Origin of the sequence: Collinsella aerofaciens (genome assembly GCF_015546965.1) — a bacterium.
GTDB lineage: Bacteria > Actinomycetota > Coriobacteriia > Coriobacteriales > Coriobacteriaceae > Collinsella > Collinsella aerofaciens_X.
Genome location: NZ_JADMUF010000007.1, coordinates 57,672 through 149,135, shown reverse-complemented (window position 1 = coordinate 149,135; position 91,464 = coordinate 57,672). Strand labels below are relative to the sequence as shown.

Genomic DNA, 91,464 nt, shown 5'->3' with positions numbered 1-91,464 from the left:
GCGGTGTCCCCTCCCTTTCAAGAAAGAGAAGAGGCGGGGCATGCCCCGCCTCTTACACCACATCTCTGCGCGCTACCTTGACAGCGTACAATACGCATGTTTGACTATGACAAATGTGGAGTTAAGGGGAGGAACGCGCCATGGAAGTGCTGGTTGTTGGCAATACCGCATATGTTGACGATGACTTTTGTGCCAAGGCGTTCCCCGGGGACCATGTCCAGGTCGTCGCTGCCGCGGAAGCGCGACGCGACGAGTCATCGCCCCATGCCTCGTGGAAAGAGCTTCTGCAACACCTGGATCAGGCCTATGAGTTCGACCGCGTGGTCTACCTTTCTAATTACCTTACCCCGCATATCGATAGCGTGGGCGATATCGAGCTGCTGCGTTCTGTCTTTCGCGCGTGCATGGGTCGCCGGATCCAGCTGTTGTATATAGCAGGTCCCGCAGGTGCCGAGGGTGCCGCCGATGCCGCGGGGCGAACGGGCAAGGGAATTATCGCCCGCGCAGCCAACGACCTGTGCCGCTACTACGCTGCTAGCGAGGGCGTTCAGACCAAGATCTTGCGCGTGCCGTTCCTGTATACCGCGTCTCCCGCGCTGGAGGACCCGTTTTTGGTGCCGCTGTTCGACGCGTGCTCAACAGGATCAGTCGCTCTGCAGGGCGCACGGGATGCAGCGTTTCCCCTGCTGTGCGCCGAGGAACTCGCGGTGCTGATTCGCCGCATCTTCGATAGCCGGGATGGTAACTTTGAGACGCTCGACGTAGCCGATACCTTCCATCACACGGCGGGTGAGGTGGGCGACGCCCTCAAGGCGCTGTTCCCCGGCCTTGCCGTTGCCTATGGCGATTCTGCCGGCTACGCCCTGCCCGCCAGCGACGTCGCTCGCGTGCGCTATGGCTGGTTTCAGCGGTACGACCTGCTGCGCGATCTTTCGACCATTCAAGTGCGTTGGGATGCTGGCCGCGTAAAGAAGGTCAACCCCTTGCGCGCCGCCATCGACCGCATCCAAATGCGCACGCTGCCTATTAAATGCCTGGAGACGGGCGTTGCCTGGGTCCTGTTTGAGGTACTGGAGCACCTGTTCTCCCAATCGGCCCAGCTCAACGTGCTCGATTATCGCCTGCTCTATGTGGTGCTGATCGGCACGCTGTATGGCTTGGACTTTGGCTTGGTCGCGGCACTGCTGGCTTCGATTGGCCTGGCGGCGAGCTACTTTACCCAGTATGGCTATACCTTCCAGGGTCTCTTTTACGAGCCGTCTAACTGGCTGCCGTTTATTGCGTACTTTGTTGTGGGTGCCGTGTGCGGCTATGTGCAGCTGCGCAACAGCGAAGCCATCAGGGCGGAGCGTGATCAAAACGAGCTCGTGCGCAACCGCAATACGTTCCTTACGCAGCTCTACCACGACGCGATCGAGGATAAGCGCGCGTACAGGCGCCAGATCGTGGGTCGCCACGACAGCTTTGGCAAGATCTTTGCCGTGACGCAGGAGCTCGACGTGCTCAACCCGCGCGATATCTATCGCAAGTGCTGCGAGCTTCTGGGCGAGATCCTCGAGAACGATTCGGTGGCGATCTATCATGTTTCGCGTGGGGCATTTGCACGCCTGGTGGCAGCAAGTCCCGCGATTGCCGAAGATGCCGCACGCTCGCTCACGCTTGAGCAGCTTGCACCTCTTTTGGGCGACGGGGGTCGTTCTAACCTGTGGGTGAACCGCGAGCTGACGCCGGGGCTTCCCATGTTTGGATACACGATCGAGCGCGACGGGGCACCCGCCGTGTTGATCTTTGTGCGTAGCGCGGCCGAAAACCAAATGACCCTCTATTATCAAAACCTGTTCCGCATCTTGTGCGGGCTGGTCGAAAGCGCGCTGGGCCGTGCCTTTGACTATGAGGCGGTGGCGCAGGATAAACGCTGCGTTGACGGCACTTGCGTGCTCAAGCAGGCTGCCTTTGGCCAAGAGCTCGCGGCGGAGCAGGCGCTGGCAGATAGCAAGATGGGGAGTTTTTTGCTCCTGCGCGTGGTACCGGGCATGGAGCCTGTCGGCGAGCTGGTGGGCGCAATTGGGTCGACAATCCGCGAGAGCGACGCGGCGGGCTTGGTCGACGGCGACGTGCTCTACCTGCTTATGCGCCAGGCAAAGGCGTGCGATCTGCCCATTATCCGCGAGCGCCTGAGCGCAAAGCAGATTGCGGTGGAGCCCGTCGACGGCGAGGACATCGTGGCGCTGCTGCAGCACATCTCTTATACCGGTGACGGTGAGGGGGGTGCCGCTTGATCTCGCTTGTCGTTGCTGCCGTCTTGCTGCTGATTCATGCGCTGGTTTGCCTGATGCTGTGGACGCTCATGAAGCTGGGCCTGCTGCCGGTGCGCGGACACATGCTGGCTGTGATAGTGCTGGTGCCGCTGTGGGGCCCGTTGCTGGTGGTTCTGCTATCGGTCCGCGGCGCGGTGTTTGGCGAGGGGCTGAAAGAGTCTGCGTTGGAGTCGCTGCGCTTTAACGATGACCTGCATCGCAGTATGTCGGTACCGAGTGGTGAGGACGATGCAGGCGTAGTGCCGCTCGAGGAGGCGCTCATCGTCAACGACCCGGCATACCGGCGCCGCCTAATGCTCTCCATGCTCACCGAGGAGCCCGACGCTTACCTGGCGCAGCTGCAGGCGGCTAAGCTTAACGACGACGTTGAGGTGGCGCACTATGCCGCGACGGCGGTGGCGCAGATCTCCAAGGAGTCCGACCTTAAACTGCAGCAGCTGGAGCGTGCCTTTAAGACGGACCCGAGCGCGCAAAACCTCAACGAATACTGTGATTTTCTTGGTGAATACTTGGGCTCGGGCTTGGCCGAGGGGCGCGTGGCTCAGATTCAGCGCCAACAGTACGCGCGCCTGCTTGCGCGTCGCTGCGAGCGCGAGGATACCCTTGAGCTGCGCATTCGATACGCGACGGCGCTGGCCGATGTCGGACAGATCGACGAGGCACAGACCGTGACCGACCAGCTGGTGCTCGACGTGCCCGAGGAGCAGGAGGTTTGGATGCTTTGCCTGCGCCTGGCCGTGATGCGCCGCGACGGTGACGAGGTCCACCGTGTAATCGATGCGATCGACAGTCAGCATGTGTATTTGAGTGCCGCCAACCGCGAGCAGCTGGCGTTTTGGCGCGACGGGGAGGAGGCCCGATGAACGTGGCGCAACATATCCGCGACCGTGCAGGCCGCTTTCGTTGGATGGGGCTCCTCGTGGTGTGGGCGGTCTTTATTGCCATGGCCGCCGTGCTGCTGGTGGAGCGTGCCGGCGTGCAGTACAGCGCTGGACAGCACAAGCTGGGCATGCTCGCCGCCAGCAACGCTACGCCTGCAAGCTCGGCAATCTTTGGCCAAAAGCCCACGTGCCTGGTCATTACCGATTCCGATCAAGCTGGCATCGAGGACGTAAAGGAGCAGTTCGACCAGATCCTGCTCGACATGAAGATCGCGCACCGCGACGTGGACCTTGCCCTGGATGGTGCGGATGCCATTCCCTCGCTGACCTCCTTCGATCGCGTGATTTTGCTCATGCCGTCTCTCGATGGGCTCGGTACGCACCTGAGCGACATTATGAGTTGGGTGAGTGCCGGCGGTTCGCTTATGCTCGCCATGCCGCCGGATAACTCGTGCTATCTGCAAGTGATTGCCTCCAAGCTTGGCATTGAATCGGCCGGATATGACTATGTAAAAGCCGAAAGCATTGTGCCGAGTGAGGACTTTATGCTGGGCGGGGGAGAGCGCTACGAGCTCTCGGACCCTTTTGATTCGTCGCTTTCGGTATCGCTGCGCGAGACGGCTCGTGTGTGGGCTATGACCGGCGATGCGGGCGCCCCACTCATTTGGTCGAATGACTGCGGTAGCGGGCGCACCGTGGTTTGCAATATCGGTATCTATGACAAGGTCATGCGCGGCTTTTACGCCGCGGCGACCAGCCTCCTGGGTGATGCAACGGCCTATCCGGTCATCAACAGCGCCGTGTTCTTTTTGGACGACTTTCCCAGCCCCGTGCCCTCGGGCGATGGTACTTATATCAAGCGTGACTACGGCCTTTCCATTGCGGATTTTTACACCAAGGTCTGGTGGCCCGATCTGCAAAAGCTCGCGCAAAAATATGGCATTCGCTATACCGGCGTGATGATCGAAAACTACGAGGACGCGGTCAACCAGACCGAGCCCGCGCGCCAACCCGATACCACGCAGTTTCGATATTTTGGCGGCATGCTGCTGCAGATGGGCGGCGAGCTGGGCTTTCACGGCTACAACCATCAGCCGCTCGCGCTCTGGGACACCGACTACGGCACGCTGTACGACTACAAGACCTGGAAGAACAAAGAGACGCTCGTCGCATCGCTCAACGAGCTCATCGCCTTCCAAGACGAGGTACTGCCCAACGCGCATGGTTCGGTTTACGTTCCGCCGTCGAATATCCTTTCGGCCCGAGCGCGCAAGATTATCGGCGACGATGTTCCGCGCATTAAGACTATTGCCAGTACGTACTTTGAGGACGGCACCGACCTGCCGTACGTGCAGGAGTTTGGCGTGGCGAGCGATGGCATTGTGGAGCAGCCACGTATTGTTTCGGGCGGCATGGTCGACGATTCCTATATGCGCCTGGCAGCCGTGTCCGAGCTCAACATGCACTACGTGAGCACGCACTTTATGCACCCGGACGACCTTTTGGACCCCGATCGCGGAGCCAAGGAGGGCTGGGAGGTCTACAAGGGCGGCCTGGTCGACTTCCTGGAGTGGCTTACCAAATCCGCGCCCGACCTGCGGCACCAGACGGCGTCGGAGTGCTCCGGTGCCATCCAGCGTTTTTCGTCCGTGACGGTGAGCGTTGATACCAGCGCGGATGCCTGGACGCTCAGCCTGGGCAATTTCCACGACGAGGCGTGGCTCATGTTCCGCGCCAATAATGGCGAGCCGGGTGCGGTGACGGGTGGCGAACTGACGCACCTTACGGGCAATCTGTATCTGCTCAAGGCAAATGATAAGACCGTGACGATCGAGCGCAAGGAGGGTGGCGATAAATGAGAATCTGCTTGGTACTCGAGGGTTGCTACCCCTATGTGCACGGCGGCGTATCTACCTGGATGCATGGTTACATTACGGCCATGCCCGAGCACGAGTTTGTGCTGTGGGTGATCGGCGCGCATGCTGCCGACCGTGGCAAGTTTGTCTACGAGCTGCCCGGCAACGTGGTCGAGGTGCACGAGGTGTTCCTGGACGATGCCCTGCGGCTTTCGGGCGAGCAACATGAAGCCAGTTTTAACGACCGTGAGTGCGAGGCGCTACGCCGTCTGGTGTCGCTCTCCAATCCGGACTGGGACGTGTTATTCGATATCTTTCACCGCCGTCGCGTGCATCCGCTCTCGTTTTTGCAGAGTCGCACGTTTATGGATATCTTTCGCGACGTGTGCCTGGCCGAGTATCCCTACACGCCCTTTGCCGATGCATTCCACACCATGCGCTCCATGTTGCTGCCCGTGCTCTACCTGTTGGGCAGCGAGGTGCCGGTGGCCGATGTGTACCATGCCATCTCGACCGGCTACGGTGGCCTGCTCGCCTGCCTGGGCTCAAGCGTTTCCCATGCGCCGGTGCTGCTGACCGAGCATGGCATCTATACCCGCGAGCGCGAGGAAGAGATCATTCGCGCCGATTGGGTGGTGCCGTCGTTTAAGGACCGCTGGATTCGCTTTTTCTACCTGCTTTCGGAGGAGATCTACCGCCGCGCCTTCCGCGTGACGAGTTTGTTCCATAACGCCCGCAAGACGCAGATTGATATGGGCTGCGATGCGGACAAATGCCTGGTCATCCCCAACGGCATCCAGTTCGATCGCTTTAAGGATATTCCCTTAAAGACCGATGACGGCTGGGTGGACATTGGCGCGGTGGTGCGCCTGGCGCCCATCAAGGATGTCAAGACCATGATTTATGCCTTCTTTGAGCTGCACGAGCGCCTGCCCAAGGTGCGCCTGCACATCATGGGCGGCGTGGACGACGAGGAGTACGGCGCCGAGTGCCACGCGCTGGTCGAAACCCTGGGCGTGCGCGACCTGATCTTTACCGGCCGCGTCAACGTGGTCGAGTACATGGAAAAGCTCGACTTTACCATTTTGACGAGCATCTCCGAGGGCCAGCCGCTCAGCGTGCTGGAGTCGCTTGCAGCGCGCCGTCCCTGCGTGACGACTGAGGTGGGCTGCTGTCGCGAGCTTCTCGAAGGCGCCCCGGGTGACGACTTTGGCGTGGCGGGTTATGTGACGCCGCCTATGTATCGTAAGGGCTTGGCCGATGCCATGGAACGCATGTGCACTAGCCGCGCTCGTCGCATTGAGATGGGGGAGCGCGGCCAGCGTCGCGTTGCCACGTACTTTTTGCACGAGCAGATGCTCGCCAACTATCGCGCGCTGTACGACGAGACGGCGCAAGCGTTTGACCTGTCCAGAGAGGGGGAGTAGCCGGTGGCCGGAATTGGTTTTGAGCTCAAGCGCCTGTTTAGGCGCAAGGGCCTGTTTGCCACGATGCGCGCTTACGGCTACGCCGGCATCGTATGCACGGGCCCCATGCTGCTGGGTGTGCTGCTGCAGGTGGGTATTTTGGTGCTGTGCGGACTGTGGGGTGTGGGCCGTGCCAACCAGGATTTGCTGGTGTGCATGGTGACCTACACACTGCTGGCCTCGCTTACGCTCACGAGCTTTTTCTCTATGCCGGTCACGCGCTTTTTGGCCGATATGCTTTTTGCCGAGCGCGAGGATGAGATACTGCCTTCGTTTTGGGGCTCTAATGCCATCATGCTCGTTGTGGGCACGGTGCTCTACGGCGTCTTTTTGCTGTTCTCGGGCGCCACGCTGCTGCAGGGGCTGCTGTGCCTGTGGCTGTTCAACATTATGATCGTCAACTGGAACGGCATGAGTTACCTCACGGCCATCAAGGATTACCGCGGTATCCTATGCAGCTTTGCGGCTGCCATTGGCGTGGCGTGCCTGTGCGCCTTGGCCGCGCTGGTGCTGGGGCTGCCGCCGGTCGAGGGCCTGTTGGCGTCAATTGCTCTGGGCTACGGCGTCATGCTCGCCTGGGACGTGGTGCTGCTGTACCGGTATTTTCCGCAGAGCGACCGCAGCTCCTGGCTCTTTTTACGGTGGCTTGATCAGTTTATGCCGTTGGCGCTCACGGGCTTGTTTACCAACCTGGGCCTCTTTGCGCACTTGGTGATAATATGGGCCGGTCCCATTGGCGTGCAGGTCAAGGGCTTGTTTTATGGTGCGCCCTACCACGATGTGCCGGCGCTCATCGCGTTTTTGACGATCCTGGTCACGTCCGTCAACTTTGTGGTCTCGGTCGAGGTCAACTTTTATCCGCGCTACCGCGACTACTACAGCCTGTTCAACGACGGTGGCGTGGTGGGCGACATTATGGCGGCCGAGGAGGAGATGCTCTCCACACTCAACAGTGAACTGCGCTTTTGCGCGCTCAAACAGTTGTTTGTGACCGCGGCGGTCATCTCGCTCGAGACCACGGTGCTGTCGGCCTTACCGTTGGGCTTCAATAACCTTATGCACGGGTATTTTCGCACGCTGTGCGTGGGCTATGGCCTGTATGCCGTGGGCAATACGGTGATGCTTATCTTGCTGTACTTTACCGACTATAAGGGAGCCGTGCTGGCTTCGGGCCTGTTTGCCGGTGTGGCCGGGCTGGCGACTGCTGTGTCGTTGCTTTTGCCGCAGCAGTTTTACGGCTTTGGCTTTTTGTTGGGTGCGGCGGTGTTTTTTATCGTGGCGCTGCTGCGGCTCGATACCTATACCGCCAACTTGCCGTATCGTATCCTGAGCCAGCAGCCCATTGTGGCGACCGACAAAACGGGCTGGTTTACCGAACTTGGCCGGGTGCTCGACCGTGTTGAGCAATGCTATGAGGACAAGCGCGTGGGCGGTGAGCCGCGCAGTGCGTTTGAACGTATGGTGGTTCGCCTGTACCAAAAACATTGGGGAGGTTCTGATGATCGATAAGTTGATGTCTCGCCGCTGCCTGATTGAGGCGGCTGCCGGCGCGTTGTTGCTTTCGGGCTGCTCGTCTCAGGACGAATCCTCGACTAAAAAGGTCAAAAAGCAGGACAAGATTAAAAAGGCCGAGTCCTCGGACGGTACCAAGCACCTACGCGATAAAGATGAGCTGTACGAGGTCTACGACGACTCGGGCATTGTGACCATGTATTTGACGGTCTCGCGCGGTAACAGCTCCGAGAATACCGATCATAGCTGGGCCGAGATCAATACGTACTCGGTGTATGACTATGCCGACATGGGCGCGACGCGCTATCAGGTTATGGGCCTGCTGCAGCCGGGCGACGAAGACGGCCCGGTGGCCGGCGAGGTTGGCTATGGTGAGGAAGCGCCCAATGCCACCGTGCAGGTGCGCGGCCAGACGTCGAGCGGCTACGCGCAGAAGAATTACAAGGTTGAGCTCAAGAAGGGTAAGGGCACCTGGCGTCAGCAGCGCGCGATTGCGCTCAACAAGCATATGGGCGAGGGCATGCGTTTTCGCAACAAGATGGCCTACGACCTTATCCGTGGGATTCCCCAGATGATGGGCCTGCGCACGCAGTTTGTGCATCTGTGGGTGTGCGACCAGACCGAAAAGTCCAACGACACCTTTGAAGACTACGGTCTGTTTACGCAGGTGGAGCAGCTCAACAAGACGGCGCTCAAGGCGCACGGCTTGGATAAGAGCGGGCATCTGTATAAGGTGAACAGCTTTGATTTCCATCGCTTCGAAGACACCATTAAGCTGGCGGATGACCCCGATTATAACCAGACGGCGTTTGAGGGCATGCTCGAGATTAAGGGCGATTCGGACCATACCAAGTTAATCGAGATGCTCGATGCGCTCAACGACGATACGCAAAAGATCGACGATGTGCTCGATACCTACTTTGATACCGAGAATCTGGTCTATTGGCTGGCGTTTCAGATCCTGACGGGCAACTGCGATACGCAGAACCGTAACTGCTATCTGTACAGCCCGCTTAACTCCAAGGTCTGGTACATCCTGGATTGGGACAACGACGGCATGCTGCGTAAGCTGGAGCTGAGCCTGAAGGGGTTCTCGGACTATGCAAGCTGGGAGCGCGGCGTAAGCAACTACTGGGGCAACGTGCTGTTCAATCGTGCGCTGCGCAGTAAATCGTTCCGCAGTGAGCTCGACCGCGCCGTCAAGGACCTGCGTACGTATTTGACCGAGACGCGCCTGACCAAGATGATCAAGCATTATCGCGAGGTTACCGAATCGCTAGTCTTTGCTTCGCCCGATATCGATAATCTGCCTGTCACCAAGGATCAATACGAGCAGATCGCCGCGGCGATTCCGGCCGAGATCGAAGAGAACTACAAGAGCTTCCGCGAGAGCTATAAAAAGCCCATGCCGTTCTACATCGGCGTTCCGCAGATCGACAACGGCAAGCTGCGCATTAACTGGGATGCGTCCTACGACTTTGAGGCGCGCGACATTCGCTACACCGTGGAGCTTGCGCGCGACTATGCTATTGGCGATGTGATCTTTAAGGCTGAGGACGTGCTGCTTCCCGAGGTGACCTGCGATGCGCCCGATACCGGCCAGTATTTTGTGCGCGTGCGTGCCACCAACTCCGACGGTTATACGCAAGATGCGTTTGATTACTACGTGACTGATGACGGCAAACAGTACGGCATGCTGTGCTTCTATGTGCAGGACGGCGGCAAGGTCGTGGGGGATACGTATGAGGAGGGCTAGCGCGCTGCTTGAGCGCCTGGCCGTTCCGCCCGCGCGCACGACGCAGGAGCGCTATCGCCACGAGCTCAAATACCTTATCAACGAAGGCGAGCATGCCGCGCTGGCCTGCCGCATGGCGCCGGTCTTTAAGCTGGACAAGCATGCGCGGGCGGGCGGCTATACCATCCGCAGCCTGTACTTTGACGATTACTGCAACTCGGCGTACGAGGAAAAGGATGCCGGCATTCTCATGCGCAAAAAGTATCGCGTGCGCATCTATAACGGCAGCGACAAGGTGATTAAGCTCGAGCGCAAAAAGAAGTACGGCAGCTGGATCTACAAGGAGGACGCGCCGCTCACCCGCGACGAGTTTGAGCGCATTCTGGCGGGCGACTACGACTTTTTGCTGCGCAGTCCGCACCAGTTATGTCGCGAGTTCTATATCGAGTGCATGTGCAACATGATGCGGCCGCGGACCATCGTGGACTACGAGCGCGAGCCGTGGGTGATGGACGAGGGAACGGTGCGCATTACGTTCGACGCGAACGTGCGCGCCGCGGTGGGAAGCTTTGATATCTTTGACGCGACCTTGCCCGCGCTGCCGGTGCTAGAACCCGGCAAGCTGGTGATGGAGGTCAAGTTTACGGAGTTTTGCCCGCAGCTGGTGCGCGATATGGTGCCACCGGGTGCGGCCGAGCTCACGGCGGTCTCCAAGTACTGCCTGTGCTACGAAAAGACCGCCTACCTGCGCGGATTTAATTATTGGGAATCGGACTTTGAGAACCGAGGGGATATTTAGACCATGAGCACCAGGGACTTTTTTAAGAACTCCGTTCTGGAGGCGTTTGGCCAGGTCGACCCTGCCAAGATCGGTCTGTCGCTGCTCGTGGCGCTGGCCATGGGCATTTTGATCTACCACGTGTACAAGCGTTTCTTTACGGGCGTGGTGTACTCGCGCAGCTTTGCCGTGACGCTCGTGGGCATGTGCGTGCTCACCTGCATGGTGACGCTCGCGATTTCGACCAACGTGGTCATCTCGCTCGGTATGGTCGGTGCTCTGTCTATTGTCCGCTACCGTACGGCGGTCAAGGACCCACTCGACCTACTGTATCTGTTTTGGGCCATTACCACGGGCATTACGGCGGGTGCCGGCATGTACGCGCTCGTGGGGCTCACGGCAGTGGTGATCGTGGTGATGATCGCCGGCTTTGCGAGCCACCAGGACAAGGCGCGCGTGTACATGATGGTCATCCACTACACGGGCCAGACCACCGGCGACGACATCGTGCGTGCATTTGGGCGCACCAAGTTTACGGTGAAGTCCAAGACTATGCGTGCCGACAAGGTCGAGATGGCCGTTGAGGTGTTCTCGGACGGCGTGGATATGCCGTACGCGGATGCGATTCGCGCGCTCGATGGGGTAGAGGACCTGACCCTCATCCAGTACAACGGCGAATACCACGGCTAACTATGTTCCGGCGTTCTAACGAACGCCGGACCGCTCGACGCTGCGCGGGCATCTGCCGGGCGATCTGCCGCTCAAACCGTCGCTTGCGTACATGAAGTACGCTTCGCTCCTCTTTCGCGGCACCTCGCCACGGCAGCTGCCCGCTCGCTGACGTTTGCTCGACCTGGGTGATATTGATTTATCCGAAGCGCCGTCACGGGTATCATGGTGAAAGCGATTTCAATGACAGGGGTGCTCGTGGTAAAGATGAAAGATGTGGCCGAGCTGGCGGGCGTTTCGAGCGCCGCCGTCTCGCGCTACCTCAACGGTGGATATATCTCGGCGGACAAGGCCGAGCGCATTAAGCATGCAATCGAGCTGACCGGATACGTGCGATCCAGCCAGGCTCGCGCGCTGCGCACCGGTTCCACCAAGCTCATTGGCGTCATCGTACCTAAGATCAACTCCGAATCCGTGAGCCGCATTACCGCCGGTATTGGCCAGGTGCTCGGTCGTCGTGGCTACCAGATGCTCCTTGCCAACACCGACAACGCGGCCGATCGTGAGCTCGAATACCTCGATTTATTCCAAAACCACCCGGTCGATGGCATTGTGCTGGTGGCAACTATGATTACCGATGAGCACCGTCGGGCGATTGAGTCGTGCCGCGTGCCCATCGTGCTGATCGGTCAACATGTCGAGGGCGCGGCGTGCGTCTATCATGACGATTACGAGGCTGCCTTTGAGTTGGGCCGTGCGCTTGCGGGTCGCGTGGACGGCAAGATCGCCTACATTGGAGTTACCGAAGAGGACCGCGCTGCTGGTTATGACCGCCGTCGCGGTTTTGAGGCCGGATTGCGCGCCGCGGGCGCGGTGCTTGATCCGAGCCTGATTCGCCTGGGCTCGTTTACGCTCGACTCGGGCTATCGCGCTGCGCGCGAGCTGCTTGCCGATGTCCCCGATGTTTCGTTTATCGCGTGCGCGACCGACACTATGGCGGCCGGCGCCCTGCGCGCTCTTGACGAGGTGCGCGGCATGGGCGAGGGCGTGCGTCGCGTGAGCGGTTTCGGCGACAACGCATTTTTGCGCGCGCTGACGGGCGGCATTCCCACCGTGCATTACGGCTACCTGACCAGCGGCGTCGAGGCGACCAATATGCTGCTCGACGCGCTCGATGGCGAGGAGGGGGAGAGCGGCCTGCGGACGCTCAAACTTGGGCATCAGCTCATGAATGTCTAGTCCTTGGACGCGTCTGCCTGCCTTTGAGTTCCCCGTTTTTTGTCCCAAAACTACCATTCGCCGGCTAATTCCTACCGTTTACCCTACTATGAAAACGATTACAGATATATGAAACTGAAAACGATTACAGTGTAAGTGTCAAAGATGGCCGGGTGCAAATGCGCCCGTTGGAGGAAAGGGAAGTCATGGACTACCGCAAATCAGCCCAAGAGGTGCTCGACAACATCGGTGGCGCCGGCAACGTTGTTTCGGCCGCACACTGCGCCACGCGTCTGCGCCTGGTGATTGCCGATAACGCCAAGGTCGACAAGGGGGCCCTCGAGAATATCGACGGCGCCAAGGGCGTCTTTGAGGCCCAGGGCCAGCTCCAGATTATTTTTGGTACCGGCACCGTCAACAAGGTCTACGAAGAGTTCATCGCGCTCAGCGGCGTCGAGGCTGCTACCAAGGCCGAGGTCAAGGAGGCCGCGGCGCAGCAGCAGAACATCTTTATGCGTGCCATTAAGGTGCTCGGCGATGTCTTTGTCCCCATCATCCCCGCCATCGTGGCCTCGGGCCTGCTGCTGGGCATTATGAGCGCCCTCAACTTTATGGCCTCCAACGGCTTTATCGCGCTCGACACCAATAACTTTATCTACAAGATTGCCGACCTGGTTTCGGGCACGTCCTTTGGCATTCTGCAGATCCTGATCGGTTACTCCGCGGCTAAGGCCTTTGGCGCCAACCCGTACCTGGGAGCCGTCGTCGGCGGTGCGTTCATCAACTCCTCGCTGCAGAGCGCCTACACGGTTGCCTCCGAGGGCGTGCAGACCATGGTCAACGTCATCCCCGGCGTGTACAGCTTTGAGTGGGTCGGCTATCAGGGCCATGTGATCCCCATCGTCATCGCCTGTGCCATTCTGGCCTTTTTGGAGAAGCGTCTCCACAAGGTTGTTCCCGAGATGTTCGACCTCTTTGTGACTCCGCTCGTCTCCGTGTTCGTGACCGTGCTCGTGACGCTCGTTGCCGTAGGCCCCATCTTTGTCTGGGCCGAGAACGCCATCCTCGGTCTGATCCAGGCCCTGCTGACCCTGCCCTTCGGCATCGGTTCCTTTATCGTCGGCCTGTTCTATGCCCCCACGGTCGTTACCGGTATCCACCAGATGTACACCGCCATCGACCTGGGTCAGCTCGCCCAGTACGGCGTGACCTACTGGCTGCCCATCGCCAGTGCTGCCAACATCGCTCAGGGTGGCGCCGCACTCGCCGTTGCCTTTAAGACCCGCGATGCCAAGATCAAGGGTCTGGCGCTTCCTTCGGCCCTGTCCGCCTTCATGGGCATTACCGAGCCTGCCATCTTTGGTGTGAACCTGCGCTTCTTTAAGCCCTTCATCGCCGGCTGCATCGGCGGCGGTTGCGGTGCCCTGGTCTGCGCGCTCACTTCGCTGGCTGCCTCCGGCACGGGCGTTACCGGTATCTTCGGTATCCTGCTGTGCCTGGCCCAACCCGTGCAGTACGCGATCATGTTTGCGGTTGCCGCGCTGGTTTCCTTTGCCGTCTCGTTTGTCCTGTACAAGGACGAGCCCAAGGCTTCCGAGCAGGCCTAAGAGCTTTTGATTGAGGGGATGCCCGCGGGTTTTATGCTCGCGGGCGTTTCCCGTATCTGGTGCCGATCTCTGGTGCCTTGTAACTTTCGATCCGTTAGGACTTTGATATGTCTAATGCACTTGGTCGCGACCTTGCAAAGCTGGTCGCCGCTGTTGACGCCGCCGCCTCTGAGTGCGGTCATGGCGCGTATGGCCAGCGCTTCCACATTATGCCGCCGGCGGGTTGGCTCAACGACCCCAACGGTCTTTGCCAGGCGGGTGGCGTGTTCCATGCCTATTTTCAGTATGCGCCGTTTGATGTCGAGGGCGGCGTTAAGGCCTGGGGCCATGCGACGAGCCGCGACCTTATGACGTGGGACTACGTTGGCGCTCCGCTGCTGCCCGACGAGCCGTTCGATTGTCACGGTGTGTATTCGGGCTCCGCGCTTGCCGAGGACGGCCACATACGCGTACTGTACACAGGCAACGTTAAGCTTTCCGATGCGGACGGTACGTACGACTACGTCAATACCGGACGCCGCGCTGATACCGTCTATGTCGAGAGCGTTGATGGCCTTGCCGGTCGGGAGTTCAGCCAAAAGCGTGTGGTGCTGGCTTCCGAGGATTATCCCGAGGATTTGACCTGCCATGTGCGCGATCCCAAGGTATGGCGTGACGCGGACGGGCGTTATCACATAGTGCTGGGTGCTCGTCGTCGCGTGGATGGGCCGCATGTCGAGAGCCGTTTTTGTGCGATGCACGGCGAGGGTGCCGGGCGCGACGTGGGTGAGATCCTGGTGTATGGCTCGGCCGATATGCTGAGCTGGGAGCTCGAAAGCCGTGTGTCTACGCCCGAGCGTTTTGGCTTTATGTGGGAGTGCCCGGGGTATCTGGAGCTTGAGGTGGATGGCGGTGTGCCGGCGAAGTGGTTGTCCTTCTCGCCCCAGGGGCTCGAGGGCGGTCGTTGGGACCGCGGCAATGTGTATGCAGCGGGCTACATGCCTGTAACGGGCGACATTACGGGCGGCAATGACGCTTATGAGCTTGGCGAGTTCCGCCTGTGGGACGCTGGTTTTGACTTCTATGCTCCGCAGGAGTTCACGGCCGAGGACGGTCGCCATATTCTAATCGGCTGGATGGGCATGCCCGATGAGCCGACCTATGGCAACGCGCCTACCGTGGCGTGCGGCTGGCAGCACTGCATGACGGTGCCGCGTGAGCTTGCAGCCGGTGCCGACGGCGTGGTGCTGCAGCAGCCGGCTCGCGAGATCGAGCACCATTATGCCTCGGTGCGCGTGGGGGAGGGCTCGTTGGAGGTCGCCGGCGATATCTGTTTTGACGTTGTTGTTGATGGTGTCGACGGCGCGTTTACCGCAACCATTGATGGCGAGCTGAAGCTGGCGTTTGTGCCCGCCAATGGCGAGCTGCCCGCGCGCTTTGAGATACGATTTACCGATGAGGGGCGCGCTTCTGCCGGCTGTGGTCGTACTGTGCGCTGGGAGCCCGTCGACGAGGTGCGCAACGTGCGCATTGTTGGCGATGTCTCGTCGGTCGAGGTGTTTGTGAACGATGGCGCGCTCGTGTTTTCGACGCGCATCTATCCCGAGGCCTATGGCGTGACCGTTGACACTCCGGGTGCGAACGTGACCTATCACGCGCTCAACATCTAGGCGATTCGTCGCATATCGGCGCTATACTGCAGCCGTTGCCCACGATGCGGGGAACACCCGCATCGTGGGTTTTTGCTTATGAAGGGGCGGTGCCTTGTGGATGTACAGCAGCTAGAAGAGGCTTGGGCTTTGAGGACCGGCGCGCGTGAGGCGCAGTTGCTTGCGGCCCCGCATGTGCCGGCAGGGCTGTCGCAGCTGCTGATTGTGCGTCCCTGCGACCGCCTGGTGGCCTTTGCGGATGACTTTGTCGATGCGTTTGCGAGCGGCTTTGATTGCTGCGATGTCGCGCTGGTGGGCTCGCCGTCCGCCGAGGCGTTTGCCGCTGCGTCCGAGGGCTTTGATGCTTCGTTTGATGCCGAGGGGCCGCACCTGTGGTGGTTCGTTAACTCCATCGGCGGGTTTGGTCTGCGTGTGCCCGATCTGCGTGCGCTGGGTCGGGCGGCGCGTGAGGCCCATGCGCTGCTGGTTGTTGACAACACCGTGGCGTCGGCTTTTGGCTGCGATCCGCTGCGGCTGGGTGCCGTGCTGTCGCTCGAGGCGCTCGACCGCGTGTGTGCCGGTAAGGCTCCACGCAAGCTCGTTGCTGCTTCGGTGGCGCGCTCGCAGCTCAAGCGCCATCGTGTGGATGCTGCTGCCGAGTGCGCACATGCCCTGCTTGAGGGCTGCGGCTTGGCTAAGCTTAATTTGCCTGCTGGCGAGGCCGCTGTGCTGGAGCGGGGACTGGACTCGCTCGATGTCCGCATGCAGGCACACTTCGACCGTGCCCGTGCGCTGGCAGAGTATCTGGCCGCCAACGAGATGGTGCGCAACGTGCGCTATCCTGGGCTGAGCTCGCATCCCGACCATGCGGTTGCAACGGGAATCCTCGAGCACGGCTTTGGCCCGGCAGTTGAATTTGACCTTATCGAGCGTAGCGCGGGCGAGCTGTTCGATGCTTTGCCGGGGGAGTTTCGTACATCGCCCGCTGGCGGCGCAACAACGCGCCTTTCGGCTCCACGTGGCAAGCAGGGGAGCACCATCCGCCTCTTCGCCGGCACCGACAATCCTCTGGTAGTAGCGTCCACCCTAGACAACGCCCTCCGCAAATTAGCTACTTTTTGATGCTGGCGATGAGGGCGTCGGCTTTGGTGGCGATGATGTTGTTGATGTCGGCCTGGAGGGATTCGTAGACTTCGATGGCTCGCTCGCCGGCTTGGGTGAGCGATGATCCGCGGGCGCCGTCTCGCTCGATGAGTTTGCAGCCCAGCTGACCTTCGGCCTCATTCACGATGCGCCAGGCCTTGGAATACGCCATGCCCATGCTCTTGGCGGCGCGGTTGAGCGAGTGCTCGCGGGCAATACCCTGCAGCAGCAAGACGCAGCCGTGGCCGAACACGCCCGGCAAATCCTTGTCGCACGCTTGAATGACCAACTTTGCCGTCGTCTTGTACTTCATACGCTCCACGTCTTCCCGCTAAAGTGTTTGCTGGGCAAACGCAAAGCCTGCGTCAAACCCTCGTGTGCTCTTCTTAAATCATGCATTGTAGCAGTCAAAGTGCGTTAAGATACTTCCCCAGTATTGGGCGCCCAAGGTTGGGCTGGGTCCTACGAGGCCTGCAGCCGACCGGTCGCATGGAAAAAGGAGAAACATGGCTACGTTCTTTCCCGGTGAGTCCCACACGTTTTCGGAGTATCTGCTGGTCCCTGGTTACTCGTCCTCGCAGTGCATCCCCAACAACGTCTCTCTCAAGACGCCGCTAACCCGCTTTAAGCGCGGTGAGAAGCCGGCAATCACCCTGAACATCCCCATGGTTTCCGCCATCATGCAGTCCGTCTCGGGCGTCGACATGGGTGTCGCGCTCGCTACCGAGGGTGGCCTGTCCTTCATTTACGGTTCCCAGAGCGCCGAGTCCGAGGCCGCTATGGTCAAGGCCGTCAAGGATCACAAGGCCGGCTTCGTTCAGTCCGATTCCACGCTGACCCCCGACATGACCATGGAGCAGGTCATCGAGCTCAAGGAGAAGACTGGTCACTCCACTATGCCGGTTACCGACGACGGCACCCCCAAGGGCAAGCTCCTGGGCATCGTCACCAGCCGTGACTATCGCCCCAGTCGCGATGACCACCAGAAGAAGGTCTCCGAGTTCATGACCCCGCGTGAGCAGCTCATCGTGGGCGACAAGAACATCAGCCTCAAGGTTGCCAACGACGTCATCTGGGACAACAAGCTCAACGCCCTGCCGATCGTCGACGACAACGATCACCTCATGGGCATCGTCTTCCGCAAGGACTACGACAGCCACAAGACCAACCCCAACGAGCTGCTCGACGGCGACAAGCGCTACATGGTCGGCGCCGGTATCAACACCCGCGACTATGCCGAGCGCGTGCCGCTGCTCATCGAGGCCGGCGCCGATGTCCTGTGCATCGACTCCTCCGAGGGCTTCAGCGAGTGGCAGAAGCGCACCATCGAGTGGATTCGCGCCAACTACGGCGAGGACGTCAAAGTCGGTGCCGGTAACGTCGTCGACGCCGAGGGCTTCCGCTTCCTGGCAGACTGCGGTGCCGACTTCATCAAGGTCGGTATCGGCGGCGGTTCCATCTGCATTACCCGCGAGACCAAGGGTATCGGGCGTGGCCAGGCCACCGCGCTGATCGACGTCTGCCGCGCTCGCGACGAGTACTACGAGGAGACCGGCGTCTACGTGCCTGTGTGCTCCGACGGCGGCATCGTCTACGACTACCACATGACGCTCGCCCTTGCCATGGGTGCCGACTTTATGATGCTGGGCCGTTACTTCGCCCGCTTTGACGAGAGCCCGACCGAGCGCGTCAACGTCAACGGCCAGTACATGAAGGAGTACTGGGGCGAGGGTTCTGCGCGTGCCCGCAACTGGCAGCGCTACGACCTGGGCGGCGCCGCGAAGCTCAGCTTCGTCGAGGGCGTTGACTCCTACGTCCCGTACGCCGGCTCCCTCAAGGACGGCGTGGGCGGCACGCTTTACAAGGTCAAGTCCACGATGTGCAACTGCGGTGCCCTCTCGATCCCCGAGCTCCAGGAAAAGGCACGCCTGACCCTGGTGAGCTCCACCTCAATCGTCGAAGGCGGCGCCCACGACGTTGTCGTCAAGGATTCGCAGCAGAGCGTTTCCTATCGATAAGCGGCTTTCCCAAGCACCGCACCTTACCGTTCAAACCGTCGCTCGCGTACCAAAGTACGCGTCGCTCCTCTTTCACGGCAATCTGCGGCACTTGGAAAACCCGTCCATGCTAGGACGATTAACAAATAGCGGTTGATTCACAACCACGTTATTTAGATAAAGCGAGATGCCTGCAAGTCGCAGGCATCTCGCTTGTTGTATTTGCTATCATCAGTCAAGTTAACCTTAGGGTCGGTCGGCTTGGCTTTGTTCGCTACAAGTTCCGCACGCAAAGAAGAGCACTTAATGTGCTCTTCGTCTTGCGCAGGACTGTCCGCAGTAGCGAATAAAGCCAAGCCGACCGACCCCAGCTAAGATTAAAGGAGCTGATATGTGCGATTGCACAGATCATAAGGACGAGATTCCTGCATACGACGCGCAGGCCATTGAGTCTAGGTGGATGAAGGCCTGGGAGGACTCCAACCTCTTTGCCGTCGACACCGACGACAGCAAGCCCAAGAAGTACGTGCTCGAGATGTTCCCGTATCCGTCGGGCGACCTGCACATGGGCCACGCGCGCAACTATACCATCGGCGATGCCATGGCCCGTCAGGCCCGCATGCGCGGCTACGACGTGCTGCACCCCATCGGCTTTGATGCCTTTGGCCTGCCTGCCGAGAACGCCGCCATCAAGCACAACACGCAGGCTGCCGCCTGGACGTATAAGAACATGGATCAGGCGCTCGCCACGATGAAGCGCATGGGCTTCTCCTACGATCTGGATCGCATGGTCAAGACCTGCAGCCCCGACTATTACCGCTGGGGTCAGTGGATCTTTGAGAAGCTGTGGGAAAAGGGCCTGGTCTACCGCAAGAAGAACCCGGTCAACTGGTGCCCCAACTGCAAGACCGTTCTGGCCAACGAGCAGGTCACCGAGGGTAAGTGCTGGCGCTGCGGCACTGAGCCCGAGAAGCGCGACCTGGAGCAGTGGTACTTCAAGATTACCGAGTACTCCCAGGAGCTGCTCGACGATTTGGAGAAGCTACCCGGCTGGCCCGAGCGCGTTAAGCAGATGCAGGCCAACTGGATCGGTCGCTCCGAGGGCGCCGAGGTCGACTTTACCCTGTGCGACAAGGATGGCGAGCCCATCGAGGGCGACGAGGGTAAGATCACCGTCTTCACCACACGAGCCGACACGCTCTTCGGTGTCTCCTTCTTTGTCCTGGCTCCCGAGTACGCGCGCCTGCACGAGCTCGTCGAGGGCACGGAGTACGAGGAGGCCGTCACCAAGATCGTCGAGGACTCCAAGCACATCTCTGCCGTCGAGCGTGCCCAGGGCACCCTCGAGAAGCATGGTGCCTTTACCGGCCGCTACGTGGTGAATCCCGTCAACGGCGAGAAGGTCCCCGTGTGGGTTGCCGACTATGTCGTTGCCGACTACGGCACCGGCGCCGTCATGGCCGTCCCCTGCGGCGACCAGCGCGACTTTGAGTTCGCTCGCAAGTACGACCTGCCTATTGTGCCGATTATCCTGGACGATGAGGACCGCGCTGCCGTCGAGGCCAGCGGCGAGACCATTGATACCTTCCATGCCGAGACCGTCGACTGGGATTGCGCCCACGCTGCCGAGGGCACGCTCGTCCAGTCCGGCAAGTACACCGGCATGCGCGGCGGCAAGCACTCCGAGGGCGAGGCTGCGATCGTGGCCGATCTTGAGGCCATGGGCTGCGGCCGTCGCAAGGTCGAGTTCCGTCTGCGCGACTGGCTCATCAGCCGCCAGCGCTACTGGGGCAACCCCATCCCGGCCATCCACTGCGAGCACTGCGGCATCGTGCCCGTGCCCGAGGACCAGCTGCCGGTGACGCTGCCCGAGAACCTGGACCTGGGTGCCGGCGAGACCCTCGCCGAGTGCAAGGAGTTCTACGAGACCACCTGCCCGGTGTGCGGTCGCCCGGCTAAGCGCGAGACCGATACCATGGACACCTTCACCTGCTCTAGCTGGTATTACCTGCGCTATACCGACCCGCACAACACCGAGCTGCCCTTCTCCCGCGAGGCGGCAGACCGTTGGATGCCCGTCGATAACTATATCGGTGGCATTGAGCACGCCATTCTGCACCTGCTCTACAGCCGCTTCTTTACCAAGGCGCTGCGCGACCTGGGCCTGCTGAGCGTTGACGAGCCCTTCACCAACCTGCTGTGCCAGGGCATGGTCAAGGACGAGAACGGCGACACCATGTCCAAGTCCAAGGGCAACGTCGTGCCCCCGAGCTCGGTCATCGAGCCCTACGGCGCCGACACCATGCGTCTGGCGATCCTGTTTATCGCCCCGCCCGAGAAGGACTTCGACTGGGATCCCAAGGCCGTCGAGGGCGCTAACCGCTTCATTAAGCGCGCCTGGCGTATCGTGTGGCAGCTCGTCCAGTCCGGCGACACCAATGTGGCCTTTGACAAGTCCGCGCTCGACGAGACCGCGATGAAGTTTTATCGCGAGCGTCATCGCACCATCGCCAAGTGCACCGAGGACTTCGACCGCGGCCAGTTCAACACCGCGATCTCGGCCGTCATGGAGCTCGTCAACGCCGCGAGCGCCTACCTCAACGCTACTGAGGGCGCTGACCGCGACAAGGCCCTGTGCTACGGCGTGGCTAAGGATATCGTGAGCGTCCTTGCCCCCATCTGCCCGTTCTGGGCCGACGAGCTGTGGCACGAGGCACTCGGCTGCGAGGGCAACGCGTACACCGCCGCCTGGCCCGAGTTCGACCTGTCTGAGTCCATCGAGGACACGGTGCAGATCGTCGTTCAGGTACTCGGCAAGGTCCGTGGTCGCATCGACGTCGCCCGCGACGCCTCCAACGAGGAGATGCAGGCTGCCGCTGAGGAAGCCGTTGCCAAGTGGCTTGAGGGCAAGACGGTCGTCAAGGCCATCTGCGTGCCTGGCAAGCTGGTTAACCTGGTGGTCAAGTAAGCGCTGCGCGCATAGTTGACGTGCTATAGGCGAGGGGCGATCCGGCTGGGTCGCCCCTCGTTTTTCATGCACCTGTCCTGATACCTGCGGTTAATTGTTCTATTCTTGTGGAGAACCTGTGCTCACGCTGACCTGCGGGTTTGCGTTGTGGTTGCACGTTTGTGCAGGTATTGGTATAGTTTGCTTGCAAATGAAGTTGTAATTGAAAGAAGTGGGGTTTCGGCCCCGCTTCTTTTTTGTATGGATGGAGGTGCCGCAATGGTCAAGACCAAGACCGAGCAGGCGATCATCGACGCGCTCGAGGCCGTCGCCCCCCAGCACGATGTCGACATCGTCGATGTTGAGCTCGTGGGTGCCACCAAGGCCCCCTGCGTGCGCGTGCGTATCGAGGGTGCCGAGGGTCAGAGCCTGTCGCTCAACGACGTCACGGCCAACACCAAGTGGGTCGGCGATGTAATTGAGGAGCTCGACCCCATCTCTTCGAGCTATACGCTCGAGGTGTCGAGCCCGGGCATGGCGCGCCCGCTGCGCCGCCCGTGCGACTTTGCCCGTTTTGTGGGCGAGAACTGCGAGCTCACCTCTACCGCCACCGAGGGCCGTCGCAAGTACGCCGGCAAGATTGCCGCTGCGACCGAGACCGACGTGACCCTCGAGCTCGAGGACGGCGAGTCCGTTACCCTCGATTTCTCTGATGTTAAAAAGTGCAAGTTGAAGCCCACCTACGACTTCAAGCCCGCGAAGGAAGGAAAGTAAGATGGCAGCATCCGACATGATGTCCGCCCTGATGGAGCTTTGCCAGGAGAAGCACATCGACCAGCTCTACCTGATCGACCGCCTGGAGCAGTCGCTCGCCAAGAGCTATGCCGAGATCCTGCATCTTGAGTGGGGCGCCAAGGTGACCATCGACCGCACCACCGGCAAGATCTACGTCTACCGCCTGGAGCCGATCGACGATTCCATGGACGAGGAGGGCAACTTCACCGAGTTCGAGGAGATCGACGTCACTCCCAAGAACACGAGCCGCATCGCCGCCCAGCACGCCAAGGCCGAGATCAATGCCATCGTGCGCAACTCCGCCCGCGAGCAGATCTACGAGGAGTTCTCCGGCCGCATCGGTGACCTCATCAGCGGTACCGTGCTGCAGTCCACTCCCGACTTCACGATCGTCAAGATTCGCGAGGGCGTCGAGGCCGAGCTTCCGCACTTCGACCAGCGCCGTTACGAGAACGAGCGCAACGAGCGTCCGATGGGCGAGCGCTACCTGCACAACCAGCACATCAAGGCCGTGATCATCGACGTTCGCGACCCCAACTCCAACCTGCAGCCGGTCCGTGGCGAGCACAGCCGTCCGCCGATTGTCATCTCCCGTACCCACCCCGAGCTCATGCGTCGTCTGTTTGAGCAGGAGGTGCCCGAGATCTATGAGGGCACCGTCCAGATCAAGTCGATCGCCCGCGAGCCCGGTCAGCGCTCCAAGGTCGCCGTCCACTCGCTCGACGATCGCCTGGATCCGGTTGGCGCCTGCGTCGGCCCCAAGGGCAGCCGTGTTCGCGCCGTCGTGGGCGAGCTCCGTGGCGAGCGCGTCGACGTCATCCTGTGGGATGCCGATCCGGCCGTCTATGTCGCCAACGCCCTGTCGCCCGCCAAGGTCACTCGCGTCCTTATCGACGAGGAGAAGGCCTACGCCGGCGTTATCGTGCCCGACGACCAGCTGTCCCTCGCTATCGGCAAGGAGGGCCAGAACGCCCGTCTCGCCGCGCGCCTGACCGGCTGGCACATCGACATTAAGTCCGAGACCCTTGCCGCCGACATCCTCAAGAACGTCCCCGTTCACGAGGAGCCCGCCGCCGACCTGATCGGTGACGAGGAGGACGACGACGTCCGTCGCTGCGAGTACGTGTCCGAGGACGGCGTCCAGTGCCGCAACCAGGCCCGTCCGGGCTCCCGTTTCTGCGGTGTCCACGACACCGATGCCTTCGATGATGCGGAGGACCTGATCTAGCGCGCGGTCGCGCCGGGCGGGTCCCGGCGCATCTCCCACGCTCGTTCAGTCTCTAGGCACCCAAGGTGCCAGAAAGGGTAGGTGAAGTCATATGGCAAAAGTCCGTGTGTCCACCCTGGCCAAAGAGTTCGGCATGACCTCCAAGGAACTGATGGGTCATCTCGCCGAAATGAAGATTCCCGCTAAGTCCGCTTCCTCCGCCCTGGAGGACGCCTACGTCGCCATGGTCCGCAAGCAGCTCGCCTCGGTGATCGAGGCCCGCGCCAAGGAAGTCGAGGCCGCCAAGCAGGCCGAGGAGCAGGCCGCTGCCGCCGAGGAGGCAGCACGCGCTGCCGAGGCAGAGCGCGAGCGCATCGCCGCCGAGAAGGCACGCGAGGAGGAGCGCCGCCAGTTCGCCGCCGCCCAGGCTGCCGAGGAGGCCGCCCGCGCCGAGGCCGAGGCCAAGAAGAAGGCTGAGCAGGAGCGCCTTGCCCGCGAGAAGGAGGAGGCTGCCCGCGAAGCCCAGCGCCGCGCCGTTCCCGCTTCCGACTCCGGTTCGCGCTTCCGTTCGCTGCTCGACCAGATCGCCGCACAGGAGACCGTGCTCAAGGAGAAGAAGGACGCCGAGGAGAAGGCCAAAGCCGAGCGCGCTTCCGAGCGCGGCAACCGTCGTGGCGGCAACAACGACCGTCGTGGTGGCCGTCGTAACGATCGCAACGCCTCCGACAACAACACCGAGCGCAACGCCTCCGAGAACCGCCCCCACAGCCATCGCACCAACGCCAGCAACAACGTTGCTGCCGGCATGGACTTCCCCAACCCCGATAAGCAGGGCAAGGGCAAGAAGCGCAAGGGCGGTCACAACAACGAAGAGGACCACTACAGCCGCATGGCTCGCGAGGCCGAGGAGTACAGCCGCGAGAAGGTGCTTGAGGAGGCTCGTGCCGCCGTCGAGGAGGCCTCTCGCGAGTCCACTGGTCGCCGCAAAAAGCGCAAGGAGAAGCGCGAGCGCGAGGCCGCAAAGGCTCAGGAAGAGCGCAAGATTGAGGAGGCGCTGGCCCAGGGCGTGAACCCCGAGGACCTCGACGCCATCAAGGTCTCCCAGGGCGTTACCGTCCAGGAGCTCGCCGAGGCGCTCGACGTTCCGGCCAACGACATCATCAAGCGCCTGTTCCTGCTGGGCACGCCGCTTACCATGACGCAGTCCATGTCCGACGACCTCGTCGAGCTCGTTGCCGACGACCTGGGTCGCCAGATCAAGATCATTACCCCCGAGGAGGAGAACACCTTCTCGTTCTACGACGATCCCGCCGACCTTAAGCCGCGTGCCCCGGTCGTCACCGTCATGGGTCACGTCGACCACGGCAAGACGAGCCTGCTCGACGCCATCCGTCACACCGGCGTCGCTGCCGGCGAGGCGGGCGGCATTACCCAGGCCATCGGCGCTTCGCAGGTCATGATCAACGACCGCAAGATCACCTTCATCGATACTCCTGGTCACGCCACCTTTACGGCCATGCGTGCCCGCGGCGCCAAGGTGACCGATATCGTCATCCTGATCGTGGCCGCCGATGACGGCGTCATGCCCCAGACCATCGAGTCGATCAACCACGCCAAGGCCGCCGGCGTTCCCATCGTCGTCGCTGTCAACAAGATCGATAAGCCGGGCGCCAACCCCGACCGCGTGCGCCAGGAGCTCACCGAGTACGGCATCATCCCCGAGGAGTGGGGCGGACAGAACATGTTCGTCAACATCTCGGCCAAGCAGAAGATCGGTATCGACGACCTGCTCGAGACGGTGCTGCTCCAGGCCGACGTGCTCGAGCTTAAGGCCAACCCCGATACGTTCGCATCGGGCAACGTCCTCGAGGCTAAGCTCGACAAGGGCCGTGGCTCGGTTGCCACCGTGCTCGTGACCCGCGGCACCCTGCGCGTGGGCGACACGCTGGTCGCCGGCCTCACCTATGGCCGCGTCCGCGCCATGCTCGACCCCAAGGGCAACGCCGTCACCGAGGCCGGTCCCTCCGACGCCGTCGAGATCCTGGGCCTGCAGTCCGTCCCCAACGCCGGCGATGAGTTCCGCGTGTTCGAGGACGAGCGCGAGGCACGTGCGCTGGCTGACGAGCGTTCGCTCAAGGCCCGTATCGAGGAGCAGAGCCGCGTGAAGCACGTGACGCTCGAGAACCTCTTCGAGACCATCGCCGACGCCGAGGTCAAGGAGCTCAACCTGATCATCAAGGCCGACGTCCAGGGTTCCATCGAGGCCCTTCAGGACTCCCTCGACAAGATGGATCAGTCCGAGGTGCGCATCAACACGATCCATTCAGCCGTTGGTGCCATCAACGAGACCGACGTCGTCCTGGCCGACGCCTCCAACGCCATCATCATCGGCTTTGGCGTCCGTCCCGACGGCAAGGCCCGCTCCGCCGCCGAGCGCGAGGGCGTCGAGATCCGTTGCTACGACGTCATCTACAAGTGCCTCGAGGACCTCGACGCTGCCCGCATCGGTATGCTCAAGCCCACCGAGGTCGAGGTCTCCACGGGTTCCGCGACCGTCCTGGATACCTTCAAGGTGCCCAAGGTCGGTATCGCCGCCGGTGTCCGCGTCGAAGAGGGCGAGATCGCCGCGACCGATTCTGTGCGCCTGGTGCGCGACGGCATCGTGGTCTTCAACGGTAAAATCGCCTCGATGCGCCACTACAAGGACGAGGCCAAGAGCCTCAAGAGCGGCTCCGAGGGCGGTATTGGCCTGGAGAACTTCCAGGACATCAAGCCTGGCGACACCATCGAGGGCTACCGTATCGACCAGGTTGCCCGTACCGAGTAGGGGGTAGCGCTATGAAGCAAACGCAGGCAACCCGCCGTTTGGGCGAGCAGCTTCGCGAGAAGCTCGGTTATATCCTGCTCTTTGAGGTTTCCGATCCGCGTCTCGACCTGGTCACCCTGACCGCGGTCGAGGTCGCGGTGGACCGCTCGTTCGCGCGCGTGTACGTGTCGTGCGACGCGAGCCGCTACGACGAGGTCATGGAGGCGCTCGCCAGCGCCAAGGGCCGCATCCGTAGCCTGTTGGCCCGCTCGCTCGATTGGCGCGTCACGCCCGAGCTCGATTTTCGCATCGATCGCTCGACCGATGAGGCCGAGCGCATCACGCGTGCGCTGGAAAACGTTCCCGCCACGCTTGCGATCGAAAAGGACGAGGACGGCTATCCCATAGCGGATGCCGCCCAGGAGGCAGCTTTAGATGAGTAATTCCGCCGACCTCGCATCGTGCGAGTCTGCAGATATTCAGCGACGCATCCTCGAGCTCATCGAGGATGCGTCCTCCATTGCGATTTCGGGACATACGTCTCCCGATGGTGATGCCCTGGGCTCCGTGCTGGGTCTGGGCCTCTCGCTTATGAAGTTTTTTCCCAACAAGGACATTGCCCTGCTGCTGGCAGACGATGACCCGGTTCCGCGCATTTACCGCTTTATGGAGGGCGCCGACCGTCTGGTGCCGGCATCTGCGTATACCGGCAATCCGGACCTGTTCATCTCGGTGGACGTGCCGGTCGTCGAGCGTCTGAACAACTCAGCCGAGGTACTCCGCCGCTCGTCGCATGTGGTGTGCTTCGATCATCATCCGGCGCGTGAGGAATTTGCCGAGCTGAGCCTGAGGTGCGTCGGCGCCGCGGCCTGCGCCATGATCATCGACCGCTTTTTGGACAATTGCGGCATTGTGGCTCGCGATGGCGTTGCGACCTGCCTGCTGTGCGGCCTGGTGACCGATACCGGTCGTTTTCAGTACCAAAACGCCGATGCCGCTGCGTTCCATGCTGCCTCGCGCCTGGTCGCGCACGGTGCCGATCCCGCGCGCGTTGCGCTCGAGGTCTACCAGAGCATGCGTGTTGAGTTCTTGCATCTCAAGTCCATCGTTATGGGCCGCATCAAGACGGTGGCGCACGGTCGCGTGGCATATAGCTATGCGTACCAGAGCGACCTCGAGGCCTGCGGCGTCACTTCGGACGAGTGCGACGGCCTGGTCGATGTGGTGCGCTCGGTGATGGGTGTGGAGGTCTGCCTGTTCCTGAAGGGCATTGAGGGCGATACCAAGGTGCGCGGCAACCTGCGTTCCAAGGGCGACCTCGATGTGTCCGAGATCGCTGCCAACTTTGGCGGTGGCGGGCATCATGCCGCCGCCGGCTTTTCCAACAACGGAACGATTCGCGAGACGCTCGCCGTGGCACTTCCCATGCTGGCCGAGCTGGTAGGGGAGGATCCCGCTTCGGTGACCGTCGAGCTCTAACATTTTGGATGGTACATGGCTCGTCGTACGCCTTCTCAATTGAATATGCTGCTCGCCGTCGATAAGCCGGTGGGCTGTACGTCCCACGACGTGGTATCGCAGTGCCGACGCGCCCTTCATGAGCGACGCGTCGGCCATGCCGGTACGCTCGACCCCATGGCCTCGGGTGTCATGGTGGTGGGCGTGGGCCAGGCGACCCGTCTGCTGGGCATGCTAACCCTCGATACCAAAAGTTATGTCGCCGACATTTCGTTTGGCGTCGAGACCAATACCGATGACGCGGAGGGCGAGGCCGTCCGCACGGTGCCCGTTGCCCCCGAGCTGCGCGATCTCGCTTACGCCCGTGAGCAGCTCGCCGCTATGCTTGGCCCGCAGATGCAGGTGCCGCCAGCGTTTTCGGCCATCTCGGTCAATGGCGTTCGCGCCTATAAGAGTGCTCGCGAGGGCAATGTGGTTGAGTTGCCCCCGCGCCCCGTCGAGGTCTATGCCGCCGACTTGATCGCCGTGGGCGGCGAGGGCGATACGTGCGTCTGGACCGTGGCGTTTTCGGTAAGCAAAGGCACCTACATTCGCGCGCTCGCTCGCGATCTGGGTCGTGCCTGCGATAGTGCTGCACATATTTCCGCGCTGCGCCGTACGGCCTCCGGCGTGGTTTCCATTGGCGCCTGTCATGCGGTAGAGGAGCTCTCTGCCGAGACCGCTGCCGGTTTCGCTCTGGATCCCATCGCCGCCCTAGGTGCCACGCGAGTCGATTTGCCGGGTAATCTTGCAGACGACCTGCTTTGTGGCCGCCGCATTCCCGTTGAACGCGCGCTTGCGGACTTCGATACGGCGAAGGCGCCGTTCGCGCTCGTACTCGATGGGGGATTGAAGGCGCTTGCTCGTATCGAGGGCGGCCGCTTTGTGATGGAGCACGTCTTTCCGCAGGCGATCGGCGGTGTTCGATGATGCTGACGCCCCACGAGCTCGCGCGTATCTTTTTCGCGGGTGAGTTGGATGAGGCCCGTATCGTTTCTGCCGATGCTTTTGATGGGTGCGAGTTCTTGGGTGCCGCGTCGATCGCTATTGGCGTGTTTGATGGCGTGCATCGTGGGCACCAAGAGCTGATCGACGCGGTTATTCGCGATGCGCATGACCGCGGCAGCAAGGCGGTCGTGGTCACCTTCGATCCCGATCCGGACGTCGTGGTGAGTCCGTCGCCCGCTCAAAAATTGATGACGACGGCCGACCGCCTTCATGCCCTGGCTCAAACCGGGGTCGATGCGGTGGTGGCCGTTCCCTTTACGCCCGCCGTGGCGGCACTCGACCATGTCGGGTTTCTGGCGCTGTTGTCGCGCGTTGTCGACATTCGCTCTATTCGTGTAGGCAGCGACTTTAGGCTCGGCCGCGGCGGTGCTTCGGGCGTTGCCGAAATGCGCGCCTGGGGCACTGAGCGTGGGGTTGACGTTTACGGTCACGACCTGCTCTGCGTTAACGGGCAGACCGTCTGCGCCACGCGCGTCCGCCATGAGCTGGGTCAGGGTCATGTGGAGCTGGCTGCCGAGCTTCTCGGCCGTCCCTATATGCTGCGCGGCGTTGTGGCGGCTGGCCGTCACGAGGGCTCCGACATGGGCTTTCCCACGGCAAACATCCAGGTGCCCGACGGCATCCAAGTGCCTGCCGATGGCGTCTATGAGGGTCTGGTGCTGGTCGACGATACCGTATGGCCTGCTGCCGTTAACGTCGGCCTGCCGCCGACCTATGCCGATGATGCCGCCTCGGCGCACCTCGAGGCCAACTTGATCGGCTATGCGGGCGACCTGTATGGCGCTTCCGTGTCGCTGGCGTTTACGCGCTGGCTGCGTCCGTCTCGCGTGTTCGATTCCCTGGACGAGCTTATCGCGACCGTCGAGGGTAATATCGACGATATTCGTCATAACTTGGGTGAGCAGGGGGTGGGCATCCGTGATTAGCGATGAGGAAAAAGATCAGGTACGCGCGGCGTCAGACTTGGTTGCCATCGTGCAGGAGACGGTTGAGCTCAAACCCCGCGGCCATGAGTTTTGGGGCTGCTGCCCGTTCCATGGCGAAAAGACCCCGTCGTTTCACATTATCCCTGCTACGCAGGTGTGGCACTGCTTTGGCTGCGGCGAGGGCGGCGACGTCTTTACCTATATCATGAAGCGCGAGAACCTGAGTTTTCCCGAGTCGATCCGCTATTTGGCTGATCGTGCGGGCATTGAACTGCACGATACCGGTGCGCAGCGCGATCGCGGCACCAAGCGTGCCCGCATCTATGACCTGTGCGCCGAGACGGCTCAGTTCTACCACACCATGCTTATGCGCGGTAAGGACAGCCGTCCGCGCGAGTACTTTGCCAGCCGCGGTATGGGTGGCGATGTCTGCCGACGCTACTGCCTGGGTTTTGCGCCTGGTCGCAACGCGCTGGTTTCGCACCTGTCTCAGGCGGGCTTTACCCCGCAGGAGATGATCGACGCCAACGTGGCCGTAAGCCGTGGGCGCGGCCAGCTCGCAGACCGCTTTTACGACCGTGTGATGTTTCCCATCTTTGATGAACAGGGTCACAATATCGCCTTTGGCGGGCGCATCATGGGCGATGGTCAGCCCAAGTACCTCAACACCGCCGAGACGAGCGTGTTTCATAAAAAGCGAAACCTCTATGGCTTTAACTGGGCCAAGGAGTTTATCGTTGCTCAGGATACTGCCATCGTGGTGGAGGGCTATACCGATTGCATCGCCTGCTGGGAGGCGGGGATCAAAAATGTCGTCGCCACGCTGGGCACGGCGCTGACGGAACATCACGTTAAGACGCTCACCCGTTTTGCCAAGCGCATTGTATATATGTTCGATGGCGACGCCGCCGGTCAAAAGGCTGCGCGCCGCGCGATTCAGTTTATCGAGCAGGATTCGATGGACCTGCGCTGCGTGGTGCTGCCTGACGGCAACGACCCCATGGAGTTCATCACGGCGCATGGCGGCGAGGCACTGCAGGCGCGCATTGACGCGGCCGAGCCCCTCATGGATTTTGTGTATCGCTCGCTACAGGAGTCGAGCGACATTACCACGCCGGGCGGTCGCGCCAAAGCGCTCGAGGATGCGCTGACGCTCATCTATCCGCTGCGCGACAGCTATATGATCGACACGTACTTTATCCAGATTGCCGACCTGTTGGGTTTGGACCTGGAGACCGTGCGTGCGAGTTCGGGCTGTGTGTTTCGCGATGTCGCCAAGCGCGAGGAAGCGGAGCGCCGCCGTGAGCAGAGCTACGAGCGTCAACGCGCGCAAGCTGAGCGCGCGGGCGGTTCGCAGGGACGAGGCTCGGGCGGCGGTGCGGCTGGTGCGCGCAGTGCCGGTCGCGGTGCCTGGGCTGCGGGTGCGACGCCGCCGGTGTCCGCACCGGTCGAGGAGGACCCGTACGACTACGTTCCGCTTGATGCCTATGGGGCCGCGCCGGTTGAGGTCGACGAGGATCTGCCGCCAATCGATGTGCCGGCGGGGGTGGAAAGCGCTGCGTCCGTTGCTGATAGTTCAAGCGCGGCGGCAGCTCCGTCGATGCCGATTGTTTTGACCGATCTGGAGCGGAAATCCCTGGCGGGGGAGCGCGAGCTGCTGACGATGCTCACGAGCTACCCCGATCTGTTCCGCACGTATGCCGATCGCATTTGTTCTATCGAGTGGGTCGACCCGCGTCACGAGTCCATTGCGTGGGCCGTGCTGGCAACGCCGCCGGGAACCGATCCTGCGGCATGCATGGATGCGGCGCGGGCGGTGTGTCCCGAGGCGGCCTCCCTTGTCAGCGCCGGGCGCATCTCGGCGACGAGCAAGCACCCGACCGAGACGAACATCGTCTTTATGCTCGATACGCTCGAGCTCTACACCATCAAACGTCGCATGCGAGCCGCGCAGGCCAAGTTGCGTCAGGACCGTTCACTCGACGATGAGGCTCGCCGCGTGCTGACGATGCAGGCGGTGCAAGATTCACAGCGCCAGCGCGAGCTCCAAAAGTCGATCGGTGGCGTGGCCGACCCGTTCCGTTTGATCGGTTTGGAGACCGCAGGTGCCGATCAGGCCTAGATGTTGTGGTCAACCAGCGTATTCTCGCCTATATCCTGTCTTTATTTTGGGTATAGACGTCTACGTGTGTGCTAAAGTATTGAGTCCTGTGGACTACGAAGGGAGAATCTGTGCCAAAAAAGACTGAGAGCACGGGTACTGGGCTGGAATCCTACGTTGCAAAGCTCATGGGCAACGGCTCAAACAGGACTTCGGTAACCGAGGACGAGATTCAGGTCGCCCTGAAGGATATCGATGTCTCCGATGAGCAGCTCAACGCGGTGTATTCCGCGCTGCGCAACAGCGGCATCCAGATTATCTCCGCGAGCGGAAACGACGATGCCCCGATGGACGTCGACGATGACGATAACGATACCGACGATTTCGATGATGACGAGCACGATTCCGGCTCGCTTGACGATCACGAGCTTAAGATGGCCCGCCAGGCCGATGCCGAGATGGGCTCTTCCAAGAGCAAGAAGAAGCGCACCGTGCGCACGTCCCGTTCGCGTTCGCGCGTGCGCGGCATCGATGCCTCCACGGTGATGCTGACCGGCGACCCGGTTCGTATGTACCTCAAGGAGATCGGTAAGGTCGACCTGCTGACCGCATCTGAAGAGGTTGATCTGGCCATGAAGATCGAGGCCGGTCTCGAGGCTACCGAGAAGCTCGAGGCTGCCGATGCAGGCGAGATTGAACTCACACGCTCCGAGATGCGTCGACTTACGCGTATTGAGAATGTTGGTCTTGAGGCCAAGCAGGCGCTTATCAGCGCAAACCTGCGTCTGGTCGTCTCCATCGCCAAGCGCTATGTCGGCCGTGGCATGCTGTTCCTGGATCTGATCCAGGATGGCAACCTCGGTCTGATCCGCGCCGTCGAGAAGTTCGACTACCAGAAGGGCTTTAAGTTCTCCACGTACGCCACGTGGTGGATCCGCCAGGCCATTACGCGCGCTATTGCCGACCAGGCCCGTACCATCCGTATTCCCGTGCACATGGTCGAGACCATCAACAAGCTCGTCCGCGTGCAGCGCCAGCTCCTCCAGGATCTGGGTCGCGACCCGACCCCTGAGGAGATCGGTGCTGAGATGGACATGAGCGCCGACCGCGTCCGCGAGATCCAGAAGATTTCGCAGGAGCCCGTGTCGCTCGAGACCCCGATCGGTGAGGAAGAGGATTCCCAGCTGGGCGACTTCATCGAGGACTCCCAGGCTATCGTTCCGCCCGATGCCGCCAGCTTCTCCATGCTGCAGGAGCAGCTCACCCAGGTGCTCGATTCGCTTGCCGATCGCGAGCGCAAGGTTATCGAGCTGCGCTTTGGTCTCGTCGACGGACATCCCCGCACGCTCGAGGAAGTCGGTCGCGAGTTTGGCGTCACGCGTGAGCGTATCCGCCAGATTGAGTCCAAGACCCTGGCCAAGCTCCGCCACCCGAGTCGCTCGAGCAAGTTGAAAGACTATATCGAGAGCTAGTCAAGCAAGAGGCGCCCTCAGGCACATCCGCCTGGGGGCGCTTTCATGTAGTCGTTGGGGACGTTCTTAAACGACTAGTCATTCAAGAACGTCCCCAATGACTGGGTCGGAAAATTTCTTAAAAAAGTTCTTGCCCTTCGTCCAATCGTCCGTATAATAAACTTCGTTGCTTGAGAGCACGCACCTATTCCTCGGTAGCTCAATGGTAGAGCACGCGGCTGTTAACCGCGCTGTTGTAGGTTCGAGTCCTACCCGGGGAGCCAGAATTTCTCAGCCCATTTCGCTGGGCTTTTTAATTCCTCGGTAGCTCAATGGTAGAGCACGCGGCTGTTAACCGCGCTGTTGTAGGTTCGAGTCCTACCCGGGGAGCCAGGTTTTAAAACCCGTCGCTTATGCGGCGGGTTTTTTCATGCCTCGATCGCCGGTGGCGAACGTTACCGTATCAACATTTCGTGTCGAGGATGTAATCGCGAACCCCGTGGCCTTAACATGGCGCGGTCGTTGTAAAATGTTGGAATGATTGCTCCCACGACATGGTGCCGCGATCACCAGAAAAGGAGATTCTTGTGTCTGAGACCATTAACGGCAGCCTGAGCGTCTCGAACGACGTTATTGCCGATATTGCCGGTTATGCCGCGATGACGTGCTACGGCGTCGTCGGTATGGCCGAACAGCTGCAGGGCGCCGAGAGCGTGCGCCTGCTTGCCGGCCAGCGCCTCCGCAAGGGCGTGCTTGTTTCCGCCGACGAGAACGGCCTCACGGTCGACCTTCACGTCGTGCTCGAGAACGGCGTCAACATGAAGTCCGTCTGCCACAATCTTTCGAGCTCCGTTGCCTTTACCCTGCAGGAGATCGCCCAGATCGATCCCGCCAGCCTTAAGATCGGCATCCACATCGACGCGCTCAAGAGCCGTCTGAACTAGCATCCGAAAACGGAGATTCAAATACCCATGATTGCAAAGACCATTCGCACCTGTTTTCCGATCGCTGCGGCTGCCGTTTCCGACAAGGCCGAGGAGATCAACAAGCTCAACGTCTTCCCCGTACCCGACGGCGACACTGGCACCAACATGTCGCTCACGCTCGCCTCGGTGACCAAGGAGCTCTCCGCCCTTCCCGCCGATGCCGATATGGAAGCCATCGCCGGCGCTATCACCCACGGCTCCCTGATGGGTGCCCGCGGTAACTCCGGCGTCATCACCTCGCAGATCCTGCGCGGTGTGGCCGAGGGCCTTGTCTCCGCTGATGAGCCCATTACGTCCGCCAATATCGCCTTCGCCTTCCGTCGTGCCGTCAAGGTTGCCTTCCAGGCTGTTCGTAAGCCCATCGAGGGTACGATTCTCACGGTCCTGCGTGATGTTTCGACCAAGGCAGACGAGTGTGAGAAGAAGAAGTTCTCTGCCGAGGATGCGCTCGACGCTATCGTTGTCGAGGCCTACCAGTCCGTCGCTCGCACGCCCGACCTGCTGCCCGTCCTCAAGGAGAACGGCGTTGTCGACTCCGGCGCCTTTGGCTTTGCCATCTTCTTGGAGAACTTTGTTGCCGCCGCTCTTGGCCGCAGCACCGTGGTCGAGGATTTCTCCGCTACGTTCGATTCCGCCGGCTCTGCTCGCGATGCCGCTCTTGGCCGTGTTGAGATCGAGGCTAACGACGACTGGGAGGGCTCGGAGTTCCGCTACTGCAACGAGTTCCTCTTTAAGGCCGACGCTCCTTTTGACGAGGACGAGTGCCTTAAGTTTCTGGGCTCCATGGGCGACTGTGAGCTGCTCGTGGGCGCCTACCCCGACTACAAGATCCACGTGCACTCCAACACCCCCAACCTGGTGCTCGAGCACATGCTGCAGCTTGGTCAGATCTACGAGGTCTTTATCCACAACATGGAGATGGAGGCCCACGACCGTACCGCTAAGATTCACGAGGACCAGGAGAAGGCCGCCGAGCCCGCGAAGGCCCTGGGCTTTGTCGCCGTTGCCGCCGGTTCCGGCGAGGCCGACATCCTCAAGTCCCTCGGCGTTGACGTGATCGTCTCGGGTGGCCAGACCATGAACCCTTCGACCGCCGACCTGCTGGGCGCCGTCGACCAGGTCAACGCGACCTCGGTCATCATCCTGCCCAACAACGGTAACATCCGCATGGCTGCTGAGGCCGCTGCCTCTGCCTGCACCGATAAGAAGGTCGCCGTCGTTCCCACCAAGACCGTTCCCCAGGCGTTCTCCGCGCTGTTCGCCGTCCTGCCCGATTCCGAGCTCGAGGACGCCGTCGCCGCTATGGTCGACGCCATCAGCGAGGTCCGCGATGGCGAAGTCACCCGCGCCGTGCGCGACTCCAGCGCATCGGACGGCTCTCCGATTCACTCCGGTGACGTCATGGGTATCATCGCCGGTTCCATCGACGTGGTCGGCTCCGATGTGAAACAGGTCACGCTCGACTGCATCAACCGTATGCAGGAGGAAGAGGAGGGCGACGCGCTGACGATTCTGGCCGGCGAGGAGCTGTCCGACGAGGCCTTCCAGGAGATCGTCGATGCCATCGAGGAAGCTCAGCCCGACCTGGAGATTGACGCCCATCGTGGCGAGCAGCCGCTCTATCCCGTGATCTTCTCGATCGAGTAGGCTCTGCCCATGTCCGAGCTGTGCTCCGTGCCGCGCGTCTCGGAGCGCTTTGCCCAGAGCAATGCGCTCGACGAGGATATCGCGCGACTCAAATATGTTTCGGGTAAACGTGAGGAGGCCCTTCGCCGTCTGGGAATCCGGACGGTGGGGGACCTCCTTCTCCATATCCCTCATCGCTACCTGGACTTCACTCGCTCGTGGTCCATCGAGATGGCGCCCATCGGTACCGTGTGCACCATCATCGCCACGGTCGATCGTATTGTCCAAAAGCAGCCCCGCCCGCGTATGCAGGTGACTGAGGTCTCGCTCGTGGACGAGACGGGCGTGCTGCAGGTTGCCTTTTTCCGTCAGCCTTGGATTGCCCAACAGCTTAAGCAGGGCGACCGCCTGGCCGTGATGGGCAAGGTCGAGTTTGCCTACGGTTTTAAGCAGATGGCCTCGCCCCACTTTGAAAAGCTCGAGGACGGGCGCGCCGCGGGTACCATTTTGCCGGTCCACTATGTAAGTGACGGCGTGAGCCAGGCATGGATGCGCCGTATCGTGAGCGGTGCGCTCGAAGTGGTCGCCAATCCGTTCGATCCCATTCCCGCGCCGCTGCGCGCAAAGCGGAAGCTCATGAGCAATGCCCGTGCGCTGCGCTCGATCCACTTTCCCTCGAGCATGGCCGAGCGCGACATCGCGCGCCGGCGTCTTGCCTACGAGGAGTGTCTCTACTTGCAGCTCGCGCTGCGTCTGCGCAACGATGGCGGTATGGTTGACGTGGTGCCTTATGCGCATGCCGCGGGCGAGCATTTGACTGCGCTTAAACAGGCCCTGCCGTTTTCGCTGAGCGATGAGCAGGAGGCTGCATTTCAAGACATCCTGCATGACATGTGCGATGGCGGTCGCGTGATGAACCGTCTGCTGCTGGGCGACGTCGGTACCGGTAAGACCGCCGTTGCCGCCTGCGCACTGGCGGTCGCGGCCGATAGCGGCACTCAGGCCTGCGTTATGGCGCCCACGGGCGTGCTGGCGCGTCAATATGCCGATAAGACCGGCCCTCTGCTCTCGCAGGCTGGTATGACCTGGGCGCTCTTGACGGGAGCCACGCCGGCGGCCGAGCGTGAACAGATTCATGCGCGGCTCCAGTCTGGCGAGCTCGACGTGCTCTTTGGTACCCATGCGGTGCTTTCGGAGAACGTCACGTTCAAGCATTTGTCGCTTGTGGTGATCGACGAGCAGCACCGCTTTGGAGTGGGCCAGCGTAACGCCCTACGCGCAAAAGGCCCGGGTGCCGACTTGCTGGTCATGACTGCCACGCCGATCCCGCGCACGCTGGCGCTATCGGTTTACGGCGACCTGGATACGAGCATCATCCGCCATCGTCCCGTTCCGGGTGCCGGCGTGACGACGCGCGTCCTCACCGAGTCGAGTCGCGACCTGGCCTATGGCGCCATTCGCGAGGCACACGAAAAGGGGCAGCAAGCCTACGTGATCTGTCCGCTCGTGGAGCCGAGCGATTCGGCCGATGAGCTCGAAGACGTACCCGGCATCGCTCGCGACGACGAGGGCCGCGTGACCGTGCCTGTGCCGCTGCACGATACGGCAACCGAGCTCGACCGACTGCGCCTTGCGTTGCCGGGGCTTACCATCGAGCGTCTTCACGGCCGCATGTCGGCGGGGGAGAAGGACCGGGTCATCGATGCCTTCAAGCGTGGCGAGATCGATGTGCTCGTCTCGACCACGGTGGTCGAGGTGGGCGTTGACGTGCCCAACGCCACCGTCATGGTTATCGAGAATGGCGAGCGCTTTGGTTTGGCGGCCTTGCACCAGCTGCGCGGGCGTGTAGGCCGCGGCAGCGTGTCGGGCACGTGCCTGGTTATGACGCACTCCAAGGGCAATGGCGGCGCGTCGGCGGCACAAGACCGCCTCCAGTCGCTCGAGAAGACCACGGACGGCTTTACGCTCGCCCAGATGGACCTGCGTCTGCGCCACGAGGGCGAAATCCTGGGTTACCGCCAGCATGGCGGCGTGACCTTGCGCTTTGTTGACCTCGATGCCGACGAGAAATTGATCGAGTGGGCCCATTTGGACGCGGTCGAGCTCTTGCGGTATGCTTGCAACCTTGACTCCGTGGCGACGCGCCCTCTACGCGATGCGGTCGCCATGCGGTATCGACACATCTTTAAGGAGGTCAGCGGAGGATGAGAATCATCGGCGGCGAATGGCGCGGTCGTAAGATCGAGGAGCCCCGTGGTCGCGATGTCACCCGCCCCACGACCGATCGCGTGCGCGAGGCGTGCGCATCTATGGTCATGTCGGCATTCGACTTCGATCTGGACGAGGTCCGCGTGCTGGACGCCTTTGGCGGCTCCGGCGCCTTGGGCATTGAGATGCTCTCGCGCGGTGCCCGCTCGCTCACGACGTTTGAGATCGATCGGAATGCCGCGCGGCTCATTACCAAGAATATCGAGTCACTCTGCCGTGACCGTGCGCGTTGGCGCGTGGTGACGGGTGACGTGCTGGCAAGCGCTTCGCGCGGCCGCGTGCCGGGCGGTCCCTTTGACCTGGTCCTGCTCGACCCGCCCTATGCTTTTGGCGCCGAGCCGGTCGAGGAGCTGCTGCAGAACCTGGCTCAGCAAGGCTTGCTGGCGCAGGGCGCTTACGCGCTCTTTGAGCACGCTGCCGCCGACGCGGGTGCGCATCCGGCAGGCTTTGAGACCGTGCGCGAGAAGCGTTACGGCATAACCTCGGTTGACTTGCTGCGCTGGGTTGGCAACGGCGAGGATGATGGCAACGATAGCGACGCACCCACGGAGGATTCCCATGAGTGACACCATTAACCGCGTAATCGTCCCGGGCACCTTCGATCCCATCACGTTTGGCCATATCGACGTCATCCGCCGCGCCCGTCGCATCTTTCCCAGCGTGATCGTGGCCGTTGCCGAGTCGCAGGGAAAAAACGGCGTCGGCACCACGTTTATGCTCGACGAGCGCGTGGCGCTGGCACGTGAGGCGCTCGGCGATATTGACGGCGTCGAGGTGCTGCCCTTCACCGGGCTCTTGGTCGACTTTGCCCGCGAACAGGGAGCAGGAGCCGTGGTCAAGGGCCTGCGTGCCATGACCGACTTTGAGTACGAGCTGCAGCAGGCCGACCTCAACTACCGCCTGGATAACGAGTTGGAGTCCATCTTTGTCATGAGTGCGCCGCAGTACGGCTATATCTCGAGCTCGGTGGTTCGCCAGATTGCCTCGCTCGGTAGCGACGTCTCTAATTTTGTTCCGTCTAATGTGGTCAAGGCGCTCAAACATCGCTTTTCGTGACGTTTTTTAATGCCTGGTGGCATGTGGTAAACTAACACGATGATATGTTACCTATGAAAGGAGACCGGATGCCGGGCGAGAATTTTCCTGGCGACAGGATCGTGAGTCTTGTCGACGAGCTCGAGGGGCTCATCGAAGAGGCTAAGACGCCGTTCGGCAAGAACGCCCAGATGAAGGTTATCGACGCCGACGTCTTCTTTAACATCCTCGACGAGATCCGCATGAGCTATCCCGAGGAATGGCAGAAGTCCCGCCGTATCCTCAAGGAGCGCGAGGAGCTTATGGCTTCCGCCGCCGCTCAGGCCGATTCCATCATCGCCGATGCTCAGCAGCAGGCCCTCACCATTGCCGGTGAGCAAGAGATCGTCCGCTTAGCGCAGCAGCAGGCCGACGATATCCGCGACCGTGCCCAGCAGTATGAGCGCGAGACGCGCTATGCCGCCGAGGACTACGCCGAGCAGGTCTTTACGCACCTCGAGGAGAACCTCAAGAGCCTGACCGGCACCGTCACCCGTTGCCGTCAGCAGCTCAACGAGGGTGCCGCCCAGCAGAATGGTCAGTGGTAATGGCTGAGTTCCCGAGCGTTACCGTCGATCTTTCCGAACAGCTCGAGTTTCCCGGAGACTCGTATCCGCTGACCGGCAAGGTCGATGTCGCCACCTATACGGTGGGCGAGAAGGAGTACCAGCTGCAGGACGGCATTGATTACGATGTGGTCTTTACCAATGCCGGCACCGGCGTTCTGCTCTCGGGCATGGTCCGCGCCCACGCCACCGGCGAGTGCGACCGCTGCTTGGAGCCCGCCTCGTTTGATATCGCAGGCGAGATCGAGGAGTTCTATCTCTTTAACGAGCCCGAGGATCCCGAGGCCTACGAAGACGGCTACGAGTTGCTGGGCGAGAATCGCATCGTCGATCTGGGTGAGCCCATCAACGACGCGGTCGTCATGGACACGCCGTTCGTTGTCCTGTGCAAGCCCGATTGTCGCGGCCTATGCCCCACCTGCGGCATTAATCTCAACGTCGAGCAATGCGATTGCGCCGCTCAGGCAGAGGCCGAATGGGCCGCTGCCACGGAAAATCCATTTGCAGCATTGAAGAATCTCAAGCTTGACGAGTAAAACTGTGGTAGTATCGCTACTTGCGCGTAATCGCCACACTGGATAGTTCATAAGGAAGGTCACTATGCCCGTACCTAAACAAAAGCAGGGTCGTATCCGCACTCACACCCGCCGTTCCGCCAACATGAAGATCTCGGCTGCGGCTCAGTCCACGTGCCCCCGTTGCGGCGCTGTCAAGCTCCCGCACCACGTGTGCCCCAGCTGCGGTTTCTACAAGGACCGCGAGGTTATCGTTACCGAGTAACTGTATACTCTGGATGCGATGCCGTTCCAACTGGAACCACAATGGCCGGCTCAATGAGTCGGCCATTTTTGTATAAGGAGCATGTATATGAGTAACGTTCGCGTTTGTGTAGACGTTGTTGGTGGAGACGAGAAGCCTCAGGTTGTCCTCGACGGTATCGAGGCGGCGCTTGCGGCGGATCCCGATATCGAGGTCTTGGCCGTCGGTCCCGCAGAGATCGTGAACCCCTTTGCCGCGGCTCACGCTCGCGTTGAGGCCTTGGAGGCGCCCGATGTCATCGCCATGGATGACGATCCCATTCGAGCCGTGATGACCAAGCGCAAATCCTCGATCGTGCTTGCCTGCCGTGCTATTAAGAAGGGTAACGCGGATGCGTTCTTCTCCGCCGGCTCCACCGGCGCGATGACTGCTGCCGCTACCGCCTACGTGACGCCGTTTAGGTATCAGGCCGAGGGCAAGAAGCAGCCGGTGCGTCCGTGCCTCACCAATGCATTGCCCAACCGCGCCGGCGGCCTGACGGTCCTGTGCGACATGGGCGCCAACCCCGATGTCGAGGTCGACGACATGGTGCGTTTTGCCCAGATGGGTAGCGCCTATGCGCGCGTCGTCCTGGGCATTGAGCATCCCCGCGTCGGTTTGCTCGGCAACGGCACCGAGGATGAGAAGGGCTCCAACTTTACCAAGGCGTGCTTCCCTGCCATGAAGGCCGCCGTTCCCGGCTTTGTGGGCAACTGCGAGGGTACCGACCTGACCTCGGGTAACTTTGACGTCGTCGTTGCCGATGGCATGTCGGGTAACATCGCGCTCAAGGCAACCGAGGGCGCCGCTAAGTTTTTGCTGCAAGAGCTCAAGGGTGCCTTTATGGCTTCGCTGGGCACCAAGATCGCCGCGTTGCTCATCAAAAAGCAGATGCGCGAGATCAAGGCAAAGCTTTCGGGCGATGCTAAGGGCGGCGCCATTCTGCTGGGCCTGCGTGGCGTGGTCCTGATCGGCCACGGTGCCACCTCGGTCGAGGCCGTCAAAAACGGTACGCTCGCCGCGGCGGAGGCCGTGCGCGCCGGGCTGGTCGAGAACGTCGCCAACTCTATGGACGGCATCGTTTTGTAGGAGCGAGTTAGAGCGCTGTTATGTGCCTCGCGGCCTTCGTCGTGGGGTAGAATCAAAACCGTGTCTTGGCGCTGCGCTTGCGGCGCCAGCTCGTTGATGTTCACGCAATACGAGAGGAAGCGCTATGGACCGCTCCGAAATCTTCGATAAGATCGCCGAAGTCGCCGCTGACGTTCTGGGCGTCGATGTCGCCGACATTAGCGACGAGACTACCTTTGACGATCTCGATGCCGATTCGCTCGAGCGTCTGCAGCTGGTGACGGCCATCGAGGACGAGTTCGACCTCGAGATCGATGACGAGACCCTGCTGTCGCTCAACTCTGTCGCCGACGCTGTCGACGCTATTGAAAACGCCAAGGAGGCCTAAGTCTTGGCTTTATCTCAACGACTCGCGCGCGCCCAGGAAATCCTGGGCCACGAGTTCAATAACAAGGTGCTGCTGCGCGCGGCGCTCACGCACCCTTCTGCCGTGGAAGGTCAGCCCGTCTCGGCGAGTTATGAGCGCCTTGAGTTTTTGGGCGATTCCATTTTGGGCGCCGTGGTTGCCCGCTCGCTCTTTGAGTCCTATCCGGAGTTTGACGAGGGCAAGCTTACGCGCCTGAAGGTGTCGCTCGTCTCGGGCGCCACGCTGTCCGAGGTGTCCCATGAGCTGGGCATCGACGACATCATCATCTTTGGTGCCTCCGAGACCGGCACGGGCGCGCGCGGTCTGCACTCGGCGCTCGAGAACGTCTACGAGTCGCTCGTGGGCGCCCTGTACCTGGATGCCGGCTGGGATGCGGCGGCGGAGTTTATCCACCGTACACTCAAGCCGCACCTGGCTTCCGAGCGTGCCGAGCATCCCGCGAACCCTAAGTCGTTCTTGCAGGAGTGCGTGCAGGCCGACGGCCACGAGCCTCCTGCGTATAAGCTGGTCGGCTCCGAGGGCCCCGCGCATGCGCCCACCTTTACCGCTGTGGTACTCATCGACGGTATTCGCCAGGGCCGCGGCACCGGTTCCTCCAAGAAGGAGGCCGAGGGTGCCGCTGCGCTCGAGGCGCTTGATCGCATGGGTTACACCACCAACGGCGTGATTCTCAACAAGAAGCCTGTTTAAGCGAGGAGCCGTGTATCTCAAGTCCCTCACGCTCAAAGGGTTCAAGTCGTTTGCCGACCGCGCTCATATGACGTTTGAGCCGGGCCTGACCGTCATCGTCGGTCCCAACGGCTCGGGAAAATCGAACATCTCCGACTCGATTCTGTGGGTCCTGGGCGAGCAGAGCGCCAAGCAGCTGCGCGGCCAGGCCATGGAAGACGTCATCTTCTCGGGCTCGTCGGCGCGCAAGCCGGTGGGTGTAGCCGAGGTCACGCTGGTGCTCGATAACTCGGACCATATGCTGCCCGTCGACTTTGACGAGGTCGCTATCACCCGTCGTATGTACCGCTCGGGCGAAAGCGAGTACCTCATCAACTCGAGTCCATGCCGCCTGATGGACATTCAGGACATCCTGCACGATTCGGGCCTGGGCAAGGATACGCATTCCATCATTAGCCAGGGCAAGCTCGATGCCATTTTGCAGAGCCGCCCCGAGGAGCGTCGCGCCCTCATTGAGGAGGCCGCAGGCATCTCCAAGCACAAGCGCCGCAAGGAGCGTGCGCTCAAAAAGATTAAATCGATGGACGAGCACCTGACCCGTGCCCGCGATATCAACAAGGAAATCGCCCGTCAGCTGCGACCGCTGGAGCGTCAGGTCGATCGCGCGCGCAAGTACAAAGAGCTGTCCTCGCGCGCGAACGAGCTTACGCAGATGCTGGCCGTCGACGAGCTTCGTTCGCTGCAGTCGCAGTGGAACGACCTGGAGAGCCGCTCCAAGGAGGGCGCTGCCGAGCTTGAGCTTGCGCAGTACCGCCTGGGCGAAAAGGAGCGCGAGCTCGAGAAGCTCCAGGTCATGCTCGAGGAAAAGGGCCTGTTTGTGGGCGACTTGGGCGAGCAGCGCCGCCATATGCAAGATGTGGTCGGTCGCATTAACTCAGACATGCGTCTGCTCGAGGAAAAGGGCCATAACATGGTGTCGCGCCTGTCCGACATGCGCGGACAGATCTCGAGCTCCGAGCATCAGCGCCGTCGCGTGGTCGAGGAGCTTGAGGACGCACGTGCTCAGCTCGAGGAAGTGACCGGCGCGCATATGCAGGCCCAGGAGGACGTTGACGCTGCTGGTCCTGCCGCCGCCGAGCTCCACGAGCGTCGCGTTGCGCTTGATGCGCGGATTTCGCAGCTTACGCGCGAGCAGCGCGATGTGCAGTGCGTTGCCGATAATGCTGCGCTCGAGCTCGCCAAGGTGAAGGATTCGCTGAGCAACGCCGAGGTCGAGGACAACATGTATGCCTCGCGCCTGGAGCAGATCGATGAGCAGCTCGAGGAGGTCACGGCATCGCTTGATAGCCGCCGCAACCGTGCTGAGGAGCTCGAAGGTGCGCTCGATCAGGCTCGTCAAGCCCAGAGCGATGCGCGTGAGGCTACCGAGGTCGCCCGTGCAGCCCTTAAGGACTTGCGTAATCGCGAGAGCGAAGCGCGCAACAAGCTGTCCGAGGTGCGCTCGGAGCTTGCCAGCCAAAAGAAGCTTGATGCTCGCATGGCCGACAGCTCGCCGCTCGTAAGCCGTCTGGTGGGCGCGCTGGGCGACGATGTCTCGGGTCGTCTGGGCGATGTGCTTGAGGCACCGCGTGAGCTTGAGGGCCTGGTTGAGCAGCTGCTCGCCGGCGATATCGATGCCCTGTTGTTCGATAACGCTGCCGCACTTGAGCGCGCCGGTCGCGCTGCCTTGGACCAAAAGAAGGCCTCGGGCGAGGCGCTGCTGGTGGCGCGCAGCGTGAGTGGCTCTGCGGTCGCCGAGGGTGCCGCCGGTAACCGTCTTGTTGATCGTCTGTCCGTGCGTGCGGGCTACGGTCCGGTCGTCGAGGCATTGCTCGGCGGCTATTACGTGGTCGATGACTTGGCTGCCGCCCTGACTGCGCCTGTAGTTGACGGCGTGACCTATGTGACTCCCGATGGCGCCCGCGTGAGCTGTGGCGGCCTGGTGCGTGTGGGGCTCGACGCCGGCGAGGCTTCGGGTGCCCTGGAGCGCAAGCGTCGCATTCGCGAGCTTGAGGGTCTTGAGCCCGATCTGGCTGCCGTGTTTGAGCATGTGTCGGATCAGGTCGTCGAGGCCAATGCGGCCGTCGAGGGGGCGCGTGCCGCCGAGGGCGATGCTGCCGGCGAGATCGCCCGTCTTGAGGGCGAACGCCGCTCGCTGCTCTCCGAGATCGGCCGCTTGGAGCAAAGCGCCAACAATGCCGAGGTCGATCGCGTGCGCATTTCCAAGCGCCGTGAGCAGGCCGCCGAGGCGGTCCGCGCCGCGCGCCCGCGCGTTGACGAGCTCACCCGTTCGCGTGATGAGGCTCGTGCGCAGGCAAGTGACCTGGGGCTCCAGATTGCCGAAGCTAACGACGAGCTCGATTGCGTGCGTCGCGACGACTCCGAGGCCGCCGGTAAGCTCGCCGACGCTAAGGTCCGCCTGGCTCAGACGAGCGAGCGCCTGCGTTCGCTGAAGGGCCGTGTGCCCGATCTGGAGCATCGTCTGGAGGGCATCGACCGCCGTATCCGCGGAACCCGTCAGGCCTCGCGCTCGCTCGAGTTGCTGCGCCTGCGCGTCGACCCTATGCACGAGCGCTATTCGGCCCTGCTGGAGCGCGCGTCGGATTGGGCCGCGCGCCTGCGTGACCAGGCTTCGCTCGAGGAGGCGGACTCGGCCTCGCTCAAGAAGACCATCGAGGACGCCAAGGCCGAGGTCTCCCGCGCCAAGGAGCGGGTCGATGCCGCCACGGCGACGCAAAACGAGTTCAAGGTCGCACGCGGCAAGCTCGAGGTGCAGGTAGAGGCGGCCATCAAGGCTATTACCGCCGATGGCACCACGGTGCTCGAGGAAGCGCTCATGCTGCCGGCGCCCACCGACCGCGACGCCGCCGAGCGCGAGCTCAACCAGCTCGTGCGCCAGATCAACAACCTGGGCCCCGTGAACCAGGTTGCCATGGAGGAGTACGAGCAGCTCAAGCGCCGCGCCGATTACATCGAGGAGCAACTGGCCGATTTGGAGAGCGCGCGCAAGGCGCTCACCAAGATCACCGTGGCCATCGACCGTAAGATGCGCAAGGCGTTCTTGGTGACCTTTGAGAAGGTCGATGCGAACTTCCGCGAGATCTTCGCCATGCTGTTCCCGGGAGGCCAGGCACATCTGGAGATGACCGATCCCGAGCATCCGGCCGAGACGGGCATCGAGGTCGTGGCGCAGCCGCGCGGCAAGCGCATCACCAAGATGATGCTCATGTCCGGTGGCGAGAAGAGCCTGACGGCGCTCGCCTTGCTCTTTGCCGTGTACCGTACGCGCACGGTGCCGTTCTATGTGCTGGACGAGGTCGAGGCGGCGCTCGACGACGCCAACCTGTCCAAGCTCATCGGCGCCCTTGATGTGCTGCGTTCCGATACGCAGCTCTTGGTAATCTCGCATCAGCGCCGTACTATGGAGGATGCTGACGTTCTCTACGGCGTCTCGATGCAAGCCGACGGCGTCAGTCGCGTCGTCTCGCAAAAACTCGATCGCGAAACCGGAAAGGTCGTGAATGCATAATGGGATTCTTTGACGCACTCTCGCGCGGACTCGAGCGCAGCCGCGAGGCCCTCAACGAGGTCTTTTACTTTGGCGGTGAGGTCGACGAGGATTTTTGGGAGGACCTTGAGGACACCCTCGTCATGGGTGACATGGGTGCCGAGGTCGCCATTCAGGTCTCCGATGACCTGCGCGACGCCGCTGCCAAGAAGAACCTTAAGACCGCCCCGCAGCTTCGCCGTGCCCTGGCCGAGCAGCTCGAGGGCCATTTTGTGCCTGTTGAGCGCGATCCGTTTTCCGATACGCCGAGCTGCGTGCTGTTTGTCGGCATCAACGGTGCCGGCAAGACCACCACGGTCGGCAAGATTGCGAGCGCCATGGCCGCCCGCGGCAAGAACGTGGTGATCGGTTCGGCCGACACCTTCCGCGCCGCTGCCATCGAGCAGCTCGATGTGTGGGGTCAGCGTGCCGGCGTACCGGTTATTAAGCGTGACCGCGGCTCCGATCCGGCGAGCGTGTGCTATGACGTGCTCGACGAGGCCGATAAGCGCGGCAGCGACCTGGTGCTCATCGATACCGCCGGCCGTCTGCACACGAGTCCCGAGCTCATGCGCGAGCTCGCCAAGGTGGTTAATGTGACCCGTAAGCGCGCCGCCAATATGGCCGCCGGTCCCATGCCGGTCTCGGTCGTGCTTGTGATCGATGCTGCCACTGGTCAGAACGGTCTGAACCAGGCGCTCGAGTTTAACGAGGCGCTGGGCCTGGACGGTATTATCATGACTAAGCTCGACGGAACGGCTAAGGGCGGTATCGCCATGGCCGTGGCCGAGAAGCTCAAGCTCCCGATCCTTCGCATCGGCGTGGGCGAGCAGGTCGATGACCTGCAGGAGTTTAACGCCAAAGATTTCTGCCGCGCCCTGGTGGGCGAGTCCAACTAAGGAGTAACCAGTGTTTGATTCCCTGAGCGATCGCCTCAACGACACATTTGACCGCCTGCGCGGCAAGGGTAAGCTGACCGAGGCCGATATCTCTTCGGCCATGCGCGATATTCGCATGGCGCTGCTCGAGGCCGACGTCAACTTCAAGGTCGTCAAGGAGTTCGTCGCCAAGACCAAGGAGCGCTGCATGACCGCCGAGGTCATGGAGTCGCTGTCGCCGGCGCAAAACGTCGTCAAGATCGTGCTCGACGAGCTCACCGAGATGCTCGGCTCAACCGAGAGCAAGCTCGTCTTTAGCAACCGCATTCCCAATGTCATCATGCTCGTGGGCCTGCAGGGCTCCGGTAAGACCACGGCGGCCGTAAAGCTGGCCTACCTGCTCAAGAAGCAGGGCCGCTCGCCGCTGCTCGCCGCGTGCGACGTCTACCGTCCCGCCGCTGCCGACCAGCTCGCCACGCTGGGTGGCGAGATCGGCGTGCCGGTCTTCCGTGGTGACGGCGCGCACCCGGTCGACATCGCCAGGGGCGCCATCCAGGAGGCCGTCGACCACCTGCGCGACGTGGTCATTGTCGATACTGCCGGTCGTCTTCAGATCGACGAGCAAATGATGCAGGAGGCCGTCGACATCAAGAAGGCCGTCAAGCCCGACCAGGTGCTGATGGTCGTCGATGCCATGACCGGCCAGGATATCGTCAACGTCGTCTCGACCTTCGCCGATCGCACCGACTTTGACGGTGTGATTATCTCCAAGCTCGACGGCGATGCCCGTGGCGGTGGCGCACTTTCGGTGCGTCAGGTGACCGGCAAGCCCATCAAGTTCGTGAGCATGGGCGAGAAGCCTGATTCGCTGGAGCCGTTCTATCCCGATCGCATGGCCAAGCGAATCTTGGGCATGGGCGATGTCGTAGGCATTATCGAGAAGGCCCAGGAGGCAGCCGATGCAGAGCAGCTCGAGGCTGCCGAGCGTATGCTGCGCGAGGGCTTTACCATGAACGATATGCTCGACCAGATGAAGGCCGTCAAGAAGATGGGCGGCATGAAGGGTATCCTGGGCATGCTCCCCGGCGGACAGCGTGCACTCAACCAGATGGGCGGCAACCTGGATGAGGGCATCTTCGATAAGAATGAGGCCATCATCATGTCGATGACCAAGGAGGAGCGCCTGCGTCCCTCCATCATCAACGGTCAGCGTCGCGCGCGTATCGCCAAGGGCGCCGGCGTAACCCCCACCGAGGTCAACAGCCTTATGAAGCAGTGGGGCGAGATGAATAAGATGATGGGCCGCATGCGCACGATGGCCAATCAGGCACAGGCCGGCGGTAAAAAAGGCAAAAAGGGAAAGAAGGGCAAGAGGATGCGCATGCCCAATATCCCTGGCCTGGACGCTATGGGTCTGGGCGGCATGGGCGGCCTGGGTACGGGCGGTCCCAAGTCCGATATGGAGCTGCTGCGCCGGATGGAAGCGCAGATGCGTAATAAGAAATAGGGCTGTAATTCCAGCTTGATATGGCAAAGGCCACTCGGAAGCTACCGGGTGGCCTTTGTTGTTGGCTTTGATTGTTGGGCTGCGTTTAGCGTCGTGCCCTGAGCTCGCGGTGCCGTGCCGTTAGTGGCAGCCGCAGCCCTCGTGGCCCTCGTGCTCGTGATGGCCGTGACAGCTGCAGGCCTCGCCATGTTCGTGGGCGTGGTCGTGGTCATGGCCGTGGCAGCCGCACGTGGCCTCGCCGTTCTGTGCGAGCGTGCCGGCGATAAGGGCCTCGACGCAAGCGTCGCAGCTGCCCTGGGCACCTGCGTATACCGTGATGCCGGCTTGGGCAAGCGCGTTGATGGCGCCACCGCCGATACCGCCGCAGATGAGAGTGTCCACGCCGCCGTTGGCGAGCAGGCCCGCCAGGGCACCGTGGCCGGTGCCGCCGGTGCCCACGACCTGCTCGTTGAGCACCTTGCCGTCCTGAATGTCGTAGATCTTGAACTGCTCGCTGCGGCCAAAGTGCATAAAGATGCTGCCGTTGTCGTACGTGGTTGCCACCCTCATGGTGCCGACCTCCTTTGCTGGCCATGCGGCCGTTTTCGTGGTAATGGGGGAGTACGCGATATTGCCGCCCTCGATGACAATCGCCCGTCCATTGACCAGCGCGTTTGCCACCTTGCGATGCGCGCGGCTGCAAATTGCCGCCACCGTGGCGCGGGCAATGCCCATGTGCTGGGCGACGGCCTCCTGATTGAGGCCTTCCAGGTCGCACAGTCGCAGGACTTCGAGCTCGTCGACCGTCATATCGATGGCGTCTCCACTGGCTAGGCCGTCAGGGGTAAAGCCGCGGTATTCGGGGATGATCCCGACGCGGCGCAGTTTTTCGCGTCTTCCTGCCATGCGCACTCCTTATCTGACATATGTCAACAATAGAATAGCGAACGCGCAGAATTGCGCAAGGAATTTCTGGCATATGTCAGAAAAAGGCGTAGATGTTTCGTTGACGCATGCGGTGCCGTACTGCCGTGCATTGCGTGTGCCGGCCCAAGTGTCCAATCCGACACTTGCGCGCCTGGGCTACAATAAAATCGCCAATAGGCTACTGACGGGAGGGTCAATGAGCAAAGCTGATCAACAGTTTGTAACCATGTGCCGCGATATTTTGGACCATGGCACCACCACCGAGGGCCAAAAGGTCCGTCCGGTGTGGGAGGATGGCACCCCTGCCTATACCATTAAGAACTTTGGTGTCACGGCGCGCTACGACCTGCGTGAGGAGTTTCCGGCGCTTACCCTGCGTCGTACGGCCCTCAAATCTGCCATGGACGAGATCCTATGGATCTATCAGAAGAAGTCCAATAACGTGCATGACCTCAACAGCCATATCTGGGATGAGTGGGCCGACGAGACCGGCTCTATCGGCAAGGCATACGGGTACCAGATTGGCCAGAAGAGCCATTACGCCGAGGGTGACTTTGACCAGATGGACCGCGTGCTGTACGACCTTAAGCACACGCCGTACAGCCGCCGCATTATGACGAACACCTATGTGTTTAGCGACTTGTCCGAGATGCACCTGTATCCGTGCGCCTACAGCGTGACGTATAACGTGACGCAGCGCCCGCAGGATGACAAACCGACGCTCAACATGATTCTCAACCAGCGCAGCCAGGATATTTTGGCCGCGAACAACTGGAATGTGTGCCAGTATGCAATTCTGCTGATGATGGTTGCGCAGTCGGTCGATATGATTTCCGGTGAGCTGCTGCACGTGATCGCCGATGCCCACATTTACGACCGCCATGTCGATATCGTCCGCGAGCTTATCGAGCGTCCGCAATTTGCGGCTCCCAAGGTAACGCTTAACCCCGATGTGCATGACTTCTATGCGTTTACGACCGATGACCTGATCGTCGAGGGCTATGAGCACGGTCCGCAGGTTAAGAACATCCCCATTGCGGTGTAGGTGGCGCGCATGACGTGTAAGCTTTCTGCCATTGTCGCCGTGTGCGACGACTGGGGTATTGGTTGCGAGGGCGACATGGTCGTGTCCAACCGTGCCGATATGCGCCATTTTGTGGCGTGCACCAAAGGTTGCCCGGTCATTATGGGACGCAAGACACTTCTGAGTTTTCCCGGCGGACGACCGCTCAAGAATCGCCGCAATATCGTGCTCACCCGCGACGAGAGCTTTGCTGCCGAGGGTGTCGACGCGGTGCATAGCGTTGACGAGGCCTTGGCCGCCGTGGCCGATGAGCCCATTGTGTGGGTGATTGGCGGCGGCGAGGTGTATCGACAGTTCTTGCCGTATTGCGTCGAGGCCGAGGTTACGCATAACCATTGCGTGCATGACGTGGATACGTACTTTCCCGATCTGGATGCCGATCCCGCATGGGAGATTGCGAGGCGTGGCGGTGTTGCCACGATTGCCGCGGGCGAGGGTGACGAGGGTCTCGATTATGAGTTCGTGACGTATCGTCGCGTCGAGGCGTAAATCGTCTGGCGTGAACGGTATCATCGGGTTATTTGAATGCATGGGGCGGCGCTTAGCGTCGCCTCGTTTGGTATAGATGTGCTGTAAAGAAAGGTGCGGGCTGGCTGCTATGACTGATGCCGTTGAGGTGCTGCGAATCGATTCGCTCGAGGACGAGCGGCTCGATGCCTACGTGCGACTGACCGAGCGCGAGCTTCGCTGCGTGCTGGAGCCGCAGAAGGGCATTTTTATCGCCGAGAGTGCCAAGGTTATCGAGCGTGCAGTGCGCGCCGGATACGAGCCGGTGAGCTTTCTTTTGGGCGAACGCTGGCTCGACCAGATGATGCCGCTGTTTGAGCGCCTGGCGGTACGCGAAGGTGCGGGCCCGGTTCCCGTGTTCGTGGCCTCGATGGAGCTTATGGAGCAGCTGACGGGCTTTAACGTGACGCGCGGTGCGCTCGCGGCATTCCGTCGTCCACGTCAGATTCCGGTAGCCGAGTTCTTGGGTGGCGTCGTCGAGGCGGCGGGGGAGCGCCCGGTGCTTGTGTGCGTGCTCGAGGGCATTGTCGACCACACCAACGTCGGCGCGATTTTCCGCTCGGCGGCTGCGTTGAACGTCGATGGCATTTTGGTGAGCCCTACGTGCTGCGATCCGCTGTACCGTCGCTCGGCCCGCGTGAGCATGGGCACGGTGTTCCAGGTGCCCTGGACGCGCATTGGCAGCGAGGCGCGCGTATGGCCGCATGATGGGCTGGCGGCGCTGCACGATGCCGGCTTTTCGTGTGCCGCCATGGCGTTGGCGGATGATTCGGTGTCGTTGGACGATCCCGCGCTGCAGGAGATTGACCGCCTGGCAATCTTTATGGGCACCGAGGGCGCTGGCTTGGGCGACAAGACCATTGCAGGCTGCGACCGCGCCGTGCGTATTCCGATGGCGCATGGGGTCGATTCGCTCAACGTGGCCGCGGCAAGTGCTGTCGCCTTTTGGCAGCTGTGCCCGCATGTGAGCAATGAGTATCACTACCAGCCGGGTTTGTATCACTAGCCGGGTGCGCTCGAGCTTTGCCGCCAGGGGTGTTTCTGCTGCCTTCGGTCGGTGTTAAGCTGATAGCGGCTTTGCCGTTCAATTGATGTTTTGTTGTATGACGTACGCTAGTGGGGAGGGCGTGTGGCTAAGAAATCTACGGCTATCGATGTAACGCAGGGTGTCATTTGGCAGCAGCTGCTGTCGCTGTGCGTTCCCATTTTCTTTAGTTCGTTCTTTCAGCAGGCATACACGCTTATCGGTACCTATATCGTCGGTCAGTTTGGCGGTAAGCTCGCGCTGGGTGGCATTCAGGCCACGATGGTGCTTACAGAGCTCTGCATCGGCTTTTGTGTCGGCGTCGGTGCCGGCTGCGCGGTCATTACGGGCCAGTTTTTTGGCCAGCACGATGACGAGCGTCTGAGCCGATCGGTCCATACGGCTATGACGCTCGCGCTGGTGGGCGGTATCGTTTTCTCGATTCTTGGCATAGTGTTCGTTGAGCCCATGCTGGTGCTTATGAACACGCCGCATGAACTATTGGCCGAGGGCGTGGCCTATGCCCGTTGCTATTTTGCCGCCATGGTTGCGGCGCTGCTGCTCAATATGGGAACGGCATTGCTGCGCGCCGTGGGCGACACGCGCGGGCCTGCTGTGATCATCGCTTCCGGCTGCCTTGTTAATGCGGTGCTGGATGTCATCTTCGTTGCCGTGCTGCATATGGAGGCTCTGGGCTGTGGCATCGCGGTGGCGCTGACCATTTGCTCCAACGCCACGATGATCGTGATTCGTATGATGCACGCACCGGGCGCGTGGCGGCTTTCACTGTCCAAACTCGGCATTGATCCTGGCATTTGTAAGAGCATGATCTCGTGTGGTCTGCCGCTTGGCTTTCAGTCTGCTGCGTATTCGATTTCCAACGTTTTGATTCAGGTGTCGGTCAACTCGTTTGGTGCCGATGTCACCACGGCTTGGGGTCTTTCGGGCCGCTTGGATGGCATTGTCTGGATGGTGACCGAGGCGCTTGGCGTGTCGATCACCACGTTCTCGGCGCAGAACTTCGGCGCGCGCAACTACGAGCGCATGCGCAAGGGCTACCATACGTCGCTCGTGCTGTCGTTTATGCTCATTGGTGGCCTGTCTGCCGTGCTGCTGGTATTCTCGGGTCCGCTGTCTCGTCTGTTTGTCGACGATGCTTCGATTTCGGCGTACACCACGACGATTCTTCATTTTATCGCGCCGTTCTATGCGATTTTCTCGATTATCGAGAACGCCTCGGGTTCCATCCGCGGCGCCGGCGTGAGCTTGCAGCCCATGCTGCTCACGATTTTTGGCACCGTCGTGCTCAGGGTGATCTGGGTATTTGCGATTATGCCGTTCGATCCGTCGCTTGAGCACCTGCTGCTGGTCTACCCCGTAACCTGGGTAATCACCGCCATGATGTTCACCGTCTACCATCACAGCGGCAACTGGCTCGGCCGCGCCACTGCCTAGCCATTGGGGGCGTCCGCAATGGCTAGTATTCGATGCCTTGGCGGGCCAGGAGGCCTTCGTCGAAGTAGTGTTTGACGGGGCGCATTTCGGTGACCAGGTCGGCGAGGTCCGCGAGGGGCAGCAGGCCGCGGCCGGTCAGTATGAGCTCTGTGGTGTCGGGTTTCATCGCGATCAGTTCCTCGACATCCTCGCGCGTCACGAAGCCGCGGCGCATGGCCTCGCCGAGTTCGTCCAAAATCAGAACGTCGACCTGTGAGATATGCTCGCGTGCGAGCTCCATGATCTGTGCCGCGCAGGCCTCGGGCGTGTCGCGGTCGGCTTGTACGATGCGCAGGCCCAAACGGGGCGCTGCATTATGCTCGGCGCAGTGCAGTTTCTTGGCAAACTGAAGCATGAGCACGTTAAGTCCATAGCCCGTGGCGCGCAGCGCGAGTCCCAGCGCAGCCGTCGTCTTGCCCTTGCCGTCGCCCGTATAGATTTGAACCTTGCCGACTTCCAGTGATGCCATCTCTGTCCTTTCGTGCCCGGCGTCGGTTTATCGCCGTCCGGGTTGGGTATTCTAGAAAACATTATCAACCCCAGTAGATGGAGTTCAAGCAGATGGAGATGGATGACAACAAACGTAGACGGAATATGATCCTCTACGTGCTCATCGCCTTCGTCGTCTACCTCGTGCTCTCGACCGTTCTGTTCCCCAACATCGGTCACACGCAGCAGATTACGAAGACCGATTACTCGACGTTTGTCAAAGCGCTCGATAAGAAGAGTGTCGACAAGGTCGAGTACAACACGGACGATTACACGATTTATTACACCAAAAAGGGCGAGGACGAGAACATCGCCTACAAGACGACCGGTGTGCCGAATGACGCTGGCTTTACCGATCGCGTGCTTGAATCTGGCGCCTCGCTTGAGTCGGTCGTTCCCGATAAGGACTCGGGTCTGATGACCTATTACCTGCTTACGCTCATTCTTCCCATGGCGATTTTCTTCCTGATCGGCTGGTGGCTCAACCGCCGCATGAAGAAGGCCATGGGCGATGACGGTCCTTCGATGAACTTTGGTGGCGGCGGTTTTGGCGGCGGTGGACTGGGCAAGTCAGGCGCGCGCGTGATCGCCTCCAAGGACGTGGGCGTGACCTTTAAGGATGTCGCCGGCCAGGAAGAGGCCAAGGAGTCCCTCAAGGAGGTCGTCGACTTTCTGGAGAAGCCGCAGCGCTACGAGGAAATCGGCGCCAAGCTGCCGCGCGGTGCTCTTCTTGTCGGCCCTCCGGGTACCGGTAAGACCCTGCTTGCCAAGGCCGTTGCCGGCGAGGCGGGCGTGCCGTTCTTTAGTATTTCGGGTTCTGAGTTTGTTGAGATGTTTGTCGGCCGCGGCGCCGCCAAGGTGCGCGATCTGTTTAAGCAGGCCAAGGAAAAGGCCCCGTGCATCGTCTTTATCGATGAGATCGATACCATCGGCAAGAAGCGCGATGGCGGCGGCTTTAGTGGCAACGACGAGCGCGAGCAGACGCTCAACCAGCTGCTGACCGAGATGGACGGCTTCGATAACCACAAGGGTATTGTCGTTCTTGCTGCTACCAACCGCCCCGACAGCCTTGACCCGGCCTTGCTGCGCCCCGGTCGTTTTGACCGCCGTATCCCCGTTGAGCTGCCCGATCTGACCGGTCGCAAGAACATCCTCGAGTTGCATGCCAAGAGCGTGAAGACGCAGCCGCCGATCGACCTGACCGCGATTGCCCGCGCCACGCCCGGTGCCTCGGGCGCCGACCTGGCCAACATCATCAACGAGGGCGCCCTGCGTGCCGTCCGCGAGGGTCGCAAGCGCGCTACGCAGGACGACTTTGAGGAGTCGGTGGAGGTCGTCATCGCCGGTCAGCAGCGCAAGTCTACGGTGCTGTCCGACCACGAGAAGCAGGTCGTTTCTTACCATGAAATCGGCCATGCCATCGTTGCCGCCCGCCAGAAGGGTTCTGCGCCGGTCACGAAGATTACCATCGTGCCGCGCACGAGCGGTGCTCTGGGCTACACCATGCAGGTCGAGGAGGATGAGCGCTTCCTGACCACACGCCAGGAGGTCCTGGACAAGCTCGCCGTCTATTGCGGTGGCCGTGCAGCCGAGGAGCTCATCTTTGGTGAGATGACGACCGGCGCAGCCAACGATATCGAGCAGGCCACCAAGCTCGCCCGTAACATGGTGACGCGCTTTGGTATGTCCGATGAGTTTGGCATGATGGCGCTCGGTACCGTCCAGAATGCGTACCTCAACCAGGACACGTCGCTCACCTGCGCCCCCGGTACGGCCGAGCGCGTGGACGCGATTGTCGCCAAGCTGATCGAGGATGCGCACGACCGCGCTCTGCAAATCCTGAAGGAGAATAAGTTCAAGCTCCACGAGCTGGCTCGTTATCTGTACAAGAAGGAGACGATCACGGGCGAGGAGTTTATGAATCTCCTCACGCGCGAGAATCCGCTGATGCCGAAGCAGCAGTAATACTAGTTACGCAATGTCAATCGCCCCATTTGAGTGTCCATCTCAAATGGGGCGTTTTGCGTGGGGAGTGTTGTATATGAAGATCGTGGTAAGTGCCTGCTTAATGGGCGAGAGCTGCAAGTATAACGGGCTCGACAACTATCATCGAGAGCTGGTCGAGGCTTGCGAGCGCACGGGGACCGAGGTCCTCTTGGTGTGCCCTGAGGTCTTTGGCGGCCTGCCCACGCCGCGCAAGCCGTCCGAGATTGTGAACGGCGAGGTCCGTACCTGCGAGGGTACCTCAGTCGATCGCGAGTTTCGCCTGGGTGCCGAGCGCGCGCTCGACATGTGCGAGCAGGCGGGCGGCCCGTCCCAGATCGCTGCGTGCGTCTTGCAGGACCGTAGCCCCTCGTGCGGTGTGGGTCGCGTCTACGATGGCACCTTTAGCGGTACGCTCACCGCGGGTAACGGCGTTTTCGTCGATCTGTTGCTGCGTCACGGCTACCGCGTCGTTCCGGCTAGCGAGTTCGACCCCAAAATACTTGAGCAATAAAAAAACCACCACAAAGGTGCCTGTCCCCTTTGTGGTGGTTTTGGGTTAGGCCTAGAGCGTGTGGCCGTAGGCGTTGGTGGCCTTGATGGCGGCGGCGAACTTCTCGTCGGTGAAGGGCTCCGGGTTTCCCTGCTTCCACTCGTTGGTGGCGTGTGCGAACTCGCACAGGGCCGGGATATCGGACTCGGAAAGCCCGACCTGCTCGAGCGTCACGGGCAGGCCCATCTGCTTGTTAAAGGCGGCGTAGCGCTCAAGGTTCTCGGTGTCTCCCGTATAGGCAAACAGTACCAGCACGCCCAGGCTCACGACCTCGCCGTGCAGGTAGGTGCCCTCGCGCGGAATGCTGCAGGTAGCGTTGTAGAACGCGTGTGCCACGCTCGAGTTGTAGTAGTAATCGTTCTGGTTGGTCAGGTTCGAGACATAGCCCGTGTTGACCACGATGTCGAGCGCGATCTGCTTGACGGCCTCGCTCGACAGGTCCTGGCGCACGTCCTCAAGACCCTGGACGCCATAGGTAAACAGCGGCTCGGAGCAGGTGTGGGCAAGCGCCAGGCCAAGACCGGCAGTGTGCTCCAAATTACCGGCGCTCGTGGCGTACTCGACCTCGGGCTGCTTAGACAGGGCATCGCCTACGCCGGCCCAGAAGTACTCTGCCGGTGCTTCGGCGATGATCTTGGGGTTGATGAAGATGTGCGCCGGTCGGTTGGGGTACGAATAGCCCTCGAGCGAGCCGTCGTCGTTGTACACGACGGCAATGGCGGTCGCGGCGGAGCAGTTGGAACAGATTGTAGGCACCGTAAAGACGATCTTCTTGAGCTCGATAGCTGCGGTCTTCACGGTGTCGAGCGCCTTGCCGCCACCGCATGCAATAAGCACGTCGGCTTCCTGGCAGGCAGGGGAGTTCACGACCTTGGCGATATTGGCACGCGTACTGTTGGTGCCGTAGACGCGCGTCTCTAGAATTTCGACGTCGGTACCCGCCAGCGCAGCTTCGATACCGGGAAGTGCTGCGGCCAGTGCCCGCTTGCCACCGATGATCGCGACCTTCTTCGCGCCGTACTCGGCCAGCGCGCCGGACAGCTCGTCAAAGCAATCCTCGCCAACGGTGTAGTCGCTCATTCCAATCGTGCGCATAGCAACCTTCTTTCGTTCGATAAAGTGCTTTCAGGTATTTTGCTCCAAGAGAAGGTCCACAGTCGCGAGAAATTTCGAACGTATAAAACCAGTGTTGAGGGTTTTTCGCCGGCGCTGAACGTGCTAGCATACTCCGCATAAGCGTTGATGGGGACGAGTAGTCGGCCGTCCGCATGCTACAGAGAGCGGGGAGCGCTGAGAACCCGTGCATGCGACCGATGAAAATCACCCCGGAGCTGCGGTCCCAACGGACGTGCCGCGCAGGTTCGTCTTAGTAGACATCGCCGAGATGGTCGTCGATACAGGCCAGCCGAGTAACGGATGTGAGCGCGCGAATACGCGGGCGAGGGCATCTAAGCTGGGTGGTTAAGCGAAGAGCTTTTGCGGGCGTACAGCTCGTTTTGTGGCGCTTCGTCCCAGCTTGTAGGGACGGGCGCTTTTTTGGTGCCCAACGGGCGTGCGCGCCCACGACATGAAAGGGGTACCGTGGCAAACGAGTACAAGCAGACGATGAATCTGCCCAAGACCGGTTTTCCCATGCGTGCCGGTCTTTCCAAGTCCGAGCCCAAGCGACTCAAGGACTGGCAGGACAACAAGGTCTACGAGCAGGTTCTGAAGAAGAACGAGGGTCACAAGAAGTTCGTGCTGCACGACGGCCCTCCGTACGCCAACGGCCCGATCCACATCGGCCACGCCATGAACAAGATCTCCAAGGACATGATCAACCGCTACTGGATGATGCAGGGCTATGAGGTTCCCTATGTCCCCGGTTGGGACTGCCATGGCCAGCCGATCGAGCATAAGGTCGAGGAGAAGCTCGGCACCGAGAAGTTCAACCAGACCTCCACGGCTCAGATCCGCGAGCTTTGCAATAAGTTCGCTGTCGAGAACATCGAGCTGCAGAAGGCCGGCTTCCGTCGCCTGGGCGTGCTTGGCGACTGGGACAACCCGTATCTGACGCTCTATCACCAGCATGATGCCGCCGACATCGAGGTCTTTAAGGCCATGTTCGATAAGGGCATGATCTATCGTGGCCACAAACCGGTTCATTGGTGCAAGCACTGCCACACCGCACTCGCCGAGGCTGAGATCGAGTACTCCGACGAGACGAGCCCCTCCATCTTCGTTCGCTTTGAGATGACCTCCAAGCCCGCCGGCCTCGAGAACTTCGACGGCCCGGTCGACTTTATCATCTGGACGACCACGCCGTGGACCATCCCCTCCGACCAGGCCGTTTCCCTCAAGCCGGGTGCCGCCTACGTCGCCGTTGAGCACGATGGTCGTGCCGAGGTCATGCTCGAGGACCTGGCTCCCAAGTGCTGCGAGGAGTTTGGCTGGGTGTACACCCCGGTTATGGTCGACGGCAAGCCCTACGTGGTTCCCGCCGAGACCTTCCACCACATCCACTACAAGCAGCCGATCTTTGACGGTGTCGAGGGCGTGGCGTTGCTGGCCGATTACGTCGGTGTCGACGACGGTACCGGTATCGTCCACAACTCGCCCGGCCACGGCGTCGACGACTACTTTGCCTGCCTCAAGGAGGGCATCATCGACATCTGCATGCCGGTCGATGACGACGGCAAGTTCTATACCGGCGAGGAGTTTGGCACCGGTGGCCCCTTCAGCGGTATGGATACCGACGAGGCCAACCCGCACATCATCGAGTTCCTGCGCGAGCGCGGCACCCTGGTCCTCGAGAAGAAGATCACGCACAGCTATCCGCACTGCTGGCGCTGCAAGCACCCGGTGCTCTTCCGTGCTACCGACCAGTGGTTTGTCTCGATGGACAAGACCGGTTTGCGCGAGCAGGCTGGCAAAGAGGTTCGCGAGAACGTCAAGTGGTATCCGGCCCACGCGGCCAACCGCATCGGTGCCATGGTCGAGCAGCGTCCCGACTGGTGCATCAGCCGTCAGCGCAACTGGGGCGTGCCTATCCCCAGCTACACCTGCGCCGACTGCGGCGAGAAGGTCATGAACGACGCCACGCTCGATGCCGTCATCAAGCTCTTCCACGAGAAGGGCTCCGACGCCTGGTTCACCGACGCTCCCGAGAGCTACCTGGGCGAGGCTTGCGTCTGCCCCAAGTGCGGCGGCCATCACCTCAAGGCCGATAAGGACATCCTCGACGTGTGGTGGGACTCTGGCGTGTCTTGGAAGGCCGTCTGTGAGTACCGTCCCGAGCTGGAGTATCCGGCGGATGTGTATCTCGAGGGCTCCGACCAGCACCGCGGTTGGTTCCAGAGCTCGCTGCTTACCTCGGTGGGTGCCAACGGTCACGCTCCGTACAAGGCAGTCGTCTCGCAGGGCTTCACGCTTGACGGCCAGGGCCGCAAGATGTCCAAGTCGCTCGGCAACGTCATCGACCCCAACAAGGTCTGCGACGAGATGGGCGCCGACATCATCCGCCTGTGGGTTGCCTCCGTCGACACCAGCTCCGACGTGTCCATCGACCACGAGATCCTTGCCCGTACGTCCGATGCCTACCGTCGTTTCCGCAACACGCTGCGCTTCCTGCTCTCCGAGCTCGAGGGTCAGTTTGAGCCCGAGACCGATGGAGTCGCCTTTGCCGACCTGCTGCCGCTCGACAAGCTCATGGTTGCCCGCCTGACTCAGGTCCAGGCCGAGGTCGACGATGCTTACGCCAGCTACGAGTTCCCGCGCGCTTACCGTGCACTCTACGACTTCGTGGTTACCGAGCTCTCCAACGTGTACCTCGACGCCCTGAAGGACCGTCTGTACTGCGAGAAGCCCGGCTCGCTCGAGCGTCGCAGCGCCCAGACCGTGCTGGCCGAGCTCTTCTCGATGCTCATGCGCGACCTGCAGCCGATCCTTTCCTACACGGTCGACGAGGCCATGGCCTATGCGCCCGCCGGCTGCGTCGATCACCAGAAGTACGCAGCGCTGCTCGATTGGTACAAGTCGCCCATCACGGTCGACGAGGCCAACGAGTTCGAGGGCGTGCTCGAGGCTTCCCTCGAGCTTCGTAGCGCCGTGACCAAGGCCCTTGAGGATGCCCGCTCCGCCGGCACCTTCACCAAGAGCCAGCAGGTCCGCGTCAAGGCGGTCGTTCCCGCCGAGATGTATGCGCTGCTGACCGGCGAAAAGGCCGTCGACCTGGCCGAGTTCTACATCGTCTCCGATGTTGAGCTGACCCAGGGCGAGGAGCTTTCCGTTGCTATTGAGGCTGCCGAGGGCGAGTGCTGTGACCGTTGCTGGAACTATCGCACCACCGTCGGCGAGTACAACGGCCACGCGCATATCTGCAAACGTTGTGCCGAAGCGCTGTAGGTCGCGGTAACGCGGCGTTTCCGTTGTAGGAACTAAAGCTATTAAGCGACATTCCGGTTTTCGGAATGTCGCTTTTGTTTTGTGCTGGTTATTTGGCTTTCGTTGATGAATATGCTGCATGTTTCATGCGTGTCACTATAAGATGATTACTTGCACTAAACGTTATTCGATGTTCTTGAGGGTAGGGGATTGATTTGGGTCGTACTGGGGATATGACGCCGCCTTTGCGTTGGCGGTTGGGTGTTGCTGGTGGGGTGGCGCTGGTTGTGCTGCTTGTTGACCAGCTTACCAAGCTTGCGGTTCGTGCCGTGGGCGACGCTTTGCATGTGACCGTCATCCCCGGTGTCATCGACTTTATGTTTGTCCGCAATATCGGTGCTGCCTTTAGCATGGGCGAGGGGCATGGCATCGCGTTTGCCGTGCTGGCGTTGGCGGTCATTATCGCTATTGCCATGTACCTCGTTCGTGCACCCCAGCTCGCTCATCTTGAGGTTGTGGGCATGGCGATGGTTGCGGGCGGTGCTATCGGCAATGCTATCGATCGTTTGGCCTTTGGCTTCGTGACCGATTTTATTGCAACCACCTTCATCGACTTCCCCGTCTTCAATGTGGCTGATATCGGCATTACCGTGGGCGTCGTGCTCGCCCTCTTCGGCTATATGTTCTTGAGCCCCGCGGCCCGTGAGGTCGATGCGACCGCCGAGCTTAACGCCCGTGACGAGGCCCGCGCCAAGCGCAAAGCCAAGCAGCGTGGGGAGCGTGCCCGAAAGATTCGCGAAAGGAATGAGCGTTAATGGCCGACATCCATATTCTTGTTGCCGACGATGCCGCCGGTCAGCGTCTTGACGCCTATCTGGGCGCCAATGACGGCTGTCCTACGCGCTCTGCCTGCGCGCATTTGATTGAGGGCGGTGCCGTAGTAGTCAATGGCGAGACCTGCCTGTCTAAAAAGTACGCCGTGCGAGCCGGCGACCGAATTTCGGTCGATTTGCCCGAGCCGCACGATCCCACCGATGTGATTCCCGAGGCCATCCCGCTCGACATTCGCTATGAGGACGACTATCTCATTGTGCTCTCCAAGCAGCGCGGCCTGGTGTGCCATCCTGCGCATGGTCATGAGAGCGGTACGCTCGCGAATGCCCTGGTCTATCACTGCGGTATCGACCATCTGGGCACCGTGCAGGGCGAGGACCGCCCCGGTATCGTGCATCGTTTGGATCGTGATACCTCGGGCCTCATGCTTGCTGCCAAGGACGACGACACCCAGCGCGCGCTCCAAAATCTTATCCGCACGCGCACGCTCGACCGCCGCTACATTACGCTCGTTCACGGTCATATCGCTATGGATGAGGGCACCATTAACACCGGCATTGCTCGTTCTACGCGTGACCGTGTCAAGATGGCGGTATCCGATGATCCCTTTGCGCGCCAGGCCATTACGACCTTTAAGGTCCTCGAGCGCTTCGATTCCACGCGTTTTGACGACGGCTATACGCTCGTCGAATGCCACCTGTTTACGGGCCGCACACATCAGATTCGCGTGCATATGCGCCATATCAACCACGCCTGCGTGGGCGATCCGCTCTACGGCAAGTGCGATTCACGCGCCGATCAGGGCCTGACCAGGCAATTCCTTCATTCTTGGCGCGTCGCATTCGACCATCCCGTGACGGGGGAGCGCATTGAGTGCCGCGACGAGCTGCCGTGGGATCTCGCTGCGGTTCTTGACGACCTGGCCCCGCGCTCGCTCGGCCGCACCGCTGCCGGCGACGAAATCGTTCCGCAGCTCGGTCTTCTCGAAGCCTAGCCAGTATTAGGTGGTTTCTTGAACTCGGTCACCCTACGGTAATATATACGTTTGTTTACGTAACGCGTTCCTGGGAGCCTGCATGCTCGCCTTTTTACAAACCAACACACCCATCGTGATCTTCAACCAGATTGTCGTCACGCTGCTCACGGTCTGCTTTCTGTACCAGGTGGTCTTCTTTGTCATCGGCGCTCTCCGTGGCGAGGTCGCGCCTCCCAAGGCCAAAAAACTCCATCGCTATGCCTTCTTTATTGCGGCGCATAACGAGGAAGCCGTGATCGCCAACCTCGTTCGCTCCATCAAGGACCAGGATTATCCGTCCGAGCTTATCGAGGTCTTTGTCGTCGCCGATGCCTGCACCGACAACACCGCGCAGCTCGCGCGCGAGGCCGGTGCCATTGTTTACGAGCGCAATGACCTGGCTCGTAAGGGCAAGAGCTGGGTCATGGACTTTGGTTTCGATCGCATTCTCAACGAGTATCCCGATACGTTTGAGGGCTACTTTATCTTCGATGCCGATAACGTTATCTCCCGCGATTACGTCTCCAAGATGAACGATGCCTTTGACCAGGGCTTCCATGTGGTCACGAGCTATCGTAACTCCAAGAATTTCGGCAGCTCGTGGATCTCTGCAGCTAATGCCACCTGGTATTTGCGTGAGGCTCGCTTCCTCAACAACGCGCGTAATATCTGCAAGACGTCCTGCGCTGTCTCGGGTTCGGGTTACCTTATCTCGGCGAGCGTGATCGAGGGCATGCACGGTTGGCAGTTCCATACGCTGACCGAAGACATCCAGTTCACCACGTTCTGCGCTATTCACGGCATTCGCATCGGTTATGCGCCGGCGGAGTTCTTTGATGAGCAGCCGGTGACGTTTAAGGCGTCCTGGAAACAGCGCATGCGTTGGACCAAGGGCTTCTACCAGGTCTTTTTTACCTACGGCAAGCATCTTGTCAAATCTACGTTCCGCTATCATCGCTTTGCCGCCTACGACATGTTTATGACCATCGCTCCGGGCATGCTGCTGTCCCTGATCTCCATGCTCGCCAACGCGACCTTCCTCATCGTGGGCGGGCTTTCGCACGGCTTCTTGGCCACCGAGGTCGAGATGCAGGCTTGTGCCGCCTCGCTCATTATGACCTTCGCGATGATGTACCAGACCTTCTTTATCCTTGCGTTGCTTACGACCATCTTTGAGTACAAGCACATTCACTGCGCGCAAAAGTGGCGTCTGGTGACCAACCTGTTTACCTTCCCGATCTTTATGTTCAGCTATATCCCCATCACGGTGGCTGCTCTGTTCCTAAAGGTCGACTGGGTCCCGACGCAGCACGCCGTCAACGTTACCCTCGATGAGGTCATGCAGGGCGCCAAATAACCACCACCAAAACCACCACAAAGGGGACAGGCACCTTTGTGGTGGTTTTTGCCTTTGCGATGCAACTCGAGGAGGTGCTCGATGGTCTATATCCCGTTTTGGATTTGCATCTTTGCCGGCGCGGTGATTGATGCCCGTGAGCGGCGGTTTCCGAATGCGCTTGCCGGAGCGTGTGCGGTGGCGGCATTAGCAGGCGTTTGGCTCGACAAAGGCGTTAACACGGCGCTTGACCACGCTGGTCTTGCGGTCATCGTCTACCTTGCCCTTGTGTTGACTGAGTCCCTCTGGCGTCGTTTTCGCCAAACCTCGGGTATTGGCATGGGGGACGCCAAGGCGCTCTTCGCGCTTTGCACGCTCGACCCTATGGGCGGCATCGTGGCATTTGCCGTCGCGCTCCTGGTCCTTGCCATCTCCTGCCTCCTCACAAAATCGCGCTCCCTGCCATTGCTCCCGTTTTTGGTGCCGATATTTGCCATAATCGAAGTCATGGGCTGCACATTGTAACTGATTGCGCATCCTTCTTAAGGAGCATGCCATGGCAATTAATCAAGAAACGGCCGTCATTAAGGCGCGCATGGACCGCATTCCCGCGGCGTTGTCGCCCGAACTCGTCGAGCGCATTTCCGCCGATCGTGCTTCGGGTGCCGTCAACCCGTATCGTTGCAACGACGACCAGGTCATTCGTCGTATTGATCGCGCTGCCGACAAAGGCACGCTTATGCGTCCGGCGTTTATGCGCGATACCGAAAAGATTCTTCATCTTCCGGCGTACACGCGTTATGCAGGCAAAACGCAGGTCTTTAGCTTCCGTAGCAATGATGATCTGTCGCGCCGCGGTTTGCACGTGCAGCTTGTCTCGCGCATTGCGCGCGATATCGGTCGCGCCCTGGGGCTCAACTGCGATCTGATCGAGGCGATTGGCCTGGGCCACGACTTGGGACACACGCCCTTCGGCCACGCCGGCGAGCGCTTTCTCAACGATATCTACCACGAGCGCACGGGTCGCTACTTTTTCCATAACGTGCAGTCGGTTCGCGTGCTCGATGCGCTGTACGGCCGCAACGTGTCGCTCCAGACGCTTGACGGCGTCTTGTGCCATAACGGCGAATACGAGCAGCGCGTGTTTGAGCTCTCGGACATGGGTTCCTTTGACCAGTTCGATCAAACGGTTGAAGACTGTATCGCCACGGGCTATAGCGCGATTGAGCACCTGCGTCCCATGACGCTCGAGGGCTGCGTGGTGCGTATCTCGGATATCCTCGCCTACGTCGGTCGCGATCGCCAAGACGCCATTGCGGCGGGACTGCTGTCGCCGGACGCTTTTGACGATGGTCGGGGCGGCGCCTATAACAGCTGGATCCTTACGCACGCTTCCATCGATATCGTTGAGCATAGCTACGGCAAATCGCGTATCGAGATGAGCGAGGACCTGTTTGAGGAGATCCGCCGGGCGAAGCGCGAGAACTACGAGAAGATCTATAGCAAGGGCGGTATCGAAGGCGACTCCGAGGCGGAGCTGCGCGAGGCGTTCGAAAAGCTCTACGACCGTTGCCTGCAGGATATAATCGAAGGCGACGAGTCCTCTTACATCTTTAAGCATCATATTTCGCGCATTGAGCAGCAGCTTTCCTACTACGATCGCACCTATACCTGGCAGGACGACAAGGATCAAGCGGTGGTGGATTACATCGCGAGCATGACGGACGGCTATTTCTGCGAGCTGACGAGCAAGTTGTTCCCTGGTCTGGAGTTTCCCCATCGTACCTATATTAACGAACGGTAGTTCGTATATATTCGGTATACTGTTAGTGGAAAACGTTTTTGATTGATGCACGGGATGGCTATGGACGACCTTTTTTCTGCTTCGACGCGTGAGCGTTCCTTTCAGAATGCGCCGCTTGCGGTGCGCATGCGCCCCAATTCGCTCGACGAGTACGTGGGTCAGCAAAAGGCCGTGGGCAAGGGTTCGTGGCTGCGTGCGGCGATCGAGCATGATGTGCTATCGAGCGTGATTCTGTATGGGCCGGCCGGTACGGGCAAAACTACGCTTGCCCACATTATCGCTAACCATACCAAGAGCGAGTTTGTCGAGGTCAGCGCCGTCACGGGTACCGTGAATGACCTGCGTCGCGTAATCGGCGAGGCCAAGACGCGCTTGAATACGTATGACCGCCGTACCATCTTGTTCATCGACGAGATTCACCGTTTTTCGAAGTCGCAGCAGGATGCACTTTTACATGCGGTTGAAAACCGTACCGTCATTATGATTGGCGCCACGACGGAGAATCCGTACTTCGAGGTCAACTCGGCGTTGCTCTCGCGCGGTCGCGTGGTAGAGCTTGAGCACCTGAAGGACGAGGATATCGCCACGCTGATTGAGCGTGCACTCGAGGCACCGCAGGGTTTAAACGGTAAGTTCTCGGCCGATGAGGATACGGTTAAGACCATTTGCACGCTGGCCGCGGGTGATGCCCGCTCGGCGCTCACGACTCTCGAGCTTGCAAGCGAGATTGCCGTAACGCGTCCCGATACCGAGGGGACGCCAGCGCCGGCGGCGGGGGAGCGCTATCCCATCACTGTGGATGACGTTAAGATTGCCAACCCGCGTCGTGGCTTTTCGTACGACAAAAACGGTGACATGCACTACGACATTATCAGTGCGTTCATCAAGTCTATGCGCGGGAGCGACCCCGATGCCACCATTTATTGGCTCGCGCGCATGATCGATGCAGGAGAGGATCCTAAGTTTATTGCTCGCCGCATTATGATCCACGCTTCCGAGGACGTCGGAAACGCCGATCCGCAGGCGCTTTTGGTGGCACATGCCGCATTTAAATCTGCCGAGGTCATTGGCTATCCCGAATGCCGCATTAACCTGGCTCAGGCTGCACTCTATGTTTGCCTGGCGCCTAAATCTAACGCGTGCGAGGCTTCGATCGATGCGGCGTTGGCCGATATTCATTCAAGTGGGCTCCGCGAGGTGCCAAGCTATCTTCGTGATCGTCATCGACCGGGTAGCGACGAATACGGTGTGTATAAATACCCGCATGATTATCCCGAAGGCTGGGTCGATCAGCGCTATTTGCCCGAGGGACTGGAGCGCGGCGCGTTCTGGCAGCCTGCCGGCCGCGGCTGGGAAGAGTGGCGTGTGGAGCAAAGCGAGCGCGACCGTAGCGGGAATGCTCCCAAGTAGGTCATTGGCACCTCGCGCATTCCCTTTGGGTATCTTTCCCCTTCTTTGGGGTACCATGAAAAGCGTCTGTATTTCGATTCCTTCGGGAGGCTTGTATGAGTCCCATTCAAATCGCCCTGCTGCTGCTCGCCGTTGCCGGCGTGTGGGCTGTTGTCGAGCTCGCGCTCACGCTGCGCAAGACCCGCACTGTCGTTGACTCACTCGATAAGACGGTGAGCGACCTTAACAACACGCTCGCCGAGGCGCAGCCCGTGGTAGCAAAGCTCGATGGCGCTGTCGACGAGCTTACGCCGGCACTTGCCCAGATGGAGCCGCTGCTCAAGTCGAGCAAGACTGCCGTTGACGCCCTGACGTCCAACCTCGTTGAGGTTGAGGCGGTCGTTCGCGACATCTCCGAGGTTACGGGCAGCGTGGCCGAGGCCAGCAATGCCGTATCGAGCGTGACCGACTCTGCGGCTGGTGCCGTGCAGAAGCTCTTCAATAAGGTGAAGGCTCCTGCAGCCGACGCCGATCGCAAGCTCGCCGCTGCCGCCGCCGAGGCCGAGCAGCCTACCGAGCGCGTTCTGATTGGTGAGGCTGAGGACGAGGCCGCCGATGGTGCGGATGCGGCTCATAAGTCCGCAGCCAAGCCTGCTCAGTATTACACCTATACGCCCGCCGAGACCTCCGAGGAGTCCTGCGATGAGTAGCGAAGCAACCTGCCCCATTACGCTGAGCGTTGCCGGTGATCCGCGTCTCGCGCGCTTGGTGCGCATGACTGCCGCCAACGTCGGCGCCCTGTGCTCTATGTCCGTCGATCGCATCGAGGATATTCGTATGGCTGCCGAGGAAGCCTTCATCTTTGGATGCACGGCCGTTGATTCCGACGATATTTCGATCAAATTCGATGTCGACGAATCCCATGTGGGCATGACCTTTACCTTTGGCGACCAGGCGACTGTCGATGAGGATGACCAGGCTGCCGTATATGCCGAGCTCATTTTGGCGAGTGTGTGCGACTCCTACGAAAAGACTACAGCGCCCCTGACGCTTTCCCTCGACCTCAAGGCGGATATCTAATATGACCGAACGTTCCCGGAGCGGCAAGACCGCTTGGGACAAGGAGAAAACCCGCGAGTTGTTTCGTCGTTATAAAGAGACCGGTGATCCGGACGCACGCGAGCAGCTCGTCATGTCCCACATGAACCTGGTAAGGTTTCTTGCCAACAAATTTAAGAACCGCGGCGAGCCGCTCGATGACCTTTTGCAGGTCGGCTATCTGGGCTTGCTTAAGGCTATCGACCGCTTTGACCCTGAACGCGGACTTGAGTTCACGACGTTTGCCACGCCCACCATCCTGGGCGAGATTAAGCGCCACTTCCGCGACAAGGGCTGGAGTGTGCGCGTGCCGCGTCGTCTGCAGGAGCTCTCTGCCAAGGTCAACCAGGCTACCGACAAGCTCACCAACGAGCTTCAGCGTTCGCCCAAGGTTGAGGAAATCGCCGATTACCTGGGCGTGACCGTCGACGAGGTGCTCGAAGCCATGGAATCGTCCTCGGCCTACACCTCGGTGCCCATCGAGGCCCCCGGTGCGTCCGATTCTGACGATGCGCCTTCGATTCTCGATCGCTACGCCGACGACGACAACGAGCTCGACTTTACCGATGACCGCCTGGTAATCGAGGAAGCCATCCGCGATTTCTCGCCTCGCGAGCGCGAGGTTATCGAGCTGCGCTTCGTAAAGGGCATGACCCAGATCGAGATTGCCAAGAAGCTGGGTATCTCGCAGGTGCAGGTCTCGCGCCTGCTGCGCCGTACCCTTAAGAAGATTCAAGACAAGATTGACCCCGACGGAGTGATGGTTCGTTCATGAGTGAGCTCCCCCAACAAACCGACCGCACGCTGCGCGATACCCGCATTCTGACGTTGCGCATTTGGGGCGTCGTCGGCTGCATTGTCATCGCCGCCGTCATCTTTAACCTTATGGGCATCCTGGCGCCGGTTATCGAGTTTTTGGCAGTCGGATCCATCATCGCTTTTGTGATGTCGCCGATAACCAACTGGCTCGAGCACCATGGCGTGAATCGCGGCATAGGTTCGCTTGTCGCGCTTATTGTGGTCGTTGCTGTGCTCGTCGGTGTCGTTTGCATCTTGTCGCCGATTCTCTTTGGTCAGATCATGGAAGTCCTGAGCCGCCTGCCCGAGCAGCTTCGTGTTGCTGGTGGCGACCTCAACGAGATGATCTCGCATGCCAAGACGCTCAATAACACGCCGCTCAAGGAGTATCTGGACGATAACCTTTCTTCGCTCGTCACGGTGGCGTCCAAGTATGTCTCACAGATTGCCGCCGAGCTCGGTCGTGGTGTATTCCCGCTTATTACCAATACGGCCTCGCAGCTGTTCGTCATTTTCCTGGGCTTGGTGCTTGCCTACTGGTTGGCCTGCGACTATCCCCGCATGCACCACGAGGTCTGCACCATCATTGGTCAGGAAAAGGAGACCTCGTACCGTTTTATGGTCGCGATTCTTTCGCGCTCGGTCGGCGGCTACATGCGTGGCATGGTCGTGACGTCCATCTGCGGTGGCATCCTTGCCTTTATCGGCTTTACGCTCATTGGCCATCCATACGCGGCACTCATGGCCATCTTCACCGGCATCATGCATTTGGTCCCGGTTGTCGGTCCTTGGGTGAGCGCGGCGATCGCCACGGTGCTCGGCTTTATGTTCAGCCCCATGTTGGCGTTGTGGACGCTTGTCGTGACCATGGTGGCCCAAAATGTCACCGACAACGTCATTTCGCCTAAAGTTATGCAGAGCTCGGTGCAGGTGCATCCCGTCATGAGCCTGACGGCCCTCGTTATTGGTTCGGCACTCATGGGTCCCATCGGCATGGTCATCGCCATTCCGCTGTGCGCGGCCCTCAAGGGCATTTTCGTCTACTACTTTGAGAACGAGACCGGTCGTCAGCTCGTGGCATACGATGGCGCCGTGTTTAAGGGCACGCCGTATCGCGATGCCGAGGGCAACCCGGTCGCCGCCTACGACGCGCTTGGAGACGATACGTTCATTTACGAGTCCGAGCTCATCGGCAACGAGACTGCGCCTGAGGCCCAGGCAATGCCCAAGCCCGAGCTCGAGAATCCTTGGATTAAGCTCTCGGGTCTTCAACCCGACGCGACAGGCTTTTTCAAGAACCCCTTCGCCAAGGATGACGATTCCAATACGGACGACGACACCAAAACCGGCATCGACGGCTCCATGGACGATTCGGATTCCAAATAGGCCTGTTAGCGTTTCTTGATGTTGTAAAAGACAAGAAACACGAGCAAAGCGATTGATAAGGGGCCGGCTACATAAAAATAGAGAACGTCAATTGCACGTAGAGGGCAATAAGCCTTATCGCCGGACGTTACTGCATATAATACGTAGCCAAATGCTGGTTGGTTTGAATACCAGTGGGAGAAGGCCAAGAGCGCTAAAAGTGCTACTACCAGAAGTGCATTCAGGACAAAACGTTTGCTTTTCATCGATCGCTCCTTTCGGATGGTTCTTATATAGCATTTTACCAAACCCATTTTTTTCAAAGGATTGCTTAGTCCCAAATAACATGCACTTTCGCTGGAGGGTCGCTGTTTGGCGGCCCTCTTTTTTGCACAGGCGCGGTGGGATGGTAATATCGTTACGTTTGAACTGTTTCGATGTGAAACCGAGGAGATTCCCTCTATGAGTGCTGACTACCCGTCAATGACTACGGCCGAGATCCGCTCCAAGTTCCTCAACTTCTTTGAGGAGCGCGGTCTTAAGCTCTATCCTTCTTCGTCCCTCGTCCCCGACGATCCTTCGCTGCTGCTTGCCAACGCCGGCATGAACCAGTTTAAGGAGTACTACCAGGGCAAGAAAACCATGAAAGAGATCGGCGCGATCTCCTGCCAGAAGTGCGTCCGCACCAACGACATCGACTGCATTGGCGAGGACGGCCGTCACCTGTCCTTCTTTGAGATGCTCGGCGACTTCTCCTTTGGCGGCGTCTCCAAGCAGCAGGCCTGCGCTTGGGCCTTTGAGCTCATCACCAAGGAGTTTAAGCTGCCGCTCGACCGCCTGTACTTCACCGTCTTTACCGAGGACGACGAGACCCATGACGTGTGGCGCTCTCTGGGCGTTGCCGAGGATCATATCTCGCGTCTGGGCGAGGACGACAACTTCTGGGCCGCTGGCCCCACCGGCCCCTGCGGTCCGTGCTCCGAGATCTACTTTGACATGGGCGAGGAGGTCGGCTGCGGCAGCCCCGACTGCAAGCCTGGCTGCGACTGCGACCGCTTCCTTGAGTTCTGGAACCTCGTGTTTACCCAGTACGACCGCCAGGAGGACGGCTCCATGCCGGAGCTGCCGCACCGCAACCTCGATACGGGCATGGGCCTGGAGCGCATGGCCGCTATCATGCAGCACAAGACTGCTAACTACGACGGCGATCTGATGCAGCACCTCATCAAGCTCGGTGAGGAGATCAGCGGCAAGACCTATGATGCCGACGATTACTCCGGCGCCAGCCGCTCCCTGCGCATCATCGCCGACCACTCCCGTGCTGTCGACTTTATGATCTCGGACGGCATCCTTCCCGGCAACGAGGGTCGCGAGTACGTCCTTCGCCGTCTGCTCCGCCGTGCCGTGTTCCACGGTCGCCTGCTGGGCATCGAGGGCGCCTTCCTGACCAAGTTCATCGACGAGGTCAACGCTCAAATGGGCGAGGCCTATCCCGAGCTGCTCAAGAACGTCGCGCTCGTCAAGGGTATCGTCGCCTCCGAGGAGGAGCGCTTCTCCACGACGCTCGACAACGGTCGCGTCTACCTGGATGAGGCCCTGGCAGCGCTTACCGAGGGCGCTGTGCTTCCGGGCGATGTTGCCTTTAAGCTGCACGACACCTTTGGTTTCCCCATTGACCTGACCGTCGAGATTGCCGGTACCGCTGGGCACGACGTCGACATGGATGGTTTTACCGCTTGCATGGAGGACCAGAAGGCCCGCGCCCGCGCCAATGCCAAGGGCGACGCCTGGGGCAGCTTCAACGACGTGTGGGTCGAGCTTTCCGACAAGGTCGCCGCGACTGAGTTCGACGGTTATGACAACGATGTGATCGAGGGCGCCAAGGTTGTCGCCATCGTGCGCAACGGCGAGTCCGTCGAGTCCGCCGCCGCGGGCGAGGACGTCGAGGTCGTGCTCGACCGCACCCCGTTCTATGCCGAGATGGGTGGCCAGCAGGGCGATGCCGGCGAGCTTTCCGCCGAGGGCGTTTCGCTGACCGTTTCCGATGCCAAGAACCACAACGGCCTGTATGCTCACGTCGCCCACGTTGCCGAGGGCACGCTGGCCGTCGGTGCTACCGTGACCGCCGCGCTCGACGCCGAGCGCCGTGGCTTCCTGCGCCGCAACCACACCGCCACGCACCTGCTCGACGCCGCCCTTAAGCAGGTCCTGGGCGAGCACGTCTCCCAGGCTGGCTCGCTGGTGACGCCCGAGCACCTGCGCTTTGACTTCACACACTTCGAGGCCCTGTCCTCCGAGCAGCTCAAGGCTGTCGAGGACCTGGTCAACCAGCAGATCTTCGCCTCCAAGCCGGTCGTGACCCGTGTTATGGGCATCGACGAGGCTAAGGCTGCCGGCGCTGTCGCTCTGTTTGGAGAGAAGTACGGCGATGTCGTCCGCGTCGTCTCCGTGGGCGCCGAGGACCAGCCGTTCTCCCGCGAGCTCTGCGGTGGCACCCATGCCGCCAATACCGCCGAGATTGGCCTGTTCAAGATCATTTCCGAGTCCTCCACGGGCTCCAATGTCCGCCGTATCGAGGCCGTGACCTCTAAGGGCGCCCTCGACTACATGGTCGACCGCCTGGCGCTCGTTGACGCCGCCGCCGCTGCGCTCAAGTGCCGCGTCGACGAGGTTCCCGCCCGCGTGGAGAACCTGCAGGCCGAGCTGCGCGAGACGTCCAACAAGCTCAAAAAGGCTCTGACCGGTGGCTCCTCCGACGCCATTTCCAGTGCCATCGAGGGTGCTGTCGAGCTCGGCGGCTACAAGCTCGTCGTCGCTGAGCTCCAGGGCCTTGAGGCTGCCGACCTGCGCAACGTATGGGATACCGTGCATCAGAAGGTCGCCGGCCCTGTCGCTTGTGTCGTCGCCAGCGTGACTGAGAAGGGCACTCCGGCCCTGCTCGCTGCCGGCTCCGATGACGCCGTCAAGGCCGGGTTCCACGCCGGTAACGTGATCAAGCAGATCGCGGGCCTGGTTGACGGTCGCGGTGGTGGCCGTCCCAACATGGCCCAGGCCGGTGGCAAGAACGCTGCCGGTATCGCCGATGCCCTCGCGGCCGCTAAGACCGCACTCGGCGCCTAAGAATCTAAGAAGTCACTGTGGTCGCGCTTGCGCTGGACATAGGGGAGACCAGGATCGGCATCGCCGTCTCGAGCCGTGATGGCAAGATGGCGATGCCCGTCAAGGTGCTCCCGGCTGCAGAGGTCACCGGTATGGCCAAGACGTTCCGCTACCTGGTCGAGGACTATGAGCCCGACATCCTGGTAAGTGGACGTCCCCTGACCATGGCCGGTGAGCCCGGCCCCCAGGCCGAGCGCGTTGCCTCCGTGGCGCAAAAGATTGCCGACGAGCTCGATCTTCCACTGGAGTTTGAGGACGAGCGTCTGTCCTCGCAAGAGGCCAAGCGTATCCTGCGCGAGCAGGGCCTCAACGAAAAGCAGATGAGGGGCAAGATCGACATGATTGCCGCCAGCCTGTTCCTGCAGACATGGCTCGATCGTAAAAACGAGGAGGTTCAGCATGCCTAGCGCTTCCGATCCGCGCCAGCAGAATCGTACACGGCAGCCCGCGCCGCGTCCTGTCCAGGCAGGTCAGCGTCCGGCACAGCCGACGCAGCGCCCAGCACAGCCTGCCGCGCGCCCGGTGCAGTCCTTCTCTCATTCGGGCCAACCTGTTCAACGGACGGGTCAGCAGCCTTCTGCTCGTTCGGTTCAGCATCCGGCTTCTCACGCGGCTCAGCAGCCCACTGCTCGTACGGCCCAGCCTGCAGGCGGCACCCGCTTTAAGCAGCAGGCACCTATCCAGCGAACGCAGGCCCCCCAATCGCATTCGCATCACGCTCGCGGTTCGCATAGCGTTGCTCCGGCGACCCGCTCGAGCTACAACACGCATGCTCGTCGCGGTGCTCAAAAGAAGAGTTCTCCGGTTCCCATGATCATCGGCGTTGTGGTGGCGGTGCTCGCGCTTGCTGCGATTGCTTTCTTTGTCGTGCCGGCCGTCAAGGACTTCTTCGCCGGTGGAGATACGAAGGTCACGGCTGGACAGCAGGTTACGGTGACCATTCCCGACGGTGCTTCGGGCGATACGATCGCCTCGATTCTCTCCGAGAACCATATCGTCGAAAATCCCAAGGATTACTATGCGGCGGTGAAAAAGCTCAACGCCGATATGTCGCTCAAGCCTGGTGCTTATTCGTTCACCACACTCATGGATGCGACCAAGGTTGTTCAGCAGCTCATGGAAGGCCCCAACGCGGGCTCCAATGCGCTGACTATCCCTGAGGGCCTGACGGTCGATCAAGTCGCCGATCGTGTGGCCCAGGCCTACGACAGCATCTCTAAGGAAGACTTCCTCAACCAGGCCAAGGCCTCCAACTACGTGGACGACTATAGCTTCCTTAAGGGCGCCGCCAACGACTCGCTTGAGGGTTTCTTGTTCCCCAAGACCTATTCGTTGGGTGATTCGCCGACGGCCGATGACGTGATTCGCGCTATGCTCGATCAGTTTAAGACCGAGTACAAGTCGCTTGACTTTGCGAGCTGCGAAGCCAAGATCAAGGAGCGCTATGGTGTGGAGATGTCCGACTACGACATCGTCAACTTGGCCTCTATCGTTGAACGCGAGGGCCTCAACGCCGATCAACGTGCGCACGTGGCCTCGGTCTTCTACAACCGCCTTGCCGGCAAGCTCGACGGTCTGCGCTATCTCAACAGCGATGCGACCATGATGTATGTCACCGGTGGCGAGGTTACCGCCGACGACCTGCAGAGCGATAGCCCGTATAACACCTATAAGCATGAGGGCCTGCCGCCCACGCCCATCTGCTCTCCGTCGCTCGAGGCACTCAAGGCCACGCTTGAGCCGACCGACTCCGATGACCTGTATTTCTACATTACGCAGGACGAGGAGTACTTCTCGCAAACCTACGAAGAGCATCAACAGTCTTGGAATTAGCATGAGGATTTTTAGCCCCAAACGATACGTTGCCTCGGTCGATCGCATCGACCTTGATACCCTGTGGGCCGACGGCAAACGCGCCATTCTGCTCGATCGCGATAACACCTTGGTGCCGCGCGACACCGAGCAGGTTCCCGCCGCGGTTTCCGCTTGGCTCGATGCCGCCCGCGCCAAAGGCTTTAAGCTGTGCATGGTGTCCAACAACTGGCATCGCGACCAGGTCATGAGCTCTGCACGCGAGCTGGGACTCGAGGCCATCAGCCACGCCATGAAGCCCGCGCCGTTTGCCCTCAAGGCGGGTCTTAAGCGCCTCGGCGCCTCGGCCGACGAGGCGGTGCTGATCGGTGATCAGCTCTACACTGACGTGTGGAGCGGCAATTTTGCCGGCGTCGATACTATCCTGGTTAAGCCGCAGGCGACCCAGGACCTGTGGTATACGCAGATCTTCCGTATCTTTGAGCGCCGGGCCCTGCGCGACCTTCCCTGCGAGGAATAGGTCTCGCTATGTCCCAGCACACCAAACACGGCTGCGACCATATCTTCTTTATCGGCTTTTTGGGCGCGGGCAAATCGACGCTCGCGCGCAACGTCGGCACCATGTTCAAGCGGCGTTTTATCGACACTGACCGTCTGGTCGTTCGCCGTTGCGGCAAGTCGGTAACCGAGATTTTTGAGACTGAGGGCGAGGATCGTTTTCGCGAGCTCGAGACCTCGGCGCTCCGTTCGCTTCAAAGTGAGCGCAGCCTGTTGGTTTCGTGCGGAGGCGGCATTGTCGAGACGCCGGTGAATATTGAGCTGATGCACGAAATGGGTACGTGCGTGTACCTCGAGGGCGACTTTGAGGATTCGATTCGCCAGATTCGTCGGTCCGACACGCGGCCCGATTTCCGCTCGCCCGAGCATGCTGCGCGCCTGTTTGAGCATCGCCGTCCGCTGTATCGCCAGGCCGCCGATATTACCCTTGATATTCGCAACAAGTCCTTCGAGGACGTTTCCTACCTTTGTGCCGAGATGCTTTTGGAGCGTGGACTGCTATGATTCGCCGCCAACTGATCAATTTCCAAAACCGCAGCGTCGATGTCCGTGTCGGATTGGGCGCGTTCGATGAGCTGTCGCGCATGTTTGCCTCGGCTGTGGGCAAGCCTAAGCGCGCGATGGTGGTTTGGAACTATGTCACATCCGAGCGTTTTGGTGAGGTCGTCGAGCATGCGCTGGTCGACGCCGGTTTTGCCGTGTCGCAGCTCCCCCTTGAGGTTTCGGCTTTCGGTGCCACGCTGGCCGATGCCGATACCGTCTTTGGCGCCCTGTCGGCTAACGGTATTACCTGCGATGACCTGGTTATTGCCGTTGGCGATGCCGCGACCTGCTCGGTTGTTAGCTGGTGCGCCAATCAGTGGTGCGGTCGCACTGAGTGCGCCTTGCTGCCGACGACGTTCGACGCCATGCTCACGGTCGCGACGACCATGAAGCCGCTCATTGCCTCGACGGCCAATGCCCTTCCCGCTATCGCGTTCCGTCCCGAACCGGGTTTGGTTGTGTGTGACCTCGACCTTGTTCGCGAGGCGGACCCCGAGGACCTCAAGCTCGGCTATGTGGTACTTGTTGGCACCATGCTTTCGAGCAGCAAGTTCCGCTGGAATCAGTTTACTGAGACCGTCCCCGAGATTCTCGCGGGCGAGGAGGTCGCACTCGTCAATGCCGTTCAATGGTCTCAGACTGCCCGCAAGGACGTGCTGACGGCCACGAACCCGAGCGCCCGCCATGCGCTCGATTTTGGCAAGACGGGGGAGCGTACCCTGCGCGCCTGCTTGGGCGATGCCGCTTCGCAGGTCCCTGCCTACCAGCTGTTGTCCGAGGGCATGCGCTTTGAGGCGCGCCTAGCACATGATGCCTGCGACTTCGATATCGACTACGTGTTTGAGGTCGATGACTGCCTGGAGGACTTTGGCATCGAGGAGCTTGCCTTCGACTTGGAACCCGCCGCGTTTATCGAGGAGTTCCGCAAGCAGCAGTTCGCTCGCTCAAACCGCAGCATGTTGCCGCTGCCCGCGGCACTCGGCGCCATTCGCCTAACGAACGTCGAGGACGAGGTTCTTGAGCGCCATGCTCACGCCTACTTGGCTTCTCGCAAAGAACTTCTCTAAGATTTATTGACTTCCATCGTCTTTCGTATCATGTTGAGGGGCGGGTTTCCAATCGGTTGCGGATCGCATGTGATTCCGTCGTTCGGTTGAGACCCGTCCCGTCTATATAGAAACAACAAGAAAGGAATCTGCATGTCTGAGTTTGCTGCCGGTCCTGCCGGTCGTATCGAGCGTGTCCGTGCCCTGATGGCCGAGCGTGGCTACGACGCCATCGTGGTGCGCGACGAGGCCAACCTTCGTTGGCTTACGGGCGTTAAGGGTGTCTTCGACTACACCTTCGAGTTCCCGCACGCGGCGTTTATTACGGCCGACCAGTGCCTGTTCCATACCGACTCGCGCTATCTCAACAGCTTTGAGGAGAACAAGCCCGCCGGCAGCCCCTGGGTTTACGACATGGACGAGGGCACCATCCCCGGGTGGGTCGCCGGCAAGATCGCTGCGAACAAGTGCCGCGTCTGCGCCGTCGAAGACGACATGCAGATCAACTTCTATCAGGGCATCCAGCGTGGCCTGGAGGATCGCTCCGTCGCCTGTATGCTTCCGCTGATGCATGATGACATCCGCAAGATGCGTGCCATCAAGGATGCCGAGGAGATCGAGCTCATGCGCCATGCGCAGTCGATCACCGACGCCGCCTTCCAGCACATGCTCGGCTTTATTAAGCCCGGTATGACCGAGAAGCAGGTCCGCAACGAGCTCGAGAACTTTATGTTCGCCAACGGCGCCGACAGTCTGGCCTTCGGCTCCATCGTGGCGAGCGGCCCCAATACCGCCAACCCGCACGCCGTGCCGAGCGACCGTGTGATCGAGAAGGGCGATTTTGTCCTCATGGATTACGGCGCGGGTTACTGCGACTATCGTTCCGATATGACGCGTACCGTCGTGATGGGCGAGCCCACGCAGGAGCAGCTTGACCTCTACGCGCTCGTGCGCCGCACGCACGAGGAGTGCGTCGCCGCCATCCATCCGGGCGTCGAGGGCAACGACATTTTCAAGCTTTCCAAGCAGATCATCGGCGATGCCGGTTATGGCGATTACTACAACCATGGCCTGGGCCACGGCGTGGGCATCGACATCCACGAGCTGCCCAACTTCAACCGCAGTAAGAACATTATCGAGGTCGGCTCGGTTGTTACCATGGAGCCCGGCGTCTACCTGCCGGGCGTGGGCGGCGTGCGCTTGGAAGACTACGGCGTCGTCACCGAGAACGGTTACGAGCCCTTCACCAAGACCCCGCATGACCTCCACGTCATCGATTGCTAATCTACTTTGGTAGATAGTTTGGGGCGGGGCGTCCGGAATGTTTCGGGCGTCCCGCGTTCTCTTTTTATGCGCTCGCTGCAGGCGCCGTCTGCAAGTGTATAATTTCGGTCGTATGTAATTTGGACGCTTGTGCGTTCTGCCCATAACAAGAAAGGTCGCTATGCCTACCATTTCTACCGCCGACTTCAAGAACGGCCTCGGTCTCCGCATTAAGGACAAGGTCTACACCATCGTCGAGTTCCAGCATGTCAAGCCGGGCAAGGGCGGCGCGTTCGTGCGCTACAAGACCCGCGACATCAAGAGCGGCCGCGTCGTCGAGAACACCTGCAACGCCGGCACCAAGTTCGAGAGCGTCATGCTCACCACCCGTGAGTTCCAGTACCTCTACAACGACGGCACCGATTACATCTTCATGGACAATGAGTCCTACGAGCAGGTTCCCGTTCCCGAGGACATGGTGGGCGATAACTCCAAGTGGCTGCGCGAGAACGACATCTGCCAGCTGCTCTTCGCCGACGATGAGCTCATGGGCGTGACCCCGCCTATGTTCATCGAGACCACTATCGTCCAGACCGACCCGGGCTTTAAGGGCGACACCGTCCAGGGTTCCACCAAGCCGGCCACCATCGACACCGGCGCTGTCATCCAGGTCCCCATGTATCTCAACGAGGGTGAGGTCATCAAGGTTGACACCCGCGACGGCAAGTTCGTCTCCCGCGTCTAGCAACCAATTTTTCTAGGAGGACTCATGCCCCAGGAAATCAAGATTGACGGCATCGGCATTTCGCCCGATGTTCTGACCGCCATCGTCTCGCGCGCCGTCACGGATGTCGAGGGCATCGCCTCCGTGGGCGTCAAGGACCTTGCCACCAACCTTGTCTCCATGATGCTCTCGTCCAAGGCCCCGGCTTCCGAGCCGGCGGTCGAGGCCGAGGTCGTCGGCGACAAGCTCGCACTCACCGTGCGTGTCGTGGTGTTCTTTGGCTATCCGTTCAAGAAACTCGCCGAGGCCGTTCGCGCCGCAGTGGTCGCCGCCATCGATGCCCAGGTTGGCGTTGAGGTCGAGCGCGTTGACGTTTGCATCGACGGCCTCGTTTTCCCCAAGGAGTAACCTTTGAGCCTTAAGGTTTATCGCGGGCGTACGCTTGCCCGCAGTCAGGCGCTTCAGCTTCTGTTCCAGGCCGAGGCCACGGACAGCCCGCTCGAGCGCGTCCTCGAGGGCGATTTCCTGATCTCGAAGGGTCCCCTCGACCCCTATGCGCTGGAGCTGTGCCGCGGTGCCTATGAGCATATCGACCGCATCGACTGTGCTCTGCGCTCTGTTGCCAAGAACTGGGATCTTACGCGCATGCCCGGCGCCGACCGCAACCTGCTGCGTATCGCCGTTTACGAGATGCGTTTCCTCACCGACGAGGAGGTCTCTGACGCCATCGTGATCAACGAGGCCGTCGAGCTTGCCAAGGCCTATGGCACCGACCAGTCCGCGTCGTTCGTCAACGGCGTGCTGGGTAAGATCGCTCGCAGCGAGGAGCTGCCGGGCGAGGACCTATACCAGGAGCTGCTGGCCGAGGATCGTGCTCGCGAGGAGGCACAGGCTGCCGAGGCTGCCGCTAAGGTTGCGGTTGCCCAGGCTGAGGCTGGTGTGCTGGCCGAGGATGCGGACGCTGCTGAGGCCGTCGAGGCCGACTCCGTCGAGGAGTAGCCATGCCAGAGGGTTCCGTCCGCAACTTTGATGAGATCTCGGACCGTCTGGATCAGATCATCGCTACCGTTCGCTCCAAGGATACGTCCTTGGAGCGTTCACTCGATCTGTTTGACGAAGCGATTGAGCTGGGCTCCCGCGCGGTCGATATGGTCGACAAGTTTGAGCTGACGCCGCGAGAGGCCGACAAGCTCGAGCAGGAATACGATGAGGATGTGGCAAACGAATCCCAGGATAGCTAGGCCGCATCTCCGGATACGAATGGTTGATGGCATTCATGAAACGCGTGCGTCTTGATGACGAACTGATTTCACAGGGCATCTGCGCCGATCGCGCGGATGCCCTTCGCACTCTTATGGCCGGCTTGGTCTCGAGTGGCGGCGAGCGCTTGACTTCGCCGGGCCTTAAGGTGACCCCGGGCCTGCCGCTGCACGTGAAGGGGCGCATTCCGTACGTTGGGCGCGGCGGTCTTAAGCTCGAGGGTGCGCTTGACGCGTTCGGGATTGATCCGACGGACCTTGCTTGCCTCGATGTGGGCTGCTCCACGGGTGGCTTCACCGATTGCCTGCTCAAGCGTGGTGCCGCGACCGTTGTCTCGGTCGACGTGGGCCGTGCCCAGTTCGACTGGTCGCTGCGCCAAGACGATCGTGTGACGCTCCACGAGCGCACGAATGTGACGCAGTTGCCCGAGCTCGGCTACGGCGGTGCTATCGATCTGGCCGTGTGCGATGTCTCGTTTACCAGCATCGCGAACATTATCGATGCGGTGCTGGCGTGCCTGGCGCCTACGGGTGCATTCTGCACGCTCGTAAAGCCGCAGTTCGAGGCTCCGGCGGCGCTGGTGGGCGAGGGCGGCATTGTGACCGATCCCGCCGTGCGCCGCGATACACTCGTTTCGGCAGTTGAACTCTTTGCCTCCAAGGGGCTGTTCCCGGTCGATGTGTGCGTGTCGCCCATTCATGGTGCCAAGGGAAACGTTGAGTTTTTCCTGTACGGCACGAGATTTGCCCCCGGTGAACGTGCCGACGATGAGCTGCAATCCCAGATATCGGTTTTGAGCGAGAAAGCTGCAACGCTATGAAGGTCTTTCTGGTTCCCAATTACTACAAGCAAGAGGCGGTCGAGAGCGGCCTGATGCTCGAGCTTTGGCTGACGCGCCAGGGCTATGAGGTCGCATGGGCTGCCGACCAGCGATCGAAGATTCAAAGTACGCCTGATATTGACGGCTCCGATCTGGTCATTACGCTCGGCGGCGACGGCACGCTGCTGCGTGCTGCCCGCATCCTCAACCATCGCGAGATTCCTATCCTCGGTCTTTCCTATGGTCACCTGGGCTTTTTAACTGCTGCGAGCCCCGAGGAGCGCGACATTCTTAAGGTCGTGAGCGACGCCCTTTCCGGCGAGCTGCACGTGAGCCGTCGCGCCACCATCGCCGCGGATATCGTGTCCGTGCGCGAAGACGGTACGCAGGATGTCGTGCGCACCTTCGCCCTTAACGACATGGCGCTCACGCGCGGCCCCCTGTCCGATATGGTCGAGTTTGACATCACGGTTTCCGGCCATCATATCGACCGCCTGCGTGGCGACGGCGTGGTTGTATCGACGGCGACTGGCTCCACCGGCTACGCGCTTTCCGCCGGCGGCCCCATCGTCAGCCCCGATTACACGGGTATGGTCTGTGTGCCCATCGCTCCGCATACCATTCAGGCTCGCGCCTTTTTGACCTCGCCGAGCGATGTCGTCGAGATCTTTATGTCCGATGATCGCCCGAGCGTTCCGGCGATCGCTATCGATGGACAATTTATTACCTGCGATGGCACGGTCGAGAGCGTGTCTGTGCGTCGCGGTCCCGGCGATGTGCTGCTGCTGGATTACGGCCCCGAGAGTTTCTATAACTCGGTGAGCCGCGTGTTCTATGGAGTGCGTCATGATCGATGAGCTGCAGGTTTCCAACATTGCGCTCATTCGTGAGGCGACGTTGGTTCCGAGCGCGGGTCTAACGGTTCTGACCGGAGAAACCGGCGCCGGTAAGACCGCGCTGCTCTCGGCGCTCAAGCTCATTTTGGGCGAGCGCGCGGATTCGTCGACGGTGCGCGAGGGCGAGACGCTTGCCAGCGTCGAGGCGCGTCTGTTTGACGGCCCGCACGACACGGAGGGCTTCACCGTGCAGCGCAGCCTTTCTGCCGAGGGCCGCAGCCGCGTAAAAATTGACGGCCGCATTGCCAGCGTGCGCGAACTTTCGGAGCGCGTCGGTGTGATGATGGATCTTTGCGGCCAGCACGAGCACCAGCGTCTGCTCGACCCGGCACACCATGTTGCCATGGTCGATGCCTGGGCAGGGCGCCCGGCGCTCGAGGCGCTTGAGCACTACCGCGCTTGCTATAAAGCCTCGCGCGCGGCCGCTAAGGAGGTCCGTCGCGTCGAGGAGGCCTCGCGTGCGCAGGGGAGTCGCGTCGAGGAGGCGCGCTTCGCCCTGGAGCGCATCGCCGAGGTCGACCCCAAGCCGGGTGAGTATGAGGAGCTCGAGGAACTGCTGCCTCGATCCGAGCATGCCGAGGTGCTGGTGGCCACGGCCAACGATGCCCATGCGTCGCTTGCTGCCGAAGGGGGAGCGCTCGATGCCGTGAACAGTGCCGTGGCGGAGCTTTCCCGCATGGCTGCCGTCGATCGCAAGCTGGGCGACATTGCCGATGCGCTTTCGGATGCCTGCATCTCACTCGAGGATTGTGCCAACGAGCTGCGCGCCTATCGCGATGGGGTCGCCTTCGATCCGCGCGAGCTGGCACGTATGCGCGAACGCTATTCCGATCTTAAGGGCCTGCTGCGTCAGTGGGGGCCCACCATGGATGATGTCTTTGCCATGCGCGACCGCTCACAAGAGCTGCTGTCGCTGGTAGACGATGGTGATGAGCAGATCAAGAGGGCGCGCGAAGCGCTTGGCGCGGCGGAGCGCGAACTGTTCGCCGCCGCCAAGGCGCTTAAGCGTGCGCGAAATATGGCAGCTCCTCGTTTTTGTCATGAGGTTGGCCGTCAGATGGCGCGCCTGGAGATGGGCGGCGCCGAGCTCGTTTGGGAGTCGCGCGATCTTCCGCGTGCCGAGTGGACGCCGGCGGGCCCTTCGAGCTACGAGCTTTTGTATCGCAGTGGTGCCGGATTGACGCCACGCCCCCTGCGCCGCATTGCGTCGGGCGGCGAGCTCAGCCGCGTCATGCTGGCAAGCAAGGTTGTCCTCGGTAACGCGGATGGTGTCGATACGCTGGTGTTTGACGAGGTCGATGCCGGTGTCGGTGGCTCCACGGCGCGTGCACTCGCGGGCGTGCTGGCAGATCTCGCCGCTACGCATCAGGTGATTGTCGTAACCCACTTGGCGCAGGTCGCCGTCATGGCCGACAAGCATTATGTTGTCAGCAAGGAACCGGGCGAAGTCCCCCAGACGCATTTGGACGAGGTAACCGGCGAAGTGCGTACTGCCGAGATTGCCCGCATGCTGAGCGGCGATCAGTCCGAGGCAAGCTTGGCCCACGCAAAGCAGATGCTCGAAGAAGCTCGAGGTTAGGTCGTATCAGCGGTGTTGGTGGGACAAAATAGACTGAAATTTTTGTCCCACTACGCGTTTTACTCCACGACCTTATCCGGCTGGATGAGCTCCTCGTAGTAGCTGATATGCTCGCGCGCGTCCTCGATTTCGGGCAGCAGGAAGTTGTAGATGACTTCGATGATCATCGTGGCGCTGATCTTAGAGAACGCAAAGTCGCCCGTCGTCAGCAGCGCTTCGTGGTTGACGGTATTAAAGGTGTAGTCTGCCAGACGAGCGAGCGGGGATTTGCTGTCGCTGCTGATGACGACTACGGTTGCGCCGCAGTTGCGAGCCGCTTTTGCCATGCGATTCAGTCGGCGCGATTTGCCGGAGTTTGAGATTAGCACGATGACGTCACCTGGGCGCAACGTGAGCGCAAAGCCGATTGATGTCTCGCTAATGGTGCTCGCCATGCAGCGCAGGCCCAGCTGCGAAAACTTAAACGTCGCATCGAGCGCGACCGCGTTCGTATTGCCCACAGCTGCAAACTCAATAACCCCTGCATGCTTAAAGGCATGCACAACAGCCGCCAGCGTATCGTGGTCGATTCCGTCGATGGTCGCATTAAGCTCGCTTACCTTGGCAGCCAGGATGTTCTTGAGGCTCTGCTCCATATTGTCGAGCGAGACCTCGTCGGTCAGGCCCTCGTTGCGCTGGCTTTCCAAATCCCTCGCCAACGAAAACTGAAAGCTGCGGAAGCTACCAAAGCCCAGTTTGCGGCAGAAGCGCGAAACGGTCGCCTCGGACGTAGCGGCGGCGCGCGAAAGCTGCGCGGCCGTCAAACGCGGCGCTTCGGACTGGTGCTCCAGAATATAGTCGACAATGCGCTGCTCGGATTCGCTGTATCCCTTGTGGGTGCTAATGAGGGAGAGCGCGCTCTTGCTGCCGTCGGTCATGTATGGCTCCTGGTTGGCGTGAAAATCGGACTTGTTTTTCAATGCCATAGTATACGGGCATTTTCAAGTACAAGATACACCTTGCCGTTTCAAGCGTTGATGGTAAACTTTCATCGACCGTTTACGGTCGTGAAAGAACCTTTCACCGGAGAATTGCAACTTGTCTCTTCTCACGCAAGCGGTGGGTTGGTATCTTTCAGTTGTGGAAAAGCGCGCCACGAGGCGCGTGTAGGGGAGCGCCCGCGGGCGCAGAACTCAAGAAGAGGGACACATGGCTAAGTTTGACATCATCGCCGCCACCGGTTGCCCGACCGGTATCGCGCACACCTTCATGGCGAAGGAGGCGCTGGAGAAGGCAGCTGCCGAGCGCGGTCTGACCATTAAGGTCGAGACCCATGGCCAGGTCGGTGTCGAGAACGAGCTCACGAAGGGTGAGATCGCCGGTGCCAAGGCCGTCGTCGTCGCAGCCGATAAGGATGTCCAGGCGGAGCGTTTCGCCGGTAAGCCCATGGTTTCCGTTGGTGTTTCCAAGGCCCTGTCCGTCGAGGCCGCTGGCAAGCTGATTGACCGCGCGCTCCGCGCCACGGGCGACGACTCGGTTGCCGCCGCCGCCGATGTCGAGGACGAGGTCGAGGAGAAGGAGTCCGTCGGCCACATTATCTACAAGCACCTCATGAACGGCGTCAGCCACATGCTGGTCTTCGTCGTCGCCGGTGGTGTTCTGACCGCTCTTTCGTTCCTGTGGGGCATCACGTCCTTCGATTCGACGGCGTCTGACTACAACACCTTCGCCGCTATGCTCAAGATCATCGGCGGCATTGCCATGAACCTCATGGTTCCCGTGCTTTCCGCCTACATCGCCGAGTCCATCGGCAAGCGCCCGGCGCTCGTCCCCGGCTTCGTCGCCGGTATGATCGCCATTCAGGGCCTGCCCGTTAACGCCGAGACCGGTATGATCGACGCTGGCGGCGCTGGCGTGGGCTTCGGCTTCCTGGGCGGCATCGTCGGCGGCTTCCTCGCTGGTTATGTCATCCTGCTGCTCGAGAAGGTCTTTGCCGGTCTGCCCAAGAACCTGGACGGCCTCAAGGCAATCTTCCTGTACCCGCTGTTCTCGACTGCCATCGTCGGCCTCGTGATGCTCGGCATCTCCGGCCCCATGGCTGCCATCAACACCGCCATGATGGACTTCCTCAAGGGTCTGTCCGCTTCTGGCGCCATCGTCTTGGGTCTTGCCATCGGCTGCATGTGCGCCGTTGACATGGGCGGCCCGGTCAACAAGGCTGCCTACGTCACCGGTACCGCTATGCTTACCGAGGCCTTGGCCGCCGGTGTCGGCACCGACACCTACAACTTCGGCACCAACTTCATGGCTGCCGTCTCCGCCGCCTGCATCGTTCCGCCGCTGATCACCACCTTCGCCGTCGTCGTCGGCAAGAAGTACTTCAGCCAGGAGGATCATGACGCCGGTATCGTCAACCTCATCCTTGGTTGCACCCACATCACCGAGGGCGCCATTCCGTTCATGACCAAGAACATCTGGCCCGTCATGCCCATCATGATGCTCGGTTCCTCCATCGCTTCGATCCTGACCATCATGTTCAACGTTCACGATCCGGCGCCCCACGGTGGCTTCCTGGTCCTGCCCGTTGTCGAGAACGGTCCGCTGTGGGTCCTCGCGATCCTCATCAGCGCCGTGGTCGGTGGCATCCTGTTCGTGGCCTTCAAGAAGTATGACTTCGAGAAGAATCAGAAGGCTGCTCCTGCCGCTCCTGCCAAGCCGGTCGAGGCTCCTAAGGCCGCTGCCGTCGAGGCTCCCAAGGCCGAGGCTGCTGACTTCGTGAAGGTCGAGAACGTTTTTGTCGCCGAGGACTTCGCTTCTCGCGACGAGGCTCTGAGCTTTGTCTCCAACCAGGCTGTCAAGGCCGGTGTCGCTAGCGACGCCGATGCCGTGATGAACGCCTTCCTGGCCCGCGAGTCCGAGGGCACCACGGGCATGATGGAGGGCTTCGCCATTCCGCATGCCAAGTCCGATGCCATCAACGAGGCCGCCGTTATCGTCGTCAAGGACGAGTCCGGTGTCACCGGTTGGGACACCATGGACGGCGCTCCCGTCAACGTGGCTATCGCCCTGCTCATCCCCGGTGCCCAGGCTGGTACCACGCACCTCAAGATCCTGTCCAAGGTCGCCGAGGCGCTCATGGACGAGGACTTCCGTGCCACCGTCAAGGGTTCCACCGACGCCGCCGAGATCGCCAAGACGATCAATGCCCGCCTGGTCTAATTCCACGGTACGCGAATAACATCGCCCCCTGTAACAAAGGCGAGGACTCCACTCGGGGCCCCCGCCTTTTTTTCATTCCCTTCTGTAAGGTGCGGTGAAATAGGGACTGTTTAAACGTTTCAACTGCAAAATCAGTCCCTATTTCACCGCAACTTCCAGAAGGGCATAGAGGGAACTGCCTATTGAGTCTTTGTCGCGAACATATTCTCAGCCAGAATTCCGTTCCGCCGATATTGCTCTGGACCGACCGAGTTTCCGCAGCTCGCCCGCCGGGCGGGCGCAGGGATACGACATCTGTCCAACAATTCGTGTGAAACACAATGAAAAACCGTTTGATGTGAGTTAATATAAACAACGTCGTGAATCTGACTCCTGCCGCATGCATGACAGGGGTTAAACACAAAAAAGGAGTCAATTATGGTTTCTGAGAAGGCTACCCTCGTCAATCCGCAGGGTCTTCACATGCGTCCGGCTGGCCTCTTCGCCTCCACCATGGGCAAGTACGCCTGCGACGTGACTGTCGTCACCCCCGAGAAGGAGGTCAACGGCAAGTCTCCGATGGCCCTCATGGCTGCTGGTATCCCCTGTGGTACCGAGGTCGAGGTCAAGTGCGACGGCGCTGACGAGGCCGAGGCTCTGGCTGCTGCCATCGAGCTCATCAAGAGCGGTCTTGGCGAGTAGAACTCAAACGGGTCGCATGTTGAACAATTAAGTTCATATTTGGGGGCGCAGTGACCTGTTAAGGGTAACTGCGCTCTTTTGTCATGGATATGGCAAAACGCTTTATCACATGACACGGAGAGAGGAATGGGAATGTATCAGGGAGTCAACGCATCCGAGGGAATCGGAATCGGCACCGTCATGGTCGCCGTCGATCCCGACTTGACGTTTGAGCCGCACGCGGTTGCCGATGCGGCAGCCGAGAAAGAGCGCTATCAGGCCGCTCTTTCGGTCTTCTGCGAGAAGACCCAGGCTCAGGCCGACCACATGAAGGAGACGGTGGGCGAGGCCGAGGCCGAGATCATGAGCGGACACATCGTCCTGGCTCAGGATCCGGGCATGACCGACGCCATCAACGCCGCCATTGACGGCGGCACCTGCGCCGAGCAGGCGCTCATGGACACCTCGACCATGTTCGAGAACATGTTCCTGTCCATGGACGACGAGATGTTCCGTCTGCGTGCGGCCGACATCGCCGATATCCGCACCGGTATTCTGGCCGAGCTGCTGGGCAAGGAGGTCGTCGACCTCTCCGTCCTGCCCGAGAATACCGTCGTTGTCGTGCACGACCTCACGCCGTCCATGACCGCCACGATCGATAAGGCGCACGTTGCCGGTATCGTCACCGAGACCGGTGGCCGCACGTCGCACTCCGCGATCATCGCGCGCGCCCTCGAGATCCCGGCTGTCCTTTCGGTTTCCAACAGCTGCACCGCACTGCGCAACGGCATGACCGTTGTCGTCGACGGTGGCAAGGGTGTCGTTGAGGCCGATCCCGACGAGGAGACGCTCGCCGCCTACACCGCCAAGGCCGAGGCCTTCGCTGCCGAGAAGGCAGCCCTCGAGGCCTTCCGTGGCAAGCCGTCCGTGACTGCCGATGGTATCAAGAAGATCATCGCCTGCAACATCGGTAACCCCGATGACGTGCCCAACGCGCTCGATCACGACGCCGAGGCCATCGGCCTGTTCCGCTCCGAGTTCCTGTTCATGGACTCCGCTGAGCTTCCTTCCGAGGAGGAGCAGTTCAACGCCTACCGCAAGGTCGCCAGTGCGCTCAAGGGTGCTCCGGTCATCATCCGTACGCTCGACGTGGGTGGCGACAAGGAGATCCCGTACCTGCACATGGTCAAGGAAGAGAACCCCTTCATGGGCTTCCGCGCCGTGCGTTACTGCCTGGCCAATCCCGACCAGTACAAGGTCCAGCTCCGCGCCCTGCTGCGCGCCAGCGCCTTTGGTGACGTCAAGATCATGATCCCGCTCGTTACCTGCGTCGAGGAGGTCCTTGCTGTCAAGGAGCTCGTCGAGCAGTGCAAGGCAGAGCTGACCGAAGAGGGCCGCAAGTTCAACGAGAACATTGAGGTCGGTATCATGGTCGAGACGCCTGCCGCGTCTCTGCTCGCTGACCGCCTGGCCGAGGTCGCCGACTTCTTCTCCATCGGCACCAACGACCTGATCGGCTACACCATGTGCGCCGACCGTGGCAACGACACCATCTCCAACCTGTACCAGGTTTACTATCCCGCCGTGCTTCGCTCGCTCAAGAACATCATCGAGAGCGGTGTGAAGGCCGGTATCATGGTCGGCATGTGCGGCGAGGCCGCTGCCGATCCGCTGCTCGAGCCGCTGCTGATCAGCTGGGGCCTGGAGGAGTTCTCGATGAGCGCTCCGTCGATCCTGCGCGCCCGCAAGACCATCAGCCAGTGGACCAAGGCCGAGTGCGACGAGCTCGCCGAGAAGGCACTCGCCTGCAACACCGCCGCCGAGGTCAAGGCACTGCTCGAGTCCGCAGCTCGCTAATTTGGTATCAGAGGTAACCGCGTGGTTGGAATGGGCCGGCCACGCGGCCCTCACATATACAGGGGGTACTGTAAATGTTCTACACGCTAACCGCTAACCCGGCTGTCGACATGACGGTTTCGAGCTCTCCGCTCGAGCCCGATGAGAACGTCCGCACCGGCTCGGCCAGCTACACGGCTAACGGCAAGGGCCTCGACGTGTCCTTCGCCTTTAAGAAGATGGGCGTTGACACCGTCGCACTCGGCTTCTTTGCTGGCTTCACGGGCAAGTTCATCGTCGAGGAGGTCATGAACCTGGGTTGCCTCTGCCGCCCGGTCTGGACCGACGGTATCACGCGCATTAACACCTACGTCAACGATGGCCAGCACGAGTACGGCATCCTGAACCCGGGTGCTCCGATCACGCCGCAGCACCAGGAGGAGCTCTACAACATTCTGGACACCGCGGGCGATCTCGAGTGCCTGATTGTTTCCGGCTCCGTGCCTCCCAAAGCTACGCCCGACTTCCTGGCTCAGGTCATGGAGCACGCTCAGGCTCGTGGCGCCGACGTCGTCCTGGACCTGTCCTCCGACAAGCTCAAGGAGCTCGCTCACAAGAAGCCGCTGCTCATCAAGCCGAACCATCACGAGATGAAGGCCATCTTCGGCGTGCCGGTCGACACCGACGACGAGGTCCGCGTTGCCATGAAGATGGCTCACGACGCTGGCGTTCAGAACGTGCTGCTCACCCGTGGTAGCCGCGGCGACGCTTACTTCTCCAACGGCGAGGACATCTGGTACGCCAAGCGTGAGTTCAACATCAAGCTGGTTTCTTCCGTCTGCGCCGGCGACTGCACCCTCGCTGCGTTCCTGCACAAGTGGTACAGGGATCGCGACAACGTCGAGGAGGCCATGAAGCTCGCTATGGCCACCGGCGCCAACGTTGCTGAGTCCGTCGGCATCGGCGACTTCGGTCACGTCGACGAGTACAGCAAGCGCGTTGCTGTCCGCAAGCTCGATCGTCAGTAATCGAAACGCGACATATTCGTGCGCATGTGGCGCCCCGGTTTC

78 protein-coding genes and 2 tRNA genes are annotated in these 91,464 nt (G+C 60.8%); 74 read left to right on the top strand and 6 right to left on the bottom strand.

From position 1 onward, the window contains the following. The first annotated feature begins 140 nt into the window (after nucleotides 1-140). The 12 genes from I1M21_RS06495 (at nucleotide 141) to I1M21_RS06440 (ending at nucleotide 16,790) form a co-directional block, all read left to right on the top strand. The gene (locus tag I1M21_RS06495; RefSeq protein WP_195192912.1) at nucleotides 141-2,279 is read left to right on the top strand and encodes a DUF4118 domain-containing protein; all 2,139 of its coding nucleotides are present in this window, start codon (nucleotides 141-143) and stop codon (nucleotides 2,277-2,279) included. Beyond that, a complete protein-coding gene (locus I1M21_RS06490; RefSeq protein WP_195192911.1) occupies nucleotides 2,276-3,181 on the top strand; it encodes a hypothetical protein in 906 nt (301 codons plus the stop codon). Before I1M21_RS06495 ends, I1M21_RS06490 begins: the two co-directional genes overlap by 4 nt. Further along, nucleotides 3,178-5,058 carry a DUF2194 domain-containing protein gene (locus tag I1M21_RS06485; RefSeq protein ID WP_195192910.1) on the top strand — a complete coding sequence of 627 codons (1,881 nt, stop codon included), beginning with the start codon at nucleotides 3,178-3,180 and terminating at the stop codon, nucleotides 5,056-5,058. Before I1M21_RS06490 ends, I1M21_RS06485 begins: the two co-directional genes overlap by 4 nt. Then, the gene (gene pelF / locus I1M21_RS06480; RefSeq protein WP_195192909.1) at nucleotides 5,055-6,482 is read left to right on the top strand and encodes a GT4 family glycosyltransferase PelF; all 1,428 of its coding nucleotides are present in this window, start codon (nucleotides 5,055-5,057) and stop codon (nucleotides 6,480-6,482) included. The genes I1M21_RS06485 and pelF overlap by 4 nt, the downstream gene beginning before the upstream one ends. Nucleotides 6,483-6,485: 3 nt before the next feature. Continuing rightward, nucleotides 6,486-8,030, top strand: coding sequence for an exopolysaccharide Pel transporter PelG (gene pelG, locus I1M21_RS06475; RefSeq protein ID WP_195192908.1), 1,545 nt, complete (start codon nucleotides 6,486-6,488; stop codon nucleotides 8,028-8,030). Next, entirely contained in the window at nucleotides 8,020-9,789 is a 1,770-nt protein-coding gene (locus I1M21_RS06470) for a CotH kinase family protein (RefSeq protein WP_195192907.1), read from the top strand. The genes pelG and I1M21_RS06470 overlap by 11 nt, the downstream gene beginning before the upstream one ends. Further along, the gene (locus tag I1M21_RS06465) at nucleotides 9,776-10,567 is read left to right on the top strand and encodes a polyphosphate polymerase domain-containing protein (RefSeq protein WP_195192906.1); all 792 of its coding nucleotides are present in this window, start codon (nucleotides 9,776-9,778) and stop codon (nucleotides 10,565-10,567) included. The genes I1M21_RS06470 and I1M21_RS06465 overlap by 14 nt, the downstream gene beginning before the upstream one ends. 3 nt (nucleotides 10,568-10,570) lie before the next feature. Then, nucleotides 10,571-11,236 (top strand): DUF4956 domain-containing protein, encoded by a 666-nt coding sequence (locus I1M21_RS06460; RefSeq protein WP_195192905.1) that lies wholly within the window; start codon nucleotides 10,571-10,573, stop codon nucleotides 11,234-11,236. Between the two features lie 246 nt (nucleotides 11,237-11,482). After that, nucleotides 11,483-12,454: a LacI family DNA-binding transcriptional regulator gene (locus tag I1M21_RS06455; protein ID WP_229025659.1), complete on the top strand. Its 972-nt coding sequence runs from the start codon at nucleotides 11,483-11,485 to the stop codon at nucleotides 12,452-12,454. 185 nt (nucleotides 12,455-12,639) lie between these two features. After that, a complete protein-coding gene (locus I1M21_RS06450) occupies nucleotides 12,640-14,040 on the top strand; it encodes a PTS transporter subunit EIIC (protein ID WP_195192903.1) in 1,401 nt (466 codons plus the stop codon). Nucleotides 14,041-14,147: 107 nt separating this feature from the next. Then, on the top strand, nucleotides 14,148-15,689 hold the full coding sequence (locus tag I1M21_RS06445) for a glycoside hydrolase family 32 protein (protein WP_195192902.1): 1,542 nt from the start codon (nucleotides 14,148-14,150) through the stop codon (nucleotides 15,687-15,689). A gap of 96 nt (nucleotides 15,690-15,785) precedes the next feature. Continuing rightward, nucleotides 15,786-16,790, top strand: coding sequence for a PLP-dependent transferase (locus tag I1M21_RS06440; protein WP_195192901.1), 1,005 nt, complete (start codon nucleotides 15,786-15,788; stop codon nucleotides 16,788-16,790). Here I1M21_RS06440 and I1M21_RS06435 read toward each other — a convergent pair. Next, a complete protein-coding gene (locus I1M21_RS06435; protein ID WP_195192900.1) occupies nucleotides 16,780-17,124 on the bottom strand; it encodes a winged helix-turn-helix domain-containing protein in 345 nt (114 codons plus the stop codon). The two genes, I1M21_RS06440 and I1M21_RS06435, sit on opposite strands and share 11 nt — an antisense overlap. A gap of 193 nt (nucleotides 17,125-17,317) precedes the next feature. Between I1M21_RS06435 and I1M21_RS06430 the strand changes: the two genes are divergently transcribed. From I1M21_RS06430 to ffh, 27 genes are all read left to right on the top strand, one after another. Next, nucleotides 17,318-18,829 carry an IMP dehydrogenase gene (locus I1M21_RS06430; RefSeq protein ID WP_195192899.1) on the top strand — a complete coding sequence of 504 codons (1,512 nt, stop codon included), beginning with the start codon at nucleotides 17,318-17,320 and terminating at the stop codon, nucleotides 18,827-18,829. Between the two features lie 370 nt (nucleotides 18,830-19,199). After that, nucleotides 19,200-21,776: a leucine--tRNA ligase gene (gene leuS / locus I1M21_RS06425; protein WP_195192898.1), complete on the top strand. Its 2,577-nt coding sequence runs from the start codon at nucleotides 19,200-19,202 to the stop codon at nucleotides 21,774-21,776. Nucleotides 21,777-22,034: 258 nt separating this feature from the next. Beyond that, nucleotides 22,035-22,529, top strand: a complete 495-nt coding sequence (gene rimP / locus I1M21_RS06420; protein ID WP_117629483.1) for a ribosome maturation factor RimP — start codon at nucleotides 22,035-22,037, stop codon at nucleotides 22,527-22,529. Between the two features lies 1 nt (nucleotide 22,530). Next, complete coding sequence (gene nusA, locus I1M21_RS06415; RefSeq protein WP_195192897.1) at nucleotides 22,531-23,778, top strand: transcription termination factor NusA; 1,248 nt, start codon at nucleotides 22,531-22,533, stop codon at nucleotides 23,776-23,778. A gap of 91 nt (nucleotides 23,779-23,869) precedes the next feature. Beyond that, nucleotides 23,870-26,584, top strand: a complete 2,715-nt coding sequence (gene infB, locus I1M21_RS06410; protein WP_195192896.1) for a translation initiation factor IF-2 — start codon at nucleotides 23,870-23,872, stop codon at nucleotides 26,582-26,584. Between the two features lie 11 nt (nucleotides 26,585-26,595). Continuing rightward, complete coding sequence (gene rbfA / locus I1M21_RS06405; protein WP_117647311.1) at nucleotides 26,596-27,006, top strand: 30S ribosome-binding factor RbfA; 411 nt, start codon at nucleotides 26,596-26,598, stop codon at nucleotides 27,004-27,006. Then, entirely contained in the window at nucleotides 26,999-28,042 is a 1,044-nt protein-coding gene (locus I1M21_RS06400) for a DHH family phosphoesterase (protein WP_195192895.1), read from the top strand. Before rbfA ends, I1M21_RS06400 begins: the two co-directional genes overlap by 8 nt. A 15-nt stretch (nucleotides 28,043-28,057) precedes the next feature. Next, nucleotides 28,058-28,990 carry a tRNA pseudouridine(55) synthase TruB gene (gene truB, locus I1M21_RS06395; RefSeq protein WP_195192894.1) on the top strand — a complete coding sequence of 311 codons (933 nt, stop codon included), beginning with the start codon at nucleotides 28,058-28,060 and terminating at the stop codon, nucleotides 28,988-28,990. Next, a complete protein-coding gene (ribF, locus tag I1M21_RS06390; RefSeq protein WP_229025649.1) occupies nucleotides 28,987-29,994 on the top strand; it encodes a riboflavin biosynthesis protein RibF in 1,008 nt (335 codons plus the stop codon). The genes truB and ribF overlap by 4 nt, the downstream gene beginning before the upstream one ends. Then, nucleotides 29,987-32,116: a DNA primase gene (gene dnaG / locus I1M21_RS06385; RefSeq protein WP_195192893.1), complete on the top strand. Its 2,130-nt coding sequence runs from the start codon at nucleotides 29,987-29,989 to the stop codon at nucleotides 32,114-32,116. Before ribF ends, dnaG begins: the two co-directional genes overlap by 8 nt. Before the next feature lie 110 nt (nucleotides 32,117-32,226). Next, complete coding sequence (gene rpoD / locus I1M21_RS06380; RefSeq protein WP_195192892.1) at nucleotides 32,227-33,567, top strand: RNA polymerase sigma factor RpoD; 1,341 nt, start codon at nucleotides 32,227-32,229, stop codon at nucleotides 33,565-33,567. 188 nt (nucleotides 33,568-33,755) lie between these two features. Then, nucleotides 33,756-33,830: transfer RNA gene (locus I1M21_RS06375), tRNA-Asn, on the top strand. Between the two features lie 34 nt (nucleotides 33,831-33,864). Continuing rightward, a tRNA-Asn gene (locus I1M21_RS06370) sits at nucleotides 33,865-33,939 on the top strand. Between the two features lie 161 nt (nucleotides 33,940-34,100). Beyond that, nucleotides 34,101-34,490, top strand: a complete 390-nt coding sequence (locus I1M21_RS06365; RefSeq protein ID WP_195192891.1) for an Asp23/Gls24 family envelope stress response protein — start codon at nucleotides 34,101-34,103, stop codon at nucleotides 34,488-34,490. 27 nt (nucleotides 34,491-34,517) lie between these two features. Beyond that, nucleotides 34,518-36,179, top strand: a complete 1,662-nt coding sequence (locus I1M21_RS06360; RefSeq protein ID WP_006234030.1) for a DAK2 domain-containing protein — start codon at nucleotides 34,518-34,520, stop codon at nucleotides 36,177-36,179. A 9-nt stretch (nucleotides 36,180-36,188) separates the two neighbouring features. Then, a complete protein-coding gene (gene recG / locus I1M21_RS06355) occupies nucleotides 36,189-38,366 on the top strand; it encodes an ATP-dependent DNA helicase RecG (RefSeq protein WP_195192890.1) in 2,178 nt (725 codons plus the stop codon). After that, nucleotides 38,363-38,992, top strand: a complete 630-nt coding sequence (gene rsmD / locus I1M21_RS06350; RefSeq protein ID WP_195192889.1) for a 16S rRNA (guanine(966)-N(2))-methyltransferase RsmD — start codon at nucleotides 38,363-38,365, stop codon at nucleotides 38,990-38,992. Before recG ends, rsmD begins: the two co-directional genes overlap by 4 nt. Next, complete coding sequence (gene coaD, locus I1M21_RS06345; protein WP_195192888.1) at nucleotides 38,985-39,482, top strand: pantetheine-phosphate adenylyltransferase; 498 nt, start codon at nucleotides 38,985-38,987, stop codon at nucleotides 39,480-39,482. Before rsmD ends, coaD begins: the two co-directional genes overlap by 8 nt. Nucleotides 39,483-39,550: 68 nt before the next feature. After that, the gene (locus tag I1M21_RS06340; RefSeq protein ID WP_022094019.1) at nucleotides 39,551-40,048 is read left to right on the top strand and encodes an ATP synthase subunit B family protein; all 498 of its coding nucleotides are present in this window, start codon (nucleotides 39,551-39,553) and stop codon (nucleotides 40,046-40,048) included. Beyond that, nucleotides 40,048-40,602 (top strand): YceD family protein, encoded by a 555-nt coding sequence (locus I1M21_RS06335; RefSeq protein WP_195192887.1) that lies wholly within the window; start codon nucleotides 40,048-40,050, stop codon nucleotides 40,600-40,602. The genes I1M21_RS06340 and I1M21_RS06335 overlap by 1 nt, the downstream gene beginning before the upstream one ends. A gap of 64 nt (nucleotides 40,603-40,666) precedes the next feature. Next, nucleotides 40,667-40,846, top strand: coding sequence for a 50S ribosomal protein L32 (rpmF, locus tag I1M21_RS06330; protein WP_022094017.1), 180 nt, complete (start codon nucleotides 40,667-40,669; stop codon nucleotides 40,844-40,846). An 87-nt stretch (nucleotides 40,847-40,933) separates the two neighbouring features. After that, entirely contained in the window at nucleotides 40,934-41,953 is a 1,020-nt protein-coding gene (plsX, locus tag I1M21_RS06325) for a phosphate acyltransferase PlsX (protein ID WP_035138131.1), read from the top strand. A 124-nt stretch (nucleotides 41,954-42,077) separates the two neighbouring features. Beyond that, nucleotides 42,078-42,320, top strand: coding sequence for an acyl carrier protein (locus I1M21_RS06320; RefSeq protein WP_035138134.1), 243 nt, complete (start codon nucleotides 42,078-42,080; stop codon nucleotides 42,318-42,320). 3 nt (nucleotides 42,321-42,323) lie between these two features. Continuing rightward, nucleotides 42,324-43,049, top strand: a complete 726-nt coding sequence (gene rnc, locus I1M21_RS06315; protein ID WP_117583423.1) for a ribonuclease III — start codon at nucleotides 42,324-42,326, stop codon at nucleotides 43,047-43,049. Nucleotides 43,050-43,059: 10 nt separating this feature from the next. Beyond that, on the top strand, nucleotides 43,060-46,596 hold the full coding sequence (gene smc / locus I1M21_RS06310; protein ID WP_195192886.1) for a chromosome segregation protein SMC: 3,537 nt from the start codon (nucleotides 43,060-43,062) through the stop codon (nucleotides 46,594-46,596). Then, the gene (ftsY, locus tag I1M21_RS06305; RefSeq protein WP_117564147.1) at nucleotides 46,596-47,513 is read left to right on the top strand and encodes a signal recognition particle-docking protein FtsY; all 918 of its coding nucleotides are present in this window, start codon (nucleotides 46,596-46,598) and stop codon (nucleotides 47,511-47,513) included. Before smc ends, ftsY begins: the two co-directional genes overlap by 1 nt. A gap of 10 nt (nucleotides 47,514-47,523) precedes the next feature. After that, complete coding sequence (ffh, locus tag I1M21_RS06300) at nucleotides 47,524-48,999, top strand: signal recognition particle protein (RefSeq protein ID WP_195192885.1); 1,476 nt, start codon at nucleotides 47,524-47,526, stop codon at nucleotides 48,997-48,999. A gap of 120 nt (nucleotides 49,000-49,119) precedes the next feature. Here the strand turns inward: ffh and I1M21_RS06295 are convergent, their stop codons facing one another. Next, the gene (locus I1M21_RS06295) at nucleotides 49,120-49,884 is read right to left on the bottom strand and encodes a DUF134 domain-containing protein (RefSeq protein WP_195192884.1); all 765 of its coding nucleotides are present in this window, start codon (nucleotides 49,882-49,884) and stop codon (nucleotides 49,120-49,122) included. A 217-nt stretch (nucleotides 49,885-50,101) separates the two neighbouring features. On the opposite strand from I1M21_RS06295, the gene thyA reads away from it, so the two are divergent. From thyA to I1M21_RS06275, 4 genes are all read left to right on the top strand, one after another. Then, the gene (gene thyA, locus I1M21_RS06290) at nucleotides 50,102-50,950 is read left to right on the top strand and encodes a thymidylate synthase (RefSeq protein WP_195192883.1); all 849 of its coding nucleotides are present in this window, start codon (nucleotides 50,102-50,104) and stop codon (nucleotides 50,948-50,950) included. A 9-nt stretch (nucleotides 50,951-50,959) separates the two neighbouring features. Further along, nucleotides 50,960-51,478 (top strand): dihydrofolate reductase, encoded by a 519-nt coding sequence (locus tag I1M21_RS06285; RefSeq protein WP_195192882.1) that lies wholly within the window; start codon nucleotides 50,960-50,962, stop codon nucleotides 51,476-51,478. Between the two features lie 109 nt (nucleotides 51,479-51,587). Next, a complete protein-coding gene (locus I1M21_RS06280) occupies nucleotides 51,588-52,502 on the top strand; it encodes a TrmH family RNA methyltransferase (protein ID WP_195192881.1) in 915 nt (304 codons plus the stop codon). 123 nt (nucleotides 52,503-52,625) lie between these two features. Further along, complete coding sequence (locus I1M21_RS06275; RefSeq protein ID WP_195192880.1) at nucleotides 52,626-53,975, top strand: MATE family efflux transporter; 1,350 nt, start codon at nucleotides 52,626-52,628, stop codon at nucleotides 53,973-53,975. A gap of 22 nt (nucleotides 53,976-53,997) precedes the next feature. On the opposite strand, the gene I1M21_RS06270 is transcribed toward I1M21_RS06275, so the two are convergent. Further along, nucleotides 53,998-54,483 (bottom strand): cob(I)yrinic acid a,c-diamide adenosyltransferase, encoded by a 486-nt coding sequence (locus I1M21_RS06270; RefSeq protein ID WP_195192879.1) that lies wholly within the window; start codon nucleotides 54,481-54,483, stop codon nucleotides 53,998-54,000. 92 nt (nucleotides 54,484-54,575) lie between these two features. Here I1M21_RS06270 and ftsH point away from each other — a divergent pair, with 92 nt between their 5' ends. Beyond that, nucleotides 54,576-56,468: an ATP-dependent zinc metalloprotease FtsH gene (gene ftsH, locus I1M21_RS06265; RefSeq protein WP_195192878.1), complete on the top strand. Its 1,893-nt coding sequence runs from the start codon at nucleotides 54,576-54,578 to the stop codon at nucleotides 56,466-56,468. A 76-nt stretch (nucleotides 56,469-56,544) separates the two neighbouring features. After that, nucleotides 56,545-57,000 (top strand): 2-thiouracil desulfurase family protein, encoded by a 456-nt coding sequence (locus I1M21_RS06260; protein WP_195192877.1) that lies wholly within the window; start codon nucleotides 56,545-56,547, stop codon nucleotides 56,998-57,000. 51 nt (nucleotides 57,001-57,051) lie between these two features. Here the strand turns inward: I1M21_RS06260 and I1M21_RS06255 are convergent, their stop codons facing one another. Continuing rightward, nucleotides 57,052-58,134: an iron-containing alcohol dehydrogenase family protein gene (locus tag I1M21_RS06255; protein ID WP_195192876.1), complete on the bottom strand. Its 1,083-nt coding sequence runs from the start codon at nucleotides 58,132-58,134 to the stop codon at nucleotides 57,052-57,054. 510 nt (nucleotides 58,135-58,644) lie between these two features. On the opposite strand from I1M21_RS06255, the gene ileS reads away from it, so the two are divergent. From ileS to I1M21_RS06200, 11 genes are all read left to right on the top strand, one after another. Next, complete coding sequence (ileS, locus tag I1M21_RS06250; RefSeq protein ID WP_229025653.1) at nucleotides 58,645-61,422, top strand: isoleucine--tRNA ligase; 2,778 nt, start codon at nucleotides 58,645-58,647, stop codon at nucleotides 61,420-61,422. Between the two features lie 266 nt (nucleotides 61,423-61,688). After that, nucleotides 61,689-62,216: a signal peptidase II gene (gene lspA / locus I1M21_RS06245; RefSeq protein ID WP_271763181.1), complete on the top strand. Its 528-nt coding sequence runs from the start codon at nucleotides 61,689-61,691 to the stop codon at nucleotides 62,214-62,216. Then, on the top strand, nucleotides 62,216-63,229 hold the full coding sequence (locus I1M21_RS06240; RefSeq protein ID WP_195192874.1) for an RluA family pseudouridine synthase: 1,014 nt from the start codon (nucleotides 62,216-62,218) through the stop codon (nucleotides 63,227-63,229). Before lspA ends, I1M21_RS06240 begins: the two co-directional genes overlap by 1 nt. Before the next feature lie 82 nt (nucleotides 63,230-63,311). After that, on the top strand, nucleotides 63,312-64,607 hold the full coding sequence (locus tag I1M21_RS06235) for a glycosyltransferase family 2 protein (RefSeq protein ID WP_022094595.1): 1,296 nt from the start codon (nucleotides 63,312-63,314) through the stop codon (nucleotides 64,605-64,607). A gap of 81 nt (nucleotides 64,608-64,688) precedes the next feature. Then, nucleotides 64,689-65,111, top strand: coding sequence for a prepilin peptidase (locus I1M21_RS06230; protein ID WP_195192873.1), 423 nt, complete (start codon nucleotides 64,689-64,691; stop codon nucleotides 65,109-65,111). Between the two features lie 31 nt (nucleotides 65,112-65,142). Then, nucleotides 65,143-66,390: a deoxyguanosinetriphosphate triphosphohydrolase family protein gene (locus tag I1M21_RS06225; protein WP_195192872.1), complete on the top strand. Its 1,248-nt coding sequence runs from the start codon at nucleotides 65,143-65,145 to the stop codon at nucleotides 66,388-66,390. Nucleotides 66,391-66,450: 60 nt separating this feature from the next. After that, nucleotides 66,451-67,800: a replication-associated recombination protein A gene (locus I1M21_RS06220; protein ID WP_195192871.1), complete on the top strand. Its 1,350-nt coding sequence runs from the start codon at nucleotides 66,451-66,453 to the stop codon at nucleotides 67,798-67,800. A 95-nt stretch (nucleotides 67,801-67,895) separates the two neighbouring features. Next, nucleotides 67,896-68,489, top strand: coding sequence for a hypothetical protein (locus I1M21_RS06215; RefSeq protein ID WP_195192870.1), 594 nt, complete (start codon nucleotides 67,896-67,898; stop codon nucleotides 68,487-68,489). After that, a complete protein-coding gene (locus I1M21_RS06210; protein ID WP_117736300.1) occupies nucleotides 68,482-68,859 on the top strand; it encodes an ATP-binding protein in 378 nt (125 codons plus the stop codon). Before I1M21_RS06215 ends, I1M21_RS06210 begins: the two co-directional genes overlap by 8 nt. Nucleotide 68,860: 1 nt before the next feature. After that, nucleotides 68,861-69,652, top strand: coding sequence for an RNA polymerase sigma factor SigF (locus I1M21_RS06205; RefSeq protein ID WP_117635146.1), 792 nt, complete (start codon nucleotides 68,861-68,863; stop codon nucleotides 69,650-69,652). After that, nucleotides 69,649-71,061, top strand: a complete 1,413-nt coding sequence (locus I1M21_RS06200) for an AI-2E family transporter (protein WP_195192869.1) — start codon at nucleotides 69,649-69,651, stop codon at nucleotides 71,059-71,061. Before I1M21_RS06205 ends, I1M21_RS06200 begins: the two co-directional genes overlap by 4 nt. Before the next feature lie 5 nt (nucleotides 71,062-71,066). Here I1M21_RS06200 and I1M21_RS06195 read toward each other — a convergent pair whose 3' ends face one another. Continuing rightward, complete coding sequence (locus I1M21_RS06195; RefSeq protein ID WP_195192868.1) at nucleotides 71,067-71,306, bottom strand: hypothetical protein; 240 nt, start codon at nucleotides 71,304-71,306, stop codon at nucleotides 71,067-71,069. Nucleotides 71,307-71,502: 196 nt separating this feature from the next. Between I1M21_RS06195 and alaS the strand changes: the two genes are divergently transcribed. The 14 genes from alaS to I1M21_RS06125 all read left to right on the top strand — a co-directional run bounded on the left by alaS (nucleotide 71,503) and on the right by I1M21_RS06125 (nucleotide 84,700). Beyond that, complete coding sequence (gene alaS, locus I1M21_RS06190; RefSeq protein ID WP_195192867.1) at nucleotides 71,503-74,160, top strand: alanine--tRNA ligase; 2,658 nt, start codon at nucleotides 71,503-71,505, stop codon at nucleotides 74,158-74,160. 17 nt (nucleotides 74,161-74,177) lie between these two features. Next, complete coding sequence (gene ruvX, locus I1M21_RS06185) at nucleotides 74,178-74,606, top strand: Holliday junction resolvase RuvX (protein WP_195192866.1); 429 nt, start codon at nucleotides 74,178-74,180, stop codon at nucleotides 74,604-74,606. After that, nucleotides 74,599-76,032 (top strand): endolytic transglycosylase MltG, encoded by a 1,434-nt coding sequence (mltG, locus tag I1M21_RS06180; protein ID WP_229025648.1) that lies wholly within the window; start codon nucleotides 74,599-74,601, stop codon nucleotides 76,030-76,032. The genes ruvX and mltG overlap by 8 nt, the downstream gene beginning before the upstream one ends. 1 nt (nucleotide 76,033) lies before the next feature. Continuing rightward, nucleotides 76,034-76,531, top strand: a complete 498-nt coding sequence (locus I1M21_RS06175; RefSeq protein ID WP_195192865.1) for a YqeG family HAD IIIA-type phosphatase — start codon at nucleotides 76,034-76,036, stop codon at nucleotides 76,529-76,531. 8 nt (nucleotides 76,532-76,539) lie between these two features. Continuing rightward, nucleotides 76,540-77,073 carry a shikimate kinase gene (locus I1M21_RS06170; protein ID WP_138374852.1) on the top strand — a complete coding sequence of 178 codons (534 nt, stop codon included), beginning with the start codon at nucleotides 76,540-76,542 and terminating at the stop codon, nucleotides 77,071-77,073. Continuing rightward, nucleotides 77,070-78,179, top strand: a complete 1,110-nt coding sequence (locus I1M21_RS06165) for a hypothetical protein (RefSeq protein ID WP_195192864.1) — start codon at nucleotides 77,070-77,072, stop codon at nucleotides 78,177-78,179. The genes I1M21_RS06170 and I1M21_RS06165 overlap by 4 nt, the downstream gene beginning before the upstream one ends. Nucleotides 78,180-78,311: 132 nt before the next feature. Beyond that, a complete protein-coding gene (locus I1M21_RS06160; protein WP_195192863.1) occupies nucleotides 78,312-79,442 on the top strand; it encodes a M24 family metallopeptidase in 1,131 nt (376 codons plus the stop codon). 160 nt (nucleotides 79,443-79,602) lie between these two features. Beyond that, entirely contained in the window at nucleotides 79,603-80,166 is a 564-nt protein-coding gene (gene efp, locus I1M21_RS06155; protein ID WP_195192862.1) for an elongation factor P, read from the top strand. 24 nt (nucleotides 80,167-80,190) lie between these two features. Further along, complete coding sequence (locus tag I1M21_RS06150; protein ID WP_055250450.1) at nucleotides 80,191-80,553, top strand: Asp23/Gls24 family envelope stress response protein; 363 nt, start codon at nucleotides 80,191-80,193, stop codon at nucleotides 80,551-80,553. 3 nt (nucleotides 80,554-80,556) lie between these two features. After that, complete coding sequence (gene nusB, locus I1M21_RS06145; protein ID WP_195192861.1) at nucleotides 80,557-81,144, top strand: transcription antitermination factor NusB; 588 nt, start codon at nucleotides 80,557-80,559, stop codon at nucleotides 81,142-81,144. 2 nt (nucleotides 81,145-81,146) lie between these two features. Continuing rightward, the gene (locus I1M21_RS06140; protein WP_195192860.1) at nucleotides 81,147-81,386 is read left to right on the top strand and encodes an exodeoxyribonuclease VII small subunit; all 240 of its coding nucleotides are present in this window, start codon (nucleotides 81,147-81,149) and stop codon (nucleotides 81,384-81,386) included. A 35-nt stretch (nucleotides 81,387-81,421) separates the two neighbouring features. Further along, complete coding sequence (locus I1M21_RS06135) at nucleotides 81,422-82,225, top strand: TlyA family RNA methyltransferase (protein ID WP_195192919.1); 804 nt, start codon at nucleotides 81,422-81,424, stop codon at nucleotides 82,223-82,225. Then, nucleotides 82,222-83,082 (top strand): NAD(+)/NADH kinase, encoded by an 861-nt coding sequence (locus tag I1M21_RS06130; RefSeq protein ID WP_195192859.1) that lies wholly within the window; start codon nucleotides 82,222-82,224, stop codon nucleotides 83,080-83,082. The genes I1M21_RS06135 and I1M21_RS06130 overlap by 4 nt, the downstream gene beginning before the upstream one ends. Next, nucleotides 83,072-84,700, top strand: a complete 1,629-nt coding sequence (locus I1M21_RS06125) for a DNA repair protein RecN (RefSeq protein WP_195192918.1) — start codon at nucleotides 83,072-83,074, stop codon at nucleotides 84,698-84,700. Before I1M21_RS06130 ends, I1M21_RS06125 begins: the two co-directional genes overlap by 11 nt. 59 nt (nucleotides 84,701-84,759) lie before the next feature. On the opposite strand, the gene I1M21_RS06120 is transcribed toward I1M21_RS06125, so the two are convergent. Further along, a complete protein-coding gene (locus I1M21_RS06120) occupies nucleotides 84,760-85,617 on the bottom strand; it encodes a MurR/RpiR family transcriptional regulator (RefSeq protein WP_229025647.1) in 858 nt (285 codons plus the stop codon). A 271-nt stretch (nucleotides 85,618-85,888) separates the two neighbouring features. Here I1M21_RS06120 and I1M21_RS06115 point away from each other — a divergent pair, with 271 nt between their 5' ends. The 4 genes from I1M21_RS06115 to I1M21_RS06100 all read left to right on the top strand — a co-directional run bounded on the left by I1M21_RS06115 (nucleotide 85,889) and on the right by I1M21_RS06100 (nucleotide 91,422). Next, nucleotides 85,889-87,898: a fructose-specific PTS transporter subunit EIIC gene (locus I1M21_RS06115; RefSeq protein WP_195192857.1), complete on the top strand. Its 2,010-nt coding sequence runs from the start codon at nucleotides 85,889-85,891 to the stop codon at nucleotides 87,896-87,898. Nucleotides 87,899-88,315: 417 nt separating this feature from the next. Then, nucleotides 88,316-88,579, top strand: coding sequence for an HPr family phosphocarrier protein (locus tag I1M21_RS06110; protein ID WP_022094575.1), 264 nt, complete (start codon nucleotides 88,316-88,318; stop codon nucleotides 88,577-88,579). Between the two features lie 132 nt (nucleotides 88,580-88,711). Continuing rightward, complete coding sequence (ptsP, locus tag I1M21_RS06105) at nucleotides 88,712-90,415, top strand: phosphoenolpyruvate--protein phosphotransferase (protein ID WP_195192856.1); 1,704 nt, start codon at nucleotides 88,712-88,714, stop codon at nucleotides 90,413-90,415. A 74-nt stretch (nucleotides 90,416-90,489) separates the two neighbouring features. Next, nucleotides 90,490-91,422, top strand: a complete 933-nt coding sequence (locus tag I1M21_RS06100) for a 1-phosphofructokinase family hexose kinase (protein WP_006233969.1) — start codon at nucleotides 90,490-90,492, stop codon at nucleotides 91,420-91,422. The last annotated feature ends 42 nt before the right edge of the window (nucleotides 91,423-91,464 follow it).

Excerpts from the sequence above, each read along its gene's own strand:
- I1M21_RS06495 (WP_195192912.1), top strand. The coding sequence starts at position 141 with ATGGAAGTGCTGGTTGTTGGCAATACCGCATATGTTGACGATGACTTT.
- I1M21_RS06485 (WP_195192910.1), top strand. The coding sequence starts at position 3,178 with ATGAACGTGGCGCAACATATCCGCGACCGTGCAGGCCGCTTTCGTTGG.
- pelF (WP_195192909.1), top strand. The coding sequence starts at position 5,055 with ATGAGAATCTGCTTGGTACTCGAGGGTTGCTACCCCTATGTGCACGGC.
- I1M21_RS06470 (WP_195192907.1), top strand. The coding sequence starts at position 8,020 with ATGATCGATAAGTTGATGTCTCGCCGCTGCCTGATTGAGGCGGCTGCC.
- I1M21_RS06465 (WP_195192906.1), top strand. The coding sequence starts at position 9,776 with ATGAGGAGGGCTAGCGCGCTGCTTGAGCGCCTGGCCGTTCCGCCCGCG.
- I1M21_RS06460 (WP_195192905.1), top strand. The coding sequence starts at position 10,571 with ATGAGCACCAGGGACTTTTTTAAGAACTCCGTTCTGGAGGCGTTTGGC.
- I1M21_RS06455 (WP_229025659.1), top strand. The coding sequence starts at position 11,483 with ATGAAAGATGTGGCCGAGCTGGCGGGCGTTTCGAGCGCCGCCGTCTCG.
- I1M21_RS06450 (WP_195192903.1), top strand. The coding sequence starts at position 12,640 with ATGGACTACCGCAAATCAGCCCAAGAGGTGCTCGACAACATCGGTGGC.
- I1M21_RS06445 (WP_195192902.1), top strand. The coding sequence starts at position 14,148 with ATGTCTAATGCACTTGGTCGCGACCTTGCAAAGCTGGTCGCCGCTGTT.
- I1M21_RS06435 (WP_195192900.1), bottom strand. The coding sequence starts at position 17,124 with ATGAAGTACAAGACGACGGCAAAGTTGGTCATTCAAGCGTGCGACAAG.
- I1M21_RS06430 (WP_195192899.1), top strand. The coding sequence starts at position 17,318 with ATGGCTACGTTCTTTCCCGGTGAGTCCCACACGTTTTCGGAGTATCTG.
- leuS (WP_195192898.1), top strand. The coding sequence starts at position 19,200 with ATGTGCGATTGCACAGATCATAAGGACGAGATTCCTGCATACGACGCG.
- rimP (WP_117629483.1), top strand. The coding sequence starts at position 22,035 with ATGGTCAAGACCAAGACCGAGCAGGCGATCATCGACGCGCTCGAGGCC.
- nusA (WP_195192897.1), top strand. The coding sequence starts at position 22,531 with ATGGCAGCATCCGACATGATGTCCGCCCTGATGGAGCTTTGCCAGGAG.
- infB (WP_195192896.1), top strand. The coding sequence starts at position 23,870 with ATGGCAAAAGTCCGTGTGTCCACCCTGGCCAAAGAGTTCGGCATGACC.
- rbfA (WP_117647311.1), top strand. The coding sequence starts at position 26,596 with ATGAAGCAAACGCAGGCAACCCGCCGTTTGGGCGAGCAGCTTCGCGAG.
- I1M21_RS06400 (WP_195192895.1), top strand. The coding sequence starts at position 26,999 with ATGAGTAATTCCGCCGACCTCGCATCGTGCGAGTCTGCAGATATTCAG.
- truB (WP_195192894.1), top strand. The coding sequence starts at position 28,058 with ATGGCTCGTCGTACGCCTTCTCAATTGAATATGCTGCTCGCCGTCGAT.
- ribF (WP_229025649.1), top strand. The coding sequence starts at position 28,987 with ATGATGCTGACGCCCCACGAGCTCGCGCGTATCTTTTTCGCGGGTGAG.
- I1M21_RS06365 (WP_195192891.1), top strand. The coding sequence starts at position 34,101 with ATGGTGCCGCGATCACCAGAAAAGGAGATTCTTGTGTCTGAGACCATT.
- I1M21_RS06360 (WP_006234030.1), top strand. The coding sequence starts at position 34,518 with ATGATTGCAAAGACCATTCGCACCTGTTTTCCGATCGCTGCGGCTGCC.
- recG (WP_195192890.1), top strand. The coding sequence starts at position 36,189 with ATGTCCGAGCTGTGCTCCGTGCCGCGCGTCTCGGAGCGCTTTGCCCAG.
- rsmD (WP_195192889.1), top strand. The coding sequence starts at position 38,363 with ATGAGAATCATCGGCGGCGAATGGCGCGGTCGTAAGATCGAGGAGCCC.
- coaD (WP_195192888.1), top strand. The coding sequence starts at position 38,985 with ATGAGTGACACCATTAACCGCGTAATCGTCCCGGGCACCTTCGATCCC.
- I1M21_RS06340 (WP_022094019.1), top strand. The coding sequence starts at position 39,551 with ATGCCGGGCGAGAATTTTCCTGGCGACAGGATCGTGAGTCTTGTCGAC.
- I1M21_RS06335 (WP_195192887.1), top strand. The coding sequence starts at position 40,048 with ATGGCTGAGTTCCCGAGCGTTACCGTCGATCTTTCCGAACAGCTCGAG.
- rpmF (WP_022094017.1), top strand. The coding sequence starts at position 40,667 with ATGCCCGTACCTAAACAAAAGCAGGGTCGTATCCGCACTCACACCCGC.
- plsX (WP_035138131.1), top strand. The coding sequence starts at position 40,934 with ATGAGTAACGTTCGCGTTTGTGTAGACGTTGTTGGTGGAGACGAGAAG.
- I1M21_RS06320 (WP_035138134.1), top strand. The coding sequence starts at position 42,078 with ATGGACCGCTCCGAAATCTTCGATAAGATCGCCGAAGTCGCCGCTGAC.
- ftsY (WP_117564147.1), top strand. The coding sequence starts at position 46,596 with ATGGGATTCTTTGACGCACTCTCGCGCGGACTCGAGCGCAGCCGCGAG.
- I1M21_RS06295 (WP_195192884.1), bottom strand. The coding sequence starts at position 49,884 with ATGGCAGGAAGACGCGAAAAACTGCGCCGCGTCGGGATCATCCCCGAA.
- thyA (WP_195192883.1), top strand. The coding sequence starts at position 50,102 with ATGAGCAAAGCTGATCAACAGTTTGTAACCATGTGCCGCGATATTTTG.
- I1M21_RS06285 (WP_195192882.1), top strand. The coding sequence starts at position 50,960 with ATGACGTGTAAGCTTTCTGCCATTGTCGCCGTGTGCGACGACTGGGGT.
- I1M21_RS06280 (WP_195192881.1), top strand. The coding sequence starts at position 51,588 with ATGACTGATGCCGTTGAGGTGCTGCGAATCGATTCGCTCGAGGACGAG.
- I1M21_RS06270 (WP_195192879.1), bottom strand. The coding sequence starts at position 54,483 with ATGGCATCACTGGAAGTCGGCAAGGTTCAAATCTATACGGGCGACGGC.
- ftsH (WP_195192878.1), top strand. The coding sequence starts at position 54,576 with ATGGAGATGGATGACAACAAACGTAGACGGAATATGATCCTCTACGTG.
- I1M21_RS06260 (WP_195192877.1), top strand. The coding sequence starts at position 56,545 with ATGAAGATCGTGGTAAGTGCCTGCTTAATGGGCGAGAGCTGCAAGTAT.
- I1M21_RS06255 (WP_195192876.1), bottom strand. The coding sequence starts at position 58,134 with ATGCGCACGATTGGAATGAGCGACTACACCGTTGGCGAGGATTGCTTT.
- ileS (WP_229025653.1), top strand. The coding sequence starts at position 58,645 with ATGAATCTGCCCAAGACCGGTTTTCCCATGCGTGCCGGTCTTTCCAAG.
- I1M21_RS06240 (WP_195192874.1), top strand. The coding sequence starts at position 62,216 with ATGGCCGACATCCATATTCTTGTTGCCGACGATGCCGCCGGTCAGCGT.
- I1M21_RS06235 (WP_022094595.1), top strand. The coding sequence starts at position 63,312 with ATGCTCGCCTTTTTACAAACCAACACACCCATCGTGATCTTCAACCAG.
- I1M21_RS06230 (WP_195192873.1), top strand. The coding sequence starts at position 64,689 with ATGGTCTATATCCCGTTTTGGATTTGCATCTTTGCCGGCGCGGTGATT.
- I1M21_RS06225 (WP_195192872.1), top strand. The coding sequence starts at position 65,143 with ATGGCAATTAATCAAGAAACGGCCGTCATTAAGGCGCGCATGGACCGC.
- I1M21_RS06220 (WP_195192871.1), top strand. The coding sequence starts at position 66,451 with ATGGACGACCTTTTTTCTGCTTCGACGCGTGAGCGTTCCTTTCAGAAT.
- I1M21_RS06215 (WP_195192870.1), top strand. The coding sequence starts at position 67,896 with ATGAGTCCCATTCAAATCGCCCTGCTGCTGCTCGCCGTTGCCGGCGTG.
- I1M21_RS06210 (WP_117736300.1), top strand. The coding sequence starts at position 68,482 with ATGAGTAGCGAAGCAACCTGCCCCATTACGCTGAGCGTTGCCGGTGAT.
- I1M21_RS06205 (WP_117635146.1), top strand. The coding sequence starts at position 68,861 with ATGACCGAACGTTCCCGGAGCGGCAAGACCGCTTGGGACAAGGAGAAA.
- I1M21_RS06200 (WP_195192869.1), top strand. The coding sequence starts at position 69,649 with ATGAGTGAGCTCCCCCAACAAACCGACCGCACGCTGCGCGATACCCGC.
- I1M21_RS06195 (WP_195192868.1), bottom strand. The coding sequence starts at position 71,306 with ATGAAAAGCAAACGTTTTGTCCTGAATGCACTTCTGGTAGTAGCACTT.
- alaS (WP_195192867.1), top strand. The coding sequence starts at position 71,503 with ATGAGTGCTGACTACCCGTCAATGACTACGGCCGAGATCCGCTCCAAG.
- mltG (WP_229025648.1), top strand. The coding sequence starts at position 74,599 with ATGCCTAGCGCTTCCGATCCGCGCCAGCAGAATCGTACACGGCAGCCC.
- I1M21_RS06175 (WP_195192865.1), top strand. The coding sequence starts at position 76,034 with ATGAGGATTTTTAGCCCCAAACGATACGTTGCCTCGGTCGATCGCATC.
- I1M21_RS06170 (WP_138374852.1), top strand. The coding sequence starts at position 76,540 with ATGTCCCAGCACACCAAACACGGCTGCGACCATATCTTCTTTATCGGC.
- I1M21_RS06165 (WP_195192864.1), top strand. The coding sequence starts at position 77,070 with ATGATTCGCCGCCAACTGATCAATTTCCAAAACCGCAGCGTCGATGTC.
- I1M21_RS06160 (WP_195192863.1), top strand. The coding sequence starts at position 78,312 with ATGTCTGAGTTTGCTGCCGGTCCTGCCGGTCGTATCGAGCGTGTCCGT.
- efp (WP_195192862.1), top strand. The coding sequence starts at position 79,603 with ATGCCTACCATTTCTACCGCCGACTTCAAGAACGGCCTCGGTCTCCGC.
- I1M21_RS06150 (WP_055250450.1), top strand. The coding sequence starts at position 80,191 with ATGCCCCAGGAAATCAAGATTGACGGCATCGGCATTTCGCCCGATGTT.
- I1M21_RS06140 (WP_195192860.1), top strand. The coding sequence starts at position 81,147 with ATGCCAGAGGGTTCCGTCCGCAACTTTGATGAGATCTCGGACCGTCTG.
- I1M21_RS06135 (WP_195192919.1), top strand. The coding sequence starts at position 81,422 with ATGAAACGCGTGCGTCTTGATGACGAACTGATTTCACAGGGCATCTGC.
- I1M21_RS06130 (WP_195192859.1), top strand. The coding sequence starts at position 82,222 with ATGAAGGTCTTTCTGGTTCCCAATTACTACAAGCAAGAGGCGGTCGAG.
- I1M21_RS06125 (WP_195192918.1), top strand. The coding sequence starts at position 83,072 with ATGATCGATGAGCTGCAGGTTTCCAACATTGCGCTCATTCGTGAGGCG.
- I1M21_RS06120 (WP_229025647.1), bottom strand. The coding sequence starts at position 85,617 with ATGACCGACGGCAGCAAGAGCGCGCTCTCCCTCATTAGCACCCACAAG.
- I1M21_RS06115 (WP_195192857.1), top strand. The coding sequence starts at position 85,889 with ATGGCTAAGTTTGACATCATCGCCGCCACCGGTTGCCCGACCGGTATC.
- I1M21_RS06110 (WP_022094575.1), top strand. The coding sequence starts at position 88,316 with ATGGTTTCTGAGAAGGCTACCCTCGTCAATCCGCAGGGTCTTCACATG.
- ptsP (WP_195192856.1), top strand. The coding sequence starts at position 88,712 with ATGTATCAGGGAGTCAACGCATCCGAGGGAATCGGAATCGGCACCGTC.
- I1M21_RS06100 (WP_006233969.1), top strand. The coding sequence starts at position 90,490 with ATGTTCTACACGCTAACCGCTAACCCGGCTGTCGACATGACGGTTTCG.